The organism is uncultured Psychrosphaera sp. (genome assembly GCF_947500655.1).
GTDB lineage: Bacteria > Pseudomonadota > Gammaproteobacteria > Enterobacterales > Alteromonadaceae > Psychrosphaera.
The window spans coordinates 1-106,096 of sequence record NZ_CANMSK010000015.1; the positions used below are offsets into that span (position 1 = coordinate 1).

Consider the following 106,096-nt stretch of genomic DNA (forward strand, 5'->3'; position numbering starts at 1 on the left):
AAGCGATAAAGCGATAAAGCGATAAAGCGATAAAGCGATAAAGCGATAAAGCGATAAAGCGATAAAGCGATAAAGCGATAAAGCGGTAAAGCGGTAAAGCGGTAAAGCGATAAAGCGATAAGGCTGAAAGGCGGTAAGTTTAGTTCATAAAAAGTACGCAATAAAAAACCCTGACATAGCAGGGTTTTTATATAAAGCGTAAATTAGGCTTTAGCTAAGATTATAATCCAGCGTCTGCTTTTAATGCTTCAACTTTATCTGTATTTTCCCAAGGGAACTCAGGACGACCAAAATGTCCGTATGCAGCAGTTGCTCGGTAAATAGGACGTTCTAAATCTAACATTTGAATTAAGCCATACGGTCTTAAATCAAAATGTCTGCGTACCAGTTCAATTAGTTTCTCTTCACTTAATTTACTAGTACCAAACGTTTCAATACTGATTGACGTTGGCTCTGCAACACCAATAGCATAAGACACTTGTAATTCAGCTTTGTCAGCTAAACCTGCAGCAACAAGATTTTTTGCTACATAACGTGCAGCATATGCCGCTGAACGATCAACTTTTGATGGATCTTTACCAGAGAACGCACCGCCGCCATGTCTTGCCATACCGCCATAAGTATCAACGATAATTTTACGACCCGTTAAACCACAATCGCCCATTGGGCCACCAATAACAAAACGACCAGTTGGATTAATAAAGTATTTTGTTTCTTTATTTAAATAATGAGCTGGTAATGTTGGTTTGATGATGGTTTCCATAACAGCTTCAATTAGATCATCTTGACCAATACTGTCACAATGTTGCGTTGATAATACAACAGCATCAATACCAACAGGTTTGCCATTTTCATAAGCAAAAGTAACTTGAGATTTTGCATCCGGACGTAACCAAGGCAAAGTACCGTCTTTACGTACTTGAGCTTGACGTTTAACCAGTTGATGTGAATATTCAATTGGAGCTGGCATTAACACATCAGTTTCATTACATGCGTAGCCAAACATTAATCCCTGATCACCAGCGCCTTGCTCATATAAGTCATCGCGGTCAACACCTTGATTAATATCTGGTGATTGTTTCCCAATGGTATTTAAAATGGCACATGAGTTTGCGTCGAAGCCCATATCAGAATGCGTGTAACCAATTTCAGTAACGGTTTTACGAGTTAACTCTTCAATATCAACCCAAGCGCTAGTAGTAATTTCACCACCAACCATAACCATTCCGGTTTTAACGTAAGTCTCACAAGCAACGCGTGCTTTTGGGTCTTGTTCTAATATTGCATCTAATACAGCATCAGAGATTTGATCTGCAATTTTATCTGGATGTCCTTCAGACACAGATTCAGAGGTAAATAAATGTTTAGCCATTAATAATCTCACTTTGTAAAACGAAACCTGAAATTGATTTTGAGGTTTTAAATGTCGAATAACGCAATTTTAATACATAAACCTAAAAAACACCTAGAACTTTCTGCATCTAGACGTCTATACGTTTTTATGCTTAAAGTGCAAAGTGTTATAAATTCGTTACAGTTGTAAGATACTGTAAAAAACAGTTACAAAATAAATGTAACTTTATTTGGAGTTATTAGAGCGGATACTTTATAAATACTTAAGTTAAAATGAAAACGTTAAACAGGAACTTAACTAATGACGATTATTTCCCGCACCACAAGAGTAAAATTTAGTAAAACTAAAGCTTTACTGTCTTCAGTTGCATTGCTGACTCTAGCAGCGTGTTCAAACAATGATCCAGACTCTGAGAGTGTAAATTCTAAAATGGCAACGACTGCTGCCAAAATTGATTATGTTCGTAATGTAGAGGGTATTGATGAATATATTCTTTCTAATGGTATGAAAGTATTACTTTATCCAGACCCAGCTCAGCCGAAAACGTTAGTTAATGTCACTTATAAAGTCGGTTCAGTTCACGAAAATTATGGTGAGACTGGCATGGCGCATTTGTTAGAGCATATGTTATTTAAAGGCTCAACTAATTATAAAGAAATTGATAAGCAATTTAACAAACGCGGTATGCGAGTTAACGCAACAACATGGTTAGATAGAACTAACTATTTTGAATTGTTTGAATCTAACGAAGAAAACCTAGCTTGGGCTTTAGGAATGGAAGCAGATCGTATGGTTAATGCTACATTCTCTAAAACGGACCTAGACAGTGAAATGACAGTTGTTCGTAATGAAATGGAACGTGGCGAAAATAGCCCATTTAGAATGTTAAGTGCTCGCATGAGTTCAATGGCATATTTATGGCACAACTATGCAAACTCAACAATAGGTGCACGTTCAGACGTTGAAAACTTCCCGTTTGCTAAATTACGTAAATTTTACGATAAACATTACCGTCCTGATAATGCGGTATTAACGGTTGCTGGTCGTTTCGATAGAGACAAAACATTAGCACTAATCGAAAGTACTTTTGGTATGTTGGCAAAACCAGCAACTGAAATTGAAAAATTATATACAGTAGAACCTACTCAAGACGGTGACCGAATTGTAAATCTACGCCGTACAGGTGAAGTTCCAATTGTAGCTGCTCAATATCATGTTCCTTCAGCTTTGCATGAAGATACACCTGCAATACAAGTGCTTATTCAGTTGTTATCTGATAATGCCCGTGGCCGAATGCAAAAAATGCTAGTTGAACCAGGTATTGCATCAGGAACCGCCGCATATTCTTATTTAACCAAAGATCCTTCGTCATTAACCATTATTGCTCAAGGTTTAAAAGGCAAAGATATTAATGAAATGGAAGCTGCGTTATTAACATTAACTGAAGATATTAAAACTAAAAAAATCTTAAAAAGTGAAGTTGATCAAGCTAAGGTTTCTATTTTAAAAGAAACTGAAGATGGATTACGAAATGTAACCTCAGTCGGCATGGAATTATCAGAATTCATTGCTATGGGCGATTATCGTTATATATTCTTTTTCCGTGACTTAGTCGAAAAAGTAACAGTTGAAGACGTACAACGTGTTGCAGAGCAATACTTAGTACAAAGTAACCGTACATTAGGTCGCTTTATTCCAACCAAAGATCCTGCCAGAGCTGAAATTACTCCAGCTAAAGATATTACTGAATTATTAGCAACCTATAAAGGTCGTGAGTCGATTGAAGCGGGCGAAGTGTATGACAATGATGTTGAAAATATAGCAGCGCGCTTACAAGAATTTGATTGGACTGTAGGTACAACGTTAAGTGTATATCCAAAAAAACTACGTGGTGGCGAAGTTAGGATTAGTATGACATTGCCAACGGGTAGTGCTGAATCTTTAAAAGGTTATGAGCAAGACTTCAAACTGATGGGCGGCTTGCTATACAGTGGTAATGCTAAATACACTAAAGAAGATATCGCATCTAAATTAGATGAATTAAAAGCATCTGTTAATATCAGTACCAATTCTATTGGTAATATCAATGTCAGTATTAAAGCGGTTAAAGCGCATTTGGATGAAACATTAGCTTTTGTTCATGAGATGTTAGCCACACCGTTATTTGAAAAATCTGAAATTAATATTGATAGAAGTGCAACAATCACGAGCTTAGAAGCAAATCGTAACGAGCCAGCTTCTATTGCAGTAGCAACTCTTCGCAAATCTTTAGATGGGTATCCTGCTGGTCATCCTTTAGCATTCCAAACAATAGATCAACAAATTGATGCATTAAACAAAGTAACAAATAAACGTTTACAAAAACTACACAAAACTCATATGTCAGTCGCTAATGGTCATATTGGTGTGGTTGGTGATTTAGATGCAAAAGCGTTTTCTAATAAATTAGAAAAGTTATTTTCAGACTTAAAAGGCTCTGCTGATTACGTGGAAATGAAAGGTAACTTAAAAGACGTATCAGGTATTGATAGCTGGATTGAAACACCAGATAAAGCTAACTCTACTTTGTTTATTGGTCATAGAGTTGAGCTAAATAAACAGAGTTCAGATTATTATGCGGCGTCGGTAGCTAATGCGATATTTGGTGGTAGTGGTTTTGCTTCTCGTTTAATGCAACGAATTCGTGTTAAAGAAGGTTACAGCTACGGAACAGGTTCTGGTCTGTCATTAGACTTTAACGAACCTTATGGTATGTATTATATGCGTGCCATTGCAGCGCCTGAAAATATGAAAAAAGTTGTAGCTGCGTATAAAGAAGAAGTCGACAAAGTCCTTAACGATGGCTTTACGCAAGCTGAAGTTACAGATGCAATTGCTGGTGAATTAAAAAGCTTACGTGTTTCATGGTCAAACGATGGCACAATCGCAAGCTTATTAGCTGATAACAAACAGCTAAAACGTGATTTAACTTGGTATACTGAATATGTTGAAAAAATGAATGCACTAACATTAGAAGAAGTTAATGCTGCATTTAATAAATACATAGCAACAAAAGAACTTAATATATTTACAGCTGGTGACTTTGCTAAATCAGCAGCAAAATAAGCTTTTCATTAAGTTAAAATATCTGATTTAACTTATGAACTAGATAAAAACGCGATGATAATATCATCGCGTTTTTTTTGTTTATAAGACATTAATTTTATAAGATTGGTATTAAAAAAAACTGAACAATAGACCGTGGTCGCGGCAAACTTGGCGTTTGTCTTGATAAGACTTGTCACATATCTAACAGTCTGGTTATATGTTAAAAATAATAATTGTATAAAGATCTTTGAACGAAAGGCTTTGTATTGACCTCTTTGTATAAAACACTGGGAATATAATGAAAAATAAAATAACTATCGCTTTATCACTTGTTTTAATGACAGGGTTAACCGCTTGCGGTCAATCAAATGTTGATGCTGAAACTGCCAGTAAAATGGAGCAAGCGCAAACTGAAAATACAGTGCTGGCTAAATGGCAAGGACCTTTCGAAGGTGTTCCAGCATTTGATACAGTAAAATTAGATGATTTAAAACCAGCATATATTATTGCTATCGCTAAAAACTTAGCGGAAATTGATGCGGTTGTTAATAACCCTGAACCTGCAACATTCGAAAATACAATTGTAGAACTAGAACGAGCTGGGTCAGACTTACAACGTATCTCTACTTATTATGGTATCTGGCGTTCAAATAAATCATCACCTGAAGTTCGTGAAGTGGGTAAGGAATTAAGCCCTCTGTTATCAGCGTTTCGTTCAAAGATAAATCAAAATAAAGGTTTGTTTGAACGTATTAAAGCGGTTTACGAAAGTGAAGAAATGAAAACCTTACGTAAAGACCAACAAAAAATGGTTAAAGAAAGTTACCAAGGTTTTGTACGTAGTGGCGCATTATTAAATGAAGCAGACCAAAAACGATATGCTGAAATTAATCTTAGGCTATCAGAAATTCATACTCAGTTTGGTAACAATGTATTAGCCGATGAAGAAAACTACGTTACTTATTTAACCAAAGATCAAATTGGCGGGTTACCAGAGTCAGTTGTTACTGCCGCAGCTTCCGCGGCAAAAGCGTTAGGTAAAGAAGGGCAGTATGCAATAACGAATACTCGTTCATCAATGGACCCGTTTTTAACTTATTCAACTGAACGTGAATTACGTGAACAAGTTTGGAATACTTATTATAGTCGTGGCGATAATGGCGACGAATTTGATAATAATAAGATCATTGCTGAAATTTTAAAATTGCGTCATGAACGTGTACAACTATTAGGTTATGACAATTATGGTCAATGGCGTTTAGAAAACCGTATGGCGAAAAATCCAGAAAATGCATTCGCACTAATGAATGCAGTTTGGCCAGCAGCTATTGCTCGTGTTGAAGAAGAAGTTGCTGACATGCAAGCTGTTGCGGATAAAGAAGGCGCTGATATAACAATAGCACCTTGGGATTATCGTTTTTATGCAGAAAAAGTTCGTAAAGCTAAGTACGATCTAGACTCAAATGAAGTTAAGCAATATTTACAGTTAGATAATTTACGTGAAGCTATGTTTTATGTAGCTGGCGAGTTATTCGACTTTAAATTTACGCCAGTAGAAGATGGCAGTGTGCCAGTGTTTGATCCTGAAGTTAAAGTTTGGGAAGTCACTAAACTATCTAGCGGTAAGCATGTAGGTGTTTGGTATTTAGACCCTTATGCTCGTAAAGGCAAACGTTCTGGTGCTTGGGCTACCACATACCGTAGTTTCACTAGCTTTGATGGTGTAACAAATGTATTAGCGTCAAATAACTCAAACTTTATTAAAGGTGAAACAGGTAAGCCGACGTTAATTTCCTGGTCTGATGCTGAAACCTTATTCCATGAATTTGGCCATGCGTTACACTTTTTAGCATCAAACGTGGAATACCCATCACAAAATGGTGGTGTACGTGATTACACTGAATTTCAATCTCAACTGTTAGAACGTTGGTTAACAACTGCACCTGTTATTGATAACTACCTAATCCATAATAAAACAGGTAAACCAATTCCTGCAGAGCTAGTTGCTAAAATTAAAAAAGCAGCCACGTTTAACGAAGGCTTTAAAACGACTGAATATTTAGCATCTGCAATTATTGATTTGAAATTACATACAATGGCTCCTAAAGACATAGATATCGACAAGTTTGAACGTGAAACTCTTGCTGAAATGAATATGCCAAAAGAAATGGTAATGCGTCACCGTACACCACAATTTGGTCATGTTTTCTCTGGTGAAGGTTATTCAGCTGGTTATTACGGTTATATGTGGGCAGAAGTATTAACCTCTGACGCGGCAGAAGCTTTTGAAGAGTCTCCAGGTGGCTACTACGATAAAGACATGGCTAAAAAGTTAGTTGATTATTTATTTGCTCCACGTAACTCTATAGACCCGGCTGAAGCTTATAGAATGTTCAGAGGCAGAGATGCTAGGGTTGAAGCGTTAATGCGAGACCGTGGATTTCCAATACCTAAAAAGTAATGGCAATTATTCTAAGTAAATGAAAAAAGCCGACATTATGTCGGTTTTTTTATAAGTGAATGTTAGTTTATGGGAGCGGGATAACTAATTAAACAAACTATCACCAAAGCTAACGCCAACATCTGAACACCAAATGCTGATACCATTTAAGTCATCTAATGTTTTGTTAGTTGGTAACTGAACTGTAAACGTTTGGTTTTCAAAACGAGTACCAAAAATATTTTCGCTTATCGCAAATCCTACCGGTGGTTGATAATCCTCATCGATACCTGCATAAACCTCAACAATAATACCACCACCATCATAGTTAAAATTTGTGATCTCAATGGTACAGTCATCCACTATAGTAGCTGTGCCGCTAACACTATGAGCTAAGGTACTTAACTCTCCTGTTTGACCAACCATAACATGGTTAGATGCACATTCTCTTAGTTGTACTTCCACGTTAGTTATATCTTCTGGAACTTCTGAGACTTTATCCTCTGAGTCGGACATGCCATCACTGCAGGCGCTAATTAGACTAATTAACATAAAAAGATAAGAGCTTTTTAAATTCACAACAACACTCCAAGTTTGTAAAGAAACAATAAATTGATATTAATAAGTGACACAAGCAGTACCGATAAAAATACCAACGAAAATCCAACAACATCATTAAACAGACCGTAAGAAGCTAGATTAAATTGCATAATTACTTGGAATAATTGTGCAGAATTTACTAACTTCGTCAAAAAATATTAGGTTATTTCATTTTTATCTTACTTAATCACTTAGAGTAATTGCTTTCATTGGCGTTTTTAGGTCAAATAGCCCAAAGTACAATTTATTATAAAAATATTCAGGATACATGATGACAGCAAAACGAGACTTAGCGAACGCGATTAGAGCATTGAGTATGGATGCGGTACAAAAAGCCAACTCTGGACACCCAGGAGCTCCAATGGGCATGGCTGATATTGCCGAAGTATTATGGAATGACTTTTTAAAACATAATCCTACAAACCCTAGCTGGGCAGACCGCGATCGTTTTGTTTTGTCTAATGGTCATGGATCTATGTTGATCTATTCATTACTACATTTATCGGGTTATGACTTACCGATTGATGAGCTTAAAAATTTCCGTCAATTACATTCAAAAACGCCGGGTCACCCAGAGTATGGTTATACGCCAGGTGTTGAAACAACAACTGGACCTCTAGGCGCAGGCCTTTCTAATGCTGTTGGTATGGCTATCGCAGAAAAGACACTTGCGGCACAATTTAACCGTAAAGATCACGATGTAGTTGACCACTTCACTTATTGTTTTGTTGGTGACGGTTGCTTGATGGAAGGTATTTCCCATGAATCAAGCTCACTAGCTGGCACATTAAAACTAGGTAAACTAATTACTTTTTATGATGACAACGGCATCAGTATCGATGGTGAAGTTGAAGGTTGGTTTACAGAAGATACATCTGCACGTTTTAAAGCGTACGGTTGGCATGTTGTTGAAGCGATAGACGGACATGATGCTGCAGCAATTAAAGCGGCGATTGAAGAAGCACAGTCAGTCACTGATAAACCTTCAATGATCATTTGTAAAACTACTATCGGCTTTGGCTCACCAAATAAACAAGGTACACATAACTGTCATGGCGCGCCATTAGGTGACGATGAAATTAAAGCAACGCGTGAATTATTAAATTGGCCATACGCGCCATTTGAAATTCCTGCTGATGTCTATGCTGGTTGGGATGCAAAAGAAGACGGTGTAGAATTAGAAACTGAATGGAACGAGACATTTGTTGCATACAAAAACGCTCATCCTGAACTTGCTGCTGAATTTGAACGCCGTGTGATTTTAGGTGAGTTACCGGAGAATTTCTCTGAAAAAGCATATGCATACGCATTAGAGTGCCAAGAAAAAGGCGAGAAAATCGCATCACGCAAAGCATCACAAAATACCATTGAAACTTTTGGCGCTATGTTACCTGAGTTATTAGGCGGTTCTGCTGATCTTGCTGGTTCTAACTTAACCTTATGGTCTGGTTCAAAAGGCATTCAAGATGATGCAGCCGGCAACTACATATTTTATGGTGTACGCGAATTTGGTATGAGTGGCATTATGAATGGTATTTCATTACACGGTGGTTTCATTAACTATGGTGCGACTTTCTTAATGTTTATGGAATACGCACGTAACGCGGTTCGTATGTCAGCATTAATGGGCATTCAGAACATATTTGTTTATACCCATGATTCAATTGGCCAAGGTGAAGATGGTCCAACACACCAACCAATTGAACAAATTGCTAACTTACGTATGACACCAAATATGCATACGTGGCGTCCGGCTGATGCGACAGAAAGCGCAATAGCTTGGAAATCTGCGGTTGAGTACACAGATGGGCCTTCAGCCTTAATATTCTCTCGTCAAGGTTTGCCAGCAAATCCTCGTACGGCTGACCAAGTTGCTCAAATCGAGAAGGGCGGTTATGTTCTTGTTGATTGTGAAGGTACACCAGATGTGATCTTAATCGCGACTGGTTCAGAAGTTGAACTAGCCGTTAATTCGCAAAAAGCATTAACAGAACAAGGGATAAAAGCTCGCGTAGTTTCTATGCCTTGTACTAACTTGTTCGACCAACAAGATGAAGAATACAAACAGTCTGTTCTTCCAAACTCTGTAGTTAAACGTGTCGCTATTGAAGCTGCTCATGTTGATTACTGGGCAAAATACGTAGGTTTCTCTGGCGCAGTTGTTGGCATGAGTACCTTTGGTGAATCAGCACCAGGTAACGTATTGCTAGAACATTTCGGCTTTACAGTCGATAACGTTGTTAAAACAGTAAAAGGTTTATAATCACTAAAATTGATTTAGTTGGTTTTATAAACAGAGAAAGCAGAAACAAAAAAAAGCGGGTATAATACACCCGCTTTTTGCATGTTACATGCTAATTGCCAAACCAGTTATGGTGTTGGCATTACAATTACCAATAATGGAAATTCAATGACTCAACAAGCTCGTCCGATTAATATAGCCATCAATGGTTTTGGTCGTATTGGTCGTAATGTATTACGTGCAGTTTATGAAACCTCTCGTCAGTCACTAATCAATATTGTGGCAATTAATGAACTTGCAGAGCCTGAAGGCATTGCCCATTTATTGAAGTACGATACTTCACACGGTAAATTTGGTTTCGATGTTAAATTAGACGACGATAAAAACTTACTGGTAGAGAATCGAAAAATAGAATTATTGTCAGTCAAACAATTGGCTGACTTACCATGGCAACAACTTGATGTTGATGTGGTATTAGATTGCACTGGCGTATATAAAAGCCAGCAAGATGGACTGGCTCATATAAAAGCGGGGGCTAAAAAAGTAATTTACTCACATCCTGCAGATAACGATATTGATGCCACTATTATTTACGGCATTAATCATTTATCACTTACTCAAGACGATAATGTCATTTCCAATGGTTCTTGTACTACAAACTGTATAGTTCCGGTGATAAAAGCATTAGATGATGCCTTTGGTGTCGATAGCGGCACAATTACTACTATTCACTCATCAATGCATGACCAACAAGTGATTGATGCTTATCATCCAGATTTGCGTAGAACTCGTGCTGCCAGTCAAAGTATAATTCCTGTTGACACTAAACTTGCTGCCGGAATTGAACGTATAATGCCGCAATTTGCTGGACGTTTTGAAGCTATTGCGGTTCGAGTTCCAACCATTAACGTTACAGCAATGGACTTAAGTGTTTATGTTAATGTTGACGTGGATATCGCGAAAGTGAATCAGGCGATTAATAAAGCACTCTCCAATGGCTTAAGTGGCATTTTGGCTTACACAGAAGAGCCTTTAGTATCTGTCGATTTTAATCATGATCCTCATTCTGCTATCGTAGATGGCAATCAAACTCGAGTTAGCCATAAACGTTTAATAAAAGTATTAGCTTGGTGTGATAACGAGTGGGGCTTTGCCAACAGAATGATAGACACCACATTAGAATTAAAAAAGTACTTAAATTTAGAATTATAAAAAATCATAAATCACTAGCTGTATTTAGTGTTTATTAAAATAATAAAAGGAATCAATATGTCAGTATTAAAAATGGCCGAATTAGACTTACAGGGTAAAACGGTTTTAATTCGTGAAGATCTTAACGTACCGGTAAAAGATGGTGCAGTAACGTCTGCAGTTCGTATAAACTCTGCTTTACCAACTATTCAGTTGGCATTAGATAAGGGCGCTAAAGTTCTTGTTATGTCTCACCTAGGTCGTCCAGTTGAAGGCGAATATGATGAAGAGTTTTCATTAGCACCCGTTGCGACTTATTTAGCAGGCAAACTTCCAGTTCCTGTTCGTTTAGAAAAAGACTATTTAAATGGCGTTGAAGCAAAAGCCAGTGAAGTTGTTGTTCTTGAAAACGTTCGTTTTAATGTTGGCGAAAAGAAAAATACTGACGAATTAGCAAAACAATACGCTGCGTTATGCGATGTATTTGTAATGGATGCATTTGGTACAGCGCATCGTGCTCAAGGTTCTACTCATGGTGTAGCTAAATTTGCGCCTGTCGCTTGTGCAGGTCCATTATTATCAGCAGAGTTAGAAGCACTAGGTAAAGCACTGGATAATCCTGCTAGGCCTTTAGTGGCGGTTGTTGGTGGTTCAAAAGTGTCAACTAAGTTAACGGTTTTAGAGTCACTATCTAAAATTTGTGACCAGCTTATTGTTGGTGGCGGAATTTCCAATACCTTTGTTGCAGCCCGTGGTTACAACGTAGGTAAATCTTTATATGAAAAAGACTTAATTCCTCAAGCTCAAAAATTAATGGCCGACTTAGATATTCCTGAAGTGACAGACGTACGCGTAGGTACTGAGTTTTCAGAAACGGCTGTGGCAACAATAAAACCAGTCGATCAAGTACAAGATAATGAAGAGATCATGGACTTAGGGCCAGACTCAGCACAAGCACTTGCTGATATTTTAAAAGATGCAAAAACCATTTTATGGAATGGACCATGTGGTGTATTTGAATTTGATAACTTCTCTAAAGGGACTGAAGTTGTTGCTCAAGCAATTGCAGACAGTGACGCATTCTCTGTTGCTGGTGGCGGTGATACGTTAGCGGCAATCGACAAATATGGTCTAGCTGATAAAATCTCTTATATCTCTACAGGTGGCGGTGCTTTCTTAGAGTTTGTTGAAGGTAAAGTATTACCAGCGGTTGAGATTTTAGAGCAACGCGCTAAGTCTTAATAGTAATTTTATTTCAACAAGACATAAATAAAAAAGCCCAGATATGAATTTTCATATCTGGGCTTTTATTATTAAGGGCTCTATTAACAGCTGAGACAATAATAGCAGGAGCTAATAATAAGTAAGTTAAATTACTTTTCCAAGTACTCAGCGAGTGCTTCACTGCCGCCAATATGTTTACCTTCAACAAATACTTGAGGAACGGTTTCTTTTCCTGTCATCGCTTTTAAGCTAGTTAAACTGGCATCTTTACCTAACAGAATTTCTTCAAAGCTGTAACCTGCATTGGTTAACATTTCTTTAGCTGCAACACAGAATGGGCAGTCAGGTTTAGTGAACAATGAAATAGATTGAGGCTTAGTCGCCGTTGGATTGATGTATTCCAACATAGTGTCCGCATCAGATACTTCAAATGGGTCACCTGGTTTTTGCGGCTCAATGAACATTTTTTCAATGACACCATTTTTAACTAACATGGAATATCTCCATGAGCGCTTACCAAAACCAACTTGCGACATATCAACTAACATACCCATTTTGTCGGTGAACTCACCGTTGCCATCTGGGAACATAGTGATGTTTTGAGCTTCTTGATGTTGAGCCCATGCATTCATCACAAAACTGTCGTTTACCGAAACACAAACAATTTCGTCAACACCATTTTTAGCTAATGTTGCCGCTAATTCGTTATAACGAGGTAAATGTGTTGAGCTACACGTTGGTGTAAATGCACCAGGTAAAGAGAACACAATAACCGTCTTGTCTTTAAATAACGACTCAGTATTAATCGTTGCCCAATCGTTATTTGCACGAACTGGAATGGTTACATTTGGGATGGTTTGACCTTCAATTGATTTAAACATTTTACTAACCTCTTATTTAGTTTATGTGATTATAGTAAAGACTCTGAGTAATTTAATAAAGTTGTTAAAATAGGCGCTCGTAACATGTAAAAGCGATTGAGTTTGATTTTAATCATAGTTTTAATAGATGGTTACTGGTACTTGGTCAAAATGAATTTAAGTTAGTTAAATTAATTGTTGATTTTCGGACGTTTAGATGGCTATATGTGTTAAGTGATTTTTAGCTAGGTGCATATTATGAGTTTTGATCAAGTTGTAGATAGAAGTGGAACATATTCTTTTAAGTGGGAACGATATAAAGGTAAGGACATCCTTCCTCTTTGGGTAGCCGATTCAGAATTTAAATGCGCTCCGGCAATAGTAGAAGCGTTAAAACAACGCGTCGAACATGGTGTATTTGGCTATCATTTACCAATTGAATATGAGCCAGCCAATACAGCGGTTGTTCGTTGGCTGAACAAACAACATGACTGGGAAATTAAGCCTGAATGGATTGTTTGGACGCCGGGCGTTGTGCCTGCTTTTAATGTAGCTTGTAAAGCGTATTGTGAAGCGGGAGATAAAGTCCTTATCCAAGTACCAAATTATCCGCCTATGATTGCAGCTCCAGGTATTAACAACTTGGTACGAGAAGAAATTGGTACTGTGTTAGAAAATGGCCGCTGGACGTTAGACTTCAAACAGCTGGAAGCTCAAGCCGCAGATCCAAAAACTAAATTGTTTATTATGTGTAATCCAATGAATCCAGTCGGCACGGTTATGACGGCTGAAGAGTTGGCTAAAGTGGAAGATATCTGCTTAAAACATAATGTAGTGCTGTGCTCTGACGAAATTCATTGTGACTTGATTTTGGATGAAAGCGTAAAGCATATTCCTGCAGGCAAGTTAGCTAAGATAGGTTCACAAACGATCACGCTAATGGCAGCGAGTAAAACCTTTAATGTAGCAGGGTTAGGAACCTCATTTGCCATTATTCCTGATGCTAAAGTTCGTGCCAAATTCAGTAAAGCCGGAGCAGGCATAATGCCTTGGGTAACTATTATGGGGTTATTGGCAACAGAAGTTGCTTTTACTCAATGTGACGATTGGTACCAAGATCAATTAGATTATTTAACAGGTAATCTAGATTATGTGGTTAAACAAGTGGAAAAACTAGATGGCTTTTCTATGATAAAGCCACAAGCAACATTTTTAGCTTGGGTTGATGCGTCTGGTTTAAAGGTAGATAACGTACATAAATACATGGAATCTAAAGGCGTAGGGCCGTCGCCAGGTAAAGACTTTGGTTGGCCGCAGTTTACTCGAATTAACTTTGCTTGTCCTCGCAGTATGTTAGAGCAAGCGTTTGAGCGTTTAAGTAAGTAAGTAAATAACTAGTAAAATAAAGCCGCCGATCTTGATAGCAAGATCAGCGGCTTTTTTATGTCAATTTAAGTATTGAAAAGTTATGGAACTAGCTATAAAGAAAGCGGCTATAAAAAAGTAGCTATTTCATCTAATGATTTTTTACTTTGAGCATGTGCAGGAATCGTGGCATCAACAGCAGGGTAACCAGCAATAATTAACATATATGGACGTTCATCATCAGGACGTTCACATATCTTGGATAAGAAATGCATAGGTTTTGGTGTATGGGTTAAGGTCACTAAACCTGCATTATGCAAGGCATTAATTAAAAATCCTGTGGCGATACCAACGGATTCATGAACATAATAATTCGTGTTTTTATCTTCTGCGTTTATCCCGCCTTTCTTTTGGCTAAAAACAGCAATTAACCAAGGTGCGTGTTCTAAATAAGGTTTGTTTGAGTCTGTGCCTAGCGGTTTTAATGCTTCCAACCATTCTTCGCCAGCACGGCCTTGATAAAACCCCCGTTCATGTTGTTCAGCTTGTTCTCTTACTTGACGTTTTACATCCTGGCTATGAATTGCCGTAAAATGCCAAGGTTGATGATTAGCACCACTTGGTGCCGTTCCTGCTGCTTTAATGCAATTTTCTATAATGGCTTGGTCAACACTGCGGTCACTAAAGCTACGGATACTGTGCCTACGTTTTATATCGAGATAAAACTGTTCTGAACGTTCGAGCATTTCTGTTGCTGGGTATTCAATATAATCGGTTAGTGGTGTTGAGTCGTGGTCTTGCATTTAAGTACTCCGTGATTTAATCGCTTATAGAATAACGATTTAATCACGGTTGATGCAAGTTAGTATTTGGTGAGAGTGTCAGGAGCAAAGTCATCAGCGGTGATAGTTAAATTCAATGACTCAATTTGAGTATCTAATTTATTGGTTTTTTGATTTAGTGAACTTAGCGTGATTGTGTTGTCGTCTAATGTGTATAGTTGATGGCAGGCCTTATAATAAAAATACATGATTTGCATTGCTGTAACGTCATTTTGCTCTACGGCTAGCTCCAGTTTTTTATTTCTTCTATGAATTAAATTAAGCACTTGTTTTAAATCCCATACATAGATAACTTCGTGCATAAATGGATGCTTTCTATATTTAGATAATAAAAAACCAATTAACAATGCAGCAATAATAACACCTGCTAGATTGATCCAAAAATGAGAAGTCTCGCCATCATTTACTAAATAAATCATGGAACTCGAAATTGTAAGTGACAACACAATAAGTGCCGCAATACAGATTAAAATAAGCCTGTTAAGATGTTTTCTGTATCTGACTTTGTCTATTTCTTGTAGTTTCATAGTTTTACTTTTATCTAAAATTAAAAATTGCTCAGTATTAAACTAAGCATTGAAGTGAGGCATTGAAGTTAAGCAGTATACATTAAGCTTTCGGTGAAATAGTAAATATTCAGGATAAAGCCTTAATCTTTCAATCAAAATTGCGTTAAAATAGCCCATCAACAAATAAAGAGGTTGTTAATTAAAATGAGTATTTGGTTTTCCTCTCCAGAATTAAGTGTAATTAACTCTTGGAGTAAAGGCACTATGCTGGAACATTTAGGCATTGAAATAACTGAGATTGGTGATGATTATATTGAAGGCGTTATGCCGGCAGATCATAGAACTTTTCAGCCATTTAAATTAGTTCATGGTGGCGCAAATGTAGTTTTGGCTGAGTCGTTAGGTTCAATTGGCGCACAATTAACCATAGACCCTAATAAATATTACTGTGTAGGCCAAGAAGTAAATGCCAATCATTTACGTGGTGTACGCCAAGGTGAAGTGAGAGGCCGAGCTGAACAAGTTTATAAAGGTAAAACGTCTCAAGTGTGGGAAATTAAATTATTTGATGAGCGTAATAAACTGACGTGCATTTCAAGATTAACCGTCGCTGTAGTTAAGGTAACCGCATAATGAAAAAATTAATAATCGCTTTTTGGTTGATAAGCATTTCGCTTATTAGTTTGTCAGTTCAGGCCGAAACTGAAAACACTGACCAAGCAACTTCAAAGTCAGAGCAAGAAGTAACACTCGCTAAAAAAACGATGGAGCTTTCACCTGAAATGAAAGCGGCAATAGAGCGTCAAAATAATCTAGCAGATAGAAATGAACAATCTAAAAATATAGTAGATGGACTATCTACTTCAGAACGTTTTGTAAAATATTTACACTCAGGCTTTGTACATATTATTCCAAAAGGGATAGACCATATTTTATTTGTGCTTGGGCTGTTTCTGTCCACTGTAATATTTAGCAAATTGGTCTGGCAAATTACCACCTTTACTCTTGCTCACAGTATTAGTTTAGGTTTAGCTGCTTCAGGCGTTGTTCAGGTAAGTGCTGAGATTGTTGAACCTTTAATTGCACTGAGTATTGCTTTTATCGCATTTGAAAATATTAGGAATACGGAGGCTGGTTCTTCTAGATTATTGATGGTGTTTATTTTTGGATTATTACATGGACTCGGGTTTGCGTTTGTTTTAGCTGAATTTGGGCTGCCAGCGAGTTCTTTCTTAACGTCATTATTTGCTTTTAATATTGGTGTTGAGCTTGGTCAATTAACCGTCTTAGTTGTGGCTATGCTTTTACTTTATTCTTGGAGTAAAAAGCCAAGTTACCGATTTTTTGTGCAAATACCCGGTTCAGTATTAATTGGGATTATTGGTTTATATTGGACATTTGAGCGGTTATTAAATATTTAAGTTGTATTAAATTTAATCAAAGGGTAATGTGATTATAATAACTTAACTTCTAACTATCTGTAATAGTTAAGTTATTTCCAATAAAAATAATATTAAAGGAAATCGCATGCACTCTTCAAGTAAAGGTATTGGCTTAGGTACTATTGTTATAGTGGTGGTTTTTATTGCCATAGTTACGTTTTTCAGTAAGTTTTAATTAGCTTATAATTTATCAAGGTCTAATTTTTCGAGGCATAATTGTGGAAAATAAGCATATTTTAATATCGATCAAAGACAGTATATTAACCATAACTATTGATCGAGCATCGGCAAAAAATGCATTGTCGTTAAATATGTATGCTCAATTAACGGCCGCGTTAAAACAATTAGATGACGATCCTACTTTATCCGTTGCGGTTATTACCGGTGGTGAGAACTGCTTTACCGCAGGGAATGACTTAAAAGATTTTTTAGCCGGTGGTGAATTAAATGAACAACACCCAACTGTTCAATTTCTTTATCAAATAGCGAGTACTAAAAAACCTATTGTTGCAGCTGTAGCTGGTCCTGCTATCGGTATTGGAACCACTATGTTGCTACATTGTGATTTAGTTTATGCTGCAGATAATACAGTATTCCAATTACCATTTGCGCAATTGGGCTTATGTCCTGAAGCGGCTTGTAGTGAAATACTCCCTAGATTAACCGGCCATGTTAAAGCATTTGAAATGGTTGTTTTAGGTGACAAGTTTAACGCTAATGATGCACTGGATATTGGCTTGATCAATAAAGTCTGTACGGCAGATACATTGTTATCGACAGCCACTGAAACTGCAGGACGAATTGCTAAATTACCAGAAAATGCGGTAACGGCCAGTAAACAATTATTGAAACGTAACAGCCAACAGTCTGTATCAAATACAATTAAAACTGAGTTAGCACAGTTTGAAATATTATTAAATTCAGAGCAAAGCCAAAAAATCATCTCATCATTCTTTCATAGAAAATAACACTATATTATTTGTTATTATTCGCTTGTTTAATCAGCAATAACATTGACTTAATCTTGGTTAGTTAGATTCAGACATTCCACTATCTCTATTTTGACGATACAATGGCTCCAATATGAATATATTAGTTAAATAAAATGTATTTGGCCGATACTCATAATACCTAGATTGTTAAAAATACTTTAGAACGCCTAAATATTTTTATGGTTAATAAAAATCAACCTTAGCGTACTGTGGAGTTAATAAATAAATGTCGGATTTAAGTTCACTGTCTTATCTTATTGTGGATGATGTTAATTCTGTAAGAGCATTTTTAAGACAAACATTACTTCATATGGAAGCGTCTGAAATTTATGAGGCATCTTGTGGGGCTGAAGCAATTGAGTCATTTAAAAAAAACCTTCCAGATGTAGTCTTTTTAGATATTGAATTACCAGATGCTGACGGACAAGAATTGTTAAAAGAAATTCGTAGCATAAAAAACAATGCATTTGTGGTTATGGTTTCTGCCCATAGTAACGTTGATAATGTAAAATATTCGTTATCTCATGGGGCTGCTGGTTTTATTGTAAAACCATTCTCACCTAAAAAAATCAATACAATTTTAAAGAAGTATCAGGCATAAATTTATGAAATTACAAGACATGCAATCGTGTGCGCCAAAAGCATTAAAGTTATTAAAAACAATGGCCAACGAAAAACGCCTTTTTATTCTATGTAATTTATTAGATGGTGAATTATCAGTAAATGATTTGGCTGAAAGAGTAGAATTGAGTCAATCTGCGTTATCGCAACACTTGGCTATATTACGTCAAGAGCAGTTTGTACAAACCAGAAAAGAATCTCAAACAGTGTATTACTCATTACATGGTGAAGATACGCAACAAGTAATGCAGTTATTACATAAGTTGTATTCTTAATTTAGCTCGTTAAAAATCAAACATAAAAAAAGGAACGTGCGTTCCTTTTTTTATACTTAAATATTATAGCTAATAGAATTAGTTATTTTGCAGCGCTAATTCAGTATCTGCTTTCATTTCAGGTAAGCCTAAACGGTCATAAGCTTCAATCATAATGGTTAACGCATTCTTTACTGATGAGCTTTGCTGATAATATTCTAAAACATATTTACAACGATTTAATGCTGCTACATAAGCATCACGACGCATGTAATATTCAGCAATAACAATTTCATGATGCGCTAATTTATCTAATAAAAACATCATACGTTTTTTAGCATCGGGAATGTATTTACTATCTGGGTATAAATCTACCAGCTTATTAAAGTCATTAAAGGCATCACGAGAAGTAACCATATCCTTATCATCGCTTTCTACTCCAAAGAAATCTTGGAAGCCATTTACTCCTGTTTCCATATTGACTAAACCACGCATATAAAATACATAATCTAGCTTAGGATGATTAGGATTTAAGTTAAGAAAACGGTCAATTGCCGGTAAAGCTTCAGCAAATTTACCTGACTTATAATAAGCAAACATCAAGTCTAATTGAATTTGACGAGACAGTGGCCCAAACGGATAACGTGTTTCTAAATCGCTTAACATAATGATTGCACGGTTATACATTTCATCATTTAGCGCTTTTTTAGCTTCAACGTATCTAGCTTTTGGAGAATTGTCTGGAACTCGTTCAAGATCTTCTTCTGGCGAAGATGTACAGGCTACAAGGCTTACAGACAAAACTGTTAATAAAGACAGTTGGCGAATGGTGTTAAAATTAAACATTATTTACTACCTGGAAAGTTTTCTTTTCTCGTTATCAAAAAAATCGCGTAGAATACGTGCATCTACGGCATTCTAGCGCACTCTTCGTTAGCATGCACTTTCAAAATTCAAATTATTTATATATGACAAAACAAACAATTGAACTACAAGCACAAGTAAACGAAGAACAATTTGGCAAACGCTTAGATCAGGTTATTGCTGAATTATTTCCTGAGTATTCACGCAGCAGATTAAAAGAGTGGATCTTAGCCGAGAAAGTTCAAGTTGATGATGAAATAATTTCAAAACCTCGACAAAAAGTGAACGGCGGAGAAGATATTATTATCCATGCTGAGTTAGATGTAGAAGTCCATCATCTACCTGAAGACATTAAGTTGGAGATTGTTTACGAAGATGATGACATCTTAGTGATCAATAAACCAATGGGGTTAGTGGTGCATCCTGGTGCTGGAAATCAGTCAGGTACAATCTTAAATGCATTGTTACATCATTATCCAGAAATAGATAAAGTGCCACGAGCTGGCATTGTGCATCGTCTAGACAAAGATACAACGGGTTTAATGGTAGTAGCTAAAACAGTACCAGCTCAAACTCAGTTGGTTGCCGACTTACAAGCACGTCAGGTGACGCGTGAGTATGAAGCTGTCTGTTTAGGTAGGTTAACTGCTGGCGGTACAGTAGATAAAGCCATAGGGCGTCATCCAACAAAACGAACCAGCATGGCAGTTAATGCATTTGGTCGTGAGTCGGTTACGCATTATCGAGTTATTAAAAAGTTTAGAGAGCACACTCATATCCGTTTAAGACTTGAAACTGGCCGAACTCACCAAATACGTGTACACATGTCACACATTAAACATCCTCTGGCGGGCGATGTTCAATATGGTGGACGAGTAAAAATACCAAAAGGTGCATCACAAGAATTAATCGACACCATGCGTGGATTTAAACGACAAGCGTTGCACGCGGCAATGTTACGTTTTCATCATCCAGTAACAGAAGAAGAAATGAAGTTTGAGGCACCATTGCCAGACGACATTGTTCATTTGTTAGAGTCTCTTGAAGAAGATCTTGAAGTGCATAAAGATGACATGGATTACTGCTAGTTTTCCTTATTTAGCACCAGAAATTATAGAAAAATTTGGTGCTATAACCACAACAAGAAAAGAGGGCGTTTCTTTAGCGCCTTTTTGTTCTTTTAATTTAGCCACACACGTTGGTGATAAGTTAACGCATGTGCGTGCAAATCGTGCAATTTTACGTGAGCATTTATCTAGTTTTCACTCATTATGTGAACCATATTGGCTAGAGCAAACTCACAGCGTAAAAGTATTAGAACTACCACAACAATATTTTTACGAATGCGCAACAGACAAAGTGCCAGAAGCGGATGCAAGTTTCACACGTAAGCCACAGACGACTTGTGTGGTGATGACAGCGGACTGTTTGCCTTTGTTAATTGTAAATGATGATGCAACAGAAGTGGCAGCGGTTCATGCTGGTTGGAAAGGTTTAGCCAATGGCATTATTGAACAGACAATGAATGCAATGACCAGCTCAAATGAAACTTTGCATGTGTGGTTAGGTCCAGCCATTGGTCCAAATGCATTTGAAGTTGGCGAAGATGTTAGGCAGCAGTTTGTTCAGCAATCAAATACTTACTCACCATGTTTTAGCGCTAAGCAAGGCCAGTCTACAGAAACTAAAGCTACAGAAAATAAGCTTACAAAAGAAAATAAATACCTAGCGGATATTTATGCACTAGCCAAAGTACAATTAAAGGCTTTAGGCGTCAGGTATATTTCTGGTGGTGAATATTGTACTTATTCACAATCCGAGCTGTTTTTCTCTTATCGTAAAGAAGGTCAAACTGGCAGAATGGCATCGTTAATTTGGATAAAAAATTAAACGCCTCACCACTTCAAGGCATATCTGGTAAGACTAGGCCTCGTAAAATTAGACCTCGTGAGACTCCGCCTTGTAAAACTATTCTCCAATCCATAGCTCTTGAAACTATGCACTTACTTTTTGAATCTCCGAATTTGTATTACACCAACTAACAAATAATCACTATTATTTGTTTTAGAACAAACTTTCCGCCAAATAAAGCGCATAAACTAAAACTATAAGTTGTTATACCATTGAAATTCCGAGTTTTGTCCTCAACTTTATAGATAGAACTTATGGCTGATTAACTCATCAGCTAAGCAAATAATTAAGCAAACGAGGAACTGTTTATCTTTTATGTTTTTGGCTTTTATACCAGCATTACAGAATTTTAAAGATAAGCAGCACCTATAATAATTTAACTCAATTAAGGGTATGAATATGCGTTTAGATAGATTAACCAACAAATTTCAGCAAGCTATTGCCGATGCTCAATCGTTGGCATTAGGACGTGATCATCAATATATTGAACCTGTGCATGTTTTACAGGCATTATTAGATCAAAAAAACAGTACCATAATGACAATTTTACATCATTGTCATGTTAGCGCGCCTGAATTGCGTTCAAAGGTTTCTAGAGAATTAGAAAATATAGCCACAGTTAAAGGCGTTGGTGGTGATATACAGCTTGGTAAAAATACAGGCTCGGCACTTAACTTATGTGACAAGTTAGCCCAACAACGTAAAGATAAATTTATCACCAGCGAAGTCTTCCTGTTAGCACTTGTTGAAGATACAGGCGCAGCTGGAAAAATAATAAAACTCCTTGGCTTAACTAAAGAAAAAGTTGAAGGTGCTATTGACTCGTTACGCGGTGGTCAAAAAGTTGAAGACCAAAATGCCGAAGACACAAGACAAGCGTTAGAAAAATACACAGTCGATTTAACTGAACGTGCTGAACAGGGCAAGTTAGATCCTGTTATTGGCCGTGACCAAGAAATTCGCCGTACCATACAAGTATTACAACGTAGAACTAAAAACAATCCAGTATTAATTGGTGAGCCTGGTGTGGGTAAAACCGCTATAGTTGAAGGCTTAGCACAGCGTATTATTAATGGTGAAGTGCCAGAAGGCTTAAAAGACAAACGAGTATTGTCGTTAGATTTAGGCGCGTTGATCGCTGGTGCTAAATACAAAGGTGAATTTGAAGAACGCCTTAAATCAGTTCTTAACGAACTAGACAAGGAAGAAGGCCGTGTCATTCTATTTATAGATGAAATTCATACTATGGTCGGTGCTGGTAAATCTGACGGCGCTATGGATGCAGGCAACATGTTAAAACCTGCTCTTGCTCGTGGTGAATTACATTGTGTTGGTGCAACTACACTTGACGAATATCGTAAATATATTGAAAAAGACGCAGCGTTAGAGCGTCGTTTCCAAAAGGTTCAAGTAGATGAACCAACAGTAGAAGACACTATTGCCATATTGCGTGGTCTTAAAGAGCGTTATGAATTACATCACTCAGTAGACATTACCGACCCGGCTATTGTTGCAGCGGCACAATTGTCTCATCGTTATATTAGCGACCGTCAATTACCTGACAAAGCCATTGATTTAATTGATGAAGCTGGTTCAAGTATTCGTATGCAAATTGACTCAAAACCAGAAGAGTTAGAACAATTAGAACGTAAGATCATTCAGTTAAAACTGGAAGATAATGCACTATTAAAAGAAACCGACGAAGCCAGTAAAAATCGTTTAATGATCATTCGTGAGCAAATCAAAGAGCTTGATAGTAAATATAAAGAGTTAGAAGAAGTTTGGATTTCTGAAAAAGCGGCCTTAACTGGAACGCAAAATATTAAAGAAGCCCTTGAACAAGCAAGGTTAGATCTGGAAGTAGCACGCCGAGCCAGTGACTTACAACGTATGTCAGAGCTGCAATATGGTCGTATTCCAGAGTTAGAAAAACAATTGGATTTAGCATCTCAAGTAGATATGCACGGCATGACTTTGTTACGTAACAAAGTAACTGAAACTGAAATAGCTGATGTGTTATCTCGTTGGACAGGCATTCCAGTTAATAAAATGCTTGAAAGCGAACGCGACAAACTTTTACTGTTAGAAGCGCAATTACATAAAAAAGTAGTTGGTCAGTCAGAAGCTGTAGTGGCTGTAGCTAATGCAATCCGCCGTTCACGTGCAGGATTATCAGATCCTAACCGACCTAATGGTTCGTTCTTGTTCTTAGGCCCAACAGGGGTTGGTAAAACAGAATTAACCAAAGCCTTGGCTAACTTTTTGTTTGACTCAGAAGAGTCCATGGTACGTATTGATATGTCTGAGTTTATGGAAAAACATTCCGTGGCTCGTTTAATTGGTGCGCCTCCAGGTTATGTTGGTTACGAAGAGGGCGGTTACTTAACCGAAGCGGTTCGTCGTAAACCATACTCAGTGATCTTGTTAGATGAAGTTGAAAAAGCGCATCCAGATGTATTTAACATTCTATTACAGGTATTAGATGAAGGGCGCTTAACCGATGGTCAAGGTCGTACGGTCGACTTTAAAAACACAGTGATCATCATGACATCAAACTTAGGCTCAGAAATGATCCAAAGTATGTATGTTAACGACTCAGAAAATAACTACCAGCAAATGAAAGCGGCAGTTATGGAAGTCGTTGGCAAACACTTTAGACCTGAATTTATTAATAGGATAGATGACACCGTTGTGTTCCATCCACTTAATAAAGCAGAAATAAAAGAGATAGCCGTTATTCAATTAGCCGGATTACGCAAACGTTTAGCTGAACAAGACGTAGAGTTGGAACTAACAGACGCAGCGCTTGATAAAATTGCTGACGCAGGTTTTGACCCAGTATATGGTGCAAGACCGTTAAAACGAGCAATCCAAATGTACATTGAAAACAAACTAGCTCAAGAGCTATTGGGTGGCAATATCAAGCCAAAAGACAAAGTGGTTATGGACTTGGTTGATGATGAGTTTGTGATTGTTCGCTAAAGCTGTAAGTCATAAGCTATAATTTGTAAGAAAAAGAGAAAAGCAGTCTTTAGTTTAATGCTCAATACAGAGTGTTAAATTGGGGCTGCTTTTTTGTTGGTTATTTGAGAGTGGGTGCATATTTAAATAGTATATTTTGCTAAATAGGTACTGATGGTTATATTTATCTGTAAACACAAATTAAGTTTTGACGTTACTGAGTAAATGCATTTTATAATTTTTGCTTACAGCCTTACAGCCTTACAGCCTTACAGCCTTACAGCCTTACAGCCTTACAGCCTTACAGCCTTACAACTCAGCTTCTATTTTAGCTTCGTTCAAACGTGTTACTAACAGTTGTTCTACTCTGATGCCGTCGACGTCTATAGCTTCAAATTTATAACCCTCTAGGATCACGTAATCGGTACGTTTTGGTAGGCGTTTTAACGTATAGATCAGAAAACCGGCAAGGGTTTCGTACTGGTTATCGTTGGGGAATACGTCTATATCTAGCAACTTCATTAAATCAATTATGGGGGTGACACCGTCAACTAACCAAGAATTGGCATCGCGCTGGACAATTTGCTCTTCGCCGTGGATAGTTACTAAGTCGCCCATAAAACTACTCATTAAATCTTTTAACGTCACAAGTCCAACGACCATCGCGTATTCGTTCACTACGATAGCAAAAGGCTGCAATGCAGTTTTAAACTCGTTAAGGGCTTCTGATAGCGTTAAGGTTTCCGGTAAGTAAAACAGTTCGGTTTGGATCATGCTGTCTTTCAAATGAGCGGATTCGCCTTTAAGTAGTTGACGTAAGATTTGTTTAGACTCTACCGAACCAACTACTTTATCCAAATGACCGTCACATACTAAAAAGTTATTATGTGGGTGCTCTAGGATTTTGGCGCTGATAGTTGCGCTGTCGTCTTTGATATCAAAATATACTATGGCGTCTCTCGTTGTCATAGCAGTTGGTAAGTTGCGGCCCTCAAGTTCAAAAACGTTGCCCAGTAGTTGATATTCCTGTTGCTGTAGCGATCCGTGCTCTGCTCCTGCGTCCATCATGGCGACTATGTCTTCAGTCGTGACCACGTCTTCACGCACCATAGGAACCTTAAAGATACGTAAGATGAGATTAGTGATGCTATTAAAAAGCATAACAAGTGGTGTTAGTGCATAGGTGATGATATTCATCAGGCCTACAATTTTTGCAGCAACCGCTTCTGGCATGATCATGGCGATGCGTTTTGGCAATAAGTCGGCGAACAATATGAATAATGATGTAATGGCTAAGAAAGACAGCAAAAAGCTAATTTGCTCTGCCATAGGGCCGGAATACACTAGTGCAACTAACTTAGATGTATAAGGCGTTAGGGTTTGTTCACCAATGATACCGCCTAAAATAGCGATGGCATTTAGGGCAATTTGGATCATGGCGAAGAAGCTACCGGGTTGCTCTTGCAAGCGAATTACGGCTTTGGCTTTGTCATCGCCTTCATCGGCCATGACTCTTAATTTGATCTTCCGAGAAGCGGCGATAGAAATTTCCGACATAGCAAACAAAGCGCCAAATAATATCAAGATGGCAATGCCTAATAAGTCACTCATGTTTTACTCCAATTTACCGGGTTGATCGTGCGCCAACCAGCGTATTGCTTCATTGAAAAAGCGCGTGATTATTATTCAATATTAGTTAAACAGCAACAGTTTTGTTATGCAGAATACATAATAAAAATACTATAATAAAATCAATGGTTTAAGTCTTGTGTTTGATGGCTTTTTAGCTGAGCGTCTCAGGAACCAATGGGTTTTATGTTGTACATTTTATATTTATAGTCGCTCGGCGCTTTATTCAGTTTACAAACTTAGTGCACTTATTTTAAAGTAGATGCCGCTTTGTTATGGAAGTTTGTTGTAGTGGTTAACTAAATTTAGCTACCATTTAATAGTTAAATACAAAGGAATAACATTAATGAAATGTCCGAGAACTGGAACTAAATTAAAACCTGTAAAATTGGGGCCTATCCAAGTTGAAATATCTGAAAAGTGTGGCGGTGTTTTCTTTGACCAGAAAGAGCTAGAACTATTTAATGATCCTGCCGACATTAAAGGTAATGTTTTAGTTAAGCATTTAACTCAATTTGACAATGATAGCTACGATCCTTCAGCCAGAGTAAGATGCCCTAAATGTCCCGACACAATTATGATGAGGCGTTACGAGAGCCCTGCGCATATTGTAGAAATCGATGAATGTCCAAGTTGTGCAGGTATATGGTTAGATACAGGTGAGCTAAAGCTTTTACGTGATAACCATTTGTCGCAGAAGGAGCGAGCATTATTGAGGGAAGAATTAATTAGAGATACAGAAGCATCACAATTTAACTCTATAAGCTCAAAAAATTCCAATAGGGATTCGTTGGGTCAGGTTTTTAGACTGACTGAATATTTATTACCGTGGTAGTTAATAATATTAATGAGAAAATTATCGTTGGACTAAAGTCAATATATAAAAATATAGTTATCAATAAAGCGGGTCAGGGTTAAATTAATTCAAAGAGCTATAATTCAGCGCTACAATATTGAAACGGTTGTAAAGCTTATCGACCTTCCTGATATTGAGAATAATGCAGAAAATTTATTAGGCGTACCTTGGATTACATTAATTAAGCAGTGGCATAAAGTTGTATTAGCTAAATCATAGCAAGCTTCGAGCCTTCCAGCTTCTAACTCCCAGCTTTTAATTAATCGACTAGGCGATTCTTTTTCAGCATTTGTTGTTTTAACTGGTTACTTTCAAAACCGAGTCGAGTCATAACTTCTTCTGATATATCGATCACATCACCGACACCGACAACACTCCATAAACGCTCTTCAATTTCTTTGGCTCTATGAACTGCATAATCACCAACATAAGCTAATTCTTTAGCAATATAGTTCATGTCTGGTCTACCTGTACGAGAAATAAATACTCGGTAAGCAAAGAATATATCTTTTTGTATGGATGAATCTATAAAGCTAGTTAGCTTTTCTGTGGTCATAAATTGGTCGGCGTATTGCGCCATAAATGCATGGAGTTCACTTTTCTCATTTGATCTAAATCTAATATATAAATCAACGTATTCAGGTTTATCTGCACGTTTCAACTTAGTCAAAATAGGAGAGAAGACTGAAGTTAACGAATTATCCTTTAACAAAGGGTAAAATGTTGTTTCATGGGCATCTGGTTTATATTTTAATAACATCTGATGCAACAAGTTTGCTTCTGTGCCTTTGCCAACCGTACTCACTCTGAGTTTGCTATTTTCTTTGGCAAAATACATCGGGAAGTTATGGATACTTTTAGCCGCAATATTTCGCAAACATTTAGATAATCCATGGAATTTACTTTCCATTTTTGCTGGTGTTAATTTGGCTTTATTTTGGCTAATTAATTTTTTGAAAAACTTGGAGGCGACATGTTCACCGCTAGGTTCAAATATGCGTAAGTTCATAATTAACTTATTACGGGAAATAGTCATCACTTCATAAGGTAACTTTTCTAACTTAAAGGCTTTGGTTACTCGCTGAAAATCTGGCATAGAGAGTAAAACGATGTCACCTTTTTTGTGATCATCAGCTTCATCTAATACGACTTGTAGCCCATGCTCTGAAAAGTCTCTTGTTTCGCCATAGATGCTTGTATCAGAATCTTCAATACGGATGCCTGACTTATAAAGATAGCGTTCTTCTGAGCGTAAATTAACGTACTCAATAGATTCCACAATAATGGAAATATAGCGTTTTAATTTTGGGTGACCAAACTGGGTTAATTTAGGTACCAAGTCTGGGCTGAATTCATGAGTTTGCTGATATTGTTGCGCAGAATTATCACCCGTTAACGGTGTCATAGTCACAACGTATTTAAGGCCTGACAACATTGCTTGAATTTTCTCTGAAGGTGGCTGGTTTAATAGCTTAACTTCTTCGCCAGCACTGTCAGGAATAGATAACGGCAAATATCCGTCTTCTTCATTGGCTATTGAGACTTGTAGCTTAAATACTTTCCAGCTGGCTTTTTTTGAGCCAAAACCGATAAATGCATTTTTTAGTTCAGGATCAGCATTTAACTCTTCAGAAGTTGCGGTATAAAAATAAAGTTTACCTTTTTTAGCGTGGGTAAAACAAAATAACAAAGACTCTTGAATTAAATTACCTGAGTTTAAAATTGCATCAATACGTGATTCATTTAAGATTTGTTGCAGTATTAAACTTTTATTTTCATCACTAAAATACCCTAAGGTTTCACGATTATTTTCTGTAGCTAATGCCATAGTAGGTAATAATCTGCCTTGAACTTCTCGCATGAAAACAGGTAGTGATGTTGCCCTTGGTAAATAATATTGCTCAAAGCCTTTTATAATAATCGCGTCTAAGGTGTTTTCTAAATTCACTTTATATCGACGTTTATTACTATTTATAAAGTCACTCAAAAATTCATCAAATGAACCGACTTCTTCAGCAAAAGAGCGTTTCATTCGAATATAATTATAATTTGGTCCAGCACTTTCAATACCGACAATTTCGTATTGAATGCCATCGGTAAGGTTAAGGGAAACCTCGTCTTCAAGTCCGGTTAAAAATAGTGAGATCTTTTGGCCTAATGCCACATCTTTAGCAGAAGGTATTTTTACTTTTGCACCGCTAATGGAAAGGTCGCTGGTGTTGGCTTTTAATACATTACCAATACCAAACTGTAATTCTACATTAATGCTAAAATTCATACGTTCTTCGTTACGTATGCCATATTGAGCAAAGTGAACAATTTCGCCGCCATGTTCTGAAATTACTCTATTGGCTGGATTTTTTTGTTTTTCTTTTTCTACAGGCTTAGCTACTAATGTTTTGTCTTTTTCAGTTAGGCGTTTTTCTTGTTGGATCTTATCCATGATCTTAAAGTTGTTATCAGCATGTAATACGGCTTCGTAGACACCAACAGTATAACGACCAAACTTTTCTACTTGTTCAATAAATATCTTTTTGGCTAATTCATCTAAATAGTGAACTTGGCCTTTATGTTCAAATGTATTGGTTTCACCATCTACATTTCCACGTAAATCAATCAGTCGGGCACAAGGTTGAGCTAATCTTTTTAGCTCCATCTTTATTAAAAATTGCTTTGATTTGGGCACGTCGATAGTCAAAGATTTGAACTGTTCGTCAAAATCCGGTTGATTTATCACTGCTTTTAGTTCCTCAATGATCTCATTGAATTCCTGTAAGTCAGCTGCCATAAATTAAATAACCTTATGATTTTATTATTTTTATTATCGCTGTTAAAACGCGAGTCGTAAAATAGTTAACCACTTATTTATACTGAAATGACTAAATAAGTAAATTTGAATTTGAATTTATGCACTTTCTAAGCAACAAATATGCCATAGAAAATCAGAGCGTGTTAGCAAAATAATCAAGTTAAGACTTAGCTAGTTTCATTTATATAATTGATATTATTGTTCATTAGGTACGAGTTTATGCTTATTGAAATTATCTTTATCGGGTAAACTTAAACATCTACTTTGAATACTTGGTTGTAATAAAGGAAATAAACGTCGATGGCAAAAGCAAAAATAGCATACGTATGCAGTGATTGTGGTGGGGAGTTTCCAAGATGGCAAGGCCAGTGCACTGAGTGCGGCGCTTGGAATACCATTTCAGAATTTAGAGTTGCTCCAAAGCAAGCTGCTGCCGCGTCAAAATATGAAGGTTATGCTGGCCAAGTAGAAAATAAAGTACAAACCTTAAGTAGCATAGATTTACAGGCTTTACCTAGATTTAGTAGTGGCTATAAAGAACTTGATCGAGTTTTAGGCGGCGGAATTGTTCCGGGCTCCGCTATCTTAATTGGTGGTAGTCCAGGTGCTGGTAAAAGTACTTTGTTATTACAAACCATGTGTTATTTAGCTGAGCATATGACCACGCTTTATGTCACAGGTGAAGAAAGCTTACAGCAAGTTGCCATGCGCGCTCACCGTTTAGGTTTACCAACCAACAAGTTAAACGTATTAGCCGAAACCAATGTAGAAACTATTTGTACTCACGCGGTTAATTTAAAACCATCAATAATTGTGGTGGACTCAATTCAAGTTATGCATGTATTAGACGTAGCCTCAGCTCCGGGAAGCGTGTCGCAAGTTCGTGAGGGCGCAGCTTATTTGACGCGCTTTGCTAAACAGAATAATGTAGCTGTTGTATTAGTCGGTCATGTCACGAAAGACGGTTCGCTTGCTGGTCCTAAAGTGCTAGAACACTGTATTGATGCAAGTGTCATGTTAGATGGCGACGAAGATGGCCGTTATAGAACTTTACGAGGTACTAAAAACCGATTTGGTGCGGTAAACGAACTTGGAGTTTTTGCCATGACGGACAAAGGGCTAAAAGAAGTTAGCAACCCATCGGCTATATTTTTGAATAGGGCAGAAGGGGATTCTTCTGGCAGTTCAGTTACGGTTTTATGGGAAGGAACTCGTCCGCTATTAGTGGAAATACAAGCTTTGGTTGATGCTTCACAAATGGGGAATCCTCGTCGAATTGCTGTTGGTTTAGATCAAAATCGTTTAGCTATGCTGTTGGCTGTTTTGCATCGTCATGGCGGTTTGATGCTGGGCGACCAAGATGTATTTGTTAATGTAGTTGGTGGTGTAAAAGTCACAGAGACCAGCGTGGATTTAGCCTTGTTGTTGGCTATGGTTTCAAGCTTTCGTGATCATCCACTTGACCGTGAATTAGTGGTTTTTGGTGAAGTTGGTTTGGCTGGTGAAATTCGTCCAGTACCAAGCGGACAAGAAAGGTTAAGAGAAGCGGCAAAACATGGATTTAAAAAAGCGATAGTACCAAAATCGAATATGCCAAAAGAACCGATTGCAGGAATGAAAGTGATTGGCATCTCTAGATTATCGGAAGCGTTAGAGCATTTGTAAAATGTTATAAAACTAGATTGAGATCTTTATTTTTATTGGGCTTTTTAGTTTAATTTGTGACGAGCTTTTTACTTTCATAGAAAAAGCTCGTTTGCGTAATTTACGGATAAGATAAGCTAGCTAACTCTCTATTTAAAAAGTCTTCATCACCAAGATTTAGAGTAATTAAACGTTTTAAATGGGACACACTTTCCAAGTCCATCTTAGTACAAGCTATGCCAATATTTTGTTTTTCAACATGAGCGATAAAGCCAAAGAGCTCAATGGTGATCTCCGTATCTGGTAAGGTAAAAGACAGAGTGCAATCTTTATCTGTGTATTCACTTAGGTCGGTCTCAGATTTTATTAACGCACCTTTTAAAGACAAGTCGACTAAGCTAGTTTCATAGGCTTTGTCACCTATTTTTAAACTTGCCACAGTGGAAAAGATGATACGAGTAAAACGTCTTTTATCTTCCATATGAAAAACCTTAACAGTTGAATTAAATATAATGTTTTTATTATTCGATTAGCATAAGCATGGTTCTAGATTGTTCAAATTGCAAGCATTAAAAAAGGGCATGAATACAATGCGTATATGCCCTTTTTAATATTTATCGCTTGGTAAAAGTAGAAGGTTTACCGGATGATTATTTTAATCTTTTGTATTTGATCCTATGAGGTTCTGCTGCCGCAGCACCGTAAGTTTTCTTCATCCATTCGTCATATTCAGTAAAGTTACCTTCAAAGAAATTAACCTGACCTTCATCACGATAATCGATTATATGAGTGGCAATTCTATCTAAAAACCAACGGTCATGTGAGATAACCATGGCACAGCCTGGGAATTCTAAAATAGCTTCTTCCAATGCGCGTAAGGTTTCAATATCCAAGTCATTGGTTGGCTCATCCAGTAATAATACATTACCGCCCGTTTTTACTAACTTAGCTAAATGAACTCGGTTACGTTCACCACCAGATAATTGACCAATGATCTTTTGTTGATCAGAACCTTTAAAGTTAAAGCGGCCTACATAAGCACGCGAAGGAACTTCATAAGTACCAATTTGAATGATCTCACTGCCTTCTGATATTTCTTCATAAACGGTTTTAGAGTCGTCCATATCGTCACGGAATTGATCAACACTGGCAAGTTTTACAGTATCACCAAGAGTGACAGTACCTGAATCTGGTGTTTCAGCCCCTGAAAGCATTTTAAACAACGTTGATTTACCCGCGCCGTTCGCGCCAATAATACCGACAATAGCGCCTTTAGGAATTGAGAAACTTAAATCATCAATTAAGACACGATCGCCATAAGATTTAGTTAAATTTTCAACATCAACCACTTTATCGCCAAGGCGAGGCCCTGGTGGAATATACAATTCGTTGGTTTCATTACGCTTTTGGTTTTCATTACTTGATAACTCTTCAAAGCGAGCCATACGCGCTTTACTTTTTGCTTGGCGGCCTTTTGGATTTGAACGAACCCAATCAAGTTCATGTTTGATGGTTTTAGCTAAAGCATTTTCAGTACGTTTTTCTTGTTCAAGACGTGCATCTTTTTGCTCAAGCCAATTAGTATAATTGCCTTCATAAGGAATACCATGGCCACGGTCTAATTCTAAAATCCAACCGGCGACATTATCTAAGAAATATCTATCATGGGTAATGGCAACAACAGTACCTGTGTAATCATGTAAGAAGCGCTCTAACCAAGCAACAGACTCTGCATCCAAGTGATTGGTTGGTTCATCGAGTAATAACATGTCAGGTTTTTCAAGTAATAAACGACATAAAGCAACACGACGACGTTCACCACCACTGAGTACCGCAATTTTTTGATCCCATTCTGGTAAACGTAATGCGTCTGCAGCACGCTCTAGAGTGTTATCAATGTTATGACCGTCTTGTGCGTTGATAATATCTTCTAATTGACCTTGTTCTTTTGCAAGTGCATCAAAGTCAGCGCCTTCCTCAGCATATTCACTATAAACTTGGTCAAGACGTGCCATGGCATTTTTTACTTCAGACACTGCTTCTTCAACCGCTTCGCGCACCGTTTGATTTTCATCAAGCTGAGGCTCTTGTGGCAAATAACCAATTTTAATACCAGAAAGGGCTTTTGCTTCACCTTCAAATTCTGTATCAACACCCGCCATAATTTTAAGTAAACTTGATTTACCTGAGCCGTTTAAACCTAAAACACCAATTTTAGCGCCAGGAAAAAAACTTAGTGAAATGTCTTTTAATATTGTACGTTTTGGCGGAACGATCTTCGAAACGCGATTCATCGACATGATGAACTTGTCAGGTAAAATTTGAGCCATGTTAAAGCCTTAAAATTAAGTAATTGTTAGTTTCTACTGCTACTATTTAATAACACATAGTTGCTATTGCTAGGCAGTTAATAAAGTAAAAGGATGGTAGCGGATCTGGGCTTGTAAGATCAACTAATAACGGTGTAATTGACGAACTATTAAACATTGAAAAGCCAATGAAATAAGCCTTAATGAATGAGAGATAGTTTAACTCATAAGTTTAATAATTAAATAGCTGTAAAACCCGGAAGCCAAATAAACCATAACAACGATACTTAATTGTTCTAAATCATAAATATTTCTAATGATTCGACTATATTATTTTTTTAAATTAGCGCGTATTATACGCGCAAATTTTACTTTATAACTTCAACTTTAACTATTATTAAAGATTGTTAGAAACTTAAATCAGCCGAGGTGTGGACATGCTAAAACGTGATATGAATATTGCCGATTTTGACCCAGAGTTATGGGAATCAATGCAACAAGAAACGAAACGTCAAGAAGATCATATTGAGCTTATCGCTTCTGAAAACTACTGTAGTCCACGTGTTATGGAAGCTCAAGGCTCACAACTAACTAATAAATACGCTGAAGGTTACCCAGGTAAGCGTTATTACGGTGGTTGTGAATATGTTGACGTTTCTGAGCAATTAGCGATTGACCGTGCTAATGAATTGTTTGGTTCTGATTACGCTAACGTACAGCCACATTCAGGTTCTCAAGCAAACTCTGCTGTATTCCAAGCCTTAGTTAATCCAGGTGACACTATTTTAGGTATGAGCCTAGCTCACGGTGGTCACTTAACTCACGGTTCTCACGTAAGTTTCTCTGGTAAAATTTACAATGCTGTTCAGTACGGTATTAATGAAGAGACTGGAGAGTTAGATTACGCAGAAGTTGAAAAGTTAGCACGTGAACACAAACCTAAAATGATCATTGCTGGTTTCTCAGCATATTCAGGTATTGTTGATTGGGAACGTTTCCGTAAAATTGCTGACGAAGTTGGCGCATACTTATTTGTTGATATGGCTCACGTTGCAGGTTTAGTTGCTGCGGGTGAATACCCAAATCCAGTGCCTTTTGCACACGTTGTAACAACAACCACTCATAAAACATTAGCGGGTCCTCGTGGTGGTTTAATTATTTCTGGTTGTGGCGATGCAGATGTATATAAAAAATTAAACAGCGCTGTATTCCCTGGTGGTCAAGGTGGTCCTTTGTGTCACGTTATTGCTGCTAAAGCGGTTGCGTTTAAAGAAGCACTTCAACCTGACTTTAAAGTATATCAAAAGCAAGTTGTTGTTAACGCGAAGAAAATGTGTGAAGTAATGATGTCTCGCGGCTACGATATCGTATCTAACGGTACACAAAACCACTTATTCTTAGTTGATTTAATCGCAAAAGATATGACAGGTAAAGATGCTGATGCTGCGTTAGGTAAAGCATTTATCACTGTGAACAAAAACTCAGTTCCTAATGACCCACGTTCTCCATTTGTTACATCTGGCTTACGTTTAGGTACGCCTGCGGTAACTCGTCGCGGTATGAAAGAAGCTGAAATGGTTGAGTTAACTAACTTAATCTGTGACGTTTTAGACAATATTGAAGACGAAGCAAACATTGAAACAGTGAAAGGCAAAGTTAAAGACCTTTGCGCACGTTTCCCTGTTTATGGCTAAGCATTGGCTGAGTACAAAAGTTAAGCTAAATAGTTGCTCGAAAACAGCACCTTAGCTGTGTTAAACTAAAACCGCGAATATCGCGGTTTTTTTATGCTTGTTTACAATTGTAATTTGCTTTTGTAGTAACCATTATATTGATTAAACCGTCATAACCATCACATTAAATACAAGTAGGTATATTTATGCATTGTCCATTTTGTTCAGCAACGGAAACTAAAGTAATAGATTCTCGTTTGGTTGGCGGTGGTTCTCAGGTTCGTCGTCGTAGAGAATGTAATCAATGTAATGAGCGGTTTACTAGCTTTGAAGGCGCAGAATTAGTTATGCCTAAAGTGGTAAAACGAGATGGTAAACGTGAACCGTTTAATGAAGATAAAATGAGCGCTGGTATTTTACGAGCGTTAGAAAAAAGACCGGTTAGCACCGAACAAATTGAACAGTTAATTTTAAGCATTAAAAAAGAGATCAGAATGACGGGTGAACGAGAAGTCAGCTCTGAGTTTATTGGTAATTTGATCATGGATGGATTGGTACAAGTCGATAAAGTGGCTTATGTTCGCTTTGCGTCTGTGTATCGCTCTTTTGAAGATATTAAAGAGTTTGGTGAAGAAATTGCAAAAATTGGCCAGCAAGCGGATAAAAAAACAGAGCTAAGTAAACTTCAATCTAAGCTTTTTGAATAACCCTTGTTAATAATATTAATAAAAAATAATAACTCAGAACCTTAATGTAGATATCAAATATGACTTTCTCTTTAGCCGACCATCAATTTATGGCCAAAGCCATTAAATTGGCAAGTCGTGGACAATTCACCACAAGCCCGAATCCCAATGTGGGCTGTGTTATCGTAAAAAACGGTAAAATTATTGGTGAAGGTTGGCATAAAAAAGCCGGAACAGGTCATGCTGAAGTTAATGCGCTTGCCAACTTAACACCTGATCAAACTACCGACGCAACCGCTTATGTCACATTAGAACCTTGCAGTCACTTTGGACGAACGCCTCCTTGTGCAAATTTACTTATTAATGCAAATATCAAACGTGTTGTTGTCGCCATGTTAGACACGAATCCTTTGGTTGCTGGTAAAGGTATATTGTTATTAATGCAAGCCGGAGTAGACGTAAAGGTCGGTTTGTTAGAACAAGATGCCAAAGCATTAAACCTTGGGTTTTTCTCAAGAATGGAAAATAAACGGCCATTTGTGTCAGTAAAAATGGCGTCATCACTAGATGGTAAGTCGGCATTAGGCAATGGTGAAAGTAAATGGATAACGGGTGCTGAAGCGCGTGCTGACGTACAAACGTATCGAGCCAAAGCTTGCGCTATTTTATCTACAGCTAAAACCGTGATTGCTGACAATGCAAAGTTAAATGTACGTGAAGAACAACTTAACTTTTCTTACCCGTTGGATGAAGTAGTTAAAGAGATAAGACAACCGCTCAAAATTATTTTAGACAGTCGTGGCGAATTAGATGAAAAACGCCAAAGCGAGTTAGACTTATTTACTACTAATGCTAATAGCCTGAGCAATAATTCTATTGTTATTGTGAGAAAAGACTCGCAGCCGTTGCCAGAAAAGACACACAATAATGTTAGCTATGTTCAGTTACCTTATGACGAAGCTAGCAACCGCTTTGCTATTGATGCTTTATTGGATTGGTGTGGTAAAAACGAAATTAATAATTTGTGGGTTGAGGCGGGCGCTAAATTAGCCGCTAGTTTTGTCCAACAAGGTTTGTTTGATGAGTTAATTGTTTATATGGCTCCTAAGATTATGGGGATGAATGCACAGGATGTTATGCCTGTAGGGCCATTTGACGCTATGGAACAAACGATTGAATTACAACTTAAAACGTTAACGCAGTTAGGCCAAGATATGCGCCTAATCTATTTAACAAAATCTGAGGAATAATCTGTGTTTACAGGCATTGTTGAAGCAATTGGTAAAATAACGTCATTACAAAAAAAAGGCGGAGATTACCAAGTAACCGTTAACAGCGGTGACTTGGATTTATCAGATGTGAAATTAGGTGACAGTATCGCAACAAACGGTGTTTGCTTAACGGTTGTTGAATTATCAAGTAACGGATACGTTGCTGATGTATCAAATGAAACCATTAAACATACAGGTTTTGCCCATTATAAAGACGGTCAGTTAGTTAATTTAGAAAAAGCGATGTTGCCAACCACTCGATTTGGTGGACACATGGTAAGTGGTCATGTTGACACTGTGGCCAAATTAACTCGTGTTGTTAATAATGGCAGAGCAATCGATTTATGGTTTGATTTACCAAGTGATATTGCAAAATACGTGGTAAAAAAAGGCTCAATCACCATTGATGGTGTAAGCTTGACGGTCAATGATGTTGAAGCTCAAAAGTTCAAGTTAACGATTGTTCCGCATACATCAGAACAAACAACGTTAGAAAAGTTAACAGTAGGTACTGCAGTAAATGTAGAAGTTGATATAATCGCTCGATATGTGGAACGTCTTGTCAGTAAATCAGATGATGGCGTTACTATGGGGTTATTAGCAAAGTCAGGTTTTTTGAAATAGAACCTTCATTTAGATTTAAACGATTCTGGTAGAAGAAATGAAATTAAATACCCCTGAAGAAATAATTGAAGATATTCGTCATGGCAAAATGGTCATACTTATGGACGACGAAGATAGGGAAAATGAAGGTGATTTGATCATGGCAGCAGACATGCTAACGCCTGAACAAATTAACTTTATGGTTACGCACGCACGTGGCTTAGTTTGCTTACCTATGAGTGAAGAAAGAGCGATAGCACTTAATTTATCGCTTATGGTTGATAACAATAATGCAGCATTTGCTACAAACTTTACGGTTTCTATTGAAGCGGCTGAAGGCGTAACAACAGGTATTAGTGCAGCAGATAGAGCTAGAACAGTACAAGCTGCGGTATCGGCTAACCCAAAACCATCTGACATTGTTCAACCGGGTCATATTTTTCCTTTAGTTGCTAAAAAAGGTGGTGTATTAACTCGCGCAGGTCACACTGAAGCGGCTGTTGATTTAGCCCGTTTAGCAGGACGTGTTGATGCGGGTGTTATCGTTGAAATTTTGAACGAAGATGGCTCAATGGCGCGTCGTCCAGATTTAGAAATATTTGCAGAAAAGCACGACTTAAAAATTGGCACCATTGCTGATTTAATTGAATACCGTAATTTAAATGAAACTACCGTTGAGCGTATTGCGAAATGCAAATTACCAACTAAATTTGGTGAGTTCGACTTATATACCTTTAAAGACACTATTGATGAACAAGTTCATTTTGCGTTAGTTAAAGGTGATGTAACGACACAAGAGTCACCACTTGTTCGAGTTCATTTACAAAATACGTTTAGCGATCTTTTATCGTCTGACCGTTCAGTTAATCGCAGTTATGCGATTGATAGCGCATTAGAAAAAATTTCAGAAGAAGGCGGCGTATTTGTATTGTTAGGTAAACAAGAAGAACCGTCTGATTTAATCAGTATTGTAAAACGCTTTGAAGCTGAAGATTCAGGTGAAACCTTAGCGCCAGCTAAATGGACTGGAACATCTCGTAATGTCGGTGTTGGTTCACAAATATTAGCGCAATTAGGTATTAAGAAAATGCGACTGTTAAGCTCTCCTAAAAAATACCATGCATTATCTGGTTTTGGTTTAGAAGTGACTGAATACGTAAGTGAATAGTATGTAAATGATCAGTAATTGCTATTTTATCTAGCCAATACTGATCAAAGTTATAAATACCCTAGGTATTAGCAAGCTTATCCCTAACATCAAATATTTTGTTGTGTTATTATCGCGCAAAATTTTTTAAGTAAAATAGTAAGGTTTACGAATGAACATAATTGAAGGTAACTTCCGTGCTACAGGTAAGAAATTTGCTGTTGTAGTTTCACGCTTTAATCACTTTATTGTGGATAGTTTATTAGACGGTGCACTTGACGCATTAGATCGTCACGGTGAAGTAAGTGATGATGATATTACCGTTGTTTATGTTCCTGGTGCGTATGAACTTCCTGTTGCTGCTAAAAAAATGGCTAAGTCTGGAAAATTCGATGCGATTATTGCTATTGGTGCGGTAATTCGTGGTGGAACTCCACATTTTGATTTTGTTGCTGGTGAATGTAACAAAGGTCTAGCAAGTGTTTCTATGGAATTCGATATTCCATTAGCATTTGGTGTGATCACGACAGATAGCATTGAACAAGCCATTGAACGTGCCGGCACAAAAGCGGGTAACAAAGGTGGTGAAGCCGCATTAAGCGCGCTTGAAATGGTCAACGTTATGGCTCAACTTTAGGACTTTTATTTAATGAAACCTGCTGCAAGAAGAAAAGCCAGAGCATTAGCGGTACAAGCTATTTACTCTTGGCAATTAAGCCACAACTCAGTTACTGATATTGAACAACAAATGTTGTTAGATAACGATGTATCAAAAGTAGATGTTCAATACTTCCAAGAATTACTTACTGGTGTTGTAACACATTATAAAGACATTGATGTTGTATTAACGCCTTACACTGAACGTCCGTTTGAAGAAGTTGATCAAATAGAAAAAGCTATCTTACGTTTAACTGCGTTTGAGCTTAAATACCGCGTTGATGTGCCATATAAAGTGGCAATAAATGAAGGTATTGAGTTAGCTAAGAAGTTTGGCGCTGATGACAGTCATAAATTTGTTAATGGTGTATTAGACAAAGCGCTTAAAGATTTACGCGTACCATTAGTGTAATAAAAAAATATGTGTTTTAGGATATTGGTATGAAAGAGTTTGAGCTCATCCAGAAGTATTTCTCGGATCGTGGGCCTAAACGCAAGGATGTAGTGTTAGGGATTGGTGATGATGCCGCTCTAACACGAGTACCGCAAGACAAGTTACTTGTTGTTGCCACAGATACTATGGTGGAAAATACTCATTTTTTCCCAGATACATCTCCTCGCTCAATTGGTCATCGTTGTTTAGCTGTTAATTTAAGTGACTTTGCTGCTATGGGCGCAGAGCCTGCTTGGGCATCTGTAGCTATAACATTACCGAGTGTAGATGAAGCTTGGATTGAAGAATTTGCTAATGGTTTATTTGAGGTTGCAGAATATTGTAACGTTCAAATTATTGGTGGCGATACAACTCAAGGTCCACTTGCTATCACAGTTTCTTTAAGTGGTTTTATTCCTGAGAATAAAGCGCTGCTTAGAAGTGGTGCTAAAGCTGGTGATTGGATTTATGTTACTGGCAGTTTAGGTGATTCTGCAATGGTTGTTGCAGCTAAGCTGAATAAGTTAAATGTCTCAACGGAAGCATTAGTCCAAGCCGAAAGAAAGTTTGACTTTCCTGTTGCTAGATTAGCCGCCGGACAGGTTCTTCGTAGAGCTGCATCTGCTGCTATTGATATATCTGACGGTCTCATTCAAGATCTTTCTCATATACTTAAAGCATCAAAAGTATCGGCTGAAATAGATGTGGCAAACTTGCCAATATCTTCCGCCGTAAAAGCTTGTTTAGATGAAGACAGTGCAACTGTAATGGCGCTGATTGGTGGTGAAGATTATGAGTTATTATTCACTCTCCCTGAAGAGCAGAAAGGCTTTTTAGAGCAAAACGCGACAGCTATGGGGGTTGAATTTACTTGTATCGGTCAAATTCGTAGTGGAGACAACGGCATCAGCTTAGTTAAAGCGGGTGAAAGATACCCGACTCCCAATACGAATGGATACCAACACTTTTCTTCCAAGGAACAATAATGTCTGAGCCAGTTGAAAAAAAACAAATAGAAGAAAGCCAAGACAACCCAGCAGCAGAAAAACAGTTCAGTATATGTAACAAAATACACTTGTTAGCAACTGGATTTGGTAGTGGTTTGCTACCAGTTAGCCCAGGTACATTTGGTACTATTGCAGCCATTCCTTTTTATCTTTGTTTTGTTCACTCTCCTGATTGGGCGTTTTGGTTATTTACCTTGATCACTTGTTTAGTCGGGCCATATATTTGTGGCAAAGCAGCTTCTGATATTGGTGTTCACGATCATAAATCTATTGTGTGGGACGAATTTGCCGGTTTTTTCATTACCATGTGTTTTGTGCCATTTACATGGATGAACGTATTAGCTGGATTTATCCTATTTCGTTTCTTTGACATTATTAAGCCTTGGCCAATCTCTTGGTTAGACAAACACGTTCACGGCGGTTTAGGCATAATGATAGACGATATTGTGGCGGGCATTATATCTGCTGGCATACTATTTTATTTGCAAGTCTATATAAACTAACGTGTAGATTATCCCCAATATAATCATCTTTATTTACGGCGTAGTGGCAGCTACGCTGTAAAAAACTTCGCTTTAAATACGAAAAATCCTTTCATAATTATACCAAACTACGAGATTAGATAGGGAGATCCCTTGTTGTACCTTATTCTCTCAATATTTTATTGTTAATCCAAAACTTAATTGCTAACTTGCTGACACTTATATAAACAGCCCCAGTGTACACAATTAAATACCTAGTATTTTGCACGATAGCCGCCCCCATAAAAGGATCACAATGAAAAAAATAATCATACTTACGTTATTACTATTAATAGGCACGGCTATGTCTGCCAATGCAGCTGCTGGACTTATTTCTTACGGTGGGGAAGATATTGTTAAAGTTATCGACTTTCCTGATGACGAACGCTTTCAATTAGACACTGGTGAATATTTAGATATCGGTTACATTTATAAGTCGGTAAGTATTTTATTTATTCCAGTTTGGAACTATGACGGTAGATTAGTGCTCATGGCAGGAAACAATGGAAGTTACATGTATGCTTCTTACCAAGAGATGAATGATATTTTAACTGAATCTGGCAATGAATATCCAGAAGGTCCATATTTAGATTTTTGGCAACGTATTGGCGGCAAGGTTGTATTTGCAATTGCATTGTTGTTATTAATTATCAAATTGGTCAAAAAGTTTAAAAATAATAAACGTAATTCAGCATTTTTAAGTACGCTTGCAACACCAGGTGAACGTTTAAAAGACATTTTACTTAACGGACAGCAATTAGTTGAATTTGATATTGCAGAGCTTGGTTTGTCGATTACAGATGAAGAAGATAAAACTAAGGTTGCAGGATTAGAGTTCTTTGCTTTTAGAACTTATTTTACCTCATTAATATCAGTGTCTATCATCAATATGAACAACACTACAATAGAGCAGTTACAGGCTGTAAATGATGAATTTTTTGAGCGCTTATTGCCATTTAAAAAACGAGTATCAGCAAAAGTAAATGCAACCGTGCATTATGTATATTTCACTTTTGATAAATCACCAAGTGAAGATGATGTTGCTTTATTAAAAGCTTTGAAAAAGCGCAAAATAAGCAGTGGAACACATTTAGTTCCAGCAATCATTGATTTTGAAAAACAAGATGTGAATTTGACTCAAGCTTTTGGCGCAATGCCGTCTAAAAAAGTAATAGAATCTTGCTTTATTGAAGGTGATGACGATGAGGAAAGCGATGAGACTGTTAAATAAGTCTTTGAACTTTTAAGTCACACCTTAACTCTTCATAACAAATGCCCGCGTCTGCCGGCTTTTTTATAACTAGCTGAATTTATTAAATACCGATCCCCCTGTCGACACTTCTTATTGCAAGTTCAGATTATTTAAAAAATGTGTGTGAACAACAGCGCAATGCATTAAAAAATAACGTACTCTACAGTTACAATATTGAGAGTACAGCTCGAAGGAACATCCAATGGCTAAGCAAAATTATAGTTTTGAAAAGCGTCAAAAAGAACTAGCTAAAAAGAAGAAGAAAGAAGAGAAACGTTTGAAAAAAGCTAGCGGAAATGGGGTCGAAGTTGAAACTGATGAAAATTTAGCACCAGAGTCACAAGTACAAGAGCCACAAGCTCAAGACGTTACATCTGATAGTGATGTTAAATAATACCCAGCTCATCCAAATAACAACTCCTTAATACTTAAACTCAAATAAGGTTAATTAATATGAATAAGTCCTTTTTAATTTTAGTGTCTGTTTTAATCTTAACTTTCACTGGGGATGCATCAGCTCAGAACCCAGTTAAATATAATAAAGAGCTTGATGGTTTTGATTATCCATTTGAGGTGAATACCTTTGAATTTGATTCGCAAAAACAAACGTTAAAAATGCGTTATATGGATATTGGCAATAAAGATGCTGAAAAAGTTGTGGTGTTATTACACGGTAAAAACTTTGCTGGTTTTTACTGGGAAGATGTGGCGAACGATTTAGTCAGTAAAAAATACAGAGTACTGATCCCAGATCAAATTGGTTTTGGTAAATCATCAAAACCAGATGCTTATCAATACAGTTTGGGGCAGTTTGCTCTAAATACTAAATTGTTGTTAGAAAGCTTAAAGATAGACAATATCACTTTGGTTGGTCACTCAATGGGCGGAATGATAGCCACAACATTTGCAGTTAATTATGTGTCTACAGTAGATAAACTTATTTTAATAAACTCAATTGGTTTGGAAGATTACAGTAAATATACTGAGTTTAAAGACGTGAATTTCTTCTACAAAAATGAGCTAGGAAAAACGGTAGATAAAGCTAGAGCTTATCAGCAAAAGATTTATTACGCAGGTAAATGGTCAAAAGAGTATGAAACGTTATTAGTGCCTTTAAAAGGCATGTTAGCAGGTGACGACTGGAAAGTGGTTGCTTGGAATAATGCCTTAACCTACGGTCCAATTTTTTCTGAAAATATTGTAGACAGATTTCCTCAAATACAAAGTAAAACCTATTTAATTAATGGAACCAGAGATACTACAGGTCCAGGTAGAGGTTGGTTAAAAGAAGGCGTAACTAGAAAATTAGGCGAATACACTAAGTTAGGAAAGCATACTCAAAGCTTGATCAAAGACTCAGTGCTTATTGAATTAGAAGGCTTAGGTCATATGCCTTTCTATGAAGATTACCCTGCGTTTATAAAGGCCTTTAATCAGGCGATTGATTAAATGCGACTTTAGATTGCATTTAGATAGAGCTCCGTTATTAAGAGAGCGCCATTATTTAGAGAGAACCATGAATTTAGATAAATCGAAAAAGAGAATTGCTAAGAAAATCAAAATGGGTTTTCAGGGGTATCCTGAAATCACTATTTCTTATTCAGGTAGCAAGGCTGACTTGGCAGAACAAGTGGCAATATCTTTTGTGCTAGAAGAAGGCGCAGAAGCTATGGTAGAAGGCTTTAAAAGCACCAGTGATGCAAGAGAAGATGAAGTTATTCAGTCAGCGATAGTTAAAATAATAGAACGTTCAGGCGTTAAAACTATCAAACTTGAACCTGGCGTTAAAGTGGTAAGTTAATTTATATGCTGAGGTTTTGTAAATTACCCTCGTATTAACCTACCTTAGAAAGTAAAAAGGATTTGCAATAGCAGATCCTTTTTTATTTAAAGCCTATCGTATATGGGCTTTGTTATCTCTAATCTTGAACCAACAAGGAATAAACCAGCGATTACTTCTGACGTTTAAACTCAGCAGTCTCAGACCATTTTGGCCAAGCTTCGCTGTTTGCTATGTTGTAACCCACATCAAAGAATAATTGTACGTCTTGTTGTGCGCCTGACAAATCCCAGCTAGTGCGGAATTTATCACATGGTTGGTGATAACAACCTGTCACGATTAATGACATTTTTTTACGGTATTTTACCGTTGCTTCATCAACTGGCTCATTACCACCACCGGCATATAATGCAGGTACGCCGACTTTAGCAAAGTTGAAATGATCTGAACGGTAATAGTAACCAGCAGAAGGGTGCTCACCTGTTACAGGTGTACGACTTTGTTTTGCAGCAGCCGTTGTTAAGTAATCATCAAGTTCTGACTTACCTAAGCCGTTTACGCTAATGTCTTTAACTTTACCTAATATGTTCAAGCTGTCCATATTGATAGCCGCAACGGTTTTATTAAGTGGGATGATTGGATTTTCTGCATAAAAGCGAGAACCTAAAAGGCCTTGTTCTTCAGCCGTTACCGCCAACATAGTCACTGAACGAGACAAAGGTTGCTTTAATTCTGCAAAGGCTTGGGCTATTTCAATTAAACCACCAATACCCGTTGCATTGTCGTGTGCGCCATTATAAATCTGGTCGCCTTTTTTGGTTTCATCAAAACCAATGTGGTCCCAATGCGCAGTATATAAAATATGCTCATCGGCAGCTTTGTCACCCGGTAAAGTTGCAATAAAGTTATTACTAACCGATTTTTTAACTTTTGATTTAACTTCAACCGACGCCGTTAATTTACCTAATTTAACTGACATTGGTTTTTGCATGGCTTGTTTTTTTAATTTATCAAAATTCAAACCTGCTTTAGTAAAGATCTCTTTGGCAACATTAAGTTGAATCCAACCTTCAACCGCAACACGGCCTTTATTACCATCATCTTTCCATAATCCATATTGTGGACCAGTCCAGCTATTTTCTACTACAGTCCAAGGATATGACGCAGGTGCTGTTTCATGGATAATAATTGCACCAGCAGCACCTTGACGGCTTGCTTCTTCATACTTGTATGTCCAACGACCATAATATGTCATGGTTGTGCCTTGGAATAAGTTTGGATCGCCAGACTCGTACCCAGGGTCATTTACTAAAATGACCGCTGTTTTGCCTTTCATATCTAAACCTTCATAGTCGTTCCAGTCGTATTCTGGCGCGTTAATGCCATAACCAACAAAAACAAGTTCTGAATTTTTTAATTGTTCGTATTCACTTGTACGGCTAGTACCAGTCACCATGTCTTTACGGTATTTATACTCTTTACCGCCTATGGTTAAGACTTGATCTTCGTTACCAATGATCTCTACTAAATCAACTGGCTGTAGAAAGCTATCACCATTACCCGGTTTAAAACCTAATTCAGTAAATTGTTTGGTTAAATAATCTAACGTTAGTTTTTCACCAGGACCTGTTGGAGCACGACCCATATATCGGTCACTCGATATTTCTTTTACATGTTTGCCAATATCAGCACCAGTAATTGAATCATAAGCTTTCTGGAAGTTATCTTCCGCAGCGGCATTAAACATTGCTAATACACTAGCAAAAAGGGCAATGCTTTTTATTATTTTTGTTTTTCTCATACTTCATGTTTCCTGTAAATACATTGAATTACATAAATTGAATCATTAATTTTTTATAATAACGGTAAAACGTTGGATGGTTAAGATCCAAACTTACCCTGAGTATATCTATGTGTTTGGATTGAAAATAGACCTTATTGTCATTTTTTAATGAATTTTTTTTGTTTACTGTGAATAGTTTACTGTATCCTGCAACTAATACAGACAAGCCATGAATTAACATTAGAAAATGAAAAAATTTGAAACCTTTACACAATGGACAACCAGCTTTGCAGATCAAGGTTGTTACGATCATATAAACCGTATGACTGCATTTGATGAATGGGTTGGCTGGCCAAGCTGTGAGGCATTACAAACGCTACAACCTGACGAACTTAAGAACTTAAACAACAAAACTATTCAGTTTGTTCCGCAATCAGCTGAACAAGATTATTCAGCTGTAGCGTATGAAGAGTACATTTACGAAACTGGCAAAGTACCAACACGTGAAAAGTCGTGGCATGATATTTTTGGTGCACTTTCTTGGTGTATGTTCCCCAATACTAAAGCCACCATTAATAAACTGCATTACGATGATATTAAACAGTTTGGTACGCAAAAACGCAGTAACCTAAGAAACGCATTAACCTTGTTTGATGAATGCGGTGTTGTATTAGTAACAACCAACCAGACATTGTTAAATGCGTTAAAGCAGCATCAATGGCAACAAGTATTTATTGAGTTAAGAGATTTATGGCATCAGCCATCTGAACAAGGCATTGCGGTTTATCAATTTGGTCATGCTAACTACGAAATGTTAACTAAGCCTTATATTGGTTTAACTGGAAAATGGCTGGTGATTGAAGCTAGCGCTGAAATTGCAGGCTTACCTCTTAATGTGCAATATCGTATGGTGGATCAAAAGCTAGCAACCGCTCTTAACAGCGGCGCTTTAAATGACAACAGTAATTTATATCCGCTGCCATTAATGGGTATTCCTAAATGGCATGACGCCAATGAAGATTTTAGTTTTTATGACAACACTGATTATTTCAGACCTAAATCAACCAAGTAGGGCAGTAGAACATAACTATTAATAAGTTAAATAAAAGCATCTTCGTTTGATACTCCATTAACTATTTTGTTTAATAGTTAGCTCCCCAAGAGCCCTTTACATAGGCTCTTCTTCAAATAATTTATTAGTAACTCGGCTGCGAGCTGTCAAGTTGGGTTTACTGAATCGCGTATTATAAATACAACAATTCTTAAGTCTAAATAAGGTGCATAAATCAATGTTATGCCACCATGAAGGTTATTGATAAATAAGTTTCGATACAAAAAATAAAAAACAAAAATAATAATTATAAAAAAGAAGGGTTAATTTATGGCGGGGTTTGACAAAGTAGTGAGCAGCTACCAAGAAGCCATGGCTGGACTGCAAGATAACATGACAGTCATCGCTGGTGGGTTTGGTTTATGTGGTATTCCAGAAGGGTTAATTGCCGAGATTAAAAACAAAGGCACAAAAGGTCTAACGGTTGTTTCTAACAACTGCGGTATAGATGGTTTTGGTTTGGGGATTTTATTAGAAGATAAACAGATTAAAAAAATGGTGTCGTCTTATGTTGGGGAAAATGCACTGTTTGAAAAGCAGCTATTAAATGGTGAGCTAGAAGTTGAATTAACGCCACAAGGTACGCTTGCCGAGAAAATGCGTGCAGGTGGCGCTGGTATTCCCGCATTTTATACTGCAACTGGCTACGGTACTCCAGTCGGCGAGGGCAAAGAAAGTCGAGAGTTTAATGGTCGCCAATACATTCTAGAAGAAAGTATTACTGGCGAGTTTGCCATTGTTAAAGCATGGAAAGCAGACCGTTACGGTAACTGTATTTATCGCCATACGGCGCAAAACTTTAATCCTATGGCGGCTACTGCAGGCAAAATTACTGTTGTGGAAGTAGAAGAGATTGTTGAGCCGGGAGAGCTCTCGCCAACTGAAATACAAACTCCGGGAATTTATGTCGACCGCGTTATTTTAGGTCAGTTTGAAAAACGCATAGAAAAAATAACCACAAGCGATTAGGAGTGACACATGAGTTTATCTAGAGAACAAATAGCCCAACGTGTGGCACAAGAATTTAACGACGGTGATTACGTAAACCTTGGCATCGGTATTCCAACATTAGCGGCCAACTATGTCCCAGCGGATATAGAAGTTATGTTGCAATCAGAAAATGGTTTATTAGGCATGGGGCCTTACCCAACTAAAGCCAGTGTAGATGCTGATATGATCAACGCAGGTAAAGAAACGGTAACCGCAGCCACAGGCGCAGCTATTTTTAGCTCAGCAGAAAGCTTTGCAATGATCCGCGGTGGCCACGTAGACGTGACGGTTTTAGGTGCGTTTGAAGTGGATCAAAATGGCAATATCGCCAGTTATATGATCCCAGGTAAATTAGTGAAAGGCATGGGCGGCGCTATGGATTTAGTGGCAGGGGCAGACAATATTATTATCACTATGACCCACGCAAATAAACACGGTGAGTCCAAATTATTAACCCAATGTACTTTGCCACTAACCGGCGTAAGCTGTATAACGAAAGTGATCACTGACTTAGCATATATGGAAATTGAAAACGGCGAGTTTGTGTTAAAAGAACGCGCTCCGGGGGTTTCGGTAGAAGAAATAAGATCAAAAACCGCAGGTCAATTAAGAGTCGACGGCGATATTCCAGAAATGAACTTTGTTTGATCCATCGCTTCCATACGAGATCTTTTGCAAGTTAGCTTGGTGACGATATTCAAAGCTATAAAAATAAAAACCTACTCAATGTAGGTTTTTTTATGCCTGAAATTAAAAAGATATTAGATGTTACTAATGCTAATGAAAAGTTAGCTGGAAATTACAGGCTTATAAGGTTTTTTAACTTAACTGGATCTATTAAGCCATTTTCATCAATGCTGACAAAGTAGGGAAGTTGCCAGCGCTGGGTCTTTTTACCAGAGTCGGAAAATACTTGAGTCCCCACTTTTCCTCTGTCTTGGCTCCAAGGTGGAAATACTCTAAAACCATTTTTTCCATTGCTTTTATCGCCACAGATAATGCCTTTTTTAATTAATAAAGAAACAGGAAAAATAAACATCCCACGCTCAAGCTTATTAATCATCTCAGAGCCAGAGCCCTCAGCCAAAACAGAGCCTTCAGCCAAAACAGCGCCGTCAGCACAAATAACGCCTTCAGGATAAGAATGTACTTCAATAAACAGATAATCCAGTTGCTCAGCGTTTAGAGGAATTGGTTTTTTATTATTATTTTTTATATCAGAGAGAGCGATATCTGAGGCATCTATTGAAACAAGCTCAGGTGATGGACGTTGCCAAATAGCTAAAAAAGCACCTGGTCTGTCAGGTGTTACTTTTCCTTTGCGAAACACAATCCTGTGCCCATTTAAGCCAAACGTTAACGCCGCATAATTTGCATTTTCTGGCACTGGATCTAGTTCAATATCGTTAGTGACATGAAAACCGGCTGGGGAAAATCCAGTGGTTAATAATCTAGTTAACTCAACACAATAGTTTTTATGATTCAAAGCGAACTCTTGGCTATGTATTTATAATTAGGTGAATGCTAACAATTTTAGCGTTAATTATCATGGGCAAAACATTGATTGAATAAAATTATAACTCGCTAATTTTAATCAGACTTGTTAATAATATAAAAGATGGAACTAAGATTATTGTTTTTCTAACAGAAATGGAGTCGTTATGGAAAAAGATTCATTAAATGAAGATCCGTTAAATAAAGATCATTCACCTAAGACTGTTAAAACTAGTTCACTTAATTCAAACTTTGAAACGCTTATTCTTGAGCTTACTATTGGATCTATCTCTGGAGTATATGCTTTTATGGGATATGGTGTTCAAGTTTGACAGTTATTTTTTCCTTGTTTAATCGTGTCTATAATATGCTTCTTTCTAGTTGGACATACAGTGTATGCTGCAATTAAAGAAAAATTTGAGTCAACTAAATGAAGTTAAGTATCGTTTTCAATTAATTGAAAATCCACCAATTACCAACAAAGCAAAAAACCAAAAGAATCCACAGTATGCAACGACCAACTAAAGAACAAATACGGGAGTTACCTTTATATACAGGGCTTACACTCGACAATATTAAAATTATTGAGAATGAACAAGATGCTGCTTATGCATTAGAAGCATTAAGTAAAGAAGCGTGTATTGGCTTTGATACGGAAACTAAGCCCATTTTTCGTAAAGGGGAAAGCTGTCCTGGTCCAACGTTAATCCAGCTTGCTAGTGAGTCTCAAGGCTTTTTATTTCCAACTCGATTTCCTGCCGCTATGGATTGTGCCCGAGCGTTATTAAGTAACCCCAATATTATAAAAGCTGGATTTGGTATTAATGGCGATATAAAAGAATTACGTAATAAGCTAAATATAGACATAGTAAATACCCATAATTTATCGGTAACGTTAAAGCATTTATCTGGTGATAAAGATCCTATCGGTGCTAGAGCTGCTGTTGCTATGGTGCTAAAGCAGCGCTTAGGTAAAGGCAGTCAAAAGTCTAATTGGGGCGCGTATCCGCTTAAACCAAATCAAATTTTATATGCTGCCAATGATGCACATTCAGCCATTTGTATTATAAAAGCATTAGACTCGAAGATAACATAAGTCTCTAATATTTTTATATTTCTGATAAAACGTTATAACTAGTAGACTTTGTAGTATTCGTTGATAATATAAAATATGAAGGAAATAACTATATTAATTAGTTAGGGTTTATTGGGAATTAAGGGCATATGAAAAATTATTATAGAGTTTTAGTCGTAATGTTAAGCAGTTTATCACTTGATGTTGCAGCAAGTTATACAAATGAATTCGGTTATTTAGGTGCTTCTCATCAAACCTTTGATTACAGTGAATTAGATTTTTCTCCTGAAATTGATACCTCACAACTAACTACCTCAGTTTACAACGCCGGTTCATCGTTTAATGGAACTCGACTTTATTTAGGATATCAGTTTAATCGTTTTATCGCAGCAGAGGTTGGCTTTACTTCATTTTCTAATGCTCGTTTTACTGTTAAAGAAGAATCAACCAGCACGGTTCTACAAAGTGGCAAATTTAAGACAGTAGGTGCTGATATTAGAGCTATTGGTACATATCCATTTACGGATAATCTATTTTTAAAAGCTCATATAGGCGCTTTATTATGGGATAACGAATTTACCTTTTTATCTGGAACGACGACGGACCTTTCTACTGAAGATGATAATACTACGGGTATATCTTTACTTACTGGATTAGGTTTGGGCTATGGATTGAATGATATTTTTGCAATATCTCTTGATTTTGAAACAACTGAAATAGCTGATGTATCGACTAAGAGTTTAGCTGTTTCAATTGTTGCTCGCTTTTAACGTTAATTTAATTATTTAATTGAAGATGTCATGTTTGTAAGTGAAGAAAGCTAACTTGGGCCGTAAATTTAAGGCCCTTACTTATTTACTTCCAATAGGCACTCATTTTATTTAAACCTGTTATTTCCCAAATTTTTGTCCACACTCCAATTGAAATGGTCAGCTATCGAATAACCTATTACAATGACTGCATATTTTTACCTTGTGATCACCATTAATAGGACGTAATACTTTAATGCCTACTAGTAACGAAATTAACTTTCATCCTAAAAATAATACCCATAAAGAAACCTTGCTAAAGTTTTTAGCTTTGGTACTTATTCTCGTAGCTTATTTTTCCTATATGAGTTGGAAATATGACGCTTCTACCGGCTTTGGTGTTTCGGTACTAACTTGGAGCTTTTTTGTTTTATGTACACCTATTGCCGATGGTGGATTTATTTTAGCGTTTCCTATTCGGTTATTATTTAAAGTTAAAATGTCTTATACGCAAGTTGTACTGTGGTTTGTTGCCATTGCTATCAACTTATATGGGTATTTCTATACTCCAGATATTTATGACTTAACGTTTATAACGCAATTATTAAAACATATTTTATCTGAACCATATCCTTATTGGAGTATTTTAATAATTAGTGCGTTAGGTACTTTTTTGTCGATCTATTTTGGTGACGAGATGATGGATGTTGCATCACAAAAAGAAAGAACAAAAGCGCATCGTCATGGTTTCAAATACAGAACGCTTTTAGTACTAGGATTAGGGATTTTAACGGTAACAGCTTATTACTATTTGCTTAGCAGTTTACATGTGGTTTTACCGGAGTAAGGTAATAGTAGACTGTTGATTTGGTCATAAAGTGTATGAATTATTATCCATAAAAAAATCCGATATCATTGCCTGATATCGGATTATTTATTTAACAGCGTATTAAATAGCGGTTCAACTAATCTTTTTTGTCTTCTTTAGTTGCTGCTTTTTTAGTAGGTTCTTTTTTAGAGCTGCTGTCTTTAGAATTATCATTTTTAGTGATAGTTTCTTCATTTAACTCTTCGTCAGTGTTATCACCAACAACATGTTCTAACTTTAATTTCTTAACTGTCTTAATTGTAATGATTGGTCCAGACACTGCGTATATCGCAAATACAGCTAATAGTATTTCTGCTGGGCTTGTGGCTACAAGTGTAAATGCTAAAACAATTAGTAGCACAGCAACAAAAGGTACTTTTCCACGTAAATCAAGTTCTTTAAATGAACTGTAACGGAAGTTACTAACCATCATCAAACCACAAAACGCAGTAATGATTGCAAGTGGAATGCTGTAATCGTGTCCATTCATTTCATAGCCAACGCCAGTCCAAACTAAAGACGCAATAACAGCGGCAGCTGCAGGTGACGCTAGGCCTTGGAAATAACGTTTATCAGCAACACCAATTTGTGTGTTAAAACGTGCAAGTCTTAATGCTGCACAAGCAACATATATAAACGCAGCTAACCAGCCAAATTTACCTAAGCTACTTAAGCCGTAGTTATAAGTTACTATAGCGGGAGCTACACCAAAGGATACGATATCAGCCATGCTGTCATATTCAGCGCCAAATGGGCTCTGAGTATTAGTCATTCTGGCAACTCGGCCATCTAAGCCATCAAATATCATAGCGACAAAAATAGCAATTGCCGCAGCTTCAAACTGACTATTCATAGAAGAAACGATGGCAAAAAAGCCTGAAAAAAGTCCAGCAGTAGTTAGCAAATTAGGAAGCAAATAAATACCGCGGTGCGTTGTGGTTGGAGAATCTGATTTGTTTGTCATATAACCTTGATACTATCTAATTAAAATTACTTTTATTACTTGGCAAAAGAATAACATAGTTATTGTTCTGACAAAATAATACATTTACACATTAAAATTAACAGAAATAAAATCTCTGTTTAGTTATTCTGTTGTCGTTGCTTCATTATTTATAGGTGTTAACGGCCAACCACCTAATTCTTTAAATCTATTTACCATATAACAGAACAGGTCTGCGGTCTTTTCTGTATCGTAAATCGCTGAATGTGCTTCTTTATTATCAAAGCCTAAACCAGCTTGAATACAGGCTTGAGCTAATACTGTTTGTCCTAACGTTAATGCAGCAAAGGACGTAGTATCAAAAGTAACAAAAGGGTGAAAAGGGACGCGCTTGTATTTCTCACGTTCAACCGCAGCCATGAAAAAACCATGATCAAATGCCGCATTATGAGCAACAATTACAGAACGTTGGCAACCTGCCTCTTTTTGCCCTTTACTAACTGCTTTACAAATTTCTTTTAACATTTCACTTTCTGGCACTGCGCCACGAAGAGGATTAAATGGGTCTATTCCATTAAAATCAATAGCGGCTTGCTCTATGTTTGCACCTTCAAATGGCTCAACATGAAAATGAATGGTTTTATCTTTTTCTAATACGCCATCAGAATTCATTTTTAATGTGACAGCCGCAATCTCTAATAACGCGTCGGTTTTTGCATTAAAACCAGCGGTTTCAACGTCGATAACCACAGGATAAAAACCACGAAAACGTGAAGATAATAAATTGGGATCTTTTGATTTCGATTCGACTTTACTAATGTCGTTTGCAGCTAGTTCTGTAGTTGGGGTTGAATTCATTGACAAAGCATTAACCAGATTCAGATAAATTTTATTCATTATCTCATGCAAATCCTGTTTGTGCATTGGCAATTTCTATAAATTGACGTTTTATCTTAATATATACCTTTATTGATGGATTTAGTCATTAGCAGCTCTAGTTAAAGGCTAATTGTATAAATGAATATTAAGCAGGGGTAAGCCAGTTTTATCTTATGAAAACGTTAATGGTCATACGTTGTGGTATTTTTATTGCTTAATACTTAATAAGAGAGTGGTTAACGTTAGTAGATACAAAATTAATAAGTCATAAAAACATTAACGTATTATTAACACCGTTTATAACCTAGACTTACTAGATAAGTACCTGTTTACTTGATTTATAAAGGCTTAATAGCAAAGTAGAATATGAATAAAATTAAAATAATTTTTATCTTAGTGGCGATCTTATGCCAAATTTTGCCGTTTTCAGCAGACGCAGATTACCGTCGTTATTCTGGCACATTAGATAATTCAAAGTGGAATGTCACCACAGAATCAAAATTACAGTGTGATTTAACCCACCAGATCCCTAATTATGGATATGCCATATTTAAAAGTGAAGCGGGTAAAATTATCAATTTAGGTTTTGAATTAGACATGATGCGTTTACCTGCGGATTATAGTTTGGCCAATATAGAATCTGTTCCACCTAGCTGGCGCCCAGGCACTCCATCAAAACAAATTACAACCATGCAGTGGCGTAGACAATTTAATGCAGATGTTGACGAGGATTCAGCTTGGATAATGTTAACTGAATTAGAAAAAGGTTATTTCCCAACACTATATTATTCTGATTGGCACAATAAAAGTGACCGAGTTGCGGTTGCGTTATCAGCAACTAATTTTAATAAAAGTTATTATAAATTTTTAAATTGCATGGACAATTTACTTAAATACAACTTTGTTGATATTGCTCAATTAGATTTAAACTTTGAATTTGGTGGTGCTGTTTTAGATAAACCTTCTAAAGTTAAATTAGCAAGAGTGCGAGAATACTTAAAGTACGATAATGAAATCGAGTCTATTACAGTAAAAGCTTATAGTGATTCTTGGGGCGGGCGTTGGAAAAACTTAGAAGTATCTATCAAGCGTGCAGAGCAAATAAAACAATTACTTGTCGACGCAGGCATTCAAGAGGCAAAGATAACGATTGAAGGCTTTGGTGAGAAACGTCATGTGGCATCAAACCAAACTGAATTAGGCCAACAAGCTAATAGACGTGTAATTGTTGAAATGATTAAACCTTAATCCTTAAATGTTAAGCAGAGCATTTGATGTGACTTCATAGAAGTAGACACAGATAACGTAATTATATTGCAGCTTATAAATAAAAAACCTAATCATAAATGATTAGGTTTTTTTGTGCCCAGTAAGTTTTTAGCAAGTGATTTACATTGATTAGATAGCTACTGTTACACGGTCCTATTTAGATTTATTTGACAGTTCCATGGCCCGTCTTTTTAATTCTTCCATTTGTGCATCAATACTAATGACATTGTTGAGTTTATAGCTATCAATACTGTCGTCCATATCCATTGCCGAGGCTGCAATATTTTTAGCTTCATTAGCAACACTTTCCGCACCAATAACATTCTCACTAGATTGTTCATAAATGATCAGGATGTTTTTATTCACTTCCAATATCGCATCACTTTGATCGCTAGTATTCATTGATACTGAGTCAGTCACTTCTTGAATTGCAGCTATTTTATCAACGATTACGTTTAATACATTTTCTATTTGAGCTGCTTTCTCAGCGCCTGAAATAGCAAACTCTTTACCGATATTGATAACATCATAAGATTTGGTTGCACTTCCTTGTAACTCTAATACCAAACTAGATATTTCTTCTGTGGAGTCTTGGGTTCGTTTTGCTAAGTTTCTAACTTCTTCTGCTACAACTGCAAAACCTCGTCCTTGTTCGCCGGCTCTTGCTGCTTCTATCGCGGCATTTAATGCCAGTAGATTAGTTTGGTCGGCGATTGATTTAATCAACTCTACCATTGACGATATATTACCAACTTTTTGATTGAGCTGCTCGATGGCGTCTGCAGAATTAGACATTTCATCGGCAGAACGTCTTATGACTGTAACGGCTTCTTCAACTGATTTTTTACCTGATTGAGATTCTTCTAATACTAAATTTACGTTAGCAGCGTTGTCTTTCATAGACTCAGAAATAACTTGTACATTGGTACTCATTTCTTCTGCAGCAGATGCGATAGTTTGCACATTTGCTTGTTGTAATAATAAGTTAGACTCACTTTGACTAATGGCTATTGCTGTTTCATGGACAGATACAGTAATGTTTTTAGAGGTATTACTGAACATAGTAAAGTCGTCACTAATCAAGGTTAGTATTTTATTTACGTTGACGGCAATATTACCTAATTCATCTTCACTGATGACTTCAATGACGCGAGTTAAATCTTTATTTTCAAGTATGTAGCTTATGGTGTCATCAATAGCAACGGATTGTCTTTTACGTAATCTTAACGCTAAAAATAATAACGCTGTAGCCAGCAGGCCCGCGATTAAAATCAAAGTTTGGCGTATTAAAATCGACTGTGCTTCCTCTATACTTTTTATTGCGGTTTCATCAATTATTTCTAATAACTCTCTCTCAGTTTTTGCTTGTAAATCGATATATTTAGTCGATGCATTAAACCATTGGCTAGCGGGGGTATTGTAATTGGAGTCTTGAGATTTAAGTTTCTTGCGGAATTCATCAACGGATTTTGCTTCAGGAGCATCAAAGGAGGCTTGTATTATTGCCATTAGTTTTTTTGGTGCAATTTCTAACGATTCTTTTTTAAACACGTCTTGTTTAGTGAGCACCGTTAAATGCTTATCGGATAATTCTCTAGAAAATTGGTCATTGGTAAATACGGTACTTAGTATTGCTCTTTCAATACCTAGCTTTTCTTTAAAACTACTTAAGTTGTAAACAGAAAATAATTCAGTGGCAATAAGAGGGTCATATGTATTTTTCGATGTTTGAACAACAAAATGTAAACCTAGCTCATTGAGTTGAGTATATTGGCTAATTGCCGCTAATAGATTGATTTGTTTAGCATCAATTTTTTTATGTAATGTTTTAATTTTATTATAATCTTGAATAAATTCATCGACGATTTTCTTACCAGATGGGGTTACTGGTATTTCTTTTACCGTTTTAATTAACTGCTTAAAGGATTGTTCAGTTACGGCTCTTTGGTTTCGGAGTTCGGTCGTGTTTTTTTCACCATTTGAATTAAGGAAACCTGCGGTATAACCCCTTTCTTTTTGTAATTCATGTACGCTATATAATAACGATTGCAGTACAACAACATCATGTTCAGTTTGAACAGCATGTTGTATCTCTATATTGGTTTTAATTAAATCTGCACTGATCACAAAAGTTAATAACATAACGGGGATTAATAGCACTTTGGTTAAGTGTTTAGACATTAACTTTGATAAGTTTTCTACATTCATTTAACGTACCTACTTTAGCAATTGAGAAACTATATAATTGGCAAAGTATGGATGGTTATTGGTATTTTTCTAGTTTGCGGGAGCTTTTTTAATATTTGGTATGAGTATTAATACTTTTATTTATCTCATTTATCTATTTTAATAGATGTTTTATTAGTGATTTTTATTAAAAAGTGAGTGTTTAGTCAGTTAATCTTAATGTGTCCCTTTATTTCGCTTTAAAGCTCTAACTTGGAATCGCATTGGGGCAATAGACTTTATTAATCTGTCAGATAAAGGACTTTGTTGGTTTAACATTAACGATGCTAAATGTTTTGCCATTAACGGTGCGGTGGTTAATCCTCTTGCTCCTAATCCTGTCATTATAAACAAGCCATGATGATCTGAATTTGGATATGTTTTAGGTTTTCCTATTAACTTATCTAAACGTTTTAATTTGCCATTATTTTGATCCACATTGTCTTTTACCCAATCATCACTCATTACTTCACCAACTATTGGGTGGTGATCTTGGCTAGTCGCTCGTATCGCAGCATTTTGACCAACAATGTCATGTTCCGTTATTTGTTTAGCCCACTCTTGTTGTTCGTATACTTGTTGCAATTGGTCTAGATTTTTAAGATTATCCGCTAAGTTAGAGGTTTCATTGTTATTGTCGCGCTCAAAAGTAGCGCCAAAGCATTGAACTTGGTTATGAGCTGGCGTCATATAACCATTGTGACAAAGCACAGTTTTTAACTCAGATGCTGTGCTGGTTTCGCTTAAATGTGAAACCTGACCACGGATAGGAATAATATCGAACTGCTGTGTTTGAATGTATTGATTGGTTAAATGGCCAGAGCAAACAACAACTTGATCAAATAGGGCAGGGATAAGTTCTGCATGGCTTTCTAGTTGCCATTTATGTTGTTCAGTTTGATTTAACTTTGATATATGTGTGTTGGTTTTTATTGATAGGTTAAAGTTAGCTGTTAAGTATTCAGCTGTTTTCTGGCAAAACTCTTGTGGCCATATCCAGCCTCCATCTTTGAAGTATAAGCTTGGGTAAGGCAAGGTTAGATTAGCTAGTTTAGAAGATTGTTCGGCTGAAATAAATTGGCCATGAGATGGCCATTCACGGGCTATTTGCTGTAAGCGTTTTATAAGTTCAGGCGTAAATGCTTGTTGTAATACGCCACACCACTGATGTGCAAAATTTACGTTTAATGTATTTATCTGTTTATAAAAATTAACAGAGTACGGATAACATAAATCATAAAGCTCAGCCAGTACTGAGAATTGTCCGCCTTGTAACAGTGGATAAATGGCACCTTGTTTATTACTTGAGCCGCGAGAGCCTAAGATCTCGTCACTACAATAAAGAGTAATGTCTAATTTTGGCGATAATGTGAGTAATTGATAAGCCAAACAGATTGATGATATTCCACCGCCAATTATTGCTATTTTGTGGTTGTGATTTTTTATAGGAGAAGCAATAGGCGAGTAACTAGCTGCACTTTTAAATAATTCGGCATTCATCTTTAGGACTTAATATTAATTTAACTTAGTTAGTTACTTAATTGCTTGCTTGGCAGTAAGCGTAAACGAAACACATGTTAGCCGTTAAATATAACAAAGGTAAGCTGTTTTTTGCATTGTTTTTACATTACTATTTAGACTGTTTTTTTGCATAAAATAAGCAATAGATAAATACTAGAATTTATTCAGCTAACACTTGTTCGCTGAAATTAGACCAGTTAAGATAAAAATACAGGTAGAATACAGAAAATTTTAAGTCTCACTTAGGAATTCAGCATGAAAAGAGCGGTTATTACAGGTTTAGGTATTGTTTCAAGTATTGGTAACAATAAAGCAGAAGTATTAGAAAGTTTAAAAACTGGAAAATCAGGTATTACTGCCTCAGAGCAATTTAAAGAATATAACTTACGTTCACAAGTATCTGGCAGCATCGACTTAGATGTTACTCAACTTATTGACCGTAAAGCAATGCGCTTTATGGGGGAAGCTTCAGCTTACGCTTATATTGCTATGCAAGAAGCAATTGATGATTCAGGTTTAACCGATGAGCAAGTATCTAATCCTCGTACTGGTTTATTAGCTGGGTCTGGTGGTGCATCGTCTAAAAATCAAATAATCGCGTGTGATACTTTACGTGAAAAGGGTGTTAAACGTGTAGGGCCTTATCAAGTACCTCGTACTATGAGCAGTACTTGTTCAGCCACGTTAGCTACGCCGTTTAAAATTAAAGGCATTAACTATTCAATTAGTTCAGCTTGTGCAACGTCATCACATTGTATTGGAGCTGCATTAGAGCAAATCCAACTTGGCAAACAAGATATTGTTTTTGCTGGTGGCGGTGAAGAAGTTGATTGGACATTAGCGGGTATGTTTGACGCTATGGGTGCATTATCAACTAAATACAATGATACGCCTGAATTAGCATCTCGTACTTACGATGCTGACCGTGATGGATTCGTGATCTCAGGCGGCGGCGGTATGGTTGTTGTTGAAGAATATGAGCATGCGGTTGCTCGTGGCGCAAAAATCTATGCTGAAATAGTAGGTTACGGTGCAACGTCTGATGGTTTTGATATGGTTGCGCCATCTGGTGAAGGTGCTGAGCGTTGTATGAGAATGGCGCTTGAAACTGTTAAAGGTCCAGTTGATTACTTAAACACTCATGGTACAAGTACACCAGTGGGGGATGTTAAAGAGTTAGGCGCTATTCAAAACGTATTTGGTGGTAATTCACCAATGATCAGTGCGACTAAGGCAATGACAGGTCATGCACTTGGTGCAGCTGGCGTTCATGAAGCAATCTACAGCTTATTAATGATGGAAAACAAATTTGTAGCCCCATCTATTAATATTTCAAATTTAGATGAACAAGCCGAAGGTTTGAACATTATTACGACTGCCACTGATGCAGACATTACAACTGCAATGTCTAATAGCTTTGGTTTTGGTGGTACAAATGCGACGTTAGTATTCCAAAAAGTTTAAAGAGTACATAAGGTTCTAATTTGAGCGAGCTCAATTATAGAAATATGAATTAAATAAATTGAAATTTATTTGGTTCTTAAAAACCTGAAATATCGTATGATGTTTCAGGTTTTTTTATAGCTTTGAAAAAGATGTGCAATGAACATATTTATAGATGAAAACATTCCTTACGCTGACGACTTTTTTTCAGATATTGGTGAGATAACTCGCTTTGCTGGACGCGAGCTAACCGCAGAGCAAATGACTACCGCGGATATTCTTTTAGTGCGCTCCATCACTAAGGTCAATCAGGCATTATTGTCAAAAGCGGATAAGTTATCTTTTGTTGGTACGGCAACCATAGGTGAAGATCATATAGATAAAACCTTGTTGGCAAACAAAAACGTTACATTTACCTCCGCTCCCGGCTGTAATGCAATATCCGTTGCTGAATATGTTATCTCATCTTTGTATGTATTAGCTGAAAAATATCATTTTGATTTACTAACTAAAACAGTCGCTATTATAGGTGTTGGCAATATTGGTAAATCGCTACAGAAAAAGTTAATGGCATTAGACATTAACTTAATATTATGTGATCCAGTCAGAGAACAAACGGAAGATGGGTTTGTCTCGTTAGATCACGCGTTAACGCATGCCGACGTTGTCACTTTTCATACCCCGTTAACCGCAAGCGGCAACCACCCAAGTTTTCATTTATTAAATGAGGATAATATTCAGTTACTAAAACAAGACGTTTGTTTAATAAATGCGAGCCGTGGTGAAGTAATTGATAACCAAGCTTTGCTAAATGAAATACATCGCCGTGATAAAAACCAAGAGTTAACCATTAAGCTGGTATTAGACGTATGGGAGAATGAACCTAACCCGCTATTAGAACTTATTGAATATACTGATATCGCAAGTGCCCATATTGCAGGGTACAGCTTAGAAGGCAAAGCTCGTGGCACAGAAATGCTATATCAAGCTGTGTGTCAGCACTTGGGTTTACCTATTGTTAAAAAATTGGATGAGCTATTACCAATACCAAGCGTTACTAAGCTTGTATTAAATAACCAAGAACAAGAGGTGAATCAATTAAAACAAGTGGTTCATTTGGTTTACGATCCAAGGCGAGATGATGCTTTATTTAGAAATTTATTAGCGGTAAAAGGCTTTGATTGGTTACGCAAAAATTATCCGATTAGACGCGAATGGTCATCGTTGAAATTAGAACGTATATCTAATAATGAAAAAGGTTTAAATTTTTTACAAATAGGGTTTGACGTTTAGACGTCTAGACGGTAGTTTTAATAAAAATTACTAATCAATAAAATAAATGTTTATGGCCCGTTTAACTTAAGTAAGTAACTATCTAAGTTATTAACTTAAGTTAAACGGGGATAAACATCATTCAACAGCAGAGTATTAAAATGTCAGAACAAAAATATAATGTCGCAATATTAGGTGCCACTGGACTAGTTGGTCAAAACCTAATAGAAATTTTAGAACAAAGAAATTTCCCAGTAGGGGAATTGTTTCCTTTAGCTAGCGCTCGTTCAGCCGGTTCGACTATTAAGTTTAAGGGTAAAGACGTTGAAGTATTAAATGTTGATGATTTTGACTGGACTAAAGCCCACATAGGATTGTTTTCTGCTGGTGGTGATGTTTCAGCTAAGTATGCGCCAATTGCTGCTGAGCAAGGCTGTGTCGTTATTGATAACACATCACACTTCCGTTATGAACCTGATATTCCTCTTGTTATTCCAGAAGTGAACCCACAAGCGGTTGCTGATTTTAGAAATAGAAATATTATTGCAAACCCTAACTGTTCTACTATTCAAATGTTAGTAGCGTTAAAACCAATTCATGACGCGTACGGCATTGACCGTATTAATGTTTGTACTTACCAGTCAGTAAGTGGCGCTGGCAAGTCAGCAGTAGATGAATTAGTTGGGCAAACGGCACAGTTAATGAATGGCCGTCCAGTTGAGTCAAAAATCTTTCCAATGCAAATGGCATTTAACGTTATTCCTCAAATTGATGTGTTTGAAGATAACGGCTACACCAAAGAAGAAATGAAAATGGTGTGGGAAACTCATAAAATATTTGGCGATGACTCTATTGGCGTTAACCCAACGGCAGTTCGTGTGCCTGTGTTTTACGGTCACGCCGAAGCAATTCATTTAGAATTACGTCAACCGGTTACCGCTGACGATATAAAAAATGTGCTTGAGCAAGCACCAGGTGTAACTTTAATGCCTGATAGTACTGATTATCCAACACAAGTTACACATGCCAGTGGTCAAGATACGACGTTTGTTGGTCGTGTTCGTGAAGATATTTCACACCCAAATGGAATTAATTTATGGGTTGTAGCGGACAATATACGTAAAGGTGCGGCAACAAATAGTATCCAAATAGCAGAAGTACTTATTGCTGATTATCTATAATTTACATTAATATAAAAAAGGCCTCTTTAATAAAACTAAAGAGGCTTTTTTTTTGGTCGATATAGTGTGTGTTACTCTTACTTTTTGTTGCCTAGGTAGATGTAGTTAAGAGGGGAGCTGGATGCAGAAGCTTTGCTGAACATTGATTTAGCTCATTAGACCTGAAGATTAACGCTACGAACAAAAAGCTTTGGATTCAAACAATTCATATTTAAAGAGCAACAGATTCTATGTTCGAAATAAAGTATTTTTAAGCTAAATTGATAGATAGTGAGTTTTATTTTGAATAAAACTGGTATGTGCTTTGCTTTGAAATTGTAATAGTGTTTAAATTTACTTGTATTTTGATCTATCGAGTGCTGTAATTTTTATTGTAACTCGATAATTCGTCTATCATTTTTGTAAAATATTTTGGAAGTTAGTTAATGCGATTATGCCTTAAAGTCCTTATTGTTCTTATAGTTACTAGTATTTTTACTGGTCAAACTTTTGCTAAATCTGAGTCAAAATTAAGAGGCCCTAAAGGCGTTGACTATGGCGAAATTGGGGTTCAGTACGGCCCAACGTCTGAAAAAGATACAATTTGGAAACTAGCCAATAAGTTCCGCTTTAAAAATGACGTTACCGTCAACCAAGTAATGATCGCTATTTTAAGAAAAAACCCTAGAGCCTTTGAGTTTGAAAATTTGAATGGCCTTTACGATGGCGTATTTCTTGATATCCCAAGCCATCGTGAAGTAAAAGCTATCGATCCTAATTATGCAAAACGCAGAGTTGATGCTGATAGTGAACTTTGGGCGGCAAGAATGAACGGTACATTTACCGCAGGCCAACAAGAAAGACTATTGAGTCCAATAGAAGACGCTAAACAGCAAGATTTAAAACAGGCTAAAGACGAATTATCCGAAAAAATTAAAGAAGCCAGTGTTGAGCAAGCGGTAAAGTTTGATAATTTACAGCAAAAATTCTCAACCTCAGTAAAAACAATTGAAAACGTTTTAGAAGAAAGCCAAACCAATCAAGACAAGTTAACCGTACTAGGTGACAAGATAGGTTTGTTAGAGCAAGACCTAAGTGCAGAAATAGAACACAGACAATTATTAACTGACCAGTTAAATAAAATTATTAATATGACACAAACTCAACTTGAAATGGCCCAAGCAAGAGAGTTTGAAGATAGTCAATCTTTAGGTAACCAACTCGCTAATTTCTTCAAGACAACCTTAGGCATGATAATGCTATCAGTAATACCTGCATTATTAGTTTTATTTGGTGCCATGTATTACTTACGTAAGAAAGATGAGAAGAAAAATGCAGACAGTGAATTATTAGATCAGCCATCAATACTTAATCAAGACTTCTCATCTTCACCGAGTACAGATGATTACTCGACAGACTCAATGGGGGATTTAAATGATGCCTTGTCTGATTTAGATATGAGTGACTCGTTAGATGACTCAATTGAATTAGATGATGATCTTGATTTACTAGACGACTCTTTTGAAGATGACGATTTATTATCAGCTGACGATGACGATGTTTTGTTGGACGATGATTTAAATAGTGAGGGCCTGGCTGAGAGTGATTTAGACGAATTGTTAAGTGAAGATCTCATTCCAGATGAAAGTACAGGTGACGAAGACGGTTTCGATGTTGATAATGTACTAGATGCGGGTGATATCGAAGAACTCTTAGATGAGGATGATGTTTCTGAATCTGATGGAGACGACGTTGACGAAATTGAAATAGATGAAACTGAAATTGATGAAGATGAAGTTTTAGACACTAGCGTAGATGATGTTGATGCGATCATGGATGAACTTGGCATCAATACAAATGACGATGATGAATTAGATTTTGATGAAGACGAAGATGAATTTGATATAGATAATGTATTGGATGAAGAACTTTCTGAAACAGATGACGAATTTGATATAGATAATGTATTGGATGAAGAGCTTCCTGAAACAGAAGACGAATTTGATATAGATAATGTATTAGATGAAGAAGCCTCTGAAGCTGATGTTGATGATATATCAGCCGAGATTGATCCTGATGACTTAATCGAAGAAGACGATGAATTTGATATAGACAATTTACTCGACGAGGAATTGTCAGAAGATGACATTGAATTAGCTGGATCAGACGAAGATGCTGGATCAGACGAAGACGCTAGCTCAGACGAAGACGCTGGCTCAGACGAAGATGCTAGCTCAGACGAAGACGCTGGATCAGACGAAGATGCTGGATCAGACGAAGATGCTGGATCAGACGAAGACGCTGGCTCAGACGAAGACGCTAGCTCAGACGAAGACGCTGGCTCAGACGAAGACGCTGGCTCAGACGAAGACGCTGGATCAGACGAAGACGCTGGATCAGACGAAGACATTGAAGGTAATGTTGAGTCTGCAGCGGTAGATTTAAATGAATCTGAGCAAGAGAGTGACTTGCCTGAGCAAGATCTTGAAGCAAGTTTAGAGCTGGATTCATACCCAGAATTAAACTTGGATGAGGCTGAAGAAACTGAATTAGATACTGAAGTTGAGGATGAACAACTTGACTCTGAATTAGATGAACTAGATCTAGACGAGTTGGATTCTAATTCTGAATTTGACGAAGATGAAGATAATGAAATTTCAATTGATGACTTGGGTGATGAGTTAGATACAGACGTTAGTTCTGATATAGAAACTGATGATGACAAAAGAGCATTGGAAGATGTTTACCCAGATTTAGAGCTAGGTGGATCTGAATTGGATGACGAGCTCGTATCAAACGATGCTGATAATGTTGTTATTGATGAGCTTGGTGATGATTTAAGTGTTGGTACAGATGAAATTAATAGTGAAGACCCTGAGCTAGAACAAGACGAAACCAATGAAGATTCGGCAGAGATGGATATTAATTCTCTGGTAAGTGAATCAGATGAATCAGCGGAAGAACTATTAACCGATGAAGACTTAATAAGTAATAGTTTTGATGAAACAGACATTAATGATTTATTAGAAGATGATAATAATACCGTAGAAACTGACAACGAGTTAGAGCCAGAGGTTGAACTTGAGCCAGAGGTTGAACTTGAGCCAGACGTTGAACTTGACGTAAAAAATGACGTTGAAGCTGAACTTGATGTGGAATCTGATGACGATATTGAATTTGATGCAGACCCAGAAACTGAGCTTGACCCTGATGTTGAGCCAAGTGATGAAGAAATTGATATTGATGAATTAGAGAACTCGGATTTTGATCAATTATTATCAGAGTTATCGGAAACTGAGGAAGAGTCAGCCAATAGCAGTGAAGAAGAAAATGTTGAGCTTGATAATTCAGATGTTGACTCAGAACAAAACAATGATGATATAGCAGATGTTAATGCTCAAAAAGATTATGTCAAAGTTGATACGTTAATGAATGAACTTGATGATCTTGATGAACCTGACATTTCTGATGATTTAGATGTTGATGTAGGTCTAGATGATTTTGATGAGCTTGATGATGAACGTGGTTCTGTAGACGTTGATAAAGACTTAGGTGGCTATGGTTCTAACCTTGATATTATCAGAACTTATATTGATATGGACGATGAAGAAAGTGCTCGTACGGCTATTTCAGAGATACTAGAAGGTGATAATGAGCAAGCTAAAATGGAAGCGCAAGAATTATTAAAAGAGTTAGATAAAGAATAAAGCTTTGTTTAACTCAGTTAGTTTTTTATAATCAATGATTATTTAAAAATAATAGATTAGTTTTATGCGAATAGCACTAGGTGTGGAATACGACGGAGCCCAATTTTATGGTTGGCAACGTCAGCGGGATGTTACTACCGTTCAAGAAGAGTTAGAAAAGGCGCTTTCAAAAATAGCCAATCATCCAGTATCTGTATTTTGTGCAGGTCGCACTGACGCAGGTGTTCATGGAACAGGCCAAGTTGTTCATTTTGATACTGACTCAATCAGAGCCGATCGAGGATGGACTTTAGGTGTTAATACAATCTTACCAGATTCTGTCGCTGTTACATGGGTGAAACATGTCCCAGACGACTTTCATGCTCGTTTTTCGGCAACAGCCAGACGATACCGTTTTATAATCAGCAATTCTAAATTAAGGCCGGCGATACTTAATACCGGTTTAAGCCATTATTATTGTGATTTAGATGTAGATAAAATGCATCAAGCTGCACAATGTTTAATTGGGCAAAACGATTTTAGTTCTTTTAGGGCAGCTCATTGCCAAGCTAATACACCAAATAGGTTTATGCATTTTATAAATGTTCATCGCTTTAATCACTTTATCGTTATAGATATTCAAGCAAATGCATTTTTACATCATATGGTTCGTAATATTGCAGGCAGTTTAATTGCCATAGGTCGTGGTGATAAACCAATAGAATGGATGGCAGAGTTATTAGCTAAAAAAGATAGAACTTTAGCTGGGGAAACGGCTAAACCAAATGGACTTTATTTGGTAAAAGTTGATTATCCAGAAGAATTTGGCTTACCAAATCAACACCTTGGTCCTTTGTTTATCCCTGATTAAGTAGTCTTTGCCACTAATAAGACCAGTTTATTGATTTTTTTATTGTTACATTGTGGTTTAATAGCGTTAATTCTCATGCTTAGTACACATTTTATGTCTAAGTTTTTTTGATTTTTTTTAGGGTAGTAACGACATGAGTTGGATAGAAAAAATTCTTCCAAAAACAAATACATCGACCAAACGTAATATTCCAGAAGGCGTTTGGACTAAATGTACTAGCTGTGAATCTATTTTGTATAAAATTGATTTAGAAAAAGAACAAGGCGTTTGTCCTAAATGTGATCATCACATGCGTTTGTCCGGACGTAAACGTCTCGATTTATTTTTAGATACTGGCGAAAAAATAGAAATAGCAGCTGATTTAGAACCACAAGACGTATTAAAGTTTAAAGATACCAAACGTTATAAAGACCGGATTGTTGCTGCACAAAAACAAACTAATGAAAAAGATGCAATGATAGTAATGAAAGGACGTGTTAAAGGCATTCCTTGTGTTGCAGCTGCATTTGAATTTTCATTTATGGGTGGCTCAATGGCTACCGTTGTTGGTGAAAAGTTTGTTCAAGCGGTGAACGTTTGTATTAAAGAAAATATACCGTTTATTTGTTTCTCGGCCTCTGGCGGCGCTCGTATGCAAGAAGCATTATTCTCATTAATGCAAATGGCAAAAACCAGTGCGGCATTAGCTAAGTTAAGCGAAAAAGGTCTTCCGTTTATTTCGGTATTAACTGACCCAACTATGGGCGGTGTGTCAGCCAGTTTAGCTATGTTAGGCGATATTAATATTGGTGAGCCAAAAGCCTTAATCGGTTTTGCTGGTCCTCGTGTTATTGAGCAGACTGTACGTGAAAAACTACCTGAAGGTTTCCAACGTAGTGAGTTTTTAATAGAACACGGTGCGATAGATATGATTGTAGATCGCAGAGAAATGCGAAATACAGTGGCGCGTTTATTTGCAAAAATGTGTAAACTACCATCATTGGAAAAAGAACACAGAACTGTATAAATGTCAGAACAATGTATTTTTAAAAGCCAATCTCTTTCAGATTGGCTTTTTTATTTGGAATCCCAACACAATAAAGAAATAGATCTTGGCTTAGAGCGAGTCTTAACTGTGGCTGAAAATGCTAGCGTGAAGGACTTACATGCAGGCAAGGTGGTATTAGTTGCCGGAACTAATGGTAAAGGCACAACTATCCGCTTTATGGAACAGTATCTGTTAGGCTTAGGCAAAACGGTAGGTGTTTACAGCTCTCCCCACATGTTCGAGTATAACGAACGTGTTCGTATAAATGGCAGCTCTGCATCAGATCAAGATTTAATCGACTCATTTTCTTTTATTGAACAACACCGTAAAGGGACAAGTTTAAGTTATTTTGAGTTTGGTACATTAGCTGGTTTTAAATTATTGCAGAGTAAGCAACTCGATTATGTATTAGTAGAAGTTGGCTTAGGTGGTCGTTTAGACGCTACTAATATTTTAGAACATGACGTCTCTGTGGTGACCTCAATTGGCTTGGATCATATCGATTGGCTTGGGGATACCATTGAAAAAATAGGGTTTGAAAAAGCGGGTGTTTTTCGCAAAGACAAGCCAGCAGTCGTTGGTGAGCCTAAGCATATAGAGTCTATTGCTCAGCAAGCTAAAAATCATCAGGTGTCTGAGTTTGTGCAATTTGGCCAAGATTATTCATTTGAGCTAAATACGTCATTATTAGAAAATACGTGGGATTTTGTTTATGATGATATCCGATTCAATAAATTACCTAATGTTTTGATCCCAAAACAAAATATTTGTACTTCTTTAGTTACCTTAATAAAATTAGGTGTTACTTTAGAACAAGGTAATATTGAACAAACGTTATCGCAATTGTCTTTACCTGGTCGAATGCAAATAGTTTCCACAGAACCATTGCAAATGGTTGACGTTGCACATAATCCACATGCAGTGGAGTATTTGCGTTCTATGGTATTGGCTGACAATCAATTAAAGTCAGTATCCAGCGTGACTGCGGTTATCGCCATGATGAAAGATAAAGACATTAAACAAACACTATCGTTAATGATTGATGTTGTTGATGAGTGGGTTCTCGGCGACTTAGTCGGTAATCCCAGAGCAGCAAAAAAAGAAGACATTTCTGAGATCCTAAAGAGTTTGGGACAAAATAATGTCACTATGTTACCTAGCGTAAAACTTGCTTGGCTGTATGCCAATGAAAATCAAAACAAAGATAGTCTTTTACTTGGCTTCGGATCGTTCTACACTGTCGCCGAGATTCTAAATAAGGAAGAGGATTAGTATGACGAATTTAATTAAACAACGTATTGTTGGTTTGTTACTGGTGTTAATCGCCGGTATTGTGTTTTTACCGGACTTATTGGACGGGGAAAAACAACAAACAAAAGAAGAGTTTAAAAAAATTCCAATTCGTCCTGAAGTTGAAGAGTCTCCAATTGTTAGTGACTTCCCGACGGAAGAAGTATTAAACGCAATAAAAAAAGCACCTCAAGTTATTGAAATTAAAGCTGATGATGAAACAGAGAAAGATGTTGCTGACGCTAAATCGATAGAATCCAAACCGGTAGAAGATAAAAAAACTAAAACGGTAGTGACTAAAGTTGTCCCAGTAAAACCTATTATTGAAGTTAAGCCTGTAAAAGCTGACTTTAAAAAAGATGCATGGATATTACAGTTAGGTAGCTTTAAGCATAAAGGCAATGTAGACGCTCTAGAAAAACGTTTAAAGAAAGCTGGCTTTAAAGTGTTTATTAGACCGATAGAAACTAAGTCAGGTATATTGTCTAAAGTTTTTGTAGGACCTGAGTTAGAGCGTAAAGATTTGGAAGAAGCACAAAAGACTTTAAAAGAGTTAACCGGATTAAACGGTACAATAACAAAATTTGTTCCTATAAATTAGTAGTCTCTTGTTACTTAGTCTGTTAGAATTTGCGCCGAATTTTAGCCACCATTTTATAAGTTTATAAGTCAATATGGTTTGGATTGATTACGCTATTTTAGCAATCATAGTAATATCTGCGCTGGTGAGTTTAACCCGTGGATTCATAAAAGAGGCTGTGTCTCTTGCTATATGGATCACTGGTTTTTTTATTGCCAGCCGATTTTACGCCGACCTCGCAATTTACCTCACCGGTATAGAAAAAGACTTATTAAGAAATGGCGCCGCCATCACCATCTTATTTGTTGTCACCTTGATCTTAGGGGCATTCATCAATCACCTTCTTTCCGAAATAGTCCATTACACTGGTTTATCTGGCACTGATAAAATGTTGGGTATGGTTTTTGGCGCATTACGTGGTGTGCTCATTGTAGCAGCAGTATTATTATTTTTAGACACTATGACGCCGTCGAGTAGCGCGTCCTGGTGGGAAGCATCTATTCTCATTCCAGAATTTAGATTCATAGTTGAATGGTTTTTTGAATTATTAAAAGAAAACTCTAGTTTACTTTCTACACAAAATTGATGGAGAGCTGATCATGTGTGGTATCGTCGGTATCGTTGGTAAATCGCCTGTTAATCAAATTATTTATGATGGGTTAACTGTTTTACAACATCGTGGTCAGGATGCCGCGGGAATAGTCACTATAGATGACGGAAAGTTCAGATTACGTAAAGCCAATGGCTTTGTACGTGATGTGTTCCAAGAACGTCATATGCAGCGCCTAGAAGGGAATATGGGAATAGGGCATGTTCGTTACCCTACAGCTGGTAGCTCTAGCTCCGCTGAAGCCCAACCATTCTATGTAAACTCACCTTATGGTATTGCCTTGGCTCACAATGGCAACCTAACCAATGCAAACGAATTAAGAGAAAGTCTTTTTAAAGTTGCTCGTCGTCATATCAATACAACTTCTGATTCTGAGCTACTGTTAAACGTATTAGCACATGAATTATGCGAATCAAAAATTATGGAATTATCGGTATCAGATGTATTTGATGCCGTTACGCGCGTTCATAAGCAAATTCGTGGTGCATACGCTGTTGTATCTGTGATCATCGGTCATGGTTTACTAGCGTTTAGAGATCCAAACGGTATTCGTCCTTTAGTGCTTGGTCAGCGTGAAACTGAGCAAGGCGTTGAATATATGGTTGCTTCAGAAAGTGTGGCGCTGGATATAGACGGCTTTAAATTAGTTAGAGATGTGGCACCTGGTGAAGCGATTTATATTACAGAAGCTGGTGAGTTACACACTCAGCAATGTTTCGAAGGTGCCAAGTGCGTACCTTGTATTTTTGAATACGTTTACTTTGCACGTCCAGACTCAACATTAAACGATATCTCTGTTTATGGCTCACGCGTAAGAATGGGCGAACAGCTTGGCCTTAAAATTAAGCGCGAATGGGCTGACTTAGACATAGATGTTGTCATACCTGTACCAGAAACAAGTTGTGATATCGCACTTGAAATTGCCAATGAGTTAGAACTTCCATACCGTCAAGGTTTTGTAAAAAACCGATATGTTGGTCGTACTTTCATTATGCCAGGACAAGCACAACGTAAAAAATCAGTGCGTCGTAAACTAAATGCCATTGAAGTTGAATTCAAAGGTAAGAATGTGTTGTTAGTTGATGACTCTGTTGTGCGTGGTACAACGTCTGAACAGATAATTCAAATGGCCAGAGATGCAGGTGCTAATAAAGTATACTTCGCCTCAGCTGCGCCAGAGATTCGTTTCCCAAATGTATACGGCATAGATATGCCTTCTGTTAATGAGCTTATTGCCCATGGACGTGAAGTGGATGAAATTGCTGAAATGATTGGCGCAGACGAATTAATATTCCAGTCGTTAGATGACTTAATTGTTGCGGTTAAAGGTGATAACAAAGCATTAACGCAATTTGAAACTTCAGTATTTGATGGCAACTATATAACTAACGATATAGACCAAGCATACTTAGAGTCTCTTGAATCTACTCGTAAAGACAATGCAAACAAATCTAAGTCATTACCATTAGAAACGGGATTAGAATTACATAACGACGAATAATGTCGTATTCCATGTAATTGTTATCTTGCGTTAAATTAGAAAATAAAGAAAAGGCTGTTTTATACAGCCTTTTTTGTTTTTTTAAATTGAAAAAAAATAGCAACTTTCCCACGGTTACTAACCATTAATCACTAAAAAAAGAACACTAAAAAGCCAGTTGTAAAAACTGGCTTGCTATTAATACAATTATTACTGTGTTAGTGAAAACTAACTATGAAACTTTTCACAAGCTTCTAACGTATTCTCTACTAAAGAGGCGACTGTCATTGGCCCAACACCACCTGGAACTGGTGTTATCCAACGAGCGCGGTCTTTTGCCACATCAAATTGTACGTCACCAACTAATTTGCCACTGCTTAAGCGGTTAATACCTACATCAATTACAATTGAATCTTCTTTTATCCAATGACCTGGAATAAATTCAGGCTTTCCAACGGCAACCACTAAGATATCAGCACGTTTTACTTGTTGCTCTAAGTCTTTAGTGAATTTATGACAAACTGTTGTTGTACAACCAGCTAATAACAATTCTAAAGACATAGGGCGGCCAACAATATTGGATGCACCAACAACAACCGCATTCATACCCTTAAGGTTTAATTGGGTGTTATCTAATAAGGTCATAATACCTTTTGGTGTGCATGGGCGTAGAGCTGGCATTCTTTGAGCTAGACGACCAATGTTGTAAGGATGAAAACCATCTACGTCTTTATGCGGATGAATCTGTTCTAATATTTTTTCAGCGTTTAATCCATGAGGTAATGGTAATTGAACCAAAATCCCATCAATTTCTTTATCGTTGTTTAACTCATTAACCAAGTCCAATAACTCTTGTTCAGTTGTGGTGTCTGGTAAATCATAAGAACGAGAAAGAAAACCAACTTCATCACAGGCTTTTTTCTTATTACCCACATAAACTTGAGAGGCAGGATCATGTCCTACTAATACAACGGCAAGACCAGGTGGACGTCTTCCTGCTTGAACTCGTGCGCTAACACCAGTTTTTACTTTATCTCTCACTGTTTGTGCGATGGCTTTGCCATCAATTAATTTTGCCGTCATAAATAACTCATAAATAGATAACCGGGAGTAGGGCAATTGTAACTTCTTTCATAAAAGTTAGCATGACCTTTTTATAGCTAAACAAAGAAAAGCTAAGACAAATTTAGATTTTTAATTAATTTTGTTTAACAAAAAGACAATGATTGAATGTTTTATATTCTTTTGCTGTAAAAAGCAGCAGTCGATAAAAATCTTTAAAAAAAGGTTTGACTGCAAATCGGGATATCCGTATTATGCCGCCCTGTCGAGAGGTAGTAAGTTCTCAAAAACAAAGTCGGTGTTTAGCGCAGCTTGGTAGCGCACTTCGTTTGGGTCGAAGGGGTCGAAGGTTCGAATCCTTCAACACCGACCATTTTGATTTTGAGTATACCCCGTAGGTTATGCGCCCGTAGCTCAGCTGGATAGAGCAACGCCCTTCTAAGGCGTCGGTCGTAGGTTCGAATCCTACCGGGTGCACCATTCCTAACTTGACATGTAAAATGTGGTGATTGTAGCTCAGTTGGTAGAGCCCCGGATTGTGATTCCGGTTGTCGTGGGTTCGAGCCCCATCAGTCACCCCAATCTTTTCTGCGGAAGTGGCGGAATTGGTAGACGCGCTGGATTTAGGTTCCAGTATCGCAAGGTGTGAGAGTTCAAGTCTCTCTTTCCGCACCAGTTTTTTTAAGTATTGTCGGTGTTTAGCGCAGCTTGGTAGCGCACTTCGTTTGGGTCGAAGGGGTCGAAGGTTCGAATCCTTCAACACCGACCATCTTAAAAAAATTATAGAAATATCCCCCCTTTGTAATTCATTTTGTATAAAATTTCATTAAATCTAACTGTTTGCTTATTAATTAAGCCAAAAACAGTTGTTTAACATGTCTTTTTTAAAAAGACATGGCTATAATACGCCGTTATTTTATGAACATGAATTGAGCCGTTAATAATAAATAAATACCCTAGGTATATTTTAGAACTGGCCATAGATTAATTAATTGAGGTAGAAAATGCAGGTTTCTTTAGAAACGACTCAAGGTTTAGAACGCCGTATTACAATTACAGTACCTTCAGAAAAAATTGAAGATGCAGTAAAAAAACGTTTACGTGAAGTAAGTAAAACAACTCGTATCGACGGTTTCCGTAAAGGTAAAGTTCCAGCGTCAGTTGTTGAAAAACGTTTTGGTCAGTCAGTATTCTCTGAAGTTGCACAAGAAGAAATGCAACAGAATTATATTCAGGCAATCATTCAAGAGAAAGTAAACCCAGCGGGTGCACCTTTCTTTGAACCAAAGACGTTAGTTCGCGGTCAAGATTTAGTATTTGTAGCAACGTTTGAAATATTCCCTGAAGTGTCAGTAAACAAAGTTGAAGACATTAAAGTAGAACGTCCAGTTGCTGAAGTAACAGATAAAGATTTAGAAAACATGATGGAAACGTTGCGTAAGCAACAAGCAACTTGGGCTGAAAAGAAAGTTCAAGCTAAAGAAGGCCATCGTGTAAACATTGATTTTGTTGGTAAAATTGATGGCGAGATTTTTGAAGGCGGAAAAGCTGAAGGTTTTGATTTAGAACTTGGCGCGGGTCGTATGATCCCAGGTTTTGAAGACGGATTAATCGGCAAGAAAGCCGCTAAGAAATCTTTCCCAATTAGCGTTACATTCCCAGCTGATTACCATTCAGAAGCATTGAAAGGTAAAGAAGCTGAATTTGAAATCACTATCAATAAAGTTGAAGTTCAAGAGCTTCCTGAATTAAATGACGAATTCGTTGTTAAATTCGGAATAACTGAAGGCGGTGTTGACGCACTTAAAGCTGAAGTTAAAAACAATATGACTCGTGAACTTGGTCAACAGCTTAAAGCTAAAGTTAAAGAGCAAGTGATTAAAGGTTTGTTAGAAGCTAACGAACTTGACGTTCCTAAAGCACTTATCGACCAAGAAGTAACTAATCTTCGTCAACAAGCTATGCAACGTTTTGGCGGTCAAGTTGACCAAGCTAACATGCCAGATCTTCCAGCTGAGTTGTTTGAACAACAAGCTAAAGATCGTGTTCGCACAGGTTTATTATTAGGTGAATTTATTCGCTCTAATGAAATCAAAGCTGACGATGCTAAAGTTAAAGAAATTATTGAAACTCAAGCTTCTGCATATGAAGATCCAACAGAAGTTATTGAACATTATTACAATAATGAGAAATTACTTGAGAATATCCGTAACTTAGCAACAGAAGATCAAGCAATTGAAATGATCATCGAAAAAGCAAAAGTGACTGATAAAACATTAAGCTTTGATGAATTAATGAACCCTCAAGCAGCTTAATATTAAATCCCAATTGACTTAGGGGTTGAAGACAGATTTAATGGCTCGATATATATTATCGAGCCATTTTTGTTTTTAAAGGAAATTAATATGAATAACCACACAAATAATGTGGCAGGCGGAGTGAATACCGACTTATTAAATGCGTTAGTACCTATGGTTGTTGAACAAACAGCAAAAGGTGAGCGTTCGTACGATATTTTTTCACGTCTTTTAAAAGAGCGAGTTATCTTTTTAACTGGGCAAGTTGAAGACCATATGGCCAACTTAATTTGCGCGCAGTTATTATTTTTAGAATCAGAAAACCCTGAAAAAGATATTTCTATTTATATTAATTCACCAGGTGGTTCTGTTACTGCTGGTATGTCAATATATGACACAATGAATTTTATAAAACCAGACATAGCAACGGTATGTATGGGACAAGCGGCTAGCATGGGTGCATTCTTATTATCAGGTGGAACTAAAGGCAAGCGTTCATGCTTACCAAATTCACGTGTGATGATCCATCAACCTTTAGGTGGATTTCAAGGCCAAGCGTCTGATTTTGAAATACATGCTAAAGAAATCCTGTCTATTAAAGAGAAGTTAAATCGATTAATGGCAGATCATACGGGTCAACCATATGAAAAATTATGTGTTGATACAGACCGTGATAACTTCTTAACAGCCGAAATGGCAGTTGAGTATGGTTTAGTAGATTCTATTTTATCTAATAGATAAACTAAATAAGTTACGTTTTTAACCGATACAATATTATATTGATTAAGCTGCCTTAAATTAAGGCTGTTATTTAGCAAAGTGAGGTGACGTTATGTCAGAACCGACAGATAACGACAATAAATTACTGTATTGTTCATTTTGCGGTAAGAGTCAGCATGAAGTAAGAAAACTAATTGCTGGACCTTCTGTTTATGTATGTGATGAATGTGTAGATTTATGCAACGATATTATCCGTGAAGAGATAAAAGATATATCTCCGAAAGATGATGGCTCGTCATTACCAACACCAATGGATATACGTAATCATTTAGATGATTACGTGATTGGTCAGCAGCATGCAAAAAAGGTGCTTTCAGTAGCGGTGTATAACCACTACAAACGCCTTAAAAATATGAATACAGATATGAAAGTCGAATTAGGTAAGAGTAATATCTTACTAATTGGCCCAACTGGTAGTGGTAAAACATTATTGGCTGAAACATTAGCGCGTCTATTAGATGTGCCATTTACTATGGCGGATGCGACCACATTAACCGAAGCTGGTTATGTTGGTGAAGATGTTGAAAATATTATTCAAAAATTACTACAAAAATGCGACTACGATGTAGAGAAAGCGCAACGTGGTATTGTTTACATCGATGAAATTGACAAAATATCTCGTAAGTCAGATAACCCGTCAATCACTCGTGATGTTTCTGGTGAAGGTGTACAACAAGCGTTACTTAAATTAATTGAAGGTACGGTTGCTTCTATTCCTCCTCAAGGTGGACGTAAACACCCACAGCAAGAGTTCTTACAAGTAGATACTTCTAAGATACTGTTTATTTGTGGTGGTGCATTTGCTGGTTTAGACAAAGTTGTTGAAGCTCGTTCAGAAACCGGAACAGCAATTGGTTTTGGCGCGGAAGTTAAATCTTCAGAAAACAAAAAAACCTTGTCTGATCATTTTCAAAATGTAGAGCCAGAAGATTTAGTTAAATACGGTTTAATTCCAGAGTTTATTGGTCGTCTACCAGTTGTAGCGACATTGACGGAATTAGATTTAGATGCATTGGTTCAGATTTTAAGTGAGCCTAAAAATGCATTAACTAAACAATATGGCGCTTTATTTGAATTAGAAGGGGTAGAGTTAGAGTTTAGAGAAGACGCACTTCAGTCTATTGCTAAAAAAGCGATGGACAGAAAAACAGGTGCTCGTGGACTTCGCTCTATCATCGAAGCTGTATTGCTCGATACCATGTTTGAATTGCCATCTTTAGAGAACGTTTCTAAGGTTGTCGTTGATGGTTCAGCAATCGATGGTGAATCTGCTCCAATTTTAATTTATGACAATGCGCAATCAAAAGCCGCACAAGAATAATTAAAATATGATAAAAAAGGAGTCAATAGACTCCTTTTTTGTTTTGAGCAATTGAACTTTACAATACTCTCCCCATATACTTAAAAACAGTGATTAAAAATCTAGAGAATTTAACGATATGACGCAAGACGCAGCAACTTCAAATATCCCCGTTTTAGCCTTAAGGGACGTTGTGGTATATCCGCACATGGTAATTCCACTTTTTGTTGGCCGAGAAAAATCCATTACTTGTTTAGAGCAAGCTATGGAAAAAGATAAAAAAATATTCTTAGTCGCTCAACAAGATCCAACAAACGATGATCCTAAAGTTGAGGACATGTTTAAAGTTGGAACCATTGCGACAATATTGCAGTTGTTGAAATTACCAGATGGCACAGTAAAAGTGTTAGTTGAAGGTACTGAGCGTGCAAAAATTGTTGAATTTACTGAAATTGAAGAATTCTTTGAAGCTAATATTGAAGTTATTAAACCTATCGTTGGCGATGAAAAAGAACAAGAAGTTCTAATTCGTTCTGCCATTAGCCAGTTTGAAGGTTATATCAAATTAAATAAAAAGATCCCACCAGAGGTATTAACCTCAGTAACTGGGATTGATGATGCTGACCGTCTTGCTGATACTATGGCTTCTCATATGCCATTAAAAGTTGAAGAAAAACAAAAAGCATTAGAAATTGAAGACGTTCGTGAACGTGTCGAATATTTAATGGCGCTAATGGAAGGTGAAATTGATTTACTGCAAGTAGAGAAAAAGATCCGTAGCCGCGTTAAAAAACAAATGGAAAAAAGCCAACGTGAATATTATTTGAATGAGCAAATGAAAGCCATTCAAAAAGAGTTGGGTGAAACCGAAGACGGCGTTGACGAATTTGACGCTTTAGAACAAAAAATCGAAGAAGCTGGCATGCCAGAAGAAGCGGAAAATAAAACTAAAGCTGAGCTTAAAAAATTAAAAATGATGTCGACTATGTCATCAGAAGCAACGGTTGTTCGTGGTTATATCGAGTGGATGACCAATGTTCCATGGAAAAAACGTTCAAAAGTTAAGAAAGACTTAGTTAAAGCGCAAGAAGTGTTAGACGCTGATCACTTTGGCTTAGACAAAGTAAAAGAACGTATTACCGAATATTTAGCAGTACAACAGCGTACCAGTAAATTAAAAGGGCCAATTCTTTGTTTAGTTGGACCTCCAGGCGTTGGTAAAACATCATTAGGCCAATCAATCGCAAAAGCGACAGGACGTAAATACGTTCGTATGGCACTTGGTGGCGTTCGTGATGAAGCTGAAATACGCGGTCATCGTAGAACGTATATCGGTTCTATGCCGGGCAAAATAATTCAAAAAATGTCAAAAGTTGGCGTTAAAAATCCACTGTTCTTGTTAGATGAAATAGACAAAATGAGTTCAGATATGCGTGGCGACCCATCGTCAGCATTACTAGAAGTATTAGATCCTGAACAAAACATGGCGTTTAACGACCATTATCTAGAAGTAGATTATGACTTATCAGATATTATGTTTGTGGCAACGTCGAACAGCATGGATATTCCAGGGCCGTTATTAGACCGTATGGAAGTTATTCGCTTAGCGGGTTACACAGAAGACGAAAAATTAAATATTGCTAGCCAACATTTAATTGCCAAGCAAATTGAACGTAATGGTCTTAAAGCGAACGAAATTAAAATTGACGATAGCGCAATTATCGACATTATTCGTTATTACACTCGTGAAGCGGGTGTACGTAACCTTGAACGTGAAATTTCTAAGATTTGTCGTAAAGTGGTTACCGAAATCCTAACTAAGAAAGACGTAACATCTGTTGAAGTTAACGGTAAGAACTTAGCGGATTACTTAGGTGTACGTCGTTGTGATTACGGTAAAGCAGACGAAGACGACAGAGTAGGGCAAGTAACAGGCTTAGCTTGGACTTCAGTTGGTGGAGATTTACTAACAATTGAATGCGCAACGGTTCCAGGTAAAGGCAAACTGGTTTATACCGGCTCTCTTGGTGATGTTATGAAAGAGTCAATTCAAGCGGCAATGACAGTTGTTAAGAGCCGTGCTGAAGGTTTGCGTATTAATTCAGACTTCCATGAAAAACGTGATATTCATATTCACGTTCCAGAAGGTGCAACTCCTAAAGATGGACCAAGTGCTGGTATTGCCATGGTAACGTCTTTAGTGTCGAGCTTAACCGGTAATCCAGTTAAAGCTGATGTTGCAATGACAGGTGAAATCACTTTACGTGGTGAAGTATTAGCCATCGGTGGCTTAAAAGAGAAACTTCTAGCCGCTCATCGTGGTGGAATTAAAACCGTACTTATTCCTCATGAGAATGAACGTGACCTTGAAGAAATTCCAGATAACGTGAAAAAAGACTTAAAAATTATTCCAGTAAAATGGATAGACGACGTGCTAGAAGTTGCGTTGAGTCAGCCTATTGAACGAATATCGACGGAAAATTGTGCATAAATTGAAAAAACTTCATTATTTTTGAAAAAAGGCTTTTCAAAAATATGAACTGTGCTAGTTTATTGGGGCGAAGAGGTTTAGGCATGCCTAACCCCTTTAATTACTAAGGAGTCCGAGGTATTTCAGCTGACGGCAACTTGTCCAATTAAAATGTTTTAATTGGTTAAAATTATTTAATTAAAAAACTATTAGAGGATGACATTGTGAACAAGTCTCAATTAATCGAAAAAATCGCTGAAGGCGCTGACATTTCTAAAGCTTCTGCTGGTCGCGCACTTGACTCTTTCATTGAATCTGTAACAGGTGCTCTTAAAGAAAGTGATTCTGTAGCTTTAGTTGGTTTTGGTACGTTTGCTGTACGTGAGCGCGCTGCTCGCACAGGTCGTAATCCACAAACTGGTGCTTCAATCGAGATTGCAGCTGCGAATGTTCCATCATTTAAAGCTGGTAAAGCTTTAAAAGATGCATGTAATAGCTAAGAACAAACTTATTAAGGAGCGGTAGTTCAGTTGGTTAGAATACCGGCCTGTCACGCCGGGGGTCGCGAGTTCGAGTCTCGTCCGTTCCGCCAATAAATTGTTTGAATTTCTTAAAGCGCATCTAATTTAGATGCGCTTTTTTTATTATTTGTTATACAATAGCGCCCAAATTTAGAACTAAAATTCAGCAAAGAGAAGTGAACATGCTAGAAAGAATCAGAGAAGGCTCTCAAGGGATCGTAGCTAAGTCCATTTTAGGTTTAGTTATATTAACGTTTGCCGTAAGTGGCATCGGTAGTTATATCAACAGCCAAGCGGATACAGCATTAGCGGTAGTGAATGATGTAGAAATAGGTCAGTCTGCATTTGAGCAAGCTTATCAAAGTGAACGTAACAGAATGCAATCGCAATATGGTGAAATGATCGAACAGTTAATGTTAGATGATAACTACGTTGCCAACTTCAAAAAAGGTGTTCTTGAGCGTTTAATTATTGAAGAACTACAAAGACAAGAAGCAAATGATTTAGGTATACGTGTTGGTGACGAGCAAATTCGTACTGCGATTCGTCAAATGCCAGAGTTTCAACAAGATGGTCAATTTGACAATGACCGTTATCTTGCTTTATTACGCCAAGCTGGTTTTCAGCCAAAAGAATTTAAAGAATACGTTCGTGAACAAATGAGTCGTACACAATATGTTGGTGCGGTATCAGGTTCAGAATTTGTTTTACCGAGTGAAGAAAAAGTATATAAAGAGTTAAGCGAACAAGTTCGTAGTTTTGATATGGTTACTATTTCTGCCGCTGGTTTAAGACCTAGCATTAAGCCAGAGCAAACTGATTTAGATGCATTTTATGCCGCTAATAAATATAGATATCAAACTCAACCTAAAGTAGCCGTTGATTACTTAGTTATCGACAGTGCTGAGTTAACTGCTGATATTGATGTATCTGAACAAGAAGTTGAAGCTTATTACAACGATAGCCTTGCTGCGTACACGCAAGAAGCACAGCGTCGTTTATCTCATATCTTAATTGAAACCGGTGATGATGCTGAAGCTGCAAAAGCGACAATCATGAAAGCTCAACAAGAACTTAATGCTGGAAAAGACTTTGCTGAATTAGCAAAACTTTACTCTACTGATACATTCAGTGGCGAAAATGGCGGTGATCTTGAGTGGGTTGATGCTGGCGTTATGGGTGATGAATTTGACGAAGCCGCAGCAAAACTTACTAAAGTTGGTGATGTGACTGATGTTGTTGAAACTGAATACGGTTATCACTTAATTAAATTAACAGATTTTAAAGCCGCTGTTGTTCAACCTTTAGCAGAAGTTAAAGATGATATTTTAGCGTCATTAAAACAGAATAAAATTACTGAAATTTATTTAGATGCGCAAACTCGTGCTGTTGAAACATCATATGAAATAGCTGATACGTTAATAGACGCTGCAGAAGTTTCTGGTCTGAAAATGCAATCAACTGGTTTATTGTCTCGTGCTCAGTTGCCAGCTATTTTATTAGACCCAAAAGTTACTGACAAATTATTTGATGAAGAGTTTATTAACGAAGGATTAAACAGTGATTTAATCGAGTTAAACGATGATAAATCAATAATTGTACGCGTTAATGAATACGAAGCTGCAAAACAGCAATCATTAGATGATGTATTAGCGAACGTAACAGCTGCTGTTGTTGCACAACAAGCTACAGAATTAGCGGATGTTAAAGCGACAGAGATTTTAACTAAGTTAAATGCTGGTGAAGCATTATCAAGCTTAGGTCTTAATGTTGAAAGTCAAACTGATGTCGCTCGTTATGAGACGAAAGTTGATGTAACAGTAAGAGACAAAGTATTTGCATTAGCTAAGCCAGTAGACGGCACTAAAGAGTTTTCTACTGTTAGTTTAAATAATGGTGATGCAGTTGTTATCTCGTTGAATTCAGTGTCTCAGAAAGCGTCTGAGGGAGCAGAAGATACAACTAAGCAACAAGTTGAAGCACTTGTGACTCGCATTACTGCAAAAGCGTATATAGATACACTTAAAGCAACGGCAGATATTGAAATAAACCTGTAGTTATTGCACGTTTATTTAGGAATTAGAAAAGGCTCTTAGGAGCCTTTTTTGGTGGGTGAAAAGCAGGGGTAAGGGCCGCTGGAAGCTAGAAGGCTTGAGGGCTGGAAGGAAAAGCGAAAGAAGCTTTAAGGCGGGAAGGCTATAGGGCTTGAAGGAAAAGTGAAGAGTCGCTGTAAACAAAAGTACGAACCTGCGGTTCGCTGCTGAACAATTGACTTACTAGATTGTGCAAATTAGAGTGGTTGTCCACGTTATATTTACTTAGGGATGAAGACGGATGATGGGAAATAGTATTGATTCAGTTCGTGTTCTTGTCTATGAGCTAGGTAAGAAAATTAATGTCCCTTTAGGTCTATTAAGTTTACCCAATAAACCCATTGGAGATGGGACTCCTCATATAGAAATAGAAGATGATAGGTATCATTTTGTATCTAGTGAACGAGGTAGAGAGTTATGGAGAAAAAGCACTATTGATCTTAATGAATTGATGTATTGGATGTTTAGCTTGATTACGTCTTCAATGGCATATAAGTATGAGCGTAAAAACCGCATTGAAGGACAAGACCATAGAAGAATCGTTTTTTCAAAGAAAATAGAATTACTTAATATTTTAAATCCAGAATGGTCAAGACGTGAAGAAATAGAACTCAAAAAAATACTATTAAATAACCCATATGATGATGACATAGATGCAAGACTTTCGATGAGTGAAAAGTTAATTGATAAAGGAGTTGCACCTGAAGAAGCATATCGAAAGGCATGTTTAAAATACCCGTTACCAGAAAGATCAATTGATGGGCTCACAGGCTAACAAAAAATATAAAAGATTAAAAGCCGGGCGAACCTGCGGTTCGCTGATAATCAATTGACTTATCATATTGGGAGAATTAGAGCAGATGTCTACGTTATTTGTTGGACTGCATTTATATACAATCCCGATCAATTTCCTACCAAGTCAAGAAAACAGGAACAATGCCCATCCTTGGGGGATCACAAAAAAACGAGTCGGTACGTAACAAAGGTGTGGTAAATGTTGTAGAGGTTTGATATTAATAGTGAAAATAAATAAGAGGAACGGCGTTGTCAGAAACTTAGGCAATCGTCCTCTGATTAAATTCTTATACGACTTTAATATGGATGAACCCTCATAAATGGCACTATTTTCTAAAAAAGAAGCTGAGACGGAAAAAACTAAATCAGCCGAAGAATTTTGTAAAAGTGTAATCCAAGGTTTTAAAGAAAAATCTAGTCACAATAAAAATGAATCCATGTTTTGTTTTTGGTTGTCGATGGGAGGCGCTTTAGCAGCACCTATATTTGTTACTCTAGGTGAGGATTTTGCTATATTTCTTGGCTGTTATGGAAATGTTTTTATCCTTTCAAAACTAATTCCATCATTATTATCTGTTTCTGTAGCTTTTTCTACCGCATGGCTGCAATTACGAAAGCCCCAGCAGTTATGGGCTTTATATAGAACCTCACAACGAGAATTAGAAGATAATTTATATAAGTATCAATACAAAGTGGCTGACTATGATAACCATAAAAATCCTGATAAGCACTTAGTTGAAAATGTTACTAGAATAGCACTTGATGCTCATTACTCTTGGTTACCAATGGTTCCAAACCCAGAAGATATCAAGTCTTCCTCATCCACCAAAGCGAAGAACAAATGAGTACCTTTAAAGTTGAATCAACCATAATAAATACAAAATTTGGAAAGTTTGATTTTTATTGTTTTAGTTGGGGAGATCATGAAGAAGATAATATCCTTGTGTTAAAGAACGGTGATAGTGGTAAATCTCCTCTTTTAAGGATTCAAAGTGCTTGCTACACAGCTGAGATCTTTAAAAGCCTTGACTGCGATTGCCATGCACAATTGAGTGAAAGCCAAAGAGTTATATCTGAAAATGGTGGTTTATTGATATACATGTTATGTGACGGCAGAGGTGCAGGTCTTTTAAATAAAATTAAAGGGATGGATTTAGGTATTACGCATGGGTTAGATACATCAGAAGCTTATCATCACTTAGGTTTAGAGCAAGACCCAAGAGATTATCAAAGAGCCTGTGAAATATTGTCATATTTCCATATTAAAGAGGTAAAATTACTAACAAATAACCCTCGAAAAGTTGATGCACTTGCATCAAATGGTATTGATGTCTATCGTCAGCCATTGGAGATTTCTTCAACTAAAAGTTCAAAATCATACTTAAAAACGAAAGCATTAAAAATGGGTCATATGCTTAGAGAGTTTGATTTATAGTCGTATAACAAGTTGTTTAAACGGACACAAACTGCTGGCTGTGCTCGTTCCTCGCTATTATAGCCAGCCATTTTTAGCCGCTTAGCAAAGCGTTAGGTGAAAGGAGTATCAAAAATTGACTAAAGGACATAGCGCGACCATCATCGCAACAATAGTAGCCGCAGTTATTACAGCAGCTGCCTCTCTTTATATTCACTTTGACTCTCCAGAAATCGATATTTTAGGAACAGTAGCTGAGAAAACTGATTATGAAGAAGAGGGAAATCCTAAGAATCCTACTCTAAATATCGTAGATGTCTTTGTTACGCCTATTGATACAAAGATTCCTACAAGTTTTTTTGCAGAAATATCAAACACTGGCTCTGTTTCAGCTAAAGACATTTACCTTGCTTTAGACTTCGGATAATCAACAATTCAAGAATGTGAGTTACAACCAGATTCCATTGCAAAACCAATCGAATCTGAGGCTCTTTCTATTCAAACTTACAGTGTCGCTGAACTTCGCAAAGACTCGTCCTTATACATTAGCTGCGCTATAAATTTGCCCTATTTTAAGAAAATACAGGTTGGGGGAGGCAACGTCAGCCTTGAAAAAAGCCTAACTTATGACGCATACAAAAACTCCATGAATGGAGAAAGTATTGGATTTTACGGCGGTATATGGCGAGCCATTATTGTTTTCCTTCTTCTTATGGTCGCATTTAAAATAATAGGGTTTCTTTTTGATTAAATCACCTAACAAAGCCATTAAAGCTTACAGTGTAACAAGGCCATCCACTTTAATTTGTTATTGAAAATAAAATAAGTTATTGAATATTAGAAGGGTGTGAAATATTGTGGTTTTTATTTAAAGAGATTGGCTGAGAATGAGAAATTCTACAGCTTTGTTATGTTGCATATGAATAAACTAACTCTTGTCGTATTAGTAACTATTTTCCTTTCTGGTTGTGCTCAAACAGTAACTTCACATGGATATACTCCGGGAAAAGAGTTCTACATCACTTTTATTTACCCAGATAAAACTCCTGCATACGGTGTAACATTTAATTGTAAAGGCTCAAGCAAGTACTCTTCCAGTGAAATTATTTCTAATGCACTTAATAAGTCAGCGACTAAATCAGATAAAAATGGGCTTTTGGTTCTAAAACATGATGGTGCAGAAGAATATGATAGTTACAAACAAATAGGTTCATTTCAGTGGGCGCATAGCTCAAGTGACTCTGCAGATTGTGACTTTTACCTATTAAACAAAAAAGTATACTCTGGTTCAATTAACGAATTTAATCATCCAGTTAAGATTACTATATCCAGAACTGCAAATATAACAACAATAAATGAATAAGACGGGTCAGGGTTAAATTAAATCTTAGATATAAATTGTTTAATTGTTAGTTGAACAGAGAGTGGTTGGGGCGTTTTTTGACTATACGAGCAACTGATACAAAACATGTCTACTTTTACGAGGTCACATCAAGCTTACAGCTTACAGCTTACAGCTTACAGCTTACAGCTTACAGCTTTAAAGCCTTACCGCCCTCTAGCTTTATCGCCCTCCAGCCTTACCGCCTTAAAGCCTTACCGCCCTCTAGTTTTGACGTCTTCCAGCCTTACCGCCTTCCAACTTCCAGCTCTCCGCCCACAAAAAAGCGAACTAAATAGTTCGCTTTTTTTATCTTGCTTTGTTTTTTTATTTTGCTTACAGCTTACAGCTTACAGCTTACACGTTAAATTGGAAGTGGATAACATCACCGTCTTTAACTATGTAGCTTTTGCCTTCTGAGCGCCATTTACCGGCGTTTTTGGCACCTTGTTCACCATTGTTATCAACAAAGTCTTGGTAGCCTATTGTTTCAGCTCGGATGAAGCCTTTTTCAAAGTCTGTGTGGATTTTACCAGCGGCTTGTGGCGCGGTAGAACCTTCTGTGTATGTCCAAGCTCTTACTTCTTTAACTCCAGCCGTGAAGTAAGTATTTAGTTTTAGCAACTCATAACCAGAACGAATTACACGGTTAAGGCCTGGTTCTTCCCAGCCTAAGTCTTCCATAAATTCAGCTAAGTCTTCTGGCTCTAATTCTGATAATTCAGATTCAATTGCGGCACACACTGCAACTACAACGGCGTTTTCGCCTGATGCAATTTCACGCACTTTATCTAAAAATGGATTGTTTTCAAATCCGTCTTCTGCCACGTTGGCAATATACATTGTTGGCTTCATTGTTAGTAGGTTCAAGTAGCTAATAGCAGCGGCTTCTTCTTTTGTTAACTCAACAGAGCGAGCCATGCCACCTTCATCAATGATAGGCTTTAATTTTTCTAATACTTGAACTTCAAATTTAGCGTCAGCATCGCCGCCTTTGGCTTTTTTTGCATTACGGTATAGAGCATTGTCGATTGAGTCCATATCCGCTAATGCTAATTCTGTATTGATAACGTCGATGTCTTCTTGCGGGTTAACTTTACCTGCAACGTGAACGATATTGTCGTCATCAAAACAACGTACAACATGACCAATTGCGTCAGTTTCACGTATGTTCGCTAAGAATTGATTACCTAAACCTTCACCTTTTGATGCACCTTTCACTAAGCCGGCAATATCTACAAATTCCATAGTCGTAGGAAGTACACGTTGCGGGGTTACTATCTCTGCTAATTTATCTAAACGTAAATCAGGAACTGGAACCACGCCGGTATTAGGCTCAATGGTACAGAATGGGAAGTTGGCAGCTTCGATGCCCGCTTTTGTTAACGCGTTAAATAATGTTGATTTACCAACATTTGGTAATCCTACAATTCCACATTTAAAACCCATGATGGTTCCTTAATCAAATACTTAAAATTATGTTAAATTTGGTTTATTCAGCGCTAAACGAATGAAGACGGTTTTGAGCTTTCTTTAAATCTTGTTTAAACCAAATCTCAGTACATCTAACAGCTTCATCTATCGCTGCATCTATTTTTTCTTGATCAGCTTGTGGCGCTTTGCCTAAAACCCAACCCGTTACTTTGTCTCTGTGTCCAGGATGACCAATGCCAATCCTCAACCGATAAAATTCTTTGTTATTTGCCAATTTGGCAATGATATCTTTAAGTCCGTTATGACCACCATGGCCGCCGCCTTTTTTGATCTTAGCAACGCCCGGTGACAAGTCTAATTCATCATGTACAACCAAAATTTGTTCTGGTTTTATTTTATAAAAATTAGCAAGTGCAGATACAGATTTACCACTTAAGTTCATAAAGGTGGTGGGAATGAGTAATTTTACTTCTTGTTCTGCAATATACATTTTAGCGGAATAGCCAAAATACTTAGGGTCATTTTTTAATGTGATGTTATTGCTACGGCACAGTTCTTCAATAAACCATGCGCCAGCGTTATGGCGGGTGTTTTGATATTCGGGGCCTGGATTAGCCAGGCCCACGATAAGTTGAATGTCATTACTCACGAATAAACCGTAAGTTAATCAACTAATTATTCAGCTGCTGCTTCGTCAGAAGAAGGAGCTTCTTCTTCTTCAGCTGCAGCTGCTTTTGGAGCGTGTAATGTAACAACTGCTAAATCTTGACCTTCAGGTTTAGCTAGTTCTACAGATGTAACGCCTTTAGGCAATTTAACATCGCTCATGTGTAATGTTTGACCAATTTCTAAAGCAGAGATATCAAGCTCTAAAAACTCAGGTAAGTTTTTAGGAAGACAAGAAATTTCTAATTCATTGATTGTGTGTGCAACAATACCGCCAGTTTTAACTGCAGCTTCTTCACCAACAAAGTGAAGTGGTACGCTTGTTTGAAGTTCTTGTTTAGCATCAACACGTTGGAAATCAAGGTGCAAAATTTGCATTTTGAACGGATGACGTTGAACATCTTTTAAGATCACGTCTTCTTTTTTACCATCAATAACTAATGTTAAGATATGAGAGTAAAAACCTTCGTTATCTTGTGCTTGCCAAATTTTATTATGTGCAAGAGCAATGTTTTGTGTGCCTTTATCAAGACCGTATACGATTGCAGGAACTTGGTCAGCATGACGAAGGCGGCGGCTCGCACCCGTACCTTTGTCAGAACGAACTGTAGCTTCTAAAGTGTAAATAGCTTCAGACATTTGGAATTCTCCAGAATTTGTTTTTTTCATTTAGTTTTAATGTTTTTTCTCGCGACCAAGAAAAAACGCATAACCTCGCTTAACGAGGGCGGCGTATTCTAAGTGAAATCGATGGATTACTCAACCATTATCTATGCGCTAGAGCTATCTTTTTAAGGATTTGTTATTAGGTTCTTTAATTGAGCTTTAGCTAGGCTTTTACCTAAGTGATAACTTACTTTGTTGAGGTATTTAAAAGGTGATAACTAAGGGGGAAGTGGAAACTGTATATGATGGTTTTATGCCATCAATATACAGTTATATCATTGAAGTTTATTTTACTTCTTCACCAGCTGCTTGTTTATCAGCATGGTAACTAGAGCGTACAAATGGACCACTGGCAGCATGTTTAAAACCAAGTGCATCTGCTTCCGTTTTAAACATATCAAATTCAGCTGGCGGTACATAACGTTCTACCGCTAAATGATGTTTACTTGGTTGCAAGTATTGACCTATTGTTAACATGTCTACGTCATGCTCACGTAAGTCTTTTAATACATCAATGATCTCTTCGTTAGTTTCACCTAATCCAACCATTAAGCCTGATTTAGTGTCTACATCTGGATGCATCTGTTTAAAACGTTTTAATAGCTCTAAAGACCATTTGTAGTTAGCGCCTGGTCTGGCTAAACGATACAAACGAGGTGCCGTTTCCATATTGTGGTTAAATACATCTGGCGGAGCCGTTGCTAAGATCTCTAATGCTGTATCCATACGACCACGAAAATCAGGGACTAAAATTTCAACCTTGATACCCGGGTTATGTTTACGAATAGCCGTTACACAGTCAGCAAAATGTTGGGCACCACCGTCGCGTAAATCATCACGGTCTACCGAGGTAATAACCACATATTTTAAGCCCATTTCTTTAATGGTTAAGCCTAATTTTTCAGGCTCTTCTGCGTTTGCTGGTAATGGTCTACCGTGACCAACATCACAAAATGGACAACGACGAGTACAAATGTCACCTAAGATCATAAAGGTAGCCGTACCGTGATTAAAACATTCTGGTAGGTTAGGGCATGAAGCTTCTTCACATACAGAGCTTAAGCCTTGGCTGCGCATTGCTTTTTTTAAGTTGTCGATTTTTTCACTTGATTTAGGTAAACGAATTTTTAACCAATCAGGTTTACGCAACATAGTCTCACGTTCAGACGGCATTACTTTTATTGGAATAAGCGACATTTTGTCAGCATCACGTAATTTAACGCCAGCTTCTAATTTTGATGATTTTACTGTAGTCATTATTTTTCTAACCCTGTACAGGTTGTAACGTTTGTGGCGTTTAAAGACGCCGCTAATATCTTTGTAAGTCCGTCAGCAGCTTCGGCTACTGTTTTTGGTCCACCAATTTTACTGGTTTGTAGCATTTCCATTCCCGCATAACCGCACGGGTTAATTCTTAAAAATGGTGCTAAGTCCATATCAATATTCAGAGCTAAACCATGAAAACTACAACCTTTACGTACTCGTAGGCCTAAAGATGCAATTTTCATTTCATCAACATAAACACCTGGTGCATCTTTTTTTGCATAGGCTTCGATAGAATATTGTTTTAATAGTTCTACAATGGCCACTTCAATTTGAGTGACTAAATCTCTTACACCCAATTTGCGACGACGTAAATCAAGCAGAAGATAAATAACTAGTTGACCAGGACCATGATAGGTAACTTGTCCACCGCGGTCTACTTTAACCACTGGAATATCACCTGTATTTAACAAGTGCTCTTCTTTACCAGCTTGACCTTGAGTAAATACAGGGTCGTGTTCAACCACCCATAATTCGTCAGCAACGTCTTCATCACGATTATCGGTGAAGTTCTGCATGGCATGCCAGATGGTTTCGTAATCGCCTGTATCTAGTTGTCTGATGATCAGTTTATTATTTATCTCTGTCATTATCTTAGCTATAGAACGTATCGGACAATGTCGATAGCGCTTAATTCGTTATAAATTTGTTCCATTTGCTCTTTACTCGTAACGGTAACTCTAATCGATACAGCATGATATGTACCTTTAGAACTTGGTTTAATAGTAGGTGAGTAATCATTTGGAGCAATTGGTTGTAACACTTCAATTATTCTTGTTGGTAAATCTTCTTGTGCTAAGCCCATGACTTTAAATGTTTGTTGGCATGGGAAGTCTAGTAATTCATCAAAGTGTGTGTTTTTAACTGTCATAAAGTATCGCCTATAAAAGCAAAAGTATTTCTATGTTTTGAATAAAAACCGACCATGTAGGTCGGTTTAATTAAATACTATATCCGATATTTACCAATCTAATTTTAGACGAATATAATCTTTTAGTTTTTGGTAAAGGCTGCCTTCGTTCACTTCATCAAGTGCAACAAGAGGGTACTCAGTAATAATTTCATCTTCAATTTTTAGTACTAAAGTACCAACAACTTCACCTTTAGCAATAGGTGCTTTAAGTTCTTTATCTAGTGTGAAATGAGCAGTTAACTTGTCTCTGAATCCACGAGGAACAGTAACAGCTGTGCTTTGGTTGATACCTAAGCGAACTTCTTCTTTGTCGCCCATATAAATACGCTGTTTGGCAAATTCAGTTCCAGCTTCGTATGCAACTAACGTTTCAAAGAAACGGAAGCCGTAATTAAGTAATTTTTTGGCTTCTTGGCTACGAGAACGTTCACTTGATGTGCCCATAACAACCGCGACTAAACGCATGCTACCTTTTAGTGCTGATGCTACTAAAGAATAACCAGCTGCATCTGTATGACCTGTTTTAATGCCGTCAACTTGTAAGGTTTTATCCCATAATAAAGTATTTCTATTTAACTGTGAGATGTTGTTATAAGTAAAATCTTTTTCTTTATAGATTGCATATTCTTCAGGAACATCACGAATAAGTGCCATACCTAAGGTTGCCATATCTCTTGCTGTTGTCATGTGTCCTTTGGCTGTTAAGCCATGGCTATTAACAAAGTGTGATGATTTAAGGCCAATATTTTCTGCATGGAAGTTCATTATTTGTGAAAACTGCTCTTCACTACCTGCAATATATTCTGCCATTGCAACACAGGCATCATTACCACTTTGGATAATAATACCTCGGTTTAAGTCAGCAACTGAAACTTGAGTGCCACCTTTAATAAACATTTTTGATGAACCACGAAATTTTTTGCCCCAAGCATTATCACCAACGGTCACCATATCATTCATTGAGATAGTACCGTTTTGAAGCTCTTTGCCTATAACATAACTTGTCATCATCTTAGTTAAACTAGCTGGGTTTAAACTTTTGTCTGCATCTTTTTCAGCAAGTACTTTACCAGTTTGATAGTCTATTAGGATGTATGCTTTAGCGTTGATCGTTGGAGGATTAGGTACCATAAATTTGGCATTTGAAACAAATGAAAGAGTACAAAGAGAAACACAAATTAATTTAGATAATAAATTTTTCATTTTTTCATTATTTTCCGAAAAGGTTGAATATGGACAACGTGAATATAGAAACCGTATTATCCACATGAGACCAACGTGTGTCTAGGGTAAAGGTATCATTCATATAGGAATTAATGTAAACAAGCAGTAAAAATGTCAGATTAAGGTAAAACGTTTTTAATTATGCTTTTATTATAAGTAACATCCGATAGCTGATTGCTAAATGTTTCAGCGGTAACTTGGTCATCAAATGGGCCAAATAATAGAGCGATATCACTGTCTGATTGCACTGACGAATAGGTTTGGTTCAGCATAATAGATAAACCTTTACCAACTTCTTCAGCATGCTCAATACTTTCTATACCACTTAGTTTTACATGAAATTGTTGCTTCTCAGTTTGTTGAGCTTGTTTTGACTCTGGCTCAATTGAGTCAGGAAAAACCACCTCCAACTGAACTTTAGCTGTCCCTGTGTCATAAACACCAATTTTATAAGCCGCAGCATAAGACAGGTCAATGATCCTTTCTTGATAAAACGGACCTCGGTCATTCACACGTACAATCGTCGATTTATTATTAGCTAAGTTGGTGACTTTAACAAAACTCGGTAATGGTAAGGTTTTATGAGCCGCACTCATTTGATACATGTTATAGATTTCACCATTTGAAGTTAGATGACCATGAAATTTTCTACCATACCAAGATGCAGTACCTGTTTGGGTAAATGTTTTTCTATTTTTTCTAGGCACATAACGGATGCCTTTAATAGTGTAAGGACTGTTTCCTCTGCCTACTTTTTCATTTGTTACCGTTGCGTCTTTTAATTCTAAAGTCGTCGGTGGACGAGTCGGGGCACTGTCATGTTTATGAGAATATCGACTCGTTGTACAAGCGGATAAAAGCATTAATAAAAGTAAGGTAAGAGTAAATTTATTCATAATTGATTTAAGCTGCCAATAATCGTTTATTGGTTGCAATTGCCATTAATATACCAAAGCTGGCCATCAAGGTAACTATTGAGGTACCACCATAACTTACTAGTGGTAAAGGAACACCAACAACTGGCATTAAGCCTGAAACCATGCCGATGTTTACAAATAAATAAACAAAGAAGGTTAGTGTTAAGCTGCCTGCTAATATTTTAGTAAAGCCTTCTTGTGCTCTTATCGCAATAACAGTTCCGCGCATAATAATAAAAGCGTAAACGGCTAATAATAGTAATACCCCAATGAATCCAAACTCTTCACTAAATACTGAAAATATAAAGTCCGTGTGGCGTTCTGGCAAAAACTCTAGCTGTGATTGTGTACCTTGCAGCCAGCCTTTACCTTGAAAACCACCAGAACCAATTGCAATCTTTGATTGAATAATATGGTAACCAGAACCAAGCGGATCGCTCTCTGGATTCAAGAAGGTTAACACTCGTTGTTTTTGATATGGGTGCATTAAGTAAAACCATAATATTGGTAAAAATGCAGCAAACATAGCGATTAAACCAAATAAAATTCTAAAACGTAATCCAGCTAAAAATAGAGCGAAAAAGCCACTGCTAGCAACTAATAGGGATGTCCCCAAATCAGGTTGCTTAGCAATTAATAATGTAGGAATGGCTATAATACAAAAGCTAAAAAAGGTATTTTTAGTAGAAGGAGGCAAAGTATATTTGCTTAAAAACCAAGCCATCATCATAGGTAGCGATAGTTTCATAATTTCAGATGGTTGGAACTTAGTGATACCTAAGTTTAACCAACGCTGCGCGCCTTTGCCCATATCACCAAATAATAAAACTGATATAAGTAATATGACACCAACAACAAAAATATGTGGTGCCCATCGTTGATAGAAAAAAGGTGATATTTGAGCAACAATTAATAACACACCTAAACCAAGGCCAAGGCGAAACATTTGGCGTATGGCCATATTTATGTTTTGGCCACCTGCACTATATACCACGAAAACACTTAACAGCATTAACGTCAGTATAGCTAACATTAAAGGTACATCTACATGGAAACGAAACCACATAGAACTTCGGCGTCGTTCGTTTTCTGTTTTAACCATTGTCATTGTTTGTGTCCACAGGTGGAATAGTATTTGTTAAGTCTCGTTTACCCGCTAAACCTAAACCAAAATAGAGGTCTAATATTTTTCTAGCAATTGGTGCTGCATGTGAACCACCGCCACCGGCATTTTCCAAAGCAACAACAATAACAATACTAGGGGATTCATACGGCGCAAAGCCAACATACATAGCGTTATCACGATAGCGCTCAGCAACATCTTCTACGTTATATTCTTCATCTTCATCTAAACCAAATAACTGAGCCGTTCCTGTTTTACCTGCGGAACTATAAACGGCGTCTTCAAAGGCTTTTCTTGCTGTTCCGTCTGAGGCGGTAACGGTTTGATACATAGCATCTAAAATTATATCCCAATGTTTATCATTTTTTAATACTATCGGATTTCTATGTTTGGTTGCAGTTGCTTGGTAAACACCATTTTTGGTGATACCAGTGACTAATCTAGGTTCTACTATTTTTCCACGGTTTACCAATATTGCGGTCGACATTGCGAGCTGAACAGGGGTGGCAGTCCAGTATCCTTGACCAATACCAATTGAGATTGTATCGCCTTTATACCAAACTTCTTTAAAACGGGCTTTTTTCCAAGCTCTTGATGGCATAATGGCCGTTGATTCTTCAAAAACATCAACACCGGTATAATCACCAAAACCAAATTTAGAACCAAATTCACTAATGTTATCGATACCTAGGCGGTAAGCGAGATCGTAGTAAAAAATATCACATGACTGCTTAATAGACGTTAACAAGTCTACATGACCATGGCCTTGTGGTTTCCAGTCTCTGAATCGTCGTTGTACTTCAATATTTGGAATACGCCAATAACCGGGATCCCAAATCGTGGTATCTTTGGTGATCAGGCCTTTATCTAGTGCCAATAATGCTAATTGCGGTTTGATCGTTGAGGCTGGCGGATATTGCCCTTGGGTTACGCGGTTCAACATAGGTTTATCTTTAGAGCCTATGATCTTTGAATATTCGTTTTGACTAATACCGTTTACAAATAAATTAGGATCATAAGTAGGATTACTGTAAAAAGTAAGTAGTGCACCATCTCTTGAGTCCATAGCGATAATTGCACCCATGTTGTCACCCATGATCTCTTTCGCTTTTATTTGTAAGTCAACGTCAATAGCAAGGTGTAAGTCGGTGCCGGTTATAGGCGAAGTAACACTCAGTTGTCTTAATACTCGGCTACGGTGATTTACTTCTACTTCTTGGCTGCCTGTAATGCCATGCAACTGACTTTCGTAATAACGTTCAATACCGATTTTTCCGATACTACGTGTGGCTGCATAGTTTTTAAGTTGGCCGGTATCATCAAGTCGTTGTAAGTCTTTTTTGTTTATTTTGCCTACATAGCCAACGCCGTGAGTAAAATAATCACCAAAAGGGTAATGACGGGCTAAACGAGCCTCAATAGATACCCCGGAGAATCTATGTTGATGCACCGAAAATAACGCGACTTCTTTGTCCGTTAGTTTTGATTTAAGTGGCATGCCTTTAAAACGACGACGATATTTAATAGCACGTTTAAATACTTCTATTTGCTCGTCACTAATTTGTATAATCTCGCCTATTTCCGCTAAGGTTTTATCCATATCCGCAATTTGTTCAGGAATTATTTCTAAACTGAATGTTGGCTCATTACCGGCTAATATTTTACCGTTAATATCTTTAATAACACCACGGTTTGGCTGAATAGGTTGGACTTTTATGCGGTTTTCATTGGAGCGTGTTTGATACGAATTATAAGAGCTAATTTGTAAATAAAACAAATTACCAATTAACAGTAACATTAAACTACCAATGAAAAATAATGATATTACAGCGCGTTGAGCAAATAAGTTCGACTCAGCGGAATGATCTTGAATATGGTAAGAATCTCTACGCATTAATAAACCCTCATTCCCTGTGGTACGGATGGTTGTTATTAAGGCTCCAAGCGCGATACAAACCTTCTGCAACAATCACTCTTACCATAGGGTGCGGTAAGGTTAGTGGTGATAAAGACCATTTTTGTTCTGAACGTTGTATGCACTCAGGAGAAAGTCCTTCAGGCCCACCTACTAACAAACTGACGTCTCTGCCGTCCATTTGCCAACTGCTAAGTTGTTTAGATAACTGATGAGTATCCCAAGGTTTACCTGTTACTTCTAAAGTGACAATCCTATTGGAGGCAGGAACATGAGCGAGCATTTTCTCGCCCTCAATTTGTAATATTCTAGCAATGTCGGCATTTTTCCCACGTTTTCCAGCAGGGACTTCGATTAATTCAAACGAACAATCTTTTGGAAAACGTCTTTGATATTCTGCAAAACCAGTAGCAACCCAAGCAGGCATTTTGGTTCCAACAGCAACAAGTTGAATCTTCATTCAGAAAAACACCTAAAATACTTATTCGTCAGATGAAGACGGAGTTAATTTTTGCCATAATTTTTCAAGCTGATAAAAGTCACGAGTACTTTCTTGCATAACATGCAGTACAACCGGCCCCATATCAACGAGTACCCATTCACTATCTTCTTTGCCTTCAACACCTAAAGGTGTTTCACCAGCTTCTTTTGCTTCATAAGCAACGTGTTCAGCAATTGATTGAACGTGTTTTCTTGAGTTACCAGAGCAGATCACCATGTGTTCTGTAATGGTAGATGTAGCACCAACATCAATAGTAATAATGTCACGAGCTTTAAGATCGTCTATTTTATCTAATACGAATTCTAGAATTTGTTGAGTTTGCAAAGTGGTTATGGACCTGTTTTAACCTTGAAATTGTTTTAGATTCTACTTTGCTAACGCCATAGAGTACAGGGCTAAATAACATCTAAGTGCCTGCTTTTTTATTTTTGTTAAACTAAAGCGGGTGCTACTTGTATAAATTATGGGAATCTATGTATTGCTGGACGGCAGGAGGAAGCATAGTTAACTCGTTTTTGTTTCTATTTTCGGCTTTATTAGCCGACTGGCTATACATGTTTTGTATTTCAGAGGAGGACGTGTCAACTTCAGTAACCGAGGTGATAATGACTTGGCTTTTTAAATATGGTTGAAGCTCAGAAGGAAGCTTATTCGGGTTATATTCAACACCAGGTCTTTGCATCACCAGTAAATCGCAAAAAGAAAATATCTCCTGCCACTTAAACCACAAATGGAAATTAATTAACGAGTCCATACCAATCAAAAAATACAGTTTATGATCTGGATATTTATGATAAAAATATTCGATAGTTTGGCGGGTATAAGAGGGCGTTGTTAATTGAATTTCATAGTCGCTTATTTCAATGTTTAAGCCACTGGTTTCAATGTTTAACGAGCTGTCATTCTGGTTATCATCAAGGTTTTGCAAGGCCAGTTTTGTCATCTGTAAACGATGGAAACTACTTACGTTTGGCGTTTCTTTATGTGGCGGAATATGACACGGCAGATAGATCAAGGTTTCAGCATTAACTGACTTAGCCGACTCTATTGCAGGAAATAAATGACCATTATGGATTGGATTAAACGTGCCACCGTAAATAACTATTACTGGTTTGTTAGATAAAGGCATCGCCTTAATTTAACTCCAAATCTAAGTCCAGGGGTAACTTAACATTAGCTAAGTCCGTCGCACCTGTAAGCATTAAACAAACGTGAGCAAACATTGAATACGGGCAAGGTAAGGTATGAAACTTTATCCCTTGGTCAATTTGCGATAATTGATGAACCGCTGCATTTAAAATATGTGTTGGGATACGTTTTGCTTGGTTTAAATAAAGTGCTTGTTTGTTTTTCCACACTTTATGGCTGTCTAAAATTGATTTAGTGTCGAGTTTATAGTTTAACGCTTGGTTTAATTGTTGAATTAACACCACATCTTTTTGCAATGCCCAAAGGATAATATTTGGCTCCAATTCTTCAAGTTTTAAACGCTCAATAATATTAATACATTGCTTGGCATTACCAGCCCATAATTGATCTATTAATTGAAAAACTGAATAACGAGATTGGTCGGCTACCAACTTTTCAACATCTGTTAAGGTGATATTAGAAGAGTTTAACGCCATAGATATCTTTTCAAGCTCTTGCGCACAGGCCAATAAATTACCAGCAGTATATTCCAATAAATACACTTGTGCTTCGTAACTCATTTGCATCTTGTGTTTGGCTAATTGATCTTTTAACCAACGTTGTAGATGATTGCCGTCAATATCATAAACTGGAATGTAAATACCGACTTTGTCGAGGCCTTTAAACCAAGCCGCGCGCGTTTGGCTACTTTCTAGTTTTGGTCCAAAAATAACTAAACTAGTTTCAGCCGAGAGCTGCTCGGTTATTTGTTTTATCGCGTCACTGCCAGCTTTTGGCATTTTGCCAGTCGTGAGTTCTAATTCAATTAACTTAGTAGAAGAGAATAAAGACATAGATTGGCAATGGTCAATTAACTCATCCCATTCAAACTGATCGTCGTCAGACAATCGAATAAACTCTTCAACACCTTGTTGCTTTGCAGCTTGTTTTATTTGTAAACGACAATCATTAATTTGAAACGGCTCATCACCAAACAATAAATAACAGGGCGCTAATCCATCTTTAAGTGTGGTTGCTATTTGATTGGCGTAAATTTTCATAGCGGTTAATTAATACCATTGAGTTGCGACATAATACGGTCGCTGGCTAATACGCGTAACTCAGACAAAATCAATTGACGCTCACGTTCTTTACCAAGCGCATTGTTGGGATCGTCTTGAAACTCTCGGGTTAATTCAAAAGAGAAATGTTGGGTTGGCTTGTTTGGCAAGCGGACTTCAAACTCAACCTGATAAATTAGTTCGTATTCAGCAACTTGACCGTTAGGAAATAATGACAGAGTACGGCGCTGAAATTGTTCAGGCAGTATTTTTAATTCGGCATTATTAACATTGAACTTAGGCAATAAAGTAACTTTATTTTGGCTTAGTCTTATTTTTACTTGTTTAGCCAAGGGGCTAAATTTTTTGCTAGAGGTTAAGTACAAGGTTTGTAATGAGTCAGGCAGATAGTAATGCCCTTTAAGTTTAAAACCACAACTTGATGAGAATAAAGCAATTAAAATAGTGGTGAATACTAATACAGATTTCATAGTTGAAATGGTGCTCATCAAATAATTTTAAGGATGGTTAAATTTATAACCAGACTATTAAACGCTATTTAAGGTTTTTTTTAAATAGCCCAGCTAAAAAAGCTGAATTTAAAGGTCTAGTTATAAAATGCTAACTACAAAGAAGCCAAGAGTTTATCTTGGCTTCCAATTTAACGGTTAGTTAATGCTATAAAGTTAATTAGCTGTATTAATTGGCAACTATGTTTAACACTTTACCTTTAACAAAAATAACTTTACGTACCGTTTTGTCAGACAAGAAACGTTCAACATTTGACTCAGCAAAAGCTAATTCTTTAACTTTCTCTTCTGACGCGTCAGCATCAACGGTAAGCTTACCGCGTACTTTACCGTTAACTTGCACAATAATAAGCTTTTCGCTTTCAACCATCGCAGACTTATCTGCCACCGGCCATTGTGCATTTTCAACGTCGTTACCATTACCAAGCATTACCCATAAATCGTGACAAACGTGTGGAGTAATTGGCGTTAACATAATAACAACCGCTTCCATTGCTTCTGTTAATACCGCTTTGTCTGCTTCTGAATTCATTGGCGTTTTGGCTAATTTATTCATTAGTTCCATAACCGCAGCAATTGCTGTGTTAAAGGTATTACGACGGTCTAAATCGTCCGTTACTTTTTCAATTGTTTTATGTACTTCACGACGAACGGCTTTTTGCTCGTTAGTCAAAGTGGCAAAATCAAAGTCTTTTACTAAACCTGCATCAATAACGTCGTTTGCTAATTTCCAAACACGTTTAATAAAGCGATGCGCACCTTCAACACCGGTATCTGACCATTCTAATGTTTGCTCTGGAGGCGCGGTAAACATCATGAACAAACGAACAGTGTCGGCACCAAGTTTGTCGATAACTTTTTGCGGATCTATGCCGTTATTTTTAGACTTAGACATTTTTGACATGCCAGAAGAAATAACCGGCTGACCGTCTTTAATATGCCATGCTTTAGTTACACGGCCTTTGTCGTCACGTTCAACGTCAACTTCTGTTGGTGAAATCCAAACTTTTCCGCCATTATCCGCTTCACGATAATAAGTATCAGCTAATACCATGCCTTGGCACAATAAACGTTTAAACGGTTCGTCAGACTCAACCAAACCAACATCACGCATTAATTTATGGAAAAAACGTGCGTACAATAAATGCAAGATAGCGTGTTCAATACCACCCACATATTGGTCTACAGGCAACCAGTAATTCGCTTTTTCTGGGTCTAACATCATGTCGTCAGATTGCGGTGAGCAGTAACGTGCGTAATACCAAGAAGACTCCATAAAGGTATCAAAAGTATCGGTTTCTCTAAATGCAGTTTGTCCGTTAATCGTGGTTTTTGCCCACTCAGGATCAGACTTAATAGGAGACGCTGAGCCATCCATTACCACATCTTCTGGCAATATAACTGGTAAGTCTTGCTCTGGAACAGGAACCGACGTGCCATCTTCCAAGGTTGCCATTGGAATAGGAGCGCCCCAGTAACGTTGACGAGAAACACCCCAGTCACGTAAACGGAAGTTAACTGTTTTTTTGCCTTTACCGTCTTGCTCTAATTTGGCAACAATCGCGGCAAATGCGTCAGCAAACTCTAATCCGTCAAATTCACCAGAGTTAATTAATTTACCTTTTCCTGTGTATGCAGCTACAGACAAATCAATGTCATCTTCGGCTGTGATAACTTGTTTAATGGTTAAACCGTATTTAGTCGCAAATTCCCAGTCACGTTGATCATGACCCGGAACAGACATAACTGCGCCTGTGCCGTAACCCATTAATACAAAGTTAGCTGTCCATACTGGAACTTCTTCACCAGTAATTGGGTGAATAGCTTTAAAACCAGTATCAAAACCAAGTTTGTCCATGGTTGCCATATCAGCTTCTGCTACTGACTGACTTTTACATTCTTCAATAAATTCAGCTAACTTAGGATTAGTTTCTGCTGCTTTTAAAGCAAGAGGGTGCTGGCCTGCAACCGCTACATAGGTTACGCCAAGTAAAGTATCTGGACGCGTTGTATAAACTTCTAACGTTCCATTCTCAGCAAGATCACCTCCAAGGCCATCAGTAAGATCATCACCAACAACTTTAAATTTGATGTCAGCACCTTCAGAACGACCAATCCAGTTTTTCTGCATGGTTTTAACTTGTTCAGGCCAATTTTCTAGTTGGTCTAAGTCTGTTAATAATTCGTCAGCGTAATCAGTGATTTTAATAAACCACTGTGGAATTTCTTTTTGTTCTACTAATGCACCAGAGCGCCAGCCACGACCGTCAATAACTTGCTCGTTGGCTAAAACCGTATTATCAACTGGATCCCAGTTTACCGTTGCGGTTTTTTTATAAACTAAGCCTTTTTCGTACAACTTAGTGAAAAACCATTGTTCCCAACGATAATACTCAGGGGTACAAGTTGCCACTTCACGGTTCCAGTCATAACCAAAACCCAAAGAGTTAAGTTGGTTTTTCATGTAATCGATATTTTCGTACGTCCACTTAGCAGGCGCAGTTTTATGATTTATTGCTGCATTTTCAGCAGGTAGGCCAAACGCATCCCAACCCATAGGTTGCATTACGTTTTTACCGTTAAGTCTTTGGAAACGAGAAATAACATCACCAATGGTGTAGTTACGAACGTGTCCCATATGCAGGCGGCCACTAGGGTAAGGCAACATTGAGAGGCAGTAAAACTTCTCTTTAGTTTCATCTTCCGTTACTTTAAACGTTTGATTGTCGGTCCAATGTTGTTGAACTTTTTGTTCAATTTCCTGATGGTTGTATTCTGCTTGCATGGTTAGATCTCAGTTTGCGGTTACACCTAAATGACTGTACTTAGGCGTATAACGATTAGTCGCGGCATTAGAAATAATATCGAAAAATTGCCGTGGAATTTTAAGGCGCTAAGCATAACGAATAAGCCTGTTAGCAACAAGAGAGGATATGAGAAAAAACACAATTTGTGTAAAAAAATTACAGTTAGAAATTTAATAAGCTGCACTTATGAAGTAAACAAGTCGTCACCTCTCAGGCAATAAGTTGTGGTGTAATACCAATTGAATTAATGAATTAGTTATTCAGCGAGAATTAAAAGGTTCATAGGTGAGGCATTGATTGAAGAGAATGGTTGTTCCCTTGTTGAAATCAATAACAAAGCATATGAAGCTTTTAAACTCGCCCTTCGGGAGCTTGTTAGAGGCGCGCCAAACTATTCATATGAGCAGCGCAAAATTTATTTGGTGTACGACTGCATGGATGCAGGAGATAGAGCGACTCAGGAGACAAAGCCGAGAATAACTATATCGACACAAATTTTGCTTATTCTCACACCTCTAACATAGCTCTGAACTAATCAATTCATTAATACAATTGGTATTAGTAAATACAGAAAGAAAAATTATTTTTCTCGCTATTTACTGATCTCAAACAATATTTTAGTTTATAAAGCATATTATGGTGTTATGCAGAAAGTAGCATGTTGGCAATAGCTTTATGTAGAAGCTTATATAAAGAGTGGCTTATACAAGTAAACATTTTGTGTTAGGAGGCAGTATTATGGAATGGTTTAAAAGTGTTTATGACTTTATTGAGAGAAAGTTTTTCTTTACCTTAAGTCGAAAAATCATAGGGAATATAGGTTTTCTTTTTTTGTTTCAAATAGCAAATCTGTACTTGTTTTCTAGCTGGATGTCGTCGCCAGACATTGATGAAGGCACGATGAAAATGGTTTCGACTATTTTATTTATAGTTAGTGCGTTGAGCTTTATTTTTACCATTTTCTATATGCATCATCTGATTGTTAAGCCTGTGCAAGCCTTACTCTCGACACTGAACAATATAAACCACACCAAAGGCGACCTTTCAACTCGCTTGCCTAAATTTAGCCACGACGAATTTACCGAGTTATCTACAGCGTATAATACCTTTGCCAATAACTTAACCGGCTTAATTAAACAGGTTTACCTAGATGCCCAAAGTGCAACTAAAGCCAATCAAACAGTGACCAGTCTGGTCAACGAGAGTTACCAACAAGCTGATCAGCAAAAAACAATGAGTGACAATATTACAGATGCCGTGACACAAGTCAGCCAAAGTATTTTTGGGATTGTTAGCGCGTCGGAGCAAGTAACCTCAACCAATGAAAAAAACCAAGGGCATGTGCAAAATGCCAATCAAATACTATCAAGCTCACAACAACAAATTGAAAAAATCACTCAACTGTTAAATCACTTTTCTTCTACCGTAAAAGGCTTACAAGATAATGCAGATAATGTACGTAATATTTTAAAAGTAGTGGAAGGTTTTGCCGACCAAACCAACCTTTTAGCATTAAACGCCGCTATTGAAGCAGCTAGAGCAGGAGAGGCCGGAAGAGGATTCGCCATTGTAGCTGATGAAGTGAGAAGTTTATCCAGCAAAGTATCGGATGCAACGCAGCAGATCAGTAACTTCTTAAATCAAATGGAAACCTTGGTAAGTGAAACGCATACTGAATCAACCACACTGATCACAGAGTCTAGTAATATGGAACAAAGCATAAGAGACACATCAAGTATTTTTGAATTGATGAACCGCGATTTTGAAGAAAACGTAACGGCTTTTGGCGTCATTATGGAGTCAGTAACGTCATTAGAAGTACAACAAAATAATACCGCAGATTTTGCTGCAGGAATTACCTCATTAAGTAATGACATTCAACAGCGTTTGCAATCAACCACAGAGCAGGCGAGTAAAGCACAAAGTATGGCTACTTCTACTCAAAAGGGGTTAGGGCAGTTTGTTGAGTAAAATCAACTGTTTTTTTTAGAGCCTCTAATGAGGCTTATTTTCTATTTGGTGTATTAACTTTGTCATGGTGCTTGTCAGAATTCTAAGGTTTCGCCCCTCGGCAAGTTACCTTTTTGCAACAGCCCAAAAACGTAACCCAAAAAGGCCGTCCGTCACCAAATATCTATTTGTATTAAATACTAACTTTCATCTTCAAATACGGAAAAACATTCGTCCCTGAACATTTTCCTCAATCGGGCATCCATGCCCGCTCGATTTAAGAAAAGTTATATTTAATACAGATATTTGAATCGGGAGGTAAAGCAGAGCGAAAAGCAAAATCGCGAACCTGCGGTTCGGAGACAATAAATAGGCTTATATGCTTGTAATGCCGATCAGTTAAGAAATATTTAACGATCCATTGACCGATCTTTTGAATAGTTCAAAATCCGATATCAATT

Annotated in this window: 92 protein-coding genes and 6 tRNA genes; 65 read left to right on the forward strand and 33 right to left on the reverse strand. The window is 37.2% G+C overall.

The annotated features are described in order from the left end of the window. Nucleotides 1-220: 220 nt before the first annotated feature. The gene (metK, locus tag Q0940_RS12410) at nucleotides 221-1,372 is read right to left on the reverse strand and encodes a methionine adenosyltransferase (protein ID WP_299268985.1); all 1,152 of its coding nucleotides are present in this window, start codon (nucleotides 1,370-1,372) and stop codon (nucleotides 221-223) included. Nucleotides 1,373-1,654: 282 nt separating this feature from the next. On the opposite strand from metK, the gene Q0940_RS12415 reads away from it, so the two are divergent. Both Q0940_RS12415 and Q0940_RS12420 read left to right on the forward strand, forming a co-directional pair. Further along, complete coding sequence (locus Q0940_RS12415) at nucleotides 1,655-4,459, forward strand: pitrilysin family protein (RefSeq protein ID WP_299268986.1); 2,805 nt, start codon at nucleotides 1,655-1,657, stop codon at nucleotides 4,457-4,459. A 319-nt stretch (nucleotides 4,460-4,778) separates the two neighbouring features. Further along, the gene (locus Q0940_RS12420; protein ID WP_299269165.1) at nucleotides 4,779-6,902 is read left to right on the forward strand and encodes a M3 family metallopeptidase; all 2,124 of its coding nucleotides are present in this window, start codon (nucleotides 4,779-4,781) and stop codon (nucleotides 6,900-6,902) included. 84 nt (nucleotides 6,903-6,986) lie between these two features. Here Q0940_RS12420 and Q0940_RS12425 read toward each other — a convergent pair whose 3' ends face one another. Then, nucleotides 6,987-7,460, reverse strand: a complete 474-nt coding sequence (locus Q0940_RS12425) for a DM13 domain-containing protein (RefSeq protein WP_299268988.1) — start codon at nucleotides 7,458-7,460, stop codon at nucleotides 6,987-6,989. Between the two features lie 292 nt (nucleotides 7,461-7,752). Between Q0940_RS12425 and tkt the strand changes: the two genes are divergently transcribed. From tkt to Q0940_RS12440, 3 genes are all read left to right on the forward strand, one after another. Beyond that, nucleotides 7,753-9,744 carry a transketolase gene (gene tkt / locus Q0940_RS12430; RefSeq protein ID WP_299269167.1) on the forward strand — a complete coding sequence of 664 codons (1,992 nt, stop codon included), beginning with the start codon at nucleotides 7,753-7,755 and terminating at the stop codon, nucleotides 9,742-9,744. A 147-nt stretch (nucleotides 9,745-9,891) separates the two neighbouring features. Next, the gene (gene epd, locus Q0940_RS12435; RefSeq protein ID WP_299268990.1) at nucleotides 9,892-10,935 is read left to right on the forward strand and encodes an erythrose-4-phosphate dehydrogenase; all 1,044 of its coding nucleotides are present in this window, start codon (nucleotides 9,892-9,894) and stop codon (nucleotides 10,933-10,935) included. A 57-nt stretch (nucleotides 10,936-10,992) separates the two neighbouring features. After that, nucleotides 10,993-12,156 (forward strand): phosphoglycerate kinase, encoded by a 1,164-nt coding sequence (locus Q0940_RS12440; RefSeq protein ID WP_299268992.1) that lies wholly within the window; start codon nucleotides 10,993-10,995, stop codon nucleotides 12,154-12,156. Nucleotides 12,157-12,287: 131 nt separating this feature from the next. Here Q0940_RS12440 and Q0940_RS12445 read toward each other — a convergent pair whose 3' ends face one another. Next, nucleotides 12,288-13,019, reverse strand: a complete 732-nt coding sequence (locus tag Q0940_RS12445; protein WP_299268994.1) for a glutathione peroxidase — start codon at nucleotides 13,017-13,019, stop codon at nucleotides 12,288-12,290. Between the two features lie 237 nt (nucleotides 13,020-13,256). Here Q0940_RS12445 and Q0940_RS12450 point away from each other — a divergent pair, with 237 nt between their 5' ends. After that, entirely contained in the window at nucleotides 13,257-14,384 is a 1,128-nt protein-coding gene (locus tag Q0940_RS12450; RefSeq protein ID WP_299268996.1) for a PatB family C-S lyase, read from the forward strand. Nucleotides 14,385-14,491: 107 nt separating this feature from the next. Here Q0940_RS12450 and Q0940_RS12455 read toward each other — a convergent pair whose 3' ends face one another. Together Q0940_RS12455 and Q0940_RS12460 are read right to left on the reverse strand one after the other, a co-directional pair. Next, entirely contained in the window at nucleotides 14,492-15,166 is a 675-nt protein-coding gene (locus tag Q0940_RS12455; RefSeq protein ID WP_299268997.1) for a nitroreductase family protein, read from the reverse strand. Between the two features lie 59 nt (nucleotides 15,167-15,225). After that, a complete protein-coding gene (locus tag Q0940_RS12460; RefSeq protein ID WP_299268999.1) occupies nucleotides 15,226-15,732 on the reverse strand; it encodes a DUF3087 domain-containing protein in 507 nt (168 codons plus the stop codon). A 186-nt stretch (nucleotides 15,733-15,918) separates the two neighbouring features. On the opposite strand from Q0940_RS12460, the gene Q0940_RS12465 reads away from it, so the two are divergent. The 5 genes from Q0940_RS12465 (at nucleotide 15,919) to Q0940_RS12485 (ending at nucleotide 19,044) form a co-directional block, all read left to right on the forward strand. After that, on the forward strand, nucleotides 15,919-16,347 hold the full coding sequence (locus tag Q0940_RS12465) for a hotdog fold thioesterase (protein ID WP_299269001.1): 429 nt from the start codon (nucleotides 15,919-15,921) through the stop codon (nucleotides 16,345-16,347). Further along, a complete protein-coding gene (locus tag Q0940_RS12470) occupies nucleotides 16,347-17,135 on the forward strand; it encodes a HupE/UreJ family protein (RefSeq protein ID WP_299269003.1) in 789 nt (262 codons plus the stop codon). The genes Q0940_RS12465 and Q0940_RS12470 overlap by 1 nt, the downstream gene beginning before the upstream one ends. 239 nt (nucleotides 17,136-17,374) lie before the next feature. Next, a complete protein-coding gene (locus tag Q0940_RS12475; RefSeq protein ID WP_299269005.1) occupies nucleotides 17,375-18,124 on the forward strand; it encodes an enoyl-CoA hydratase-related protein in 750 nt (249 codons plus the stop codon). A 250-nt stretch (nucleotides 18,125-18,374) separates the two neighbouring features. After that, a complete protein-coding gene (locus tag Q0940_RS12480) occupies nucleotides 18,375-18,749 on the forward strand; it encodes a response regulator (RefSeq protein WP_299269007.1) in 375 nt (124 codons plus the stop codon). Nucleotides 18,750-18,753: 4 nt separating this feature from the next. Beyond that, nucleotides 18,754-19,044 (forward strand): metalloregulator ArsR/SmtB family transcription factor, encoded by a 291-nt coding sequence (locus Q0940_RS12485; RefSeq protein WP_299269009.1) that lies wholly within the window; start codon nucleotides 18,754-18,756, stop codon nucleotides 19,042-19,044. 78 nt (nucleotides 19,045-19,122) lie between these two features. On the opposite strand, the gene Q0940_RS12490 is transcribed toward Q0940_RS12485, so the two are convergent. Continuing rightward, nucleotides 19,123-19,869 carry an outer membrane protein assembly factor BamD gene (locus Q0940_RS12490; RefSeq protein ID WP_299269011.1) on the reverse strand — a complete coding sequence of 249 codons (747 nt, stop codon included), beginning with the start codon at nucleotides 19,867-19,869 and terminating at the stop codon, nucleotides 19,123-19,125. A gap of 122 nt (nucleotides 19,870-19,991) precedes the next feature. Here Q0940_RS12490 and rluD point away from each other — a divergent pair, with 122 nt between their 5' ends. The 3 genes from rluD to clpB all read left to right on the forward strand — a co-directional run bounded on the left by rluD (nucleotide 19,992) and on the right by clpB (nucleotide 24,780). Next, entirely contained in the window at nucleotides 19,992-20,975 is a 984-nt protein-coding gene (gene rluD, locus Q0940_RS12495; protein WP_299269013.1) for a 23S rRNA pseudouridine(1911/1915/1917) synthase RluD, read from the forward strand. Next, nucleotides 20,956-21,777 carry a peptidoglycan editing factor PgeF gene (pgeF, locus tag Q0940_RS12500; protein ID WP_299269015.1) on the forward strand — a complete coding sequence of 274 codons (822 nt, stop codon included), beginning with the start codon at nucleotides 20,956-20,958 and terminating at the stop codon, nucleotides 21,775-21,777. The genes rluD and pgeF overlap by 20 nt, the downstream gene beginning before the upstream one ends. Before the next feature lie 420 nt (nucleotides 21,778-22,197). After that, entirely contained in the window at nucleotides 22,198-24,780 is a 2,583-nt protein-coding gene (clpB, locus tag Q0940_RS12505; protein ID WP_299269017.1) for an ATP-dependent chaperone ClpB, read from the forward strand. Nucleotides 24,781-25,068: 288 nt separating this feature from the next. Here the strand turns inward: clpB and Q0940_RS12510 are convergent, their stop codons facing one another. Next, the gene (locus Q0940_RS12510) at nucleotides 25,069-26,370 is read right to left on the reverse strand and encodes a hemolysin family protein (protein WP_299269019.1); all 1,302 of its coding nucleotides are present in this window, start codon (nucleotides 26,368-26,370) and stop codon (nucleotides 25,069-25,071) included. 364 nt (nucleotides 26,371-26,734) lie between these two features. On the opposite strand from Q0940_RS12510, the gene Q0940_RS12515 reads away from it, so the two are divergent. Continuing rightward, entirely contained in the window at nucleotides 26,735-27,223 is a 489-nt protein-coding gene (locus tag Q0940_RS12515) for a zf-TFIIB domain-containing protein (protein ID WP_299269021.1), read from the forward strand. Nucleotides 27,224-27,503: 280 nt separating this feature from the next. On the opposite strand, the gene Q0940_RS12520 is transcribed toward Q0940_RS12515, so the two are convergent. Further along, complete coding sequence (locus Q0940_RS12520) at nucleotides 27,504-30,032, reverse strand: PilZ domain-containing protein (protein ID WP_299269023.1); 2,529 nt, start codon at nucleotides 30,030-30,032, stop codon at nucleotides 27,504-27,506. A gap of 321 nt (nucleotides 30,033-30,353) precedes the next feature. Here Q0940_RS12520 and radA point away from each other — a divergent pair, with 321 nt between their 5' ends. After that, a complete protein-coding gene (gene radA / locus Q0940_RS12525) occupies nucleotides 30,354-31,718 on the forward strand; it encodes a DNA repair protein RadA (protein WP_105052344.1) in 1,365 nt (454 codons plus the stop codon). Between the two features lie 100 nt (nucleotides 31,719-31,818). Here radA and Q0940_RS12530 read toward each other — a convergent pair whose 3' ends face one another. Next, entirely contained in the window at nucleotides 31,819-32,178 is a 360-nt protein-coding gene (locus Q0940_RS12530; protein ID WP_299269031.1) for a PilZ domain-containing protein, read from the reverse strand. 169 nt (nucleotides 32,179-32,347) lie between these two features. Continuing rightward, nucleotides 32,348-34,027: an energy-dependent translational throttle protein EttA gene (gene ettA, locus Q0940_RS12535; protein ID WP_299269032.1), complete on the reverse strand. Its 1,680-nt coding sequence runs from the start codon at nucleotides 34,025-34,027 to the stop codon at nucleotides 32,348-32,350. A gap of 416 nt (nucleotides 34,028-34,443) precedes the next feature. Between ettA and glyA the strand changes: the two genes are divergently transcribed. The 13 genes from glyA to Q0940_RS12600 all read left to right on the forward strand — a co-directional run bounded on the left by glyA (nucleotide 34,444) and on the right by Q0940_RS12600 (nucleotide 45,057). Continuing rightward, on the forward strand, nucleotides 34,444-35,700 hold the full coding sequence (gene glyA / locus Q0940_RS12540; RefSeq protein WP_299269034.1) for a serine hydroxymethyltransferase: 1,257 nt from the start codon (nucleotides 34,444-34,446) through the stop codon (nucleotides 35,698-35,700). 185 nt (nucleotides 35,701-35,885) lie between these two features. Next, nucleotides 35,886-36,386 (forward strand): transcriptional regulator NrdR, encoded by a 501-nt coding sequence (nrdR, locus tag Q0940_RS12545; protein WP_299269036.1) that lies wholly within the window; start codon nucleotides 35,886-35,888, stop codon nucleotides 36,384-36,386. A 59-nt stretch (nucleotides 36,387-36,445) separates the two neighbouring features. After that, nucleotides 36,446-37,615: a bifunctional diaminohydroxyphosphoribosylaminopyrimidine deaminase/5-amino-6-(5-phosphoribosylamino)uracil reductase RibD gene (gene ribD, locus Q0940_RS12550; RefSeq protein ID WP_299269039.1), complete on the forward strand. Its 1,170-nt coding sequence runs from the start codon at nucleotides 36,446-36,448 to the stop codon at nucleotides 37,613-37,615. 3 nt (nucleotides 37,616-37,618) lie between these two features. Beyond that, entirely contained in the window at nucleotides 37,619-38,260 is a 642-nt protein-coding gene (locus Q0940_RS12555; protein ID WP_299269041.1) for a riboflavin synthase, read from the forward strand. 37 nt (nucleotides 38,261-38,297) lie between these two features. Continuing rightward, entirely contained in the window at nucleotides 38,298-39,407 is a 1,110-nt protein-coding gene (ribBA, locus tag Q0940_RS12560) for a bifunctional 3,4-dihydroxy-2-butanone-4-phosphate synthase/GTP cyclohydrolase II (RefSeq protein ID WP_299269043.1), read from the forward strand. Between the two features lie 151 nt (nucleotides 39,408-39,558). Then, a complete protein-coding gene (ribE, locus tag Q0940_RS12565) occupies nucleotides 39,559-40,023 on the forward strand; it encodes a 6,7-dimethyl-8-ribityllumazine synthase (RefSeq protein WP_299269045.1) in 465 nt (154 codons plus the stop codon). A gap of 12 nt (nucleotides 40,024-40,035) precedes the next feature. Then, nucleotides 40,036-40,455: a transcription antitermination factor NusB gene (gene nusB, locus Q0940_RS12570; RefSeq protein ID WP_299269046.1), complete on the forward strand. Its 420-nt coding sequence runs from the start codon at nucleotides 40,036-40,038 to the stop codon at nucleotides 40,453-40,455. A gap of 29 nt (nucleotides 40,456-40,484) precedes the next feature. Beyond that, on the forward strand, nucleotides 40,485-41,462 hold the full coding sequence (gene thiL / locus Q0940_RS12575; protein ID WP_299269048.1) for a thiamine-phosphate kinase: 978 nt from the start codon (nucleotides 40,485-40,487) through the stop codon (nucleotides 41,460-41,462). Further along, on the forward strand, nucleotides 41,462-41,986 hold the full coding sequence (locus Q0940_RS12580) for a phosphatidylglycerophosphatase A (RefSeq protein WP_299269049.1): 525 nt from the start codon (nucleotides 41,462-41,464) through the stop codon (nucleotides 41,984-41,986). The genes thiL and Q0940_RS12580 overlap by 1 nt, the downstream gene beginning before the upstream one ends. A 274-nt stretch (nucleotides 41,987-42,260) precedes the next feature. Continuing rightward, nucleotides 42,261-43,235, forward strand: coding sequence for a hypothetical protein (locus Q0940_RS12585; protein ID WP_299269051.1), 975 nt, complete (start codon nucleotides 42,261-42,263; stop codon nucleotides 43,233-43,235). 223 nt (nucleotides 43,236-43,458) lie between these two features. Next, entirely contained in the window at nucleotides 43,459-43,650 is a 192-nt protein-coding gene (locus Q0940_RS12590; RefSeq protein WP_299269052.1) for a hypothetical protein, read from the forward strand. Nucleotides 43,651-43,709: 59 nt separating this feature from the next. Beyond that, nucleotides 43,710-44,705 carry an alpha/beta hydrolase gene (locus Q0940_RS12595; protein ID WP_299269054.1) on the forward strand — a complete coding sequence of 332 codons (996 nt, stop codon included), beginning with the start codon at nucleotides 43,710-43,712 and terminating at the stop codon, nucleotides 44,703-44,705. A gap of 67 nt (nucleotides 44,706-44,772) precedes the next feature. After that, on the forward strand, nucleotides 44,773-45,057 hold the full coding sequence (locus tag Q0940_RS12600; protein WP_299269056.1) for a hypothetical protein: 285 nt from the start codon (nucleotides 44,773-44,775) through the stop codon (nucleotides 45,055-45,057). Between the two features lie 151 nt (nucleotides 45,058-45,208). On the opposite strand, the gene Q0940_RS12605 is transcribed toward Q0940_RS12600, so the two are convergent. Continuing rightward, nucleotides 45,209-46,783 carry a M28 family metallopeptidase gene (locus tag Q0940_RS12605; protein WP_299269169.1) on the reverse strand — a complete coding sequence of 525 codons (1,575 nt, stop codon included), beginning with the start codon at nucleotides 46,781-46,783 and terminating at the stop codon, nucleotides 45,209-45,211. Between the two features lie 283 nt (nucleotides 46,784-47,066). Here Q0940_RS12605 and Q0940_RS12610 point away from each other — a divergent pair, with 283 nt between their 5' ends. The 3 genes from Q0940_RS12610 to Q0940_RS12620 all read left to right on the forward strand — a co-directional run bounded on the left by Q0940_RS12610 (nucleotide 47,067) and on the right by Q0940_RS12620 (nucleotide 49,568). After that, on the forward strand, nucleotides 47,067-47,891 hold the full coding sequence (locus Q0940_RS12610; protein WP_299269058.1) for a DUF3025 domain-containing protein: 825 nt from the start codon (nucleotides 47,067-47,069) through the stop codon (nucleotides 47,889-47,891). 309 nt (nucleotides 47,892-48,200) lie between these two features. Then, entirely contained in the window at nucleotides 48,201-48,899 is a 699-nt protein-coding gene (locus Q0940_RS12615; RefSeq protein WP_299269060.1) for a CoA transferase subunit A, read from the forward strand. Nucleotides 48,900-48,908: 9 nt separating this feature from the next. Then, on the forward strand, nucleotides 48,909-49,568 hold the full coding sequence (locus Q0940_RS12620) for a CoA transferase subunit B (protein WP_299269062.1): 660 nt from the start codon (nucleotides 48,909-48,911) through the stop codon (nucleotides 49,566-49,568). Nucleotides 49,569-49,719: 151 nt separating this feature from the next. Here the strand turns inward: Q0940_RS12620 and Q0940_RS12625 are convergent, their stop codons facing one another. Continuing rightward, entirely contained in the window at nucleotides 49,720-50,406 is a 687-nt protein-coding gene (locus Q0940_RS12625) for a MepB family protein (RefSeq protein ID WP_299269064.1), read from the reverse strand. A 175-nt stretch (nucleotides 50,407-50,581) separates the two neighbouring features. Between Q0940_RS12625 and Q0940_RS12630 the strand changes: the two genes are divergently transcribed. The 4 genes from Q0940_RS12630 (at nucleotide 50,582) to Q0940_RS12645 (ending at nucleotide 53,085) form a co-directional block, all read left to right on the forward strand. Beyond that, a complete protein-coding gene (locus tag Q0940_RS12630) occupies nucleotides 50,582-50,746 on the forward strand; it encodes a hypothetical protein (protein ID WP_299269066.1) in 165 nt (54 codons plus the stop codon). A 176-nt stretch (nucleotides 50,747-50,922) separates the two neighbouring features. Beyond that, nucleotides 50,923-51,510, forward strand: coding sequence for a 3'-5' exonuclease (locus tag Q0940_RS12635; RefSeq protein WP_299269068.1), 588 nt, complete (start codon nucleotides 50,923-50,925; stop codon nucleotides 51,508-51,510). A 128-nt stretch (nucleotides 51,511-51,638) separates the two neighbouring features. Next, nucleotides 51,639-52,259, forward strand: coding sequence for an outer membrane beta-barrel protein (locus Q0940_RS12640; RefSeq protein WP_299269070.1), 621 nt, complete (start codon nucleotides 51,639-51,641; stop codon nucleotides 52,257-52,259). 235 nt (nucleotides 52,260-52,494) lie between these two features. After that, on the forward strand, nucleotides 52,495-53,085 hold the full coding sequence (locus tag Q0940_RS12645) for a hypothetical protein (protein ID WP_299269072.1): 591 nt from the start codon (nucleotides 52,495-52,497) through the stop codon (nucleotides 53,083-53,085). Nucleotides 53,086-53,203: 118 nt separating this feature from the next. On the opposite strand, the gene pssA is transcribed toward Q0940_RS12645, so the two are convergent. Both pssA and rnt read right to left on the reverse strand, forming a co-directional pair. Beyond that, on the reverse strand, nucleotides 53,204-54,070 hold the full coding sequence (gene pssA / locus Q0940_RS12650; protein WP_299269074.1) for a CDP-diacylglycerol--serine O-phosphatidyltransferase: 867 nt from the start codon (nucleotides 54,068-54,070) through the stop codon (nucleotides 53,204-53,206). 123 nt (nucleotides 54,071-54,193) lie between these two features. After that, nucleotides 54,194-54,946, reverse strand: coding sequence for a ribonuclease T (gene rnt / locus Q0940_RS12655; protein WP_299269076.1), 753 nt, complete (start codon nucleotides 54,944-54,946; stop codon nucleotides 54,194-54,196). Between the two features lie 348 nt (nucleotides 54,947-55,294). On the opposite strand from rnt, the gene Q0940_RS12660 reads away from it, so the two are divergent. Beyond that, on the forward strand, nucleotides 55,295-56,176 hold the full coding sequence (locus tag Q0940_RS12660) for an OmpA family protein (RefSeq protein ID WP_299269079.1): 882 nt from the start codon (nucleotides 55,295-55,297) through the stop codon (nucleotides 56,174-56,176). 174 nt (nucleotides 56,177-56,350) lie between these two features. Here Q0940_RS12660 and Q0940_RS12665 read toward each other — a convergent pair whose 3' ends face one another. Then, nucleotides 56,351-58,405: a methyl-accepting chemotaxis protein gene (locus Q0940_RS12665; RefSeq protein ID WP_299269081.1), complete on the reverse strand. Its 2,055-nt coding sequence runs from the start codon at nucleotides 58,403-58,405 to the stop codon at nucleotides 56,351-56,353. Between the two features lie 195 nt (nucleotides 58,406-58,600). Beyond that, nucleotides 58,601-59,923: an FAD-dependent 5-carboxymethylaminomethyl-2-thiouridine(34) oxidoreductase MnmC gene (mnmC, locus tag Q0940_RS12670; protein WP_299269083.1), complete on the reverse strand. Its 1,323-nt coding sequence runs from the start codon at nucleotides 59,921-59,923 to the stop codon at nucleotides 58,601-58,603. Between the two features lie 276 nt (nucleotides 59,924-60,199). Between mnmC and fabB the strand changes: the two genes are divergently transcribed. From fabB to purF, 10 genes are all read left to right on the forward strand, one after another. Next, a complete protein-coding gene (gene fabB / locus Q0940_RS12675) occupies nucleotides 60,200-61,408 on the forward strand; it encodes a beta-ketoacyl-ACP synthase I (protein WP_299269085.1) in 1,209 nt (402 codons plus the stop codon). 138 nt (nucleotides 61,409-61,546) lie between these two features. Further along, nucleotides 61,547-62,680, forward strand: coding sequence for a 4-phosphoerythronate dehydrogenase (locus tag Q0940_RS12680; RefSeq protein ID WP_299269087.1), 1,134 nt, complete (start codon nucleotides 61,547-61,549; stop codon nucleotides 62,678-62,680). 140 nt (nucleotides 62,681-62,820) lie between these two features. Continuing rightward, nucleotides 62,821-63,840, forward strand: coding sequence for an aspartate-semialdehyde dehydrogenase (locus tag Q0940_RS12685; protein WP_299269089.1), 1,020 nt, complete (start codon nucleotides 62,821-62,823; stop codon nucleotides 63,838-63,840). Between the two features lie 425 nt (nucleotides 63,841-64,265). Next, nucleotides 64,266-67,526, forward strand: coding sequence for a FimV/HubP family polar landmark protein (locus tag Q0940_RS12690; RefSeq protein WP_299269092.1), 3,261 nt, complete (start codon nucleotides 64,266-64,268; stop codon nucleotides 67,524-67,526). 64 nt (nucleotides 67,527-67,590) lie between these two features. After that, a complete protein-coding gene (truA, locus tag Q0940_RS12695) occupies nucleotides 67,591-68,376 on the forward strand; it encodes a tRNA pseudouridine(38-40) synthase TruA (RefSeq protein WP_299269094.1) in 786 nt (261 codons plus the stop codon). A 133-nt stretch (nucleotides 68,377-68,509) separates the two neighbouring features. Continuing rightward, nucleotides 68,510-69,382, forward strand: a complete 873-nt coding sequence (accD, locus tag Q0940_RS12700; protein WP_299269096.1) for an acetyl-CoA carboxylase, carboxyltransferase subunit beta — start codon at nucleotides 68,510-68,512, stop codon at nucleotides 69,380-69,382. Then, nucleotides 69,383-70,675 carry a bifunctional tetrahydrofolate synthase/dihydrofolate synthase gene (gene folC, locus Q0940_RS12705; protein WP_299269098.1) on the forward strand — a complete coding sequence of 431 codons (1,293 nt, stop codon included), beginning with the start codon at nucleotides 69,383-69,385 and terminating at the stop codon, nucleotides 70,673-70,675. 1 nt (nucleotide 70,676) lies between these two features. Further along, nucleotides 70,677-71,294 (forward strand): SPOR domain-containing protein, encoded by a 618-nt coding sequence (locus Q0940_RS12710; protein ID WP_299269100.1) that lies wholly within the window; start codon nucleotides 70,677-70,679, stop codon nucleotides 71,292-71,294. A 73-nt stretch (nucleotides 71,295-71,367) separates the two neighbouring features. After that, a complete protein-coding gene (locus tag Q0940_RS12715) occupies nucleotides 71,368-71,859 on the forward strand; it encodes a CvpA family protein (RefSeq protein WP_299269102.1) in 492 nt (163 codons plus the stop codon). A gap of 13 nt (nucleotides 71,860-71,872) precedes the next feature. Further along, on the forward strand, nucleotides 71,873-73,384 hold the full coding sequence (gene purF, locus Q0940_RS12720; RefSeq protein WP_299269104.1) for an amidophosphoribosyltransferase: 1,512 nt from the start codon (nucleotides 71,873-71,875) through the stop codon (nucleotides 73,382-73,384). 207 nt (nucleotides 73,385-73,591) lie between these two features. On the opposite strand, the gene folD is transcribed toward purF, so the two are convergent. After that, nucleotides 73,592-74,446, reverse strand: coding sequence for a bifunctional methylenetetrahydrofolate dehydrogenase/methenyltetrahydrofolate cyclohydrolase FolD (gene folD / locus Q0940_RS12725; protein WP_299269106.1), 855 nt, complete (start codon nucleotides 74,444-74,446; stop codon nucleotides 73,592-73,594). A 275-nt stretch (nucleotides 74,447-74,721) separates the two neighbouring features. On the opposite strand from folD, the gene Q0940_RS12730 reads away from it, so the two are divergent. The 17 genes from Q0940_RS12730 (at nucleotide 74,722) to Q0940_RS12810 (ending at nucleotide 87,458) form a co-directional block, all read left to right on the forward strand. Next, a tRNA-Pro gene (locus tag Q0940_RS12730) sits at nucleotides 74,722-74,798 on the forward strand. A 30-nt stretch (nucleotides 74,799-74,828) separates the two neighbouring features. Beyond that, a tRNA-Arg gene (locus Q0940_RS12735) sits at nucleotides 74,829-74,905 on the forward strand. A gap of 25 nt (nucleotides 74,906-74,930) precedes the next feature. Next, nucleotides 74,931-75,006: transfer RNA gene (locus Q0940_RS12740), tRNA-His, on the forward strand. A 9-nt stretch (nucleotides 75,007-75,015) separates the two neighbouring features. Then, nucleotides 75,016-75,100, forward strand: a tRNA-Leu gene (locus tag Q0940_RS12745). Nucleotides 75,101-75,117: 17 nt separating this feature from the next. After that, nucleotides 75,118-75,194 (forward strand) — tRNA-Pro (locus Q0940_RS12750). Nucleotides 75,195-75,429: 235 nt separating this feature from the next. Continuing rightward, nucleotides 75,430-76,740 carry a trigger factor gene (gene tig, locus Q0940_RS12755; protein ID WP_299269108.1) on the forward strand — a complete coding sequence of 437 codons (1,311 nt, stop codon included), beginning with the start codon at nucleotides 75,430-75,432 and terminating at the stop codon, nucleotides 76,738-76,740. Between the two features lie 90 nt (nucleotides 76,741-76,830). After that, on the forward strand, nucleotides 76,831-77,463 hold the full coding sequence (gene clpP, locus Q0940_RS12760) for an ATP-dependent Clp endopeptidase proteolytic subunit ClpP (protein WP_299269110.1): 633 nt from the start codon (nucleotides 76,831-76,833) through the stop codon (nucleotides 77,461-77,463). A gap of 91 nt (nucleotides 77,464-77,554) precedes the next feature. Then, nucleotides 77,555-78,823, forward strand: a complete 1,269-nt coding sequence (gene clpX, locus Q0940_RS12765) for an ATP-dependent protease ATP-binding subunit ClpX (protein WP_299269112.1) — start codon at nucleotides 77,555-77,557, stop codon at nucleotides 78,821-78,823. Nucleotides 78,824-78,941: 118 nt separating this feature from the next. After that, complete coding sequence (lon, locus tag Q0940_RS12770) at nucleotides 78,942-81,293, forward strand: endopeptidase La (RefSeq protein WP_299269113.1); 2,352 nt, start codon at nucleotides 78,942-78,944, stop codon at nucleotides 81,291-81,293. 203 nt (nucleotides 81,294-81,496) lie between these two features. After that, nucleotides 81,497-81,772 (forward strand): nucleoid-associated protein HU-beta, encoded by a 276-nt coding sequence (gene hupB / locus Q0940_RS12775; RefSeq protein WP_105052377.1) that lies wholly within the window; start codon nucleotides 81,497-81,499, stop codon nucleotides 81,770-81,772. A gap of 15 nt (nucleotides 81,773-81,787) precedes the next feature. Further along, a tRNA-Asp gene (locus tag Q0940_RS12780) sits at nucleotides 81,788-81,864 on the forward strand. A 111-nt stretch (nucleotides 81,865-81,975) separates the two neighbouring features. After that, on the forward strand, nucleotides 81,976-83,850 hold the full coding sequence (locus Q0940_RS12785; RefSeq protein ID WP_299269118.1) for a SurA N-terminal domain-containing protein: 1,875 nt from the start codon (nucleotides 81,976-81,978) through the stop codon (nucleotides 83,848-83,850). Nucleotides 83,851-84,127: 277 nt separating this feature from the next. Beyond that, on the forward strand, nucleotides 84,128-84,661 hold the full coding sequence (locus Q0940_RS12790; RefSeq protein ID WP_299269120.1) for an Imm63 family immunity protein: 534 nt from the start codon (nucleotides 84,128-84,130) through the stop codon (nucleotides 84,659-84,661). A gap of 340 nt (nucleotides 84,662-85,001) precedes the next feature. After that, the gene (locus tag Q0940_RS12795) at nucleotides 85,002-85,526 is read left to right on the forward strand and encodes a DUF4231 domain-containing protein (protein WP_299269122.1); all 525 of its coding nucleotides are present in this window, start codon (nucleotides 85,002-85,004) and stop codon (nucleotides 85,524-85,526) included. Next, complete coding sequence (locus Q0940_RS12800; RefSeq protein WP_299269124.1) at nucleotides 85,523-86,116, forward strand: GTP cyclohydrolase II; 594 nt, start codon at nucleotides 85,523-85,525, stop codon at nucleotides 86,114-86,116. Before Q0940_RS12795 ends, Q0940_RS12800 begins: the two co-directional genes overlap by 4 nt. 115 nt (nucleotides 86,117-86,231) lie before the next feature. Continuing rightward, entirely contained in the window at nucleotides 86,232-86,522 is a 291-nt protein-coding gene (locus tag Q0940_RS12805; RefSeq protein ID WP_299269126.1) for a hypothetical protein, read from the forward strand. A 492-nt stretch (nucleotides 86,523-87,014) separates the two neighbouring features. Further along, nucleotides 87,015-87,458 carry a hypothetical protein gene (locus Q0940_RS12810; RefSeq protein ID WP_299269128.1) on the forward strand — a complete coding sequence of 148 codons (444 nt, stop codon included), beginning with the start codon at nucleotides 87,015-87,017 and terminating at the stop codon, nucleotides 87,456-87,458. 375 nt (nucleotides 87,459-87,833) lie between these two features. On the opposite strand, the gene ychF is transcribed toward Q0940_RS12810, so the two are convergent. From ychF to leuS, 16 genes are all read right to left on the reverse strand, one after another. Continuing rightward, a complete protein-coding gene (gene ychF, locus Q0940_RS12815; RefSeq protein WP_299269131.1) occupies nucleotides 87,834-88,925 on the reverse strand; it encodes a redox-regulated ATPase YchF in 1,092 nt (363 codons plus the stop codon). Nucleotides 88,926-88,968: 43 nt separating this feature from the next. Continuing rightward, nucleotides 88,969-89,559 (reverse strand): aminoacyl-tRNA hydrolase, encoded by a 591-nt coding sequence (gene pth, locus Q0940_RS12820; protein ID WP_299269133.1) that lies wholly within the window; start codon nucleotides 89,557-89,559, stop codon nucleotides 88,969-88,971. Between the two features lie 26 nt (nucleotides 89,560-89,585). Beyond that, nucleotides 89,586-90,215 (reverse strand): 50S ribosomal protein L25/general stress protein Ctc, encoded by a 630-nt coding sequence (locus tag Q0940_RS12825; protein ID WP_299269171.1) that lies wholly within the window; start codon nucleotides 90,213-90,215, stop codon nucleotides 89,586-89,588. A gap of 312 nt (nucleotides 90,216-90,527) precedes the next feature. Beyond that, complete coding sequence (gene lipA, locus Q0940_RS12830) at nucleotides 90,528-91,499, reverse strand: lipoyl synthase (RefSeq protein WP_299269135.1); 972 nt, start codon at nucleotides 91,497-91,499, stop codon at nucleotides 90,528-90,530. Further along, nucleotides 91,499-92,155 carry a lipoyl(octanoyl) transferase LipB gene (gene lipB / locus Q0940_RS12835; RefSeq protein WP_299269137.1) on the reverse strand — a complete coding sequence of 219 codons (657 nt, stop codon included), beginning with the start codon at nucleotides 92,153-92,155 and terminating at the stop codon, nucleotides 91,499-91,501. The genes lipA and lipB overlap by 1 nt, the downstream gene beginning before the upstream one ends. A gap of 8 nt (nucleotides 92,156-92,163) precedes the next feature. Then, nucleotides 92,164-92,436: a DUF493 family protein YbeD gene (gene ybeD / locus Q0940_RS12840; protein WP_299269139.1), complete on the reverse strand. Its 273-nt coding sequence runs from the start codon at nucleotides 92,434-92,436 to the stop codon at nucleotides 92,164-92,166. A gap of 90 nt (nucleotides 92,437-92,526) precedes the next feature. Then, nucleotides 92,527-93,681: a serine hydrolase gene (locus Q0940_RS12845; protein ID WP_299269142.1), complete on the reverse strand. Its 1,155-nt coding sequence runs from the start codon at nucleotides 93,679-93,681 to the stop codon at nucleotides 92,527-92,529. A 140-nt stretch (nucleotides 93,682-93,821) separates the two neighbouring features. Beyond that, a complete protein-coding gene (locus tag Q0940_RS12850) occupies nucleotides 93,822-94,598 on the reverse strand; it encodes a septal ring lytic transglycosylase RlpA family protein (protein WP_299269144.1) in 777 nt (258 codons plus the stop codon). A gap of 7 nt (nucleotides 94,599-94,605) precedes the next feature. Continuing rightward, a complete protein-coding gene (gene rodA, locus Q0940_RS12855; protein ID WP_299269173.1) occupies nucleotides 94,606-95,721 on the reverse strand; it encodes a rod shape-determining protein RodA in 1,116 nt (371 codons plus the stop codon). Continuing rightward, entirely contained in the window at nucleotides 95,714-97,636 is a 1,923-nt protein-coding gene (gene mrdA, locus Q0940_RS12860) for a penicillin-binding protein 2 (RefSeq protein WP_299269146.1), read from the reverse strand. Before mrdA ends, rodA begins: the two co-directional genes overlap by 8 nt. A gap of 10 nt (nucleotides 97,637-97,646) precedes the next feature. Then, nucleotides 97,647-98,117, reverse strand: coding sequence for a 23S rRNA (pseudouridine(1915)-N(3))-methyltransferase RlmH (gene rlmH, locus Q0940_RS12865; protein WP_299269148.1), 471 nt, complete (start codon nucleotides 98,115-98,117; stop codon nucleotides 97,647-97,649). A gap of 21 nt (nucleotides 98,118-98,138) precedes the next feature. Beyond that, nucleotides 98,139-98,483 (reverse strand): ribosome silencing factor, encoded by a 345-nt coding sequence (gene rsfS, locus Q0940_RS12870; protein WP_299269150.1) that lies wholly within the window; start codon nucleotides 98,481-98,483, stop codon nucleotides 98,139-98,141. A gap of 124 nt (nucleotides 98,484-98,607) precedes the next feature. Beyond that, nucleotides 98,608-99,288, reverse strand: coding sequence for a nicotinate (nicotinamide) nucleotide adenylyltransferase (gene nadD, locus Q0940_RS12875; RefSeq protein ID WP_299269152.1), 681 nt, complete (start codon nucleotides 99,286-99,288; stop codon nucleotides 98,608-98,610). Nucleotides 99,289-99,292: 4 nt separating this feature from the next. Further along, entirely contained in the window at nucleotides 99,293-100,348 is a 1,056-nt protein-coding gene (gene holA, locus Q0940_RS12880; RefSeq protein WP_299269154.1) for a DNA polymerase III subunit delta, read from the reverse strand. Between the two features lie 5 nt (nucleotides 100,349-100,353). After that, the gene (lptE, locus tag Q0940_RS12885; protein WP_299269156.1) at nucleotides 100,354-100,839 is read right to left on the reverse strand and encodes an LPS assembly lipoprotein LptE; all 486 of its coding nucleotides are present in this window, start codon (nucleotides 100,837-100,839) and stop codon (nucleotides 100,354-100,356) included. A gap of 208 nt (nucleotides 100,840-101,047) precedes the next feature. Next, the gene (gene leuS, locus Q0940_RS12890) at nucleotides 101,048-103,663 is read right to left on the reverse strand and encodes a leucine--tRNA ligase (RefSeq protein ID WP_299269158.1); all 2,616 of its coding nucleotides are present in this window, start codon (nucleotides 103,661-103,663) and stop codon (nucleotides 101,048-101,050) included. A 760-nt stretch (nucleotides 103,664-104,423) separates the two neighbouring features. On the opposite strand from leuS, the gene Q0940_RS12895 reads away from it, so the two are divergent. Beyond that, entirely contained in the window at nucleotides 104,424-105,656 is a 1,233-nt protein-coding gene (locus tag Q0940_RS12895) for a HAMP domain-containing methyl-accepting chemotaxis protein (protein ID WP_299269163.1), read from the forward strand. Nucleotides 105,657-106,096 lie beyond the last annotated feature (440 nt).

Coding starts and splice junctions, on each gene's coding strand:
- metK (WP_299268985.1), bottom strand. CDS start 1,372: ATGGCTAAACATTTATTTACCTCTGAATCTGTGTCTGAAGGACATCCA.
- Q0940_RS12415 (WP_299268986.1), top strand. CDS start 1,655: ATGACGATTATTTCCCGCACCACAAGAGTAAAATTTAGTAAAACTAAA.
- Q0940_RS12420 (WP_299269165.1), top strand. CDS start 4,779: ATGACAGGGTTAACCGCTTGCGGTCAATCAAATGTTGATGCTGAAACT.
- tkt (WP_299269167.1), top strand. CDS start 7,753: ATGACAGCAAAACGAGACTTAGCGAACGCGATTAGAGCATTGAGTATG.
- epd (WP_299268990.1), top strand. CDS start 9,892: ATGACTCAACAAGCTCGTCCGATTAATATAGCCATCAATGGTTTTGGT.
- Q0940_RS12440 (WP_299268992.1), top strand. CDS start 10,993: ATGTCAGTATTAAAAATGGCCGAATTAGACTTACAGGGTAAAACGGTT.
- Q0940_RS12445 (WP_299268994.1), bottom strand. CDS start 13,019: ATGTTTAAATCAATTGAAGGTCAAACCATCCCAAATGTAACCATTCCA.
- Q0940_RS12450 (WP_299268996.1), top strand. CDS start 13,257: ATGAGTTTTGATCAAGTTGTAGATAGAAGTGGAACATATTCTTTTAAG.
- Q0940_RS12455 (WP_299268997.1), bottom strand. CDS start 15,166: ATGCAAGACCACGACTCAACACCACTAACCGATTATATTGAATACCCA.
- Q0940_RS12460 (WP_299268999.1), bottom strand. CDS start 15,732: ATGAAACTACAAGAAATAGACAAAGTCAGATACAGAAAACATCTTAAC.
- Q0940_RS12465 (WP_299269001.1), top strand. CDS start 15,919: ATGAGTATTTGGTTTTCCTCTCCAGAATTAAGTGTAATTAACTCTTGG.
- Q0940_RS12470 (WP_299269003.1), top strand. CDS start 16,347: ATGAAAAAATTAATAATCGCTTTTTGGTTGATAAGCATTTCGCTTATT.
- Q0940_RS12480 (WP_299269007.1), top strand. CDS start 18,375: ATGTCGGATTTAAGTTCACTGTCTTATCTTATTGTGGATGATGTTAAT.
- Q0940_RS12485 (WP_299269009.1), top strand. CDS start 18,754: ATGAAATTACAAGACATGCAATCGTGTGCGCCAAAAGCATTAAAGTTA.
- Q0940_RS12490 (WP_299269011.1), bottom strand. CDS start 19,869: ATGTTTAATTTTAACACCATTCGCCAACTGTCTTTATTAACAGTTTTG.
- rluD (WP_299269013.1), top strand. CDS start 19,992: ATGACAAAACAAACAATTGAACTACAAGCACAAGTAAACGAAGAACAA.
- pgeF (WP_299269015.1), top strand. CDS start 20,956: ATGACATGGATTACTGCTAGTTTTCCTTATTTAGCACCAGAAATTATA.
- clpB (WP_299269017.1), top strand. CDS start 22,198: ATGCGTTTAGATAGATTAACCAACAAATTTCAGCAAGCTATTGCCGAT.
- Q0940_RS12510 (WP_299269019.1), bottom strand. CDS start 26,370: ATGAGTGACTTATTAGGCATTGCCATCTTGATATTATTTGGCGCTTTG.
- Q0940_RS12515 (WP_299269021.1), top strand. CDS start 26,735: ATGAAATGTCCGAGAACTGGAACTAAATTAAAACCTGTAAAATTGGGG.
- Q0940_RS12520 (WP_299269023.1), bottom strand. CDS start 30,032: ATGGCAGCTGACTTACAGGAATTCAATGAGATCATTGAGGAACTAAAA.
- radA (WP_105052344.1), top strand. CDS start 30,354: ATGGCAAAAGCAAAAATAGCATACGTATGCAGTGATTGTGGTGGGGAG.
- Q0940_RS12530 (WP_299269031.1), bottom strand. CDS start 32,178: ATGGAAGATAAAAGACGTTTTACTCGTATCATCTTTTCCACTGTGGCA.
- ettA (WP_299269032.1), bottom strand. CDS start 34,027: ATGGCTCAAATTTTACCTGACAAGTTCATCATGTCGATGAATCGCGTT.
- glyA (WP_299269034.1), top strand. CDS start 34,444: ATGCTAAAACGTGATATGAATATTGCCGATTTTGACCCAGAGTTATGG.
- nrdR (WP_299269036.1), top strand. CDS start 35,886: ATGCATTGTCCATTTTGTTCAGCAACGGAAACTAAAGTAATAGATTCT.
- ribD (WP_299269039.1), top strand. CDS start 36,446: ATGACTTTCTCTTTAGCCGACCATCAATTTATGGCCAAAGCCATTAAA.
- ribBA (WP_299269043.1), top strand. CDS start 38,298: ATGAAATTAAATACCCCTGAAGAAATAATTGAAGATATTCGTCATGGC.
- ribE (WP_299269045.1), top strand. CDS start 39,559: ATGAACATAATTGAAGGTAACTTCCGTGCTACAGGTAAGAAATTTGCT.
- nusB (WP_299269046.1), top strand. CDS start 40,036: ATGAAACCTGCTGCAAGAAGAAAAGCCAGAGCATTAGCGGTACAAGCT.
- thiL (WP_299269048.1), top strand. CDS start 40,485: ATGAAAGAGTTTGAGCTCATCCAGAAGTATTTCTCGGATCGTGGGCCT.
- Q0940_RS12580 (WP_299269049.1), top strand. CDS start 41,462: ATGTCTGAGCCAGTTGAAAAAAAACAAATAGAAGAAAGCCAAGACAAC.
- Q0940_RS12585 (WP_299269051.1), top strand. CDS start 42,261: ATGAAAAAAATAATCATACTTACGTTATTACTATTAATAGGCACGGCT.
- Q0940_RS12590 (WP_299269052.1), top strand. CDS start 43,459: ATGGCTAAGCAAAATTATAGTTTTGAAAAGCGTCAAAAAGAACTAGCT.
- Q0940_RS12595 (WP_299269054.1), top strand. CDS start 43,710: ATGAATAAGTCCTTTTTAATTTTAGTGTCTGTTTTAATCTTAACTTTC.
- Q0940_RS12600 (WP_299269056.1), top strand. CDS start 44,773: ATGAATTTAGATAAATCGAAAAAGAGAATTGCTAAGAAAATCAAAATG.
- Q0940_RS12605 (WP_299269169.1), bottom strand. CDS start 46,783: ATGTTTAATGCCGCTGCGGAAGATAACTTCCAGAAAGCTTATGATTCA.
- Q0940_RS12610 (WP_299269058.1), top strand. CDS start 47,067: ATGAAAAAATTTGAAACCTTTACACAATGGACAACCAGCTTTGCAGAT.
- Q0940_RS12615 (WP_299269060.1), top strand. CDS start 48,201: ATGGCGGGGTTTGACAAAGTAGTGAGCAGCTACCAAGAAGCCATGGCT.
- Q0940_RS12620 (WP_299269062.1), top strand. CDS start 48,909: ATGAGTTTATCTAGAGAACAAATAGCCCAACGTGTGGCACAAGAATTT.
- Q0940_RS12630 (WP_299269066.1), top strand. CDS start 50,582: ATGGAAAAAGATTCATTAAATGAAGATCCGTTAAATAAAGATCATTCA.
- Q0940_RS12635 (WP_299269068.1), top strand. CDS start 50,923: ATGCAACGACCAACTAAAGAACAAATACGGGAGTTACCTTTATATACA.
- Q0940_RS12640 (WP_299269070.1), top strand. CDS start 51,639: ATGAAAAATTATTATAGAGTTTTAGTCGTAATGTTAAGCAGTTTATCA.
- Q0940_RS12645 (WP_299269072.1), top strand. CDS start 52,495: ATGCCTACTAGTAACGAAATTAACTTTCATCCTAAAAATAATACCCAT.
- pssA (WP_299269074.1), bottom strand. CDS start 54,070: ATGACAAACAAATCAGATTCTCCAACCACAACGCACCGCGGTATTTAT.
- rnt (WP_299269076.1), bottom strand. CDS start 54,946: ATGAATAAAATTTATCTGAATCTGGTTAATGCTTTGTCAATGAATTCA.
- Q0940_RS12660 (WP_299269079.1), top strand. CDS start 55,295: ATGAATAAAATTAAAATAATTTTTATCTTAGTGGCGATCTTATGCCAA.
- Q0940_RS12665 (WP_299269081.1), bottom strand. CDS start 58,405: ATGAATGTAGAAAACTTATCAAAGTTAATGTCTAAACACTTAACCAAA.
- mnmC (WP_299269083.1), bottom strand. CDS start 59,923: ATGAATGCCGAATTATTTAAAAGTGCAGCTAGTTACTCGCCTATTGCT.
- fabB (WP_299269085.1), top strand. CDS start 60,200: ATGAAAAGAGCGGTTATTACAGGTTTAGGTATTGTTTCAAGTATTGGT.
- Q0940_RS12680 (WP_299269087.1), top strand. CDS start 61,547: ATGAACATATTTATAGATGAAAACATTCCTTACGCTGACGACTTTTTT.
- Q0940_RS12685 (WP_299269089.1), top strand. CDS start 62,821: ATGTCAGAACAAAAATATAATGTCGCAATATTAGGTGCCACTGGACTA.
- Q0940_RS12690 (WP_299269092.1), top strand. CDS start 64,266: ATGCGATTATGCCTTAAAGTCCTTATTGTTCTTATAGTTACTAGTATT.
- truA (WP_299269094.1), top strand. CDS start 67,591: ATGCGAATAGCACTAGGTGTGGAATACGACGGAGCCCAATTTTATGGT.
- accD (WP_299269096.1), top strand. CDS start 68,510: ATGAGTTGGATAGAAAAAATTCTTCCAAAAACAAATACATCGACCAAA.
- folC (WP_299269098.1), top strand. CDS start 69,383: ATGTCAGAACAATGTATTTTTAAAAGCCAATCTCTTTCAGATTGGCTT.
- Q0940_RS12710 (WP_299269100.1), top strand. CDS start 70,677: ATGACGAATTTAATTAAACAACGTATTGTTGGTTTGTTACTGGTGTTA.
- Q0940_RS12715 (WP_299269102.1), top strand. CDS start 71,368: ATGGTTTGGATTGATTACGCTATTTTAGCAATCATAGTAATATCTGCG.
- purF (WP_299269104.1), top strand. CDS start 71,873: ATGTGTGGTATCGTCGGTATCGTTGGTAAATCGCCTGTTAATCAAATT.
- folD (WP_299269106.1), bottom strand. CDS start 74,446: ATGACGGCAAAATTAATTGATGGCAAAGCCATCGCACAAACAGTGAGA.
- tig (WP_299269108.1), top strand. CDS start 75,430: ATGCAGGTTTCTTTAGAAACGACTCAAGGTTTAGAACGCCGTATTACA.
- clpP (WP_299269110.1), top strand. CDS start 76,831: ATGAATAACCACACAAATAATGTGGCAGGCGGAGTGAATACCGACTTA.
- clpX (WP_299269112.1), top strand. CDS start 77,555: ATGTCAGAACCGACAGATAACGACAATAAATTACTGTATTGTTCATTT.
- lon (WP_299269113.1), top strand. CDS start 78,942: ATGACGCAAGACGCAGCAACTTCAAATATCCCCGTTTTAGCCTTAAGG.
- Q0940_RS12785 (WP_299269118.1), top strand. CDS start 81,976: ATGCTAGAAAGAATCAGAGAAGGCTCTCAAGGGATCGTAGCTAAGTCC.
- Q0940_RS12790 (WP_299269120.1), top strand. CDS start 84,128: ATGATGGGAAATAGTATTGATTCAGTTCGTGTTCTTGTCTATGAGCTA.
- Q0940_RS12795 (WP_299269122.1), top strand. CDS start 85,002: ATGGCACTATTTTCTAAAAAAGAAGCTGAGACGGAAAAAACTAAATCA.
- Q0940_RS12800 (WP_299269124.1), top strand. CDS start 85,523: ATGAGTACCTTTAAAGTTGAATCAACCATAATAAATACAAAATTTGGA.
- Q0940_RS12810 (WP_299269128.1), top strand. CDS start 87,015: ATGAATAAACTAACTCTTGTCGTATTAGTAACTATTTTCCTTTCTGGT.
- ychF (WP_299269131.1), bottom strand. CDS start 88,925: ATGGGTTTTAAATGTGGAATTGTAGGATTACCAAATGTTGGTAAATCA.
- Q0940_RS12825 (WP_299269171.1), bottom strand. CDS start 90,215: ATGTCTGAAGCTATTTACACTTTAGAAGCTACAGTTCGTTCTGACAAA.
- lipA (WP_299269135.1), bottom strand. CDS start 91,499: ATGACTACAGTAAAATCATCAAAATTAGAAGCTGGCGTTAAATTACGT.
- lipB (WP_299269137.1), bottom strand. CDS start 92,155: ATGACAGAGATAAATAATAAACTGATCATCAGACAACTAGATACAGGC.
- ybeD (WP_299269139.1), bottom strand. CDS start 92,436: ATGACAGTTAAAAACACACACTTTGATGAATTACTAGACTTCCCATGC.
- Q0940_RS12845 (WP_299269142.1), bottom strand. CDS start 93,681: ATGAAAAATTTATTATCTAAATTAATTTGTGTTTCTCTTTGTACTCTT.
- Q0940_RS12850 (WP_299269144.1), bottom strand. CDS start 94,598: ATGAATAAATTTACTCTTACCTTACTTTTATTAATGCTTTTATCCGCT.
- rodA (WP_299269173.1), bottom strand. CDS start 95,721: ATGGTTAAAACAGAAAACGAACGACGCCGAAGTTCTATGTGGTTTCGT.
- mrdA (WP_299269146.1), bottom strand. CDS start 97,636: ATGCGTAGAGATTCTTACCATATTCAAGATCATTCCGCTGAGTCGAAC.
- rlmH (WP_299269148.1), bottom strand. CDS start 98,117: ATGAAGATTCAACTTGTTGCTGTTGGAACCAAAATGCCTGCTTGGGTT.
- nadD (WP_299269152.1), bottom strand. CDS start 99,288: ATGCCTTTATCTAACAAACCAGTAATAGTTATTTACGGTGGCACGTTT.
- holA (WP_299269154.1), bottom strand. CDS start 100,348: ATGAAAATTTACGCCAATCAAATAGCAACCACACTTAAAGATGGATTA.
- lptE (WP_299269156.1), bottom strand. CDS start 100,839: ATGAAATCTGTATTAGTATTCACCACTATTTTAATTGCTTTATTCTCA.
- leuS (WP_299269158.1), bottom strand. CDS start 103,663: ATGCAAGCAGAATACAACCATCAGGAAATTGAACAAAAAGTTCAACAA.
- Q0940_RS12895 (WP_299269163.1), top strand. CDS start 104,424: ATGGAATGGTTTAAAAGTGTTTATGACTTTATTGAGAGAAAGTTTTTC.